Consider the following 113,892-nt stretch of genomic DNA (forward strand, 5'->3'; position numbering starts at 1 on the left):
GGCCGGGCAGGCCATCCCGCGCACCTCGCAGGAGCAGTGGAGACAACTGCCGCGCGTCGCCGTCAAGGACATGCGGCCGGGCGACCTCATCATCTACTGGGACGACGCCAGCCACGTCGGCATGTACACCGGCGACGGCTCCATGGTGCACGCCCCGCGCCCGGGCCGGACGGTGACGACCGCCGGTGCCGGTTCGATGCCCATCCTCGGGGTGGTACGCCCGGGCGGGACCGCCGACGAAAGCGGAGACGACACCGGAGGCGGAAGCAAGAACAAGAGCGGGCGCGGCAACGGGAGCTGAAACAGGAGCGGGAACGGGAACGCGAACGCGGCATCGCACACGACCGAGGACGCGGTCACAGTCACGGTCACGGCGGCAGCCTCGGACACGGGCACGGCCGCGAACTGAGTGACCCGGATCTCGCGCCCTTCCACCCCGCTCGGCCCACCCCGCTCGACCTACCCGTGACCTGCACCACGTGATCCGATCCACGCAATGGGTGTTGTCAAACCCCCGTGGACGTGACGTTCGTCATTCCGGCTGCATCTCCGATGCCTGTCCAACTGGTGCCCATTACGCGGCATATGACACTGATTGATGGCCGGGCGACGTGCTCCACGCCATTCCGCTGCGGTGCCGACACCCGCTATCGTCCCCGCTGGAAAGGGCACCCCTGCTCGCACGGAGTCGGTGAGCACGGGACGGGCCGAGAGCCCACGCCCCCACCACGCCCTCGGGGGGAGGGAAGGAACCCGGAACAATGCCCGCACCCGTACCGCGGCAGAGAACGCTCCCGGCCGCGGAAAGCGGTCAGGCGCACGCCGCATCCATGAGCAGCGGTCCCGCCAAGGGCGCCCCGGAGACGGGGACAACGGCCCCGCACACGGCGGAACACCCCGCGATCAGCACCATCGGCAGCACCGCGAACGGCAGCGCCGAAGGCGACACCCGCACCGAAACCGACATCGACACCGCGCACCACACGGGGAAGGCCAGGACCAGGATCACGCCGGACAGCGCCGAGGCGGCCTCGACCGCCCCCACCAACCTCACCCTGCTGCTGATCGAGGACGACCCGGCAGGCTCGCCGATCGTGCCCGAGCTGCTCGACCGGGGCGGCAGGCCGATCCGCGTCCGCACCGCCCGCAACCTCACCGAGGCCGAGCGGCTACTGACCGACGACGTCCACTGCATCCTCCTGGACCTCGCCCTGCCCGCACCCGGCAGCCGGCCGGCAAACGGCGGAAACGGGTCGAGTGGCGCGAACGGCAGCGGTGGTAACGGCGGTAGCGGCGGCGATGAGGGCGACGACGAGCTCGCCGTGCTCAAGCACGTGCTGGAGCTCGCGCCCCGGCACGCCGTCCTCGCACTGACCGCGTCCGGTGACGCCGAGCGGGGCGCCGAAGCGGTGCGCGTGGGCGCCCAGGACTATCTCTTCCGTGACGAGCTGGACAGCAGGCTGCTGAGCAGGGCCATCCGGTACGCGGTGGAGCGCAAGCGGTCCGACTCGGCCGAGCGCCGGCTCGCCGAGGGCAGACTGCACGCCCGGGAGAACCGCCGGCTGGAACGCGGGCTGCTGCCGACGCCGCTCCTGGACGGCTCCCCGCTCCACTTCGCCGCCCGCTACCGTCCGGGCCGCTCGCGCGCCCTGCTCGGCGGTGACTTCTACGACGTCGTCCGCACCCCGGACGGCACCGTGCACGCCATGATCGGCGACGTCTGCGGCCACGGCCCGGACGAGGCCGCCCTCGGCGTGGAGCTGCGGATCGCCTGGCGGGCGCTGACCCTGGCGGGCCTGTCCGGGGACGAGCTGCTGGGCACGCTGCAGCAGGTGCTGGAACACGAGCGCGCGGACGACGAGATCTTCGCGACCCTCTGCACGGTGGACATCTCCCCTGACGGCCGGGATGCGGGCCTGTGCCTGGCCGGCCATCCGTCACCCCTGCTCGCCCGCCCGGGGCACCCCGCGCGGCTGCTGCCGTACGACGACAACGGCCCCGCGCTCGGACTGCTGTCCGACGCCCGCTGGCCGCGTACACAGGTGGAGCTGGGCACCGAGTGGAGCCTGATGCTCTACACCGACGGCCTGATAGAGGGCCGCGTCGGCGACAGCGGGGAACGGCTCGGCCAGGACGGCATGGTCGGTATGGTCCGCCGCCAGCTCACCGACGGCCTGCGCGGCGAGGAACTGCTCCGAGCGGCGGTCAACGAGGTCCGCGCCCTCAACGGCGGCGAGCTGGCCGACGACGTGGCGGTACTCCTCCTGGACCGGGTGCCACAGCCGTAACCGTGGCCGTGGCCGGTCCAGCCCGATCCGGTCCGGTCCGGTCGCCCCGGCTCCGGTCCGGTGCCTTTACCGGCCTCCGTTGTACGGGCCGTAGGGGCCGTCGCTGCTGGAGCCCCGGTGGCTGCGCCCGCCGCCGGAGAGGCCACGCAGGGCGGGACGGACGTCGACCATGTAGACGATGGTCGCGATGAGCCCGATGATCGGCAGGAACGACATGATGTCGAAGATCAGGTTCACCACGAAGGCGAGCCCCAGGATGATCAGCCAGAACGGCTTGGTCTTCTTGTCCGCCGCGCGGTAGGCGTCCTCGCGACGGGTGGCCGCGTCGATCAACGCGAAGCCGCTGAAAACGATCAGGGCCACGCTCAGCAGCCACATGAACCCAGCGAAGCCCTGCATCAGCACAACGTCCACCACCCGACTCGGCTCGTCCTTACGCGGTCACCGTACCCGCAACCGCCGGCCGGCTGTCCGTAGAACGGGCCGGACACCACAAGAGTGCCCAGCCCGTTCAGTTCCACCCACTGCTCACCGCTGCCGCTCCGCTCTGCTCGCGGCTACTTGGTGGGCGGCGTCGTCTTCTTGGCCGTGGTCTTGCGCACCGGAGTCTTCTTGGCCTCCGACCCCTTCGCCTCGTCGGAGGCGGAGGCGGTCGGAGCGGCCTTGCCGCCCTTGACGGCCTCGTCCTCCTTGACCTCGACAGCCTCGACGACCTCGAGCTTCGGCTTGGGCTCGGCCTTCGGCTCGACGGCGACGGCGATGTCCTCGATGCCCTCGGCGGCCTCACCGCGCCAGGTCTTCACGGTCTGCTCGCCGTGCTCGGCGACCTTCTCGTACGTCTCACGGGCCTTGACGGCGTACTCGGCGGCGACGCCGACGCCCCGCAGCGCGAGGTCCTGGGCGGTCTCCCCGAACTTCTTGAGGTCGGTGTCGAGCGAACCGAAGAACTCGCCGACCTTGGCCTGGACGGTCTCCTGCGTCTCCTTGGCCCTGGTGGTCGCCCTCTCCTGGACGGCCTTCGGGTCGGTGTGCCGCACGGCCTCGATGCGCGAAGGAGCCTCGGCGCGGATCTGCTCCACCAGCCCCGGCACCTTCTTGGCCTGCTGCAGAGCGAGGTCGGCGGTGCCGGCGGCGAAGTAGAGGGGGGTCGGGTTGCTGAAGGTCTTGCGCAGGTCGTCGGTGATGGCCATGGTGAGGGTCCTCCCGGATCCGTTTTCGGCTTGTTTTTCGTCTTTGTCTTCGTCTTCGCCTGAGGGTCTGTGTGATCCGCGGCGGCGGCCGGTGCCCTGGTCCGGCTCAGTCGGCCGTCTGCTGCGGATCGCTGTCGGTGCCGTCGGCCGCACGGGGGCGGCGCCTGGCGGACGTACCACTCTTGCCGAGGGAGGGCGCCCGGCGCTTGGCCGGCGCACCGCCACCGCCCTGACGTCCCCTCCGTTTCCCGGCACCGTCCCCGGAGCCGTCCGTGGCGTCCGAAACCTCCGCGACGTCCGCAACCTCGTCTCCCTGAGCGGCACCGGCACCGCCGACGACACCCACGACATCGACAGCACCGACGGCGTCCACACCCCCGGCGCTCCCCGTCGTCTCACCGTCCTCGGGACCCACAAACCCGTTTTCCTTGCGGAAGGACTCGTAGATCTGGAGCAGTACCTGCTTCTGACGCTCGGTCAGGGTGAGATCGGCGAGGATGACCGCCCGTGTCTCGATGTCGTCGCGGTCCCGCTCGGCGTCGAGGATGCCAGCACGCACGTACAGCGTCTCGGCGGAGATCCGCAGCGCCTTGGCGACCTGCTGCAACACCTCCGCGCTCGGCTTGCGCAGCCCGCGCTCGATCTGGCTCAGGTACGGATTGGACACCCCGGCGGCATCGGCGAGCTGCCGCAGCGACAACTGCGCGTTGCGCCGCTGTTCCCGCAGATAGTCACCGAGATTGCCGACGTTGAGTGATGCCATGCCTCCACCCTGCCGCACACCGCTAACTATTGCAAGCACCTGCTTGCAATAGTGCGCCACGCCATGCGGGGCCGGAGCGTGACCGAGTACGGCAGGTGTCCCGTCTCCGTGCAGTTGAGGCAGTCCCGGTCTTTGTGAGGCATCCGGTCACACGTCTCGCTCAATCTCGGGCATTCGGTGCGGTGTCTCGGTCAACCTGAGGCAGCGGTTCGCTCTGCCTTCTACGGTCGTTACGGCTGGTCAGCACGCCGAGTGGGGGTGGCTGGTGGAGGCAGGGGACTTCTGGCTGGAGTACGTCGACAGCCGGGGCGAGTCACATGGTGGGCCGCTGGAGGTGGTGTGGCCTGTGTGCTTCGAGGCGGTCGGGCAGGTTCGGGGGTTTCCGTCGTACCGGGGGCAGCGCAATTTCCCCGGCTGGTACTGGGCTGCGACCAGCGCCGAATTGGTGGGTTACGAGTCGTGGGTGGAGCTCAGCCATCTGCTGCGGCTGGATGCCGACCCGGAGGTGATCGGGGTGGCTTCCCAGCCGTTTCGGCTGTCGTGGCGGTACCCCGGCGTGCGTCGGCGGATCAGGCACACGCCGGACTATTTCGTACGTCGTCGGGACGGCAGGGCGATGGTGCTGGACGTGCGTCCGGACGAGTTGGTCGAGGCGGAGGACGCGGCGAAGTTCGCGGCCACGACCGTGGCCTGCGTCCGGGTCGGCTGCGGGTCGGGTTGATCGATCCGGTACTGGCGGCGAATCTGCGCTGGCTGTCGGGCTACCGGCATCCGAGGGTGCGGCGTGAGCCGGTCGCGGAGTGTCTGCGGGCGGTGTTCGCCCAGTCACAGGGCTTGCTTGCCGGGGTCCGGGCGGTCGGAGATCCGATCGCCGTGCTGCCGGTGCTCTTCCATCTGCTCTGGCGACGGGAGCTGGCCGTGGATCTGGTGGGCGAGCGGTTGTCTGCGGCGACGCTGGTGCATCCGGCACCCGTCGCGGTGAGGGAGGTGGAGAGCGGTGCCGGCGCGTCCGCGGCTTCTGTCGCTGGGTGACCGGGTCCGCTACGAGGGGCGCGAGCACAGCGTTGTGGCCTTGCATGGAACGGCGGTGAGGCTGGTCGACGATGCCCAGGCGGCGAGCGTGGTGCTGCTGGGTCATCTGCTGGCCTCCGAGGGGTTCGCCGTGCTCGGCACAGGTCCGTCCCGCCCGCCGTTGCCACAGGAGGGGGTGCTGGATGGCCTGCCTGCGGAGGAGGCCGAGCGGGTCCGGTGGTGGCATCGGCACCTGACCGAGCTGATGACGGGCCGTCCGGATGCCGATCACGGCACGCCGGTGAGGGCCGAGTACGACCCGGACGTGCGCTCGGTGCGTCAGCGGGAGCTGGCCAAAGTCGCCGAACTCCGGGAGGCCGGCGAGGAGGTGGCCTTGAGCACGCTCCAGCGGCTGCGCGCCCGTTTCGAGCGCGAGGGGGTGGCGGGGCTGGTGGACCGGCGGCTGGTCAAGCCCTCCACGGGGACGGGCCGGGCCGATCCGCGGGTGGTGGCGGCGATCGAGAAGGTCGTCAGCAGCCGGACCGATGAGGCGACCGTGTCCGCGCAGGTGCTGCGGCGCCAGGTCGAGCGCCTGCTGGCGGACGAGCACGGCGTCGGGACGGTGGCGATGCCGTCGCGGGCCGCGTTCTACCGGCTGCTTCAGGCGGTCTCGACGGGACGGCATCTGCTGGGCTCGGCCCGCACCCGCCGCTCGCTGGGCAAGCAGCCGAAGCGGATGTTCGGGCAGCTGGCGGCAGTGCGGCCGGGCGAGGTGATGGAGATCGACTCCACGCCGCTGGACGTGCTGGTCGTCCACGACGACGGGACGGTGGACCGCTGCGAACTGACCGGGCTGGTGGACCTGGCGACGAGAACCCTGGCGGCAGTGGTGCTGCGGCCGTCGACGAAGGCGGTCGACGCCGCGCTGCTGCTGGCACGGGCGATGACACCGGAACCGGTCCGGCCCGGCTGGTCGGACGCGCTGCGCATGTCCCGGTCGGTGCTGCCCTACGCCTCGCTGCTGCCGCTGGACGAGCGGCTGGCCAAGGCTGCCGCGAAGCCGGTGATCGTCCCGGAGACGGTGGTGAGCGACCGGGGGAAGGCGTATATCTCGAACAACTTCCGCAATGCCTGTCGTCACTTGGGGATCTCGTTCCAGCCCGCACATCCCGACACCCCGACCGACAAACCGCACATCGAGCGGATGCTGGGCTCGGTCGCGACGATGTTCGCCCAGTACGTGGCCGGCTACACCGGCCGCAGCGCCGAGATGCGCGGCAAGGACCCGGCCGCGCAGGCGGCCTGGTCCATCCACGAACTCCAGGAACTCTTACAGGAGTGGGCCGTCGCCGTCTGGCAGACGAGACCGCACGACGGTCTGCGGGACCCGCTGATGCCGGACCGTCCGCTGAGCCCGAACGAGAAGTACGCCGCGCTGGTGTCGGCGGCCGGATCCGATCGCAGCGCTTCCACCGAGCCGCCAACTTCCCCCAGACCGCCAGGTTCACGAAACTGATCATCTCCCTGGCGCAGCGGCCGGAGACCGAACGCAGAGTCGCGCACCTCACCGGCTTCACTCAGATCGAGTTCGAGCAAGCCTTCCGCCTGGACCACCGCCCCCGAGGCATCACGCTCCCCTGGCTCCGCAACGGCCTTGTCGGCTTGGTGGAAGCCGTCGCAGATCTGACTCACGACGGTGAACCCGAAGACGCCTCATCCTGACTGACCATCACGAAGCATCCGCATCGTGATCGAGGAGAGACATCCCGGATGCCAGAGCGCGGGCAGTGTCGGCGAAGTACTGCTCGTCGGCACCAGACGCAAGGCCGAGGGGAACGCCCTGGCTAAGGCCTACGAACAGTGCCCTGAGGGCGGTGGTCAGGCGTTGTGCCTGTTGTGACGTCACAACACTTCCGTTGTGCGACCTTCCGGTGAACAGCGCGATCAGATGGTCCTCCTGCGACCGGATGGACATGGCGAGCTGGGACCCCAGCTCTGGGTCATGCAGAGCCATGTCCAGCAAGGTGATCTGGAGCGAGAGGCGAGACAGCGCGTCCGGGGCGTCACAACTGCGCCGGTAGTACCGGGCAAAAGCGTCGACAGCTTCCAGCAGATCAAGCCCAGCGGGAGCCACCTGCTCGATCTCCTCGTAGTACGGCCGCAGGTAGTCGGCGACCAAAGCGACCACCAGGCCGTTCTTGCTCCCGAACAGTGAATAGATGGCGCCGGTGGTCAGGTCGGCGCGTTCGGCGATCTCATCAAGCTTGGCCCGGTACCCGTCCCGGGAAACGACCTGGAACGCAGCGTCCAGCAAGGCTCGGCGGTTGCGTTCCTTGGCCTCCGCTCTCGTCATTCTCATAGTTTGATTATTGCCGTAATCTCGTTATGAAACCAATCGGGACAAGCTTCAAGGAGGACGCTCATGACCCAGGTTGTGGCATCGCGGGTGACCCGCCAGACCGTGGGGGCCATCGCCGATGGCACCTTCAAGGTGTTGCTCGCCGCTGTCTACATCGCCGGCGCTGCCCCGCTCGGCCGGTTACTCGGCACGCCGGCCTGGCTGATGGTCGCCTCAGGCGTGGCCCTGCTGATCGGCGGCGGCATCGAGATCAGATACACGCACAGCCGGTCGATGCGCACCTACACGCGGCTCATGATTGCCTACGACAGTGGCTGGGTGCTGACGACCCTGACCGGCCTCCTGATGGCGCGGCAGGGCAGTAGCGCCGGGGGTGAAGTCTGGATCGGGTATCAGACAGCCGCCCCCATCATGTTCGCCGCACTGCTGATCGCCGCTGCCCCTATGCAGATGACCTCGAACACTCAGCGCGACGCCTCGGATTGAGCGAGACAGCCGCCCCGCCCCCGTCTCACTCAAACTGAGGCACCCCAGGTCAGGCACTCACCCTGCCCCATCTTCAGCGAGACCGGACACGAGTACGGCAGGTGTCCGTTCCCGGCACATCTGCCGGTTCCCGCCTGATCTGTCCGGTGAAGTGAGCGGGTTCCGGACGAACTGTGCGGCAAGCCGCCCTCCGCCAGGCCGCCTCCCGCAACGTTCGGTCGCGACCAGTGGTGCCCTGGCCACTCGACCGAGTCGTTCGCGTTCGGCCTTCTGCCCCGGCGAGCCGAGGCGCGGGGCCGGGTCCGGCTTGGTCCCGAGACCCCACGTGTACTTCCTCGTCCTGGCGGAAAACCACGGGGTGCACCTCCAGCCCGGGGAACCATGAAGCATGCGACCGGATGGCTGGTACCTCACCCAGGACGTCGACGAGTTCCTCGCCCGAGCCGGAGACTTTCTGCGCTCTCGGCCCGGACCGCACGTCATGCAGCTGACCTGGGCCGAGAGAGTGCGAGCGCGTGGGGCGGAGGCGTTCGGCACCGAGGCCCCCGTCTTCGGCCTGCTGGAGCGAGCAGGTGAGGTGCACGCCACCTTCTTCCGCCTCCCGCCCCGTGGTCTCGGCCTCTCTCCGCTCACGCCCGAGCAGGCCGACTCCCTCGCCGCCCGTCTGGCCGCCCTCGGGCACTCCCTTCCGTCGGTCAGCGCGGACCACAGCACCGCCACCGCTTTCGCCGAGGCCTGGCAGCGGCACACCGGCGCGACGCCGGAACTCCGCGACACGCGGCTCCGTCTGTACCGCCTCGGCACACTCACCCCACCGGAGCCGCTGCCGTCGGGCCGGGGCCGCGTCCTGGGCGAGCAGGACCTCGAACAGGTCATGTTCTGGTGCGGCGAGTTCGCCAAGGCCGTCGGGGAAGACGTCTCCATCGACGCCGGCACCTGGGCCGACACCCGCTTCGCCGACAAGCGCTACACGCTCTGGGAGACCCCGGACGGCACCCCGTCTCCATCGCGGGCATGAACCCGCTGATCGGCGGCCAGATCCAGGTGGACATCGTCTACACCCCGGCCCACCTGCGCGGACGCGGCTACGCGGGTGCCGTGGCGGCGGAGGTGAGCCGGGCCGCGCCGGCCGCGGGCGCGAGGGACGTCGTGCTGTTCGCGGACCTGTCCAACCTCACCAGCAACGCCCTCTACCAGCGTCTCGGCTATCGCACGCTCGCCGACTGGGCCGCGTACGACTTCTCGTGTGCCGCACCGGAAGCTGGTCGAGAACCGGCGAACGTGCGGCGCGCCGAGTGATCGCCCGGGTGAGGGTCTTGGACCTGTTCGATCCGCCCGTCCCGTGACCGATCGGTCAGTCGGCCGGTCGGTCGGCCGACCGGTCGGGGCGGGCCGGGCGGGCCGGGCGGCGCTCAGTCGGTGGCCGCGCCGAACCACCTGGGGAGCCGGTCGAGGAGATCCCCCTACTCATCGCCGACCTGCCCGCCCGAGCCGGGACGGACGTTACGAGCCCTCGTACAGCCGCTCCAGGTCGGTGACGGTCCCGGCGGTGCGGGCGCCGGTGGTTGACCTTCACCTTGGGTGAGGCCGCAGCCTCGGGAGGGCCGGGCGGAGGGCCCGGCGTCAGGAACGGTGGTGAGCGGCATGCACTTCGAGTTGTTTCGGATCCGTGCTCAGGAACTCATACGGGAGGCCGACGCGTACCGGCTCGCCCGGCAGGCGAGGAGCGCGCCGCCGGATCCGAGGGCCGCAATCAGGACAAGGCTCCGGACGACGTGACGGCCGGCGGACTCGCTGTGGAACATCCGGACGGGGCCGGGACGCGGGTGTGATGCCAGGGACAGAGGGTTCAGGAAGCGCGGTGCCGCTGCCGGGCGCGAGCCGCGCGGGCCCATTCCCCGATGATCGGAACGCAGTGCTCGGCGAAGTACTCGTAGTCCTCGGCGGTGTTGTAGACGTGGGCGGAGAGCCGCAGATAGCCGATGCCGTCGAAACTGGTGAAGGCGGCCTCCACCCCCAGTTCCCCGGCCGCCCGGTCGCGCAGCGCGTCGGCCGAGACGCGGCTGTCGGCCAGGCCCTCGGGCAGCCGCACCAGCCGCATCCCGGGCACGGGCATGCCGACGTCCACCGGGCCGTCGAAGCCCGTCAGCGCGGCGAGCGCGGCGCCGATGGTCCGCTCGGCGTAACCGGCCAGATCGTCCATGTAGCGGCGGGCGGCGGGCCAGCCCCAGGTGCTCTCGACGAAATCGATCGCGGTGGCGGCGGCGAGAGGGCCAGTGGCGTCGATCGTGCCCTGCTGGTCGAAGCGGTCGGGGTACGGGTCCTCGGCCCCCCAGGAGTCGATCAGCGGATACAGGTCGTCCCGTTGCGGGCCGCGGGCGACCAGGGCGGCGGTGCCGCGCGGCGCGCAGGCCCACTTGTGCAGGTTGCCGACCCAGAAGTCGCAGGCCGTCCCGGCGAGCGGGGCGGCGATCAGCCCCGGCGCGTGCGCGCCGTCGACGAGCAGGGGGACACCGCGCCGCCGCGTCTCGGCGCCGATCCGCTCCACCGGCATGCGGCGGGCGGTCGGCGAGGTGATCTGGTCGACGACCACGAGGTCGGTGGCGTCGCTCAGTTCGGCGGCGACGGCCTCGTACGCCTGCTCCTCGTCCGCGTCCAGCGGCACCCTGGCCGTACGGACCCGGCCGCCCCAGCGGCGTGCCAGACGCTCGGCGCCCATGGTGACGGCGCCGTAGCCGTGGTCGGTGACGACGATCTCCCCGCCGTGGCGGCGCTCGAGGCCGGCGTGAACGACGCTGGCGCCGGCGCTCGCGTTCTGCACCAGGGCGAGGTCACCGGGGTCCGCCCCGAGGAACGCGGCGAGGACGATCCTGGCCTCCGCGAGCCGTTGCGGCAGCGCGGGGAACCAGACCACCGGCGCGCTCTCCATCTCCTCCCGCACCCGCTGCTGGTGCTCCTGCGCCACCAGCGGGACCGCCCCGAACGAACCGTGGTTGAGGTGCCGCAGGGCCGGGTCCAGTGACCACGCGTGGAGGGCCGGCCGGCCGTCGGCCAGCAGCAGGGGGCGCGGTGCGGTGGTGACCTCGGTCTCGCTCACATGACTCCCCTCCGGGCCCCGGGAGGGGCCTCGAGTACAGCCTCGCACCGGCAGCCATCAGAGCCCAGGAGCAGGAGCAGGAGCCCAGGACACGGGATGACTCGGACTGGTGGCAGGAGGCGCGCGCAGCGGCTTTCGGAAGAGTCATGCTCCACCTACACCAGGGCGCGGGCAAGACGGGGATTGGCGGTGGAACGGGTCGGCAGGCCGAGCGAGCCGGTCGCCGCCGCCAGCGTCATCGCGTACGAGTCCACCGCGCGCTGGACGTTGGGGGCGTCCAGGCTGGCCCCGGTCACGATGCGGTCGAGGTCGATGTAGGCGGAGCGCACGATCTCCACCAGGCGGTACACCTGCCAGTCCTTCTGCCAGTCACGGGTGTACTCGGACGGCAGCCGTCGTTCCCAGCGGCGGAACATCCGGTCGCGGATCTCCGGGCGGGTGGGCGTCAGGTGCATATGGCGCACCAGGTCGTAGAGAGGGTCGCCGACCAGGGCCATCTCCCAGTCGATGATGGTCAGCGCGAAGGCGTCGTCCCTGCGTACGAGGTTCCACGGGTTGAGATCACCGTGCAGCAGGGAGGGCCTTCGGTCGCTCACCGTGTGGCGGGAGAGGATCTGGTCGAGGCGGTCGGCGTCCGGCAGTCCGAGATGTCGTGCCAGCCGTTGTGATCTCTCGGGCAGTTCGGCCACCAGCAGGACCAGTTGGTCCTTGAGCCAGCGGTAGAAACCCCTCGTCCCCGCCAGCGGATCGAGTTGTCCGTAGTCCACCCGTGTCAGGGCGCGGAGCTGGTCCACGAGACCGTCCGCTTCGTGCGGCAGCAGGCCGTTGACCGGGTGGTTCGGGGGGTGGCCGATATCGTCCGGCCCTACGTAGGTGTGGATGGCGAAATGATCCTCCGGATAGCTGACGCCCAGCGCCAGGGCCCTGGGCGCGGCCACGGGGACGAACGCCTCCTCGATGGCCCGCAGGACGGCGTGCTCGCTGAGAACGCTGCGTTCCCTTCGGTACTCCTCGGGCAGCTTCCGCCGGACGACCACGGGGCGGTCGAAACCCGATACGCGCACCACCGAATTGAGGTGCGCGGTCCCCTTGAACACCCGGCTCGCCGGAGCCGCTCCCTCGAGCGCCAACGCATCGCGCACCGCGGAATCAGGAAAGTCCGCGGGCTGCTCGAGGCGCCGGTCCGGTTGCCAGGCGAAGGCTCTGGCCCTCAGGCTGCGGCCGGCGCCGCTCTCACCGGCCCGGGCCGCCAGCCAGCGGAACAGCGCCCGCTCGACCTCCTTCTCCCCCGGCACGCTCCCGAGCCGCAGCGGTTCGGCAGCCTCCTCCAACGCCCTGCGCACCTCCTCCGTCGCCTCGTCCAGTCTGTTCTGGGTGAACGACTCCTCGAGGGACCGCGCCGCCCGCATGACGTCGGGATACACGGACTGGGCGCGCTCGAAGGCCAGGTAGTGGCGCAGATCCTTGCCCAGGCCGTTGACGGCGTTCGGGCGGACCTCCCGCATGGCGCCCGCCCATGCCTCCACCACCTCGGGGAACTGATGTGCCGGATACCGCATCCGCACCAGATGAGTCGCCAGATCGTGCAGCGGATCACCGTAGGTCGCCAGTTCCCAGTCGACGCAGACGGGCGGCCGGTCACCGGCGTACGACAGGATCAGATTGTCGCGGTGCAGGTCGGCATGGAGCAGGCTGTACGGTCGCCGCGCCATGACGGGAATCCGCTCGGCCAGTCTGAGCAGGGCGTCCTCGGGAATGCCCAGGGCCACGAACAGTCCGCCGAAAGAAGGCCAGTTGGGATCTCTGACCTGCTGATCCGCGAGATGCGTCAGGGTGCGCAGAAAGCCTTGACTGTCCATGTCGTTGCGGGGCCAGACAGGCGGCAGCGGAGGAAGCCCGTTGCGGCGCACCAGCGCCATACCGGCCAGGAGCCGGGCCAGTTCCTGGACGAGCAGGGAGTCAACGGGTTTACCGTTTCCGCAGACGCTGGAGAGCGGGACTCCTTCCACATAACTGTGGACCGCGAAGCCGTGGCCCCTGGCCAGGACCTCCGGCACGTACGGCAGGGTGCCTCTGATCGCGCTGAGGATCTCCTGCTCGTTCTGCCAGGTTCTGATCACCACCGGCAGCGTGTCGGCACGCCGGATTCGCACGGTCACGGACGTACCGACCTCACGGCCCAGCGGTTTCGCCATGGCCGGTGTGACCGGCATGACGTAGTTCTGGTTGTGGTGACCGCTGATTGCCTGACCCACCCGCGCGGCCAGATCGACGAAGGTGCGGTATCCCGGTGAGGGCGCGGGATGTTCCCCGAGGGCGGGACGGGGACGGGAAGATGCGCCCACTGACTGCTCCGGAAGTGCGAGGGGAGTCACGACATGGCAAACGGAAGGCACGAGGCCGGTATCACACATGATGAACGGCGCGCGACGGAGCAGCGCGCCGAGCGCACTCGGTGGTGTGCCACCGCTCTGCGTGAGGACCGCGCGAACTCGTCGGAGATTGGCTTGTCAGCCTCTTGAAACGAGCGCCGAAGAGCATGTGCTCAGGGGGTGCGGCTCAGTCGGTGCGGGCATGCTACAGGAAGCAGGGTCCCGGTCCGGTGCTCCTGTTTCTCATCGGCGTGCGGGCACGGACCCGGCGGGACGGGCTTGTCGTGGGGGCCGCCGTGCTGCTCGCCCTGCTGATGATTCAGGCCTGAGGCGCGGCGCGGATCCGGTCGAGTACGGGTTCCAGGGAGGACAGGATCACGGTGGCGCCGGCGGCCTGCAGGATCTTTTCCTTCTCCTCGTTGCGGGCGTAGCCGAGGAAGGGCACGCCGGCCGCCCGGGCGGCGTGGAGGTCGGAGGGGGTGTCGCCGATCATCAGGGCGGAGGCCGGGGCCGCGCCCATGGCGTTCAGGGCGCGGTTGATGCAGTGGGGGTCGGGCTTGAGCCGGCTGAGCTGCTGGGTGCGGCCGTAGATGTGGGGGGCGAAGCAGCCGAGCAGGCCGCGGTCGGCGAGGTACTTGCGGACCACGTGGGGAGAGTTGTTCGTCGCGATGGCCTGCCGGGAGCCCACCGCCGTCCAGGTGCGGATCAACGGGTCGGCGTAGGCGGTGGGCCACGCCGAGGACGCGGCCAGCATTTCCTCCTGGGTGAGCCGTGCCTCCAGTTCGGCCACCAGGTCACTGCCCGGGTGCCTGCGGTCGACGGCGCGGAGCACCGCGTGCGGGTCCAGCGACTCGCGTTCGGGCTCCGTGAGCAGCCCGTGCAGCCCCCGGCCCTCCAGCCATTCGACGAGGTCCGTCGCCACCCGTTCCGCCGAGTGGCCGGCGAACAGGCGGCAGATGGGCCCGTCGAAGTCCCACAGCACGACGCGGGCGCCGCTGATGAGGCCGTTCAGGTCGTTCAGTTCGTCCGAGTTGTTGAGATCCCTCCGGTCGTTCCGGTCGTTCCGGTCGTTCCGCTCGTTCCGGTCGTTCTCGGTCTCGTATGTCACTGGTTCGGTCTGCGTCGCATCAGAAGTCACTAGGAGAGTGTCAGGTCCGTCGTGATGGTTTCCCAGAGGGCGTCGAACCACTTCTGGGATTCCTCCACGAACGCCTGGTCCCGCTGTCCGGCCTGCTTGGCGAAGGAGAAGAGCAGGGACTGGGAGCCGAGGGCGTCGTACATGTCCAGGGTCTGGGTGCCCCACTCCTCCTCGCGCCTGGCGAGCATGTAGTAACCGAGCAGCGCTTCCTGGCCGTTGAGCAGGTAGAGCTTCATCGGCGGAGTGAAGGGCAGGGCACGGAACCTGACGTGGACGTCGATGCCGTGGGTGTGGCGGACGGCCTGCAGGTTGTGCTGGAGCACCTGGGCCTGGGCGTTGCGCATCTGCAGCCAGCGCTCGTGGACCGGGTCGTCGCCGTCGGCGTTCTCGTCGACCAGGACGGGGAAGGCCAGGTTGATGGTCCGGGACGGCAGGAGAACGCGGAATTCGATCGACTCGGGGCGGAGTCTGCCCTCGTGGATCAGCCGGACGGGTTCGCCGACGGCGACCATCAGCGTCTCGGAGGTGTGGGACACGACGTCGATACGGACGTGCGCCGCGGAGAAGGCCTCGGTGAGACGGGGGGCGAGGCCGACCATGGTCGGCTGGGGTTCGTCCGACGCCGGGGCCGGTTCGGCGATCCGGGGCGGGCTGCCCTTGCTGACGTTGCTCAGCAGACCGTCGTCCGCGAGAACGCGCAGTGCCTGGCGGACGACCCCGCGCTCCACGCCGAACTCCTCGGCGAGCTCGGCCTGGGTGGGCAGGCGTTCGCCGACCCTGAGCTCCCCGGCGCGGATACGTTCGCGCAGGATGTCGGCGATTTCCTGGGGCGAGTTCCTGCTGTTGCCGTTCACTGCGACGCTCTCCTGGGCCACGACCAAACGCTACAACTTTGATCCATCTATGGGGAGTTGTTTGAGAGTTGTTTATAACTACCTGCCAAGTGGGGACAACCTAGCTAGAGTTGGTCACCAACTTGACCGAGTTGGCGGAAGTTCCGCTTCCGCTCACAGGAAAGCACGAAGCAGCACGAAGGGGGAACATCGTGCCAGTCCTCGCTCTCATCTCCGCGGTCCTCGTCGTCACCCTCGAGCAGTACGTCGAATGGAAGTACGGCATCGCCGGCATCATCGGCCTGCTGCTGCTCACCGTCGGCATCAAGGCCCGCAGTCCGGGCGTCAGTTCCGCCGGAGCCGTCCTGCTCGCACTGCTGATGACTCGGCCCGCACTCTGAACCACCCGTGCCTGCCGAGCCCCTGCCGAGCACCCGTAGAGCACCCGTAGAGCACCCGTAGAGCACCTGCCGAGGGGGCGGGGAGACGTCAGCTCGTGAGCCGCAACTCCGAACTGATCGTCTCCCACAACGCGTTGAACCACAGCTGGGACTGCGTCACGAAGGCGTTGTCCCGCATCCCCGCGCCCTGCTCGAACGCGAACAGCGCGGAGCGGGTGCCCTGCGCGTCGTACGTCTGAACGTTCTCCTGGTCGATCTGCGCCTCGCTGCGGGACAGCGTGTAGTAGGCGAACAGCGCCTCCACGCCGTTGAGCAGGTACAGCTTCACCGGCGGGGTGAAGGGCAGCGCCCGGAAGGAGACCCGCACGTCGATGCCGTGGGTGGCGCGCAGGGCGAGCAGATTGTGCCGGAGCACCTGCCCCTGGGCGTTGCGCATCGCCAGCCAACGCTCGTGCACGGGGTCGTCTCCGCGGCCGGCGTGACGGTCACCGTCCCGGCCGTCGTCAGGACTCCCGACCGCCACCGGGAAGGCGAGGTCGATGTTCCTGCCGGGCAGCAGGACGCGGACGTCGACCTTGGCCGGTTTCATCCGCCCGGCATGGATCCGGCGCAGCGGTTCGCCGATGGCGAGGGTGAGGGATACCGCGGTCAGACAGACGGCGTCGATCTCGACGTGCTCGGCCTCGAAGGCGGCGGCGATACGGGGTGTGAGGGCCGCCGTGGTGGGCTGGGGCGGCGCTCCCGGGCCGGTCGGCGCCCCTCCGGGGCGGCCGGCGACGGTCGCCGGGGCACCCTTGGCGACGTTGGTGAGCAACTGCTCGGACTGCAGGATGCGCAGTGCCTGGCGTACGGCACCGCGCTCGACGCCGAACTCGTCCGCGAGCTTCGCCTGAGTGGGCATGCGCTGGCCAGGTCGCAGCTCCCCGGACCTGATCCGGGCGCGCAACTCGTCGGCCACCTCGCGATGTGTCCTCTGTGGCCGCTGAGGCCTCTTCCGTCCATTGACGGGGGCGTATTCCGGGTCCACACCAAAACCCTACAACTTCTCGCCATCTTTTGGCAGTTCGATGGAAGGTGGTTATGAGCCGCATCCAAGCGGAGATAACTTAAGAGAAGTTGGTCGCCAACTTGAGCAACATGGTCGGACCTCCCAGGAGGTTGGCCATCACGGTGACAGTGGGGACCACTCCTCGAGCCGCCGACCGGGCTTCCCTTCCGGAGGGGAGCCGGGAACCCGGTCGGTCAGCACCAGCGCAACAACCACAACTGAACAGCAGGAACAGCACAGCAAGAACGGCTACGGATGCACAGACACCCGCCGGACGAGGGAGAGGAGGAGAGAGCCACACCGAGGGAGCGCGGCAGCGCTCAGAACAGGTCCGGGCACCATGGACGCCTGGACGTACGCAGCAGGGCGTCGGCCTCACGGGCGGCGCCCGCTCGTTCTTCCCGGACCCGGCCCAGCGCCGCCAGCCGCACCGCCGACTCGTCACCCAGCCACAGCGGCGCCAACTCGGAGACGTCCAGAGCCAGATCGGCGTCATCGGTGGTCGCCGCACACGTCCCGGTACCGTCCGCCGACGCCTGGAGCCGGTAGCGCCCGCCGGCCAGCCCCGCACCGTCGGCCACCTCCAGCACCAGCGACCCGGCAGCCTCGTACGTCCGGGCCTCCAGCGCCCGTACGACGTCCAGGACGCGCACCCACAGCCAGTCCGCGTACATCGTCACGACGGCGGCGCGCGGATCCGGCAGGAGGAACGGGAGCAGGTCGTCGGGGGCCCGCCAGCCGCTCTTCACCTTCACGATCCAGTCGATCGAGCACAGGTAGTGCCACAGCGCCCGCTCCGCGGCCGGGCTCACCGCGAGCAGCCAGTCCACCCGCGCCGTGTTCAACGGCTGCTTGGAATCGCCCCACGTGTCGTCCGCCGTGTAGGAGACCATGCCCTCGACCTCGCCGTCCGCCGAGCGGTACACCGCGAAGAAGGGCTCGTTCCACGGCGTGGAGGAGCGAACGGCTCCGGTGGCGGTCTTCCACCACAGGTCGGCCCGGCTGACCGCGCCCGGCTGGACCCCGCGCACCCGCTCGTGCAGCTCCGGGCCGAGCTTGCTCACGTCCTCCGCGTCCACGAGGTCCACCCGCCCACCGTCCTCCGGGCGGGACCGGCGCGGATCGAGACCGGTGCGCGGGACGTCGACGGTCCACTCGGTGGCCCAGGTGGCGGGGCCGAAGCCGTAGCGGCCGTAGATCGGGTACTCGGCGGATATGAGGGTCGCGACGACGTCCCCGCGTTCCTTGGCGGCGGCGAGGTCCTGCGCCATCATGCGGGTGAGCAGACCGCGCCGGCGGTGCGTGGGGCTGACGGTGACGTTCGATATGGCGTCGGCCTGCACGGCGGCCCCGCCGACCGCGGTGAGCTCCTGCGGGAAGGACCGGAACGTCGCGACGCAGCGGCCGCCGTCGAAGGCCCCCAGCGACCGGCCCGGCAGGAACTGCAGACGGCGTACGTCAAGAGCCTCCGGGGAAGGGGTGGGCTCCCGCAGGAACCCGATGTTCAGGGCCCGGTTCCAGTCGGCGAACTCGGTCTCGGTGATCGGGCGTACGTCGAGGTCGGTGCGGGACGTTCCGGTGCTGGGGGTCATGACTTCACGGTAGGTCGCCTCCCGAGGAGGTGTCGCGCGCTTTTCCGACCACCCCGTGGCCACGGTCCGACTGGCTTCGGCCCCGGCCGGATGCGGCCCCGGTCACCGGATGTAAACCGCCCGCCCGGCATCCGGCCCCGCCCCGCCTCACACCAGCAGGTCGTCGACCTGGGCCTCCCCCTCGCGGTACCGGCGCGCGATCTCCGCACTGCAGTCGTCGGCGGTGCGCTGCAGGAGCTGCCGGCTCCGGGACACCTGCTGCTCGTACCCCACCAGCCGCCCCATCGCGGCCGTCAGCTCCCCGTCCGTACGCGCACCCAGGTCCGAGAGCTCCACCTCGGCGAGCATCTCCGCCGCCAGCCGTCCGTACTCCTCGCTCTGCGGCGTCCCCAGGGTCACATGGCGGGCGGACGAAGGCCGGCGCACCGGGGTGTCCCGCAGGATCTCCGCCAGCCGCTCCACCACGGACGCCTCCGCCGGCGCGGTGACCGAGGACGCGCCCACCGGTGTACGCCGGGCCAGTTCCGCCCGCAGGATGTCGATCCGTCCCTGGAGCAGCCGTCGTACATAGCTGAGGTCGGCCTCGTCGCGCTGGGCGTCGCGGCGCAGCGTGCGCAACTCGGGCAGACTGCGCACGGACAGGGCCGGCTCGGGCCCCGGGTGCTCCTCGGGCGGTGGTGCCGGGCTGTCCGTGCGCTGTGCGGGCGGGCGGTGGAACTCGCGTTCCCCCACCCCTGCCCGGGCCGGCAGGACAGGCCCGGACTGCTGCCCGGTTCCTGGTGTGCTCATGTGCCTCGACCGTCCCCTCGACCGGTGTGTGCCGGCATCGTGTCACCCCTGAGGGCCGCTGTGCGACCGAGTGCTCCCGATCCGCCCCAGATGGGGGGTAAGGAGTAAAAATAGCCCGCCTGGGGGCCTGCCCGGACCACCGTCGGGCAGCTGTTCGCGGACCGGCATGATGGACGTATGCGTGCAGTGGTGCAGAGGGTGGACGGCGCGAGCGTCGTCGTGGACGGCGAGACGGTGGGGGCGATCGAGGGCGAGGGGCTGTGTGCCCTGGTCGGCGTCACCCATGAGGACACCGAGGAGAAGGCGGCCCAGCTCGCCCGAAAGCTCTGGTCGGTGCGGATGCTCCAGGACGAGAAGTCGTGCAGCGACATCGACGCCCCGCTTCTGGTGATCAGCCAGTTCACCCTTTACGGCGACGCCCGCAAGGGCCGGCGTCCCACCTGGAACGCCGCCGCCCCCGGGAGCGTCGCCGAACCGCTGGTGGACGAGGTGGTCGCCCAGCTGCGTGCGCTGGGCGCGACGGTGGCGACGGGCCGCTTCGGCGCGCGGATGCGGGTGTCGCTGACCAACGACGGCCCGTTCACCGTCCTCCTCGAGATCTGATCCACGTCACCTCCGCACATCCGCCCTGACCCGCCTCCGCCGCGGGTCGGGGCCCGCCGCGGATCGGGTCACGACGCGGATCAGGTCCCGACGCGGATCAGGGCTCGACCACGGTCTCCTGGGCCGCCGCCGTGTCCCCGGCCATCAGGCGGGCGTCGACCGGGATGTTCCGCTTGACCAGGGCGAGGGCGACCGGGCCCAGCTCGTGGTGGCGTACGGACGTGGTGACGAAGCCGATCCGGCGGCCGTCCGGACCGTCGTCGAGAAGCCGGAGGCCGGTGCCGGCCGGCGGCAGATGGACCTCGCTGCCGTCCAGGTGCAGGAAGACCATCCTGCGCGGCGGCTTGCCCAGGTTCTGGACCCGGGCGACCGTCTCCTGACCCCGGTAGCAGCCCTTCTGCAGATGCACCGCACCGCCGATCCAGCCCAGCTCGTGCGGGATGGTGCGGTGGTCGGTCTCGAAGCCGAGCCGGGGGCGGTGCTGCTCGACCCGCAGTGCCTCGTGGGCGAGGATCCCGGCGGGCGGCCCGGCCTTCCCGGCGTACGACTCCAGGTCCGCGCGGGGCAGGAACAGATCACGGCCGTACGACGTCTCCCGGACGGCGACGCCTTCGGGCGCCTCCGCGATGGAACCGGCGGGCAGGTGCACCACGGCGAAGTCCGCGGTGCGGTCGGCGGTTTCGACCCGGTAGAAGAACTTCATCGACTCCAGGTAGGCGATCAGCGCCTCCTGGGTGCCGGGTTCGACATGGGCCCAGACGGTCTCGCCGTCGTCGACGAGGTAGAGCGCGTGCTCGATGTGGCCGTTCGCGGAGAGGATCAGCGCCTCGGTGGCCTGGTGCGGCGGAAGGTCGCTGACATGCTGGGTGAGCAGCAGATGCAGCCAGCTCAGCCGCTCCGGCCCGGAGACGGTGACGACCCCGCGGTGGGACAGGTCGACGAAGCCGGTGCCTTCGGCGAGGGCACGCTGCTCGCGGAACAGGTCGCCGTAGTGGGCGGCGACGCCTTCGTCCACGCCCTCGGCGGGAACGGCGCCGGGCAGGGTCAGCAGAGGGCTCTTCATACCCCTAGCCTACGACTCGGTAGTTGAACCCTTCAGGGAACAGTCCTTACAGCGGCCGAAGATCGCGAAATGCTTCAGGTCGGTGTCGAATCCGAAGGTGTCGCGCAGCTTCGCCGTGAAGTCGGCGGCCACCTCCACGTCCGCCTCGATGACCTCGGTGCAGTCACGGCAGACGAGGTGCAGGTGGTGGTGCCGGTCGGCGAGGTGGTAGGTCGGGGCACCGTGCCCGAGGTGGGCATGACTGACCAGGCCCAGCTCCTCCAGGAGCTCCAGGGTGCGGTAGACGGTCGAGATGTTGACCCCCGACGCCGTTCTCCGCACTTCCACGAGAATGTCGTCGGGGGTCGCGTGCTCCAGCGTGTCGACGGCTTCGAGCACGAGTTGGCGCTGCGGCGTCAGTCGGTAGCCGCGCTGCCTGAGATCGCTCTTCCAGTCGGTGCTCACCACACCACGAGTCTAGAGCGCTCCCGGCCGGTTCACGGCTCGGCCGACAGAGTGCCGGTCATCAAGGCATCGGCGAGCACGCTGCGGTAGTCACGGGTCACGCGAGCGATCTCGGCATGTGCCTGGATCTTGGCGTCGAGGGCGGCGAGTGTGGCACCGATCATCGCTTGCTCGGCAGCCGGCGGCACGAGGACGGGTAGCCCGCCCACGGTGCGGATACTCAGCGACGGGATGACCGCGCCGGCCGTCCGAGCTCTGATCCAGTCCTGTGCGGCCGTCGCGCTCAGATAAGCGGTGAGATACGCGGCCGACACCCGCCTCGACTCAGGCAGCCTGAGTCGTATCAGGTTGGGGTGGAACAGCCGGCCCGCGTGTTCCCCGGTGACCAGGGCGCAGCGGCCCACGGTGCCGGTCCGGGTGAGGAGAATGTCCCCTTCGGCCAGCTCGTACTTCACCAGCGTCCGCTCCCGGTCCCGGGGGATCGCAGGGCCGGCAGCGGCTTCCTCGGTGTCGGTGACGATCCGCTGCTCCGCAAGATGGCGGGGCAGTACCAGGGGAAGCCCACCGTTCGCCCGGGTATGGCCTTTGTCCTCGGCGCGCCGGCCCGGCCCGGACTGGATGGACGCGCAGAGTTCCCGCAGGGGGCTGCACGACCATCCGACCGGCGGCACGAACTCGTCGATCGCCGTCACAGTCCGTACCTCCTCAGCCACCGAGTCGCCTGAGCGTCGGCCGCTTCCGCCTTCGCGTGCAGGGCAGTGGTCTCCTCGGTCAGTCTCGCCAGCCGATCCCAGGTCTCGGCGGTACCGGCCACACGGGCGGCCGAGGCCGAGCCGGGCGGCCTGACATACAGCGAGGGATCCAGACTGTGACCGTGATCGGCTATGTCCGGCACCGCCACCCCCCGGCTCAGGCCGGGGGTGCCCGGGAAAGGATGTCCGGCCGCCCTGGTCGTATGCCAGGACACGTACTCCCCCACCAACCGTGCGATGTCGTCATCGGTCAGGGCCCACTGGGTCCGGGTGAGCCGGTGCCCGAGGTCCTCACCCGCCACGAACAGCACCTCGGGATCCGTGGTCTCCCCGGAGCCGGCTGCTCGCAGGAACCAGATCTGCGTCTTGACGGCGGTGAGCGCGAAGAGCCCGGCAGGAAGCCCGATCACACACTCCACCGCCCCGGTTTCGACCAGCCCGGCCCGCACCGTCTCGGCAGCACCGGCGTTGAAGGAGGCCCCGGCCGGCAGCAGCACGGCAGCCCGGCCCTCCGGAGCAAGGCGCGAGACGATGTACTGCAGCCAGTCGAACTCGGTCCGTCGGGCAGTGCCGAAGGTCCAGTACGGGGGCGGCGCCACGTTCTCCAGACGTCGGCCGAAGGGCGGGTTGGTCAACAGCACGTCGAAGGCGCCGGGAGGATCGGCGAAGGGGTCGTGCGCCGGGGTGAACGGTCCTTCGCCGAGCCTTAGGGCCAAACCGTGGTGGACCCGCAGGTTCATTTCCGCCACCTGCCGTTCCAGGGGCTCGGGCACCCGGCCGCCGACCTGGGGCGGTGCGCTGCCGGCCTGCGTGGCGACCGCGTCCAGGTAGGCCACGAGCAGCTCTCCGGTACGGCCGTACGGATCGTGCACGCGCACCGCCCCGGGCCGTACGGCTGCCAGCGCCCCGGCCATGACCCGGCTCACGGAGGGCGGGGTGAAGAAAGCGCCGCCCTCGCGCGCCTGCGCGGCTCGCCACAGCACCAGTACGTGGTCGAACGCCGCGCGACCCTCCTGTACGGAGCCCACGGAGGTACGGCCGAGCGTGTCGGTGAGCGTGGCCAGTAGATGACGGGGAACCAATTTCTCCGAAAGGTCGTAGTCACGTACCGCCCCGCGGAAGCTGTCCACGGCCTTGGCCAGGCCTTTTCCGGGTTCCACGACCTGGTTCAGGACGAGGTACAGCAGCCACAGGAGATATCGGTCCAGCGGCATGGGCCCCCGCAGCCGGTCCGCTTCCGGTCCCGCGAGCCGCACGGCCGCCCGAAGCAGCCCGCCTGCCATGCCCCCGGTCAGGCCCGCGCGGAACCGGTCGCCGTAGGTCGTCCCCGCCGGCTCACCCGCACGCAGGGCGTTCACGGCAATGGTCCTTCCGGAGAGCCAGGCCAACAACTCGTCAGCGCGGAATCGCTCGCTCTCGGCGCCGACTGCTTCGCCGCCTCCGATGTCGACGGTCACAGGTCGGGGAAAGTCCGCGTGCCGACGCTCCCAGTTGGTGACGGCGGGGCGTTTGACTCCCGTGAGCCGCGCGATGTCGGGCCGGGAGACGAGCACCTCGGCGAACTCCGCTTCAGCACCCGTGCCGGGCCGTCGTGCGTCGAAGTCCGTCACAGCCGCTTCCTCCATCAGAATCGCGGCGGTCTGGCGCCGTGCAGGACATCCGCCCGGCCGGCAAGCACGGCCGGGAACCGGTCCATGGCCTTTGACTCCTTGGCCAACTCCAGACTCAGGTACCCGAGCACTCGGTAGATGGTGGCATGGTCGGCGGAGAGGTGCCGGTGGTGAACCGGTTCGTGGTGCATGACCCGGTTGCGGAGCAGGACCAACGAGGTCAGTTCACGGTAGAGGCTGTCACGGCGTCCGCGGTAATGCGGAAACGCCGAGTGCAGAACGGGCACCCAGAAGCGCCGGTCATAGCCCGAACCATGGCTGAGCAGCGAGACCCAGAAACCGAAGGACAGCTCCGCCACCACGTCGTCCGGCGTAATCCGACTCAGGCGCCGTCCGCAGGTGCGGCGAGCATCGTTCACGAGCTTGTGCCCACGCTCGTTCAACGGCGCCACCATCCACCAGTCCGGTCTGCCGTGATACCGCGCGAGCGCGTTGTGCAGGGCATTGCGCAGCGCCAGTTCCAGGCAGTGCAAGGGGCCGAGCAGGGCGGCGGATGCCTCGATGTTCCACCAGTACAGGCGTTCGGCGGCCAGGGCGTCGCCGTGCACGGCGCGAATGTACCGTCGCAGTCGCGGTAAGGACAGGTCGCGCAGCATCCATTCGGGCAGGCGATTGGTCATAGTTTCCCCCCAGCGCCTCATTGTGTGCGCTGTGCTAGTGTGGCCGGTGAACGTTCTGGGCCCGCCTCTGCACTGCAAGCCACCCAGAACACAGCATCCGGAGCCCCGGTCGCAGAAGTAGTGCGACCGGGGCTCCGCGCGTTCGCGAAGTCCCGCGACTCGCTCCACGGAGACATCGACACTGTAGCCACACCCCGTCCCCCACTACAAACGCATTGCTGTGCGGCGCTTTTTGTTAACCCTCATCAGGCGGGCATCGCTCCATCGGAACACCACGCACCACACCCCCCGGACCACGGCGGTCACGGGGGATGTGAAGGGCTCGGTAAGGAGCGGGGCTCACTTGAAGAAGGCGATCCCGTCGTCCGGCATGTCGTCGGGCAGGGCCTTGGCCCAGCGCTCGACGTCCTCGGGGGTGACGACCTTCTTCAGGTGCGCCGACATGTAGGGGCGCAGCTCGACCTCGGGGGTCTGCTTCTCGCCGACCCACATCAGGTCGCTCTTGACGTAGCCGTACAGCCGCTTGCCGCCGCTGTAGGGCCGGGCGGCCGCGGTGCGCGCGACGGCGTCCGTCACCAGGTCGATCTGCGGCTTCTGGTCGGCCAGCTCGCCGTACCAGATCTCGATGACGCCGTCGTCGCGGATCATCGTGACCTCGACCTTGCGGTCGGAGTCGATCCGCCAGAAGCCGTGCTCGGACTCGAGCGGCCGTACCTTGCCGCCGTTCTCGTCGAGCACCCAGCTGCGGGAGGCGTATTCCAGGAAGTCCCGGCCGTCGTGAGTGAAGGAGACCTCCTGCCCGAAGTTGCACTTCTCGGAGCCGGGGAAGTCGTGCACGCCTGCGCCCGCCCAGTCGCCGAGCAGGAAGGCGAGCGGTACGAGGCCCTTGTGGAGGTCGGACGGGATCTCGATCATCAGTGACAGTTCCTGGACGTGGTCGGGCAGGGTCAGCGCTGGCCCTGGTACAGCTTCTTCACGGCCAGCCCGGTGAAGGCGAGAACGCCGACGGCGACCAGGACCAGCAGGGCTTCGTAGAAGAGAACCACGGGATGCTCCTTGAGCGGGGATGCGGTGCATTACGTGTGCACAGGGCGGCCCCCAGCTTACGCGGCCGGGCCCCGGCCCCGGCCTGCACCCATCCGGTGGCGGGGATGGCGGTGGGGATGGAGGTGGGGCCGGTGGTCCGGGTGGAGACCGGGACCGGTGGCCGGCCCGGCGACGGGCTCTCAGGTACGGGCTCTCAGGTACGGGCAGGACGGTGGTGACTACGATCCGGGTATGGCGAAGAAGCTCGTGATCAAGGTGACCGCCGGGGCCGACGCCCCGGAACGCTGCTCGCAGGCCTTCACGGTGGCGGCGGTGGCCGTGGCCAGCGGGGTGGATGTCTCGCTGTGGCTCACCGGGGAGTCGGCGTGGTTCGCGCTGCCGGGCAAGGCCGCGGAGTTCGAGCTGCCGCACGCGGCGCCGCTGCCGGACCTGCTGGACTCGATCGTCGCGGGGGGCCGTCTCACCCTGTGCACCCAGTGCGCGGCGCGCCGGGACATCACGGAGAAGGACGTCATCGAGGGCGTACGCATCGCGGGCGCGCAGGTCTTCGTGCAGGAGGCACTGGCGGACGACACGCAGGCGCTCGTCTACTGAGCGACCCGCGTCCACAGGCAGAAGGGATGTCCCGAGGGATCGAGCAGTACGCGTACGTCGTCCTGGGGCTGCTGCTCGGCGAGCCGGGCACCCTCGGCCACGGCCCGCGCGGTCTCCGCCGTCAGGTCGTCGACCTCGATGTCGAGGTGCAGCATCATCTGCTGGTCGCCCGGGTTCCTGGTCGGCCGGACGGGCGGTACGTACTCGGGTTCCGTCTCGAAGGCCGGCGACGTCCCCTCCGTGCCGGGCGGGGGCAGATGAGTATCCAGTGCTGTTCCTCGGCGCGTACCTCGTAGCCCAGCAGCCGCGGGTAGAAGCCGGCGAGTTCGTGGGCGTCGTGCGCGTCGAGCACGACGGTGGACAGCTTCGTCGGGGACATGGCCGTCTTTCTAGCGCGGCCGTTTCTTCCCGTCCAGCTCGTCCCACCACGCGTCGGACTCGGCGTCGCCCGAGGGATCGTCCCACCAGCGGTCGTCGGGGCCTCGCCGGTTGGCGACCATGGCGGCGAACGGCGGGATGATCATGGCCACCACGCACATGCCCACGGCCACCGGGACCGACCAGAGCCGCACGACGGCGCAGGCCAGGACGAAGAGCACGATGCACGTGCCCATCATGACGAAGTAGGCATGCCGCCTGCGCGCGTACATACCTCCAGCGTAGAACCGGAACCGCAGGCACGCAGGTACGCAGGCACGCGGACATGCCGGAGGGCCGCATCCCCGGTGCCGGTGCCGGTGGCCGGTGTCCGGCCCGGGGGATGCGGCCCTTCGAAGAGCCCTCAGACCGCGATGGCGACCTCGGCCAGACCACCCTGCTGGGCGACGACCGTGCGGTCGGCGGTGCCGCCGGGCACCAGGGCGCGGACCGTCCAGGTGCCCTCCGCCGCGTAGAAGCGGAACTGCCCGGTCGCGGAGGTCGGAACCTCCGCGGTGAACTCTCCGGTCGAGTCCAGCAGACGGACGTAGCCCGTCACCGGCTCGCCGTCACGGGTCAGATGACCCTGGATGGTGGTCTCGCCGGGCTTGATCGTCGAGGCGTCCGGGCCGCCGGCCTTCGCACCGCACATGGCGTACTCCTGAGCTGGTCTAGTGGTCTGGTCGGGGTCGGTTCGGGTCGTGGTGCGGGCGAGGGCCTACTTGGCGGGGCCGAGCTCGATCGGCACGCCGACGAGGGAGCCGTACTCGGTCCAGGAGCCGTCGTAGTTCTTGACGTTCTCCACGCCCAGCAGCTCGTGCAGCACGAACCAGGAGATCGCGGAGCGCTCACCGATGCGGCACAGCGCGATGGTGTCCTTGGACAGGTCGATCTCCTCGTCCTCGTAGAGCGCCTTGAGCTCGTCGTCGGACTTGAAGGTGCCGTCGTCGTTGGCGTTCTTGGACCACGGGATGTTGCGGGAGGTCGGCACGTGGCCGGGGCGCTGCGACTGCTCCTGCGGCAGGTGCGCCGGGGCGTTCAGCTTGCCGGAGAACTCGTCGGGCGAGCGCACGTCGACGATGTTCTGCGCGCCGATGGCGTCCACGACCTCGTCGCGGAAGGCGCGGATGGACAGGTCCTGCGGCTTGGCCTTGTACTCGGTCTTCGCCCGCTGGGGCACCTCGTCGCCGGCAACCAGTTCTCGGGCGTCCAGCTCCCACTTCTTGCGTCCGCCGTCGAGGAGCTTGACGTTCTCGTGGCCGTACAGCTTGAAGTACCAGTAAGCGTACGCGGCGAACCAGTTGTTGTTGCCGCCGTAGAGGATCACCGTGTGGTCGTTGGAGATGCCCTTCTCCGACAGGAGCTTCTCGAAGCCCTCCTGGTCGACGAAGTCACGGCGGACCGGGTCCTGGAGGTCCTTGGTCCAGTCGATCCGGATGGCGTTCTTGATGTGGTTCTTCTCGTACGCGGTGGTGTCCTCGTCCACCTCGACGATGGCGATGGTCGGGTCGTCCAGGTGTTCCTGGACCCAGTCGGCGTCGACCAGTACGTCGTGACGGCTCATGCTTTTGTCTCCTCCGGGGCAGTTGCGGCGAGGCGTGCGGGTGTGCGGGTGCGCGGCGCTCCTGCGGGAGCGGGCGCACGGATGCCCCTCGGCGGGGCGAGGCGGGGATGCGGGCGGCGGGGCGCCCGCTCAGAAAGGTCGACAGAGCATGGCGGCGACGCGGCAGAGGTCCACTGCCCGCCGCTTCGTGAGATCCGCCTGTCCCCGCGCTCGGAGGACGCTCGTCTGACACTGCATGCCGTCGATCGTAAGGAGGGCAGGGCGGACATGTCACCGCCGTGTCGCATACTGAGACAAGATTGTCCGCATTATGGGATCATAGGAGGGGCGGACCCACTCCCGTCCACCCCGGACCCGACTGCGCCCGCCCTCACATCTGCTCTGCGGACGCCTCCGTCTCGCCTGTCGGACACCCTGGGTCCACCGAGGCCCCTCGGAGGGCGAAGTGGTCCTGCCGACCGTCTACCTACCCGGCAAGCCGGACGTCGGAACCCCGCACGGTGATGTCGACGCCGGACTTCCCCGCCTCGACCTTGTCGAGTTCGATCCCGCCGGGCAGGCCGTCGATCCGCTGCTCGAAGTCGGTGATCGCCCGCACCCGCGCCTCGGCCATCTCGACGCCGCCGAACGAGGGCAGCGCGTCCGCGTCGACCCGCACGGTGTCGCCGTCCACGACGGTCACGGAGCTGAGGACGGAGACCGGCTCGGGCAGCTTGGTGCCGAGCACGGTGGCCTCCACCGCGACCTCGATCTTCCCGTTGCCGCCGTCGGAGAGGCCGACGATGCTCGCGGTGACACCGGGGCCGACCTGGGTGGACTCGGACGTGGCGGTCTTGAGCAGCTCGTCGTAGGTCACGCTCGCGGTACCGGTCGCGTCGGCGGCGGTGGCGGAGCCGAAGTCGCCGGAGAACTCCACGCCCTTCATGTCGGCGCGCAGGTCCTCGATCCGGATGTTCTGCTTGCCGTCGCCGGCGCCGGCCTCGTACTCCTGGATTCCGATCCGCACCTCGTCGAGGGAGCCGCCGGCGAGCTGGGTGAGGAAGGGGAAACCGTTGATGGACACGTCGGGGGTGGCGCTGAGGTTCTCGCTCGACTTGAGCCGGTCGGCCACCTCGCCCTCCGCGAAGTTGACCGCGAGGCGGTCCACGATCACGAAGATGCCGCCCAGGATCACGGCGATGATCAGCAGTATTCGCAATGCGCGCATGCGGTTGGTTCCCCACCTAGGTGCGTTTCGACGACAGTCCCCGACGACCGGGCAGCCGTCCTGCGCGAGAGTAACCCGCACGGCAAGGAGAACCCCGGGATTGTTGATCAGCTGTGACAGGCGCCCGGAACGGGTCTCCCCCGCCGACGGTCGTCGGCGGGGGAGACGGGACAAGAGACAAGGGCAGAGGGCGGGAGCGGAGGGCGGGGCCGGGGCCGGGGCGGGAGCGGAGGGCGGGGCCGGGGCCGGGGCGGGGGCGGGAGCGGAGGGCGGGGCCGCTGGACGCGGCCGGGACATCGGGCGAGACGTCGGCCGGGACCTCGGCCGGGACGTCAGCCGGCGACGCGGCCCAGGGCGTACACCGCCGGTGCCGCCGCGGCCAGGGGCAGAGCCACTCCCGCGGTGAAGTGGACGAACCGGGACGGGTAGTCGTAGCTCGCGGCACGGTGGCCGATCAGGGCGCAGGCCGCCGCGCCCGCGCCGATCAGCGCGCCCGAGGCGCCGAACTCCGTCACCCCGCCGGCCAGCGCACCCGCACCGGCCGCCACGAGCAGCGCGGCCACCACGGACACCGGCGTCGGCAACGGCAGTGCCCGCGCCACGACCGCCGCCGCCACCGCGATCCCGCCGACGGTCACCGCGTCGGCGCCGGCCGCCAGGTAGCCGCTCGCCACGATCGCCAGCGCGGCCGCGGCCACCGTCGCCGTCAGGCCGTACATCCGCTCGTCGGGATCCGCGTGCGACCGGAGCTGGAGCACCAGCGACAGCAGCACCCACACGCCGAGCGTGCCGAGAATGGCCGACGGTGACCGGTCGGACGCGAGCAGTGCCACGTCCGCGACCAGCGCCCCGAGGAAGCCCAGGGCGATGCCCTGGCGCGCGGGCCACATGCCGTTCAGCCGGAACCAGCCGGCCGCGGTGAGTCCCTGGAGGGCCACCAGCGGCACGAGCAGGGCGTACGTACCCAGCGCCGCCCCGCCGGCGAGCAGCAGCCCCAGCAGCGCGGTGAGCGCCGCCGGCTGCATGCCGGGCTCGATGATCGGCGAACGCCCTTCCGCGCGGGCACGCTGCGCGTCCGTGACCCGGGCGTTCCCGGCAAGGGTGGCGGGCCCGTACCCGGAACCGCCCGAGGCCTCGGGGGCCGAGGGCGCGACAGGCGGGGCGGGCGCGGCGGACGCGACAGGCGGGGCGGGCGCGGCGGAGGCGGGCGGGGGCATGGCACCAGCACCAGCACCAGCACCAGCACCAGCACCAGGATGGGTATCGGGGATCGGTGCCCCGTGGGTGGAGGCCACCCCGTACCCCGCGTACACCGCGGGTCCGCCGAGCGCGCCGCCGTCACCCCGACCCGCGTATCCGGCATGTCCCGGAGGGGTCTGCGAAGACTGCGGGGCGGCAGGGGAGTGCTGCGGAGGCTGTCCGGTGTGCTGGGGCAGGTACGACGTCTCCTCCGCGGCCGTCGGCGGGACCGGGGGCTGCATCTGCGTCTCCCAGGTCTGTCCCTGCCACTGCTGCGTGTACTGCTGGGCGGCGTGCGGATCGTCGTACGCCTGCTGCGGCCCCCCGGGCCACGCCGGCGACGGCCCCTGCGCCTGGTCTTCAGGCCGCTGATGCCGGGACTGATGCCGAGGCCGGGGCCGGCCGTAGGGGTCGGGGTCGTAGGGGTCGTGGCCCTCGTGACCCTCGCGGCGCCCGTCGTACCCGTCGTAGCCCTGATGCGGCTGGTTGGTCATCGCTCACCCTCCTGCGAACGGCGGGAGCACCTCGACCGTGCCGCCGTCGGCCAGCCGTACCGTCTCATGTGCGCGGGTGCCCACGGGATCACTGTCGACGAGGAACGAGCATCGCCGCAGGACACGGGTGAGTTCGCCCGGGTGCCGCTCGCGCACCGTGTCCAGCGCGTCGGCGAGCGTGACCGCCTCGTACGACTCCTCGGCCACCCCGGCCGCGGCCTTGGCGGCGGCCCAGTACCGCACCGTGACCTTTGCCATCTGCTGGTTCCTCAATCGTTTGACAGTGAACACGGTCAGGCTAGCCCGCCCGGGCCACCACCCGTTCCCCATCCGGTACGGCAGCCCGTCGGGGGCCGCGTTCTCCACCTGACCCGGGTCCCATGCCCGTGGAGGGGGAAGGGGGAAGGTCGCCACGGCCCCGTGCCGTGCGAACGCCCGCGCGCCCCGCCATGCCGCGCCCCGCCATGCACGCGGTCGGTCCACGCGCCGTACACGCGGCCGGTCCACGCGGCCGGTCCACGCCCCCCGTGAACCCGCGCGCGATCACGAACACGAGGTCACGGGAAGGCGGCCGCGAGGCATCCTTCCCGGTCGTCCTTTCGGCCGCAGCCGGGTTGTATACGAAATTGATCCGCACGCCGTCCACCGTGCGCAAAGACGTCCGAAAAGACGTACCGCCCCAGGTGACTTCACGCGTCACACCACGTGTCTTGAAATGCGGACCATTGAGGGAACGTGCCACATGACCTGACGGACCGGTGCCCATGTCGGCTATTCTCCTGAGGAGAGGACTCGGGCAGTGAAGCCCCCGAGTCCTTTTGTGCTTTCGGGAGCGTTGTATACGACGTGGGAAACCGCCGGTGTACGGGCCGTCGAAACGCACGAAGCAGTGCCGTAAACTCCCCCATTGCCCTAATGGCGTGGGAGGTGCCCCCATCGCAGGGACCGAGGAGAGACCAGACGTTATGGGCGAGCGAACCGTGCACGTACGAATGACGACCCGGTCGTGGGCAGCACCGCGACCCGAGCCCCGGGACCAGGACCGCGTCCGTGTCCGTGTCCGTGTCCTCGACGGACCCGAGGGAGGGGTGCGATGAGTTCACTGCTCCTGCTGACCAACGCCCTCCAGCCGTCGGCGGAGGTGCTCCCCGCCCTCGGCCTGCTGCTCCACCATGTGCGCGTGGCCCCCGCCGAGGGACCCGCCCTGGTCGACACCCCCGGCGCCGACGTCATCCTCGTCGACGGCCGGCGCGACCTCCCACAGGTCCGCAACCTGTGCCAGCTGCTGCGGTCCACCGGCCCCGGCTGCCCCCTCGTCCTCGTGGTGACCGAGGGCGGCCTCGCCGCCGTCACCGCGGAGTGGGGCATCGACGACGTCCTCCTCGACACGGCGGGACCGGCGGAGGTGGAGGCCCGGCTGCGGCTCGCCATGGGCCGGCAGCAGATCGTCGGCGACGACTCCCCCATGGAGATCCGCAACGGCGACCTGTCCGTCGACGAGGCGACCTACAGCGCCAAGCTCAAGGGCCGCGTCCTCGATCTCACGTTCAAGGAGTTCGAGCTCCTGAAGTACCTCGCCCAGCACCCCGGCCGCGTCTTCACCCGCGCCCAGCTGCTGCAGGAGGTCTGGGGCTACGACTACTTCGGCGGCACCCGGACGGTCGACGTCCACGTACGGCGCCTGCGCGCCAAGCTCGGCCCCGAGCACGAGTCGCTGATCGGCACCGTGCGGAACGTGGGTTACCGATTCGTTACGCCGGAGAAGGGCGAGCGGGCCGCCGAGGAGGCCAAGGCGAAGGCCGGCCGGCAGCAGGCCGGGTCCGGCCGCCAAAAGGCGGCGGATGCGGACGAGACGGCCCCCCTGGACGCCGCCGAGGCCCCGACCCAGGCGTGAACGGCATCCGCACGAGCGCCGCACCCGCCCACGCGAGCCGTTTCCGTGCTGTTCACAAGGTCGTTCACGCTCTGCCCCGACCGGTTATATCCGCGTAGACTCCGCGCGTGGCCAAGGTGACTAGGGATGATGTGGCGCGGCTGGCGGGTACTTCCACCGCCGTCGTCAGCTATGTCATCAACAACGGACCGAGGCCGGTCGCCCCGGCCACGCGCGAACGCGTACTCGCCGCGATCAAGGAACTGGGGTACCGGCCGGACCGGGTCGCCCAGGCCATGGCGTCGCGGCGTACGGATCTCATAGGTTTGATCGTGCCGGACGCGCGCCAGCCCTTCTTCGGGGAAATGGCGCACGCGGTCGAACAGGCCGCGTCCGAGCGCGGAAAAATGGTGCTGGTCGGGAACTCCGACTACGTGGCCGAGCGCGAGGTCCACTATCTGCGGGCGTTCCTCGGTATGCGTGTCTCCGGACTGATCCTGGTCAGCCACGCGCTGAACGACCTCGCCGCCGCGGAGATAGACGCCTGGGACGCCCGGATGGTCCTGCTGCACGAGCGCCCCGAGGCCATCGACGACGTCGCCGTCGTCACCGACGACCTCGGCGGCGCCCAGCTCGCCGTCCGCCACCTGCTGGAGCACGGCAACGCGTATGTCGCCTGCGTCGGCGGCACCGCGGAGACCCCCGCGGTGGGCGACCCCGTCTCCGACCACGTCGAGGGCTGGCGACGGGCCATGGAGGACGCGGGTGTCCCGACCGAGGGCCGCCTCTTCGAGGCCCCGTACAACCGCTACGACGCCTATCAGGTCGGGCTCGGCATCCTCTCCGGGCCGGACCGCCCGCCCGCGATCTTCTGCTCCACCGACGACCAGGCCATCGGCGTGCTGCGCGCGGCACGCGAGCTGCGCATCGACGTGCCCGGCGAGCTGGCGGTCGTCGGGTTCGACGACATCAAGGAGGCGGCGCTCACCGACCCGCCGATGACGACGGTCGCCTCCGACCGCTCGGCGATGGCGCGCACGGCGGTCGACCTCGTCCTCGACGACGGGCTGCGGGTGGCCGGCTCGCAGCGCGAGCGGCTGAAGATCTTCCCGTCCGAACTGGTGATCCGCCGCTCCTGCGGCTGTGGGTAGCACCGGACCTCCGGCCGACCCCTCCCCCGTCTTCACCGGACGGTCCCGCCGTCTCCCTTCGGACGGCCCCACCGTCTTTATATCGGGCATACAAGGTTCTGTCGGACTTCTCAGCGGGCACTCAGGGTGCTCTCATCGTCGGGCGCCAGGCTCGTCGGCATGACCGAGAGCCATCGCCGCAGCAGCGAGTACGAGAGTCCCCGGACGGGCGGCCACCAGCCCGGCGCCTCCCCCGTGAACCCGGAGTGGCCGGCCCCGCCGGCGTACGCACCGGGGCAGCCGACCACCGCCGCACACCCGGCGGACCCGGCGGACCCGGTGACGGCAACACAACCGCTGCCGGCGACGGACCCGATGACGGCGACGCAGCCGATCGCTGCCGTGCACCCGACGGACCCCGCGGACCCGGTGACGGCAACACAACCGCTGCCGACGACGGACCCGATGACGGCGACGCAGCCGATCGCTGCCGTGCACCCGACGGACCCCGCGGACCCGGTGACGGCAACACAACCGCTGCCGACGACGGACCCGATGACGGCGACGCAGCCGATCGCTGCCGTGCACCCGACGGACCCCGCGGACCCGGTGACGGCAACACAACCGCTGCCGACGACGGACCCGATGACGGCGACGCAGCCGATCGCTGCCGTGCACCCGACGGACCCCGCGGGCCCGGCCCACGCCGGTTCGGCCCACGCGTCCGAGCCGGCCCCTCCCCGCTCCCGCCGGAAGCGGAACCGGGGCCCGGCCGTGCTGCTCGCCGCCGTGGCGATCGTGGCGGCGGCCGTGGGCGGCGGCACCGCGTACGGCATCCAGGAGCTGACCGGCGGCACCACCGTCGCGTCCGCCGGCGCGGCTGCCACCAGTGTGGTGCCGACCGGCCAGAAGGGAACGGTGGCCGGTGTCGCCGAGGCGGTCGGCCCGAGCATCGTCGAGATCAACGCCGAGTCCGGCGCGGGGTCGTCCACCGGATCCGGCGTGATCATCACGGACGACGGCGAGATCATCACCAACAACCACGTCATCGCCGGTGCCTCGTCCGTCGAGGTGCGGACCGGCGACGGGAAGACGTACACCGCGGACGTCGTCGGCACGGAGAGCTCGAAGGACCTCGCGCTGATCAAGCTGCGGGACGCCTCGGGCCTGACGGCGGCCACCCTCGGCGACTCGGACCAGGTGCGGGTCGGTGACGAGGTCGTGGCGATCGGCTCCCCCGAGGGCCTGACCGGCACCGTCACCAGCGGCATCGTCTCGGCACTCGACCGTGACGTGACCGTCTCCACGGACGAGAGCCAGGGACAGCGACAGCAGCAGGAACAGCAGCAGGGACAGCCCGGCGGCTGGCCGTTCGAGTTCGACGGCCAGGAGTTCAACGGCGACACCGGCGGGTCCACGACGACGTACAAGGCGATCCAGACCGACGCGTCCCTGAACCCCGGCAACTCCGGCGGCGCGCTGATCGACATGAACGGCGACATCATCGGTATCAACTCCGCGATGTACTCGTCGAACGGCAGCGGTTCCTCCTCGGCCGACGCCGGCAGCGTGGGCCTGGGCTTCGCCATCCCGTCCGACACGGTCAAGTCGGACCTCCCGACCCTGCGGGCCGGTTCCATGAACTGATGTGACGACGCGGCGCCCGCCCGAGGAGTCCGACATGATCCAGCAGATCCCGCAGGTCATCCACCAGGCGCCCGACGCCGGTACCGACCCCGCCGGTCTCGCCCTCGCGCTGGAGGTCGCGGCCGAGCTGCACGCGCCGGCACGGCGGGCACTGGAAGTCGCCCCGCACCCGGCCCACCGGAGGCCCGGCCCCGATCGCGGCGGCCACCGCCGTACCGTGCGCGGCTGACCCGCGGCCGACCCACGGCCGACCGGAGCCGCCCGGAGCCGCCCGCGCCCCGGGGGATCGTGCGAGCCTGAGAGGCTGAAGTCCGCAGGCCCCGATTCCTGCCCCCGAGCACTGCTCCCGCGCCCCCGCCCCGTGCAGACAGAGGAACCCGAGCCATGAGCCCCGCAGAAGGCGACCGTGACCCCCAGCGCATCCTGATCGTCGACGACGAGCCGGCGGTGCGCGAAGCGCTCCGGCGCAGCCTCGCCTTCGAGGGGTACGGCACCGAGGTCGCCGTCGACGGCGCGGACGCCCTGGAGAAGGCGGCGGCCTACCGGCCCGACCTGATCGTCCTCGACATCCAGATGCCCAGGATGGACGGCCTGACCGCCGCCCGCCGCATCCGGGCCACCGGTGACACCACGCCCGTCCTGATGCTGACCGCCCGGGACACGGTCGGCGACCGGGTGACGGGACTGGACGCCGGGGCGGACGACTACCTGGTCAAGCCGTTCGAGCTGGACGAGCTGTTCGCCCGCATCCGCGCGCTGCTGCGCCGCAGCTCGTACGCGGCCGCCGTGGCCGGTGCCGACGAGGAGAACGACGTCCTCACCTTCGCCGACCTGCGCATGGACCTGTCGACCCGCGAGGTGACCCGGGGCTCGCGCCAGGTGGAGCTGACCCGTACGGAGTTCACGCTGCTGGAGATGTTCATGGCGCACCCGCGCCAGGTGCTCACGCGTGAGCAGATCCTGAAGGCGGTCTGGGGCTTCGACTTCGAGCCGTCGTCGAACTCCCTCGACGTGTACGTCATGTACCTGCGCCGCAAGACCGAGGCGGGCGGCGAGCCGCGCCTGGTGCACACGGTGCGGGGCGTCGGCTACGCCCTGCGGCAGGGCGGCACGGAGTGAACAGGCTGGTCCGCAGGTACCGCTCGCTCCCGATCCGGGCGCGGCTGTCGCTGCTGGTGGCGGCGGCGGTCGCGTTCGCGGTGGCGGCGGTGTCGGTGACGTGCTGGTTCATCGTGCAGGGGAAGCTGTACGCGGAGCTCGACGACGACCTGCGGTCGTCGGTCGTCACGCTGGACGAGAACCAGCTCGCCAGAATCGTCGACACCTGCGGCCGGACGCCTTCGCAGACGGACGGCATCGGCCCGCAGAGCGGAAGCTACGGTCAGTTGGTGAGCACGGACGGCACCGTGTGCCTGCTGCCTTTCGCCTCGGCCCCGGTCAAGGTCACCGGCGGTGACAAGGACGTGGCGAAGGATCCGGACCCCCGCTCCGCACGGTTCCGCAACGGCTTCGACAGCGACGGTGACCAGGTACGTGTGCTGACCACCGCGGTCACCGTCGAGGTGCCCCTGGGCCAGGGAGTGGCCAACGGCTACGCCTATGTCGCCGCCGTTCCTCTCGACAGCACCCGGTCGACGCTCAACGACCTCGCCCTGATCCTGCTCCTCGTCTCCGGCGTCGGAGTACTGGGCGCGGCCGCCGCCGGCCTCGCGGTCGCCCGTGCGGGCCTGCGCCCCGTCGACAAGCTCACCGAGGCCGTGGAACACGTGGCCCGCACGGAGGACCTGGACGTCCGCATCCCCGTCGAGGACGACGCCGAGGACGAGGTCGCCCGCCTCTCCCGCTCCTTCAACTCCATGACGTCCGCCCTGGCCAGCTCCCGCGACCTGCAACAGCAGCTCATCGCGGACGCCGGCCACGAGCTGCGCACCCCGCTCACCTCCCTGCGCACCAACATCGAACTCCTCACCCGCAGCGAGGAGATCGGCCGCCCGATCCCTCCCGACGACCGCAAGGCCCTGCTCGCCTCGGTGAAGGCGCAGATGACCGAACTGGCGTCGCTCATCGGCGACCTGCAGGAGCTGTCCCGCCCGGACACCGGCCAGCACGCCGACCGTGCGCCGATCGTCGCCTGGCAGGACGTCCTGGAGTCGGCGCTGCGCCGCGCCCGGCTGCGCGGCCCGGACCTGACCGTCACGGCGGACGTCCGGCCGTGGTACGTCCGCGCGGAGCCCTCCGCGCTGGAGCGGGCCGTGGTCAACATCCTCGACAACGCGGTGAAGTTCAGCCCGGAGGGCGGCACGGTCGAGGTCCGCCTCGCCGACGGCGTCCTCACCGTCCGCGACCACGGGCCCGGCGTCACCGCCGACGAACTCCCCTACGTCTTCGACCGCTTCTGGCGCTCCCCGACCGCCCGCGCACTCCCCGGTTCGGGCCTCGGCCTGTCCATCGTGGCCCGCACGGTCCAGCAGGCGGGCGGCACCGTCACCCTGACCCGCGCCGAGGACGGCGCCGGGGGCACGACGGCCACGATCCGCCTCCCGGGGGCACCGACCCCGCCGCCCGAGGTGCCGTAGCCGGAGGTTCCGCAGCCGGAGGGGGAGGGGCGGCAACTTTTCGGTGCCGGGCGGCGACCGACCGGCGACTCATCCCCCCACAAGGATCGGATCGCCGTATGAGTGAGCACCCTCGCAGGGCCCGGCACCGCAGCGGTACCGGGGCACGAACGGTCGCCCTCCCGCTGGTCCTGGCCACCGCGGCCGCCACCCTGGCCTACGGAGCCGCACCGGGCACGGCCGCCCCCTCCGGGTCACCGGCCGCAGCGCCCACCGCGGCCGCCGCCCCCGCCTGGGCCACCGCCACCGCCGACGGCTTCGCCTCCGTCGACGCGCTGGGCCAGAACGGCACGTACGGCGGCCGGGACGGTGCGGTCGTCACCGTCCGGACCCAGGCCGAGCTGGAGCGGTACGCGACCGCCGCCGAGCCGTACGTGATCGTCGTGGCCGGGACGATCACGATGAACCCGGTGGGCAAGGAGATCAAGGTCGCCTCCGACAAGACGATCGTGGGCTCGGGCACGTCCGGGCACATCGTCGGCGGCGGCTTCTTCCTCGGCCAGGGCGTGCACAACGTGATCATCCGCAACCTGACGATCCGGGACGCCTACCAGGGCGTCTGGAACGACAAGGACCACGACTTCGACGCCGTCCAGATGGACGGCGCGCACCACGTCTGGATCGACCACAACGACCTGCGGAACATGGCGGACGGCCTGATCGACGTCCGCAAGGACAGCACGTACGTGACGGTCTCCTGGAACGAGATGAGCCACAACAACAAGACGTTCGGCATCGGCTGGACCGAGAACGTGCTGACCGACATCACGATCCACCACAACTGGATCCGCGAGACGGAACAGCGCAACCCGTCCACGGACAACTGCGCGCACGCGCACCTCTACAACAACTTCCTGGAGGACACCCCCGGTACGGACATCACCTCCTCCTACGGCAACTACTCGCGCGGCGGCACGCGCATGGTGCTGGAGAACAGCTACTTCCAGGGCTTCAAGAACCCGGTCATCAAGGACGCGACGGCGACCGTGGTGCAGCGGGGCAACGTCTTCTCGGGGACCTCGGGCCGCAACGAGAGCGGTGGCACGGCCTTCGACCCGAGGACGTACTACGCGTACACGCCCGACGCGGCGGCGAACGTCCCGTCGCTCCTCAAGTCGGGTACGGGCCCCCGCGGTTCCATCGGTACGACGGCCGCCACGGGAAGCGCCACAAAAACCTCCACGGGAACCTCCACCCGGGCAGCCGCCGCGACGACGCTCACGGTCGCCAAGGACGGCACCGGCCAATACACCACGGTCCAGGCCGCGGTGAACGCCGTACCCGCGAACAACCCGTCCCGCGTGCTGATCTCCGTCAAGCCGGGCACGTACCGGGAGACGGTCCAGGTCCCGTCGAACAAGCCGCACATCACGGTGCAGGGCACCGGCGGCAGCCGCAAGGACACGGTGATCGTCTTCAACAACGCGGCGGGCACGGCGAAGCCGGACGGTTCGGGGACCTACGGCACCTCGGGCAGCGCCACGGTCGCCGTGCAGGCCGACGACTTCCAGGCCCGCAACCTGACCATCGCCAACGACTTCGACGAGCGGGCCAACCAGTCCCTCGCCGGACACCAGGCCGTGGCCCTGCGCACCGCCGCCGACAAGGTCCTCCTGGACGGCGTCATCGTCGAGGGCGACCAGGACACCCTGCTCCTCGACACGGCCGCCAAGGACCGCCTCGGCAGGGTCAAGGTCACCAACTCCTACGTCGTCGGCAACGTCGACTTCATCTTCGGCCGGGCGACGGCCCTGATCGACCGTTCCGTCATCACGCTGAAGAAGCGCTGGGACGGCAGTTCCGCGGGCTACGTCACCGCCCCGAGCACGGCCGCCGGCCGCAACGGCATCCTGATCGCCAACTCCACGGTGAACGGCGACGTCTCGGACCGCACCTTCCACCTGGGCCGCCCCTGGCACGCGGGCGGCGACGCCTCCCTCGACCCGCAGACCACGGTCCGCGACACCACCCTCAGCGCTGCCGTCCGCACCGCTCCCTGGACCGACATGAGCGGCTTCTCCTGGAAGGACGACCGCTTCGCCGAATACCGCAACACCGGCCCCGGCGCGGGCTCCGCCTCCACCGACCGCCCCCATTTGACCGACGCCCAGGCGACGACCCAGGCCGTCAACACCTGGCTGGGCGACTGGACTCCTACGGCGTCCTGACCTGCTCGCCCGGGGCCTGGAGATGTTGCACCAGGCCTCTCAGCAGCCCCCATGCCCCGGGCTCCGCCCCTCCGCCCAGCCGGTGGTGCGGCACGGCCGGCCGCCCCGGCCGAGCCGTACGGGCGGGGGTGCCGCGGGGGTTCGAGGTGACGGGGACGGTGAGGTCCCGTCGCACGGACCGGACCAAGGCGAACAGCGTGACCGGGCCGTGCTCGGCACCCGGTTCGACGGCCTTCAGGGGCGGGGAGTAGGTGCGCTCCGGACCCTGATCAGCGCCAAGCAGTCACCGCGCTTCCGTCAGCGCTTGACCTGCGCCGTGAACAACGCCCACGCGGCCGGGCCGAAGACGAGCACCCGGCCGTCCCGCACCTTGCTGTCGCGGACCGGGACGAGGCCGGGGCAGCCGCCGGCGACCTCGACGCAGTTGTTGTCTCCCCCGTCGCTGTAACTCGACTTGCGCCAGGCGGCGGTGCTGAGGTCGGGAGTCTGCTTCATGATCGGTGCTCCTCCAGTACGTCCCGGATGAACGTCAGCGAGTCCGACGGCGACAGCGCCAGATCCCGCAGCCGATCGTAGGACAAACGGTGGCGCAGGACGTCTCTCGAATCGTCCATCAGTAAGCCTCCGCTGTCACCTTCCGTGTACGCCACAGCGCTTCCGTCCTTCTGCCACAGCAGGGTCAGCGAGCCCTTTCCCATGAGGTCGTGGATTCCGGCCGAGAACGGCAGCACCTGAACGACGACATTGGGCCACTGCGCGATCGCTTCGATGTGCGTCAGTTGACCGTCCCACGTCTCCGGGCCTGCCGCGGGACGGCGGAACGCGAGTTCGTCGATGACGAAACGGACGCTCGGGGCCGGGCTCTTGCTCAGCAGAAGCTGTCGTCCCAGGCGGGCGGCGACCTGTTCCTCAACCGCCTCGCGCTCCTGAACCGTTGTCCGGGAGCCGGACAACACCTCCCTGGCGAAGTCTTCGGTCTGCATCAGGCCGGGCACGTTCGGCGTGTACTTGTACATGATCCGTGCCATCGCCTCCAGGCGCATGAACTCCTTGTACTTGTCCTTGAAGGCGTCGATCCGGGCCAGTTTCCAGAGACTCACCAGCAGGTCACCGGCACCGTAGTACCCGTCGAGGTCCTCCATCACCGTCACCTTGGACAGTCGCTCGCCCGACTCCAGGCGGCACAGATAGCTCTTGTCGTACCCGGACTCGTCGGCCAGCCGCCCCAGCGACTTGCCCTCCTTCTCCCGCAGGAAACGAAGCGTCCGCCCCAGCACCGCACGGCCCGACTCCGCCTGAGTGTCCACCTGTTCGGCCATGTCACTCCTGTCCGTGGTCCGGGGTGACGGACAACGCCTGCCCTCTTCCGCAGCGTACGCGCCGTCAGTGACGATCTAAGCGCGAAAAGTAATCATCGTCGTCGCGCCCTTGTGTACCCGTTCCAGAGGAACGACACCGTCGCCGCCCGAGAAGGGACGTCCCCCCATGAGCCCCTCCCCGCTCCGCCTTCTCCCCTGGACCACGCCCGAAGGAAACCCCTGTTATCTGAGTACCGACAGCAGCCAGAGCCGGTTATCGCTGCTCGCCGACGACGTCGAGGCGGACCAGTTGGACTCGGGTGAGCAGGTGCTCGGGGGCGCCAGGGCCGTGCTCCGCGACCCGGAAGCCGGTGAACGGGCGTTGCGCTTCGCGCTCACCAGGGCGACGGAGTCCCTGGAGGACGTACTCCGGGTCGCGGTCAGCCGGGGAGGACGCATCGAGGCGGGTGGCCGGTGACACGTACCACCGGGGCCGCCCGTCGCCCCTCGCGTTCTACCGTGGACCTCCGGCCCTCCCCCTGTCGCACCCCGGCCGGAGAAGAGGAGCCGGCCATGGCCCACGAGGTGGATCCGAACTCGTGCGAAAGCACACCCGAGGCGATCCGTACGGCCCTGCAACGGCGCCCGGACTGGCTGCGGGCCTTCGAGCAGGAGTGGCTGAGCGCTGCCGCCGACTTCGACCGGCCGGCCCTCGACGCCGTGATCGACAAGTGGTTCCCCTTCGCCTGCGCCTGCGCCACACCCGGGTATCTCGACGACGTCGAGCACATCGTCAGGCGCATGACGGAGGACGACAGCGAGGGCCTCGTGTTCCGCGACGCGGAGGGCCACGGCTATGACGCGGACGGCCGGCCCGTTGGCGTGGGCGGGCCCCGGTGAGCACCTACGCCATCCGGTACGTGGACCGCGCGGCGGCGCGAAAGGCCGCTTTACCGGGCTTCCGGCGAACGTCGCTCGAGAACCTCGAGAAACTGCTCACTCTCAACCCGTTCGGTCCGCCGGCGCTCAGCAACCGCGACAACAGCTGGTCGGCGGCCTTCCGGGGCGGCTTCGTCACCTACGTCGTGTCCAACCGCCACGTCGTCGTCAACGTCATCGACCTCGTGGCCCTCTGACACCGAGGGCGCGTATGACACGCTGAGATCGTGAAAACACCGCCGGATGGGCTGCCTGCGTACCGTGTACTGACCGGTCCCGATGATGTGGCGTTCTGTCATCGTGTGAGCGAGGCCCTGGCGATGGGGTACCGACTCCACGAAGGGCCGGCGGTCACGTTCGACGGCGACCGGGTGATCGTCGCGCAGGCGGTCGTGTGGCCCGGGACGGAAGACCCCACCTCGGCGTGACGGGTCCGCGCCGGGCGTGCGCACGGGATCGGCACGCGTCCGCCCGTCCCCGCTCACTTCCCGTCGGTGTCGGCGGGAGACGCCGCGTCATCGTCTGTCAGGGCTGCCGCCACCGCACGGTGCCGGCAGCCCTGTTCCCCTCGTCGGATGCCGGGGCCAGGGCCTCATCCGATCGAGCGAGAAGGAGACGTTTCCCCTGATCGGCTGTAACGCCGTGCCTACCGTGATCACGTTGCTTGTGCCCTGGGCACGCTCAGCCCACACTTGAGGAGGTGACGTCACCATGACCGCTCTTGCGTACGAGAGGCCCGAGACCATGTCTGAGATCAGGACCGCGGCCGGGCCGGAGAACGGAACCGAGAACGGGCCCGACCTGGACGAGGTCGTGTGGCAGGCATGGAAGGCCGTGGAACTCCCGGAGGGCTACCGCGCCGAGATCATCGAGGGAGCCATCGAGGTGTCGCCCACCGGCCGCCTGTCCCATGCCCAGATCGCCAACCGGCTGCGCAACGCGCTGGTGCGGTTCCTGGGAGAGGGCGAGTACTCGGCGTACCAGGACGCCAATGTCATCTTCCGGCGCAAGGGATGGATCCCCGATGTCTTCGTCGCGCCCGAGGACCTGGAGCCGTACGCGGACGAGGACGGGCTCGGTGTCGATGCGGCGGCGGTTCGTCTGGTGGTCGAGGTGGTCTCGCCCGGAAAGCGCCACGAGGACCGCGACCGGGTCAGGAAGCGCCGTGAATACGCCCGCGCCGGCATCCCGGTATACGTGATCATCGACGACTACGACGCGCAGGGCACCGTGACCGTCCTCACCGAACCCCGGCCCGACAAGGCCGACTGGCTGGGCGTCGTGCGGGTCCCCTACGGAACCGACGTCGACATCCCGAAGGGCCCCGCCACCGGCTTCGTGATCGGAGAGGCGATCACCGGTCCCAAGCGGACCTGAGCCGGAACAGGAAGAAGGGACCCGGTACCCGTAAGGCCTCGCACGGCCTGCCAGGTGCGCCGGGCCCCTCCCCGAGGCCGTCGGTCTGCTAATGCACGATTACTGCACGATCGTGATGCGGTCCGCCGCCGGCGGTGCGAGCGGGTTCGAGGCCGAGGAGTTGGCCGTCAGGTACTGCTCCAGGGCCGTCAGGTCGTCCTCGCCGACCAGGTCGCCCGTGCCCTCCCCGAGGGTCGGGAAGCCGTCTCCGCCACCCGCGAGGAAGCTGTTCGTGGCCACGCGGTAGGTGGCGGCCCCGTCGATCGGCTCGCCGTTCAGCCGGATGGAGTCCGTGACCACCCGGTCCGCACCCGTCTTCGTCAGGTCCAGGGTGTAGGTCAGGCCGGAGGAGACCTGGAGGATCTTCGTCGAGGCCTCGTTCGGGCCGCTCACCTGCTCCTTGAGGACCTGGATCAGCTGGGCACCGGTGAAGTCCTGGAGGTTGACCGTGTTGGCGAAGGGCTGGACGGTGAAGCCCTCGGCGTAGGTGACCACGCCGTCGCCCTCGGCGGCGCTCGCCGCGTGGGTGAGGGAGGCGCGGATGCCGCCCGGGTTCATCAGTGCCAGGTCGGTCTCCGGGTCCAGGGTCCTGCCGTACTCCAGCTGGGCGTCGGCGATCAGGTCGCCGAGCGGGGACTCGGTGCCGTCCTTGACGATGTCACCGGAGATGTGGCCGATGGCGCGGTTGCCGATGGGGGCGGCGAGGGTGTTCCACTTGCCGATCAGCCGGGTCATGTCCGGCGCCTTCGGAACGTCCCGCGTCACCACGTGGTTCGCCGACTTCACGGCCGTACGGGCGATGTCACCCGTGCGGCGGTCGTACGTCAGTGTGGTGTCCGTGTAGAGGCGGCCGAAGGAGGCGGCCGAGGTGACCATGCGGGGGTTGCCCGCCGGGTCCGGGATCGTACAGACGTACGCCGCGTGGGTGTGGCCGGTGACCAGCGCGTCCACCTGGGGCGACACGTTCTCGGCGATGTCCGCGATCGGGCCGGAGACGCCGTCGCCCGCGCCCGGGGAGTCGCAGTCGTAGTTGTACGCGGACGAGGCCGGGAAGCCGCCCTCGTGGACCAGGGCGACGATCGACTTCACGCCCTGGCGCTGGAGCTCCTTGGCGTACTTGTTGATCGTCTCGACCTCGTCCTTGAAGGACAGGCCCTTGACTCCCTCGGCCGAGACGATGTCCGGGGTGCCCTCCAGCGTCACGCCGATGAAGCCGACCTTGACGCCGTTCTTCTTCCACACCCAGTACGGCTTGAGGACGGGCTTCTTGGTCTTCTCGTCCAGGACGTTGGCCGCCAGGTACGGGAAGTCGGCGCCCTTGAACTTCTTGTCCGTGTAGCAGCCGTCGACGGGGTGGCAGCCGCCCTTCTGCAGCCGGGCCAGTTCCTTCGCGCCCTCGTCGAACTCGTGGTTGCCGACGGACGTGACGTCCAGGTCGAGCTTGTTCAGCGCCTCGATGGTGGGCTCGTCGTGGAACAGGCCCGAGATCAGCGGGGACGCGCCGACCATGTCGCCGCCGGCCGCGGTGACGGAGTAGCGGTTGCCCTTGCGGGCCTCGCGCAGGTGCGTGGCGAGGTACTCCACCCCACCGGCGTCGATGTTCTCCGTCGTCCCGTCCTCGTGGAGATGGGTGACCCGGCCCGAGGAACCCGCCGGGGGTTCGAGGTTGCCGTGCAGATCGTTGAAGGACAGCAACTGCACGTCCTGGTAACGGCCCTTGCCACCGTGACCGCCCTTGCCGCCGTCGTGACCCTTGTGGTGGCCGTGCGGCGTGCCGCCCCTGCCCTCACCGGCGCTCGCCGCACCGGCGGGCAGGGCGGCCGCGGTCAGCGCGCCGACGGTGAGCACACCGGCCGCGGTCGCGAGAAGACGGTTCGTACGGCGTCTGCGGCGCCGTACCGACGAGGCCGACGAGGCCGACGACGCGGGTGTGACTGGCATGTGCCCCCCAGTGGGTCTGCGTGGATCCGGATGAGTCATGCGTACTTCGAGATGGCATCGGGGTCGGTCGGGGCCGGTCCACGTCGGTCCTGAGGGGATCCGGAGGAGGCGCGCCAACCGCCCGGAAGCCTAAGGTCAACGCGCGTAGCACGACAGGGGTTTCGTGGTTACATCCTGGTTATCTTTCCTGCCGCCGGTGGCTGCCCGGCCGGATCGGCCGTCACGGCGTGCCCCGTGTCCCGTCCGTTTTCGGCGGGCTCGGCTTACCCTCGTACGCATGACCAGCGACGACATCGCACGCTCCGGCCGCACCCGCTCGCTCCAGACGCACGCCGCGCTCTCCCCGGAGCAGGTCGAGGCGGTTCTCGCGCTGCTCGACGAGGCCGCCGGGACCGACGGACAGCAGGCGGTTTCCGAACAGGGGCGGTTGCAGTTGCGCGGCGGGGAGCGGGCGGGTGTCTCGCACCTGCTGCTCTTCCTCACGGACGAAGGAGACGACGCCGACGCCGGTGAACTCGTCGGCTACGCCCAGTTGGAGGACACCGACCCGATCGAGCCCCCGACAGCCGAACTGGTCGCGCACCCCTCGCACCGGGGGCAGGGACACGGGCGGGCACTCGGGTCCGCGCTGCTCGCCGCCTCCGGCAAGCGGATGCGGGTGTGGGCGCACGGCGGTCACTCCGCCGCCCGGCACCTCGCCCAGGTCCTCGGCCTCACGCTTTTCCGCGAACTGCGGCAGATGCGGCGCCCGTTGGCAGACCTGGACCTGCCCGACCCCGTACTTCCCGAAGGCGTGACCGTACGCGCCTTCGTCCCCGGCCGGGACGACGCCGCCTGGCTCGCGCTGAACGCCGCCGCCTTCGCCCACCACCCCGAACAGGGCTCCCTCACCCAGCGCGACCTCGACGACCGCAAGGCCGAGCCCTGGTTCGACCCGAAGGGCTTCTTCCTCGCCGAACGGGACGGCCGCCTCGTCGGCTTCCACTGGACCAAGGTGCACCGAGCGGAGAACCTCGGCGAGGTGTACGTCCTCGGGGTGAGCCCGCAGGCCCAGGGCGTCGGGCTCGGCAAGTCCCTCACGACGATCGGGCTGCGGCACCTGGCGGAGCGGGGGCTGCCGACCGCCATGCTGTACGTCGACGCCGACAACAAGGCGGCGGTGGCCGTCTACGAGCGGCTGGGTTTCCTGACCCACGAGACGGACCTGATGTACCGCACCGAGATGTGAGACGTGAGGCTTGAGTTCTCAGATCTCACCTCTGAGGTCTGAGAACTGAAGCCGATCGGCCACGAGCCGGAACCCGCACCCCGGCCCTCCCCTCCGGTCCCGCAACCCCGACCCTCCCCCTCCGATCCCGTGCCCCGGCCTTGGCCGCGCCTCGCTCCAAGCCCCTGCCGCACCCCACCTCGGCCCTCCCCCCGCCCAGCGCATACGGTCGGTCCAAGGACAGCCGCCCGGAGCGGCACACCACCGGCGTGCGGGGGCCCGGTGCCCGCGTCCGGTGCGTGCGCCGGGGCCCGGCCTCCGCGCGCCCGCCCCGGCCCTCGCGGGCCGCGCCCCGATAGCCCGCACGTCATGTCTCCGTAACCGGGGATTCAGACAGTCTTGCGACGCTCGGCGAATGCATCCCGTCGCGCCAGAGCCGCCCCCGTCCCGCAGGGGGAACGGGGCCGTCCCAGGGGCACGCTCCCTCCCGCCCCCGCCGTCCGGCGCGCTTATGGGGCCTGTGACGCGGAACAATGGATTCATGAGCCAGTCGAACGCCAAGGGTCAGGTACAAGCCAAGGGTCAGGTACAGCACGCTCAGCCCTCCGTGGGCTCGATCGCCGCCCACCGGCCGCACACCGTGGCCGGGACGGCCTCCGATCTGGAACCGGACATCGACTCGGACCTGGACGTCTACGAGGAGTCGGACACGGGCGGCGAACCGCTGCCCCAGGGCAGGTTCCTCGACCGGGAGCGCAGCTGGCTCGCCTTCAACGAGCGCGTTCTGGAGCTCGCCGAGGACCCGAGCTCCCCCCTCCTCGAGCGGGCCAACTTCCTCGCGATCTTCGCCAGCAACCTGGACGAGTTCTTCATGGTCCGGGTGGCCGGTCTCAAGCGCCGTATCGCCACCGGTGTCGCCACCCGCTCCGCGTCCGGCCTCCAGCCGCGCGAGGTGCTGGAGATGATCTGGTCCCGTTCGCGCGAGCTGATGGCACGGCACGCCGCCTGCTTCCACGAGGACGTCCTCCCCGGGCTGGCGGACGCGGGCATCCACCTGGTCCGCTGGAGCGAGCTGAAGGAGAAGGAACAGGCCCGCCTGTTCACCCTCTTCCGGCACCAGATCTTCCCCGTGCTGACCCCCCTGGCGGTCGACCCGGCGCACCCCTTCCCGTACATATCGGGCCTTTCGCTGAACCTGGCCGTGATCGTGCGCAACCCGGTCACCGGTCACCGGCACTTCGCCCGGGTCAAGGTGCCGCCACTGCTGTCCCGCTTCCTGGAGAGCTCCCCGGGCCGTTACGTCCCCGTCGAGGACGTCATCGCCGCCCACCTGGAGGAGCTGTTCCCGGGCATGGAGGTGCTCCAGCACCACGCCTTCCGGCTCACCCGCAACGAGGACCTGGAGGTCGAGGAGGACGACACCGAGAACCTCCTCATCGCCCTGGAGAAGGAACTCATGCGGCGCCGCTTCGGGCCGCCGGTGCGCCTCGAGGTCGAGGAGTCCATCGACCGTGACGTCCTGGACCTCCTGGTGCGCGAGCTGAAGATCAGCGAGGCCGAGGTGTACCCGCTGCCGGGGCCGCTCGACCTCACCGGTCTCTTCCGCATCCACGGGCTGGACCGGCCGGAGCTGAAGTACCGCGCGTTCATCGCCGGCACGCACCGCGATCTCGCGGAGGTCGAGTCGGCGTCCGCGCCGGACGTCTTCGCCGCGCTCCGCAGCCGGGACGTGCTGCTGCACCACCCGTACGACTCGTTCTCCACGTCCGTGCAGGCCTTCCTGGAGCAGGCGGCGGCCGACCCGGACGTCCTCGCGATCAAGCAGACCCTGTACCGGACCTCCGGCGACTCCCCGATCGTCGACGCGCTCATCGACGCGGCCGAGTCCGGCAAGCAGGTCCTCGTCCTGGTCGAGATCAAGGCCCGGTTCGACGAGTCCGCCAACATCAAGTGGGCGCGCAAGCTGGAGGAGTCCGGCTGCCACGTCGTCTACGGCCTGGTCGGTCTGAAGACCCACTGCAAGCTGTCCCTGGTGGTCCGCCAGGAGGGCGAGACGCTCCGACGGTACAGCCACGTCGGCACCGGCAACTACCACCCGAAGACGGCCCGGCTCTACGAGGACCTCGGCCTGCTCACCGCCGACCCGCAGGTCGGCGCGGACCTCTCGGACCTGTTCAACCGCCTCTCCGGCTACTCCCGCCGCGAGACGTACCGGCGGCTGCTGGTCGCCCCCAAGTCCCTGCGCGACGGACTGGTCTCCCGGATCGACAAGGAGGCCCAGCACCACCGCGCCGGACGCCCCGCGTACGTGCGCATCAAGGTCAACTCGATGGTGGACGAGGCGATCATCGACGCCCTGTACCGGGCCTCGCGGGCGGGGGTCCCGGTGGACGTGTGGGTGCGGGGCATCTGCGCGATCCGGCCGGGCGTCGAGGGGCTGTCGGAGAACATCCGGGTCCGTTCCGTCCTCGGCCGCTTCCTCGAACACTCCCGCGTCTTCTCCTTCGGCAACGGCGGCGAGCCCGAGGTGTGGTTCGGCAGCGCGGACATGATGCACCGCAACCTGGACCGCCGTATCGAGGCGCTGGTCAGGGTCACCGACCCCGCCCACCGGTCGTCCTTGAACCGGCTACTGGAGTCCGGTATGTCCGACACCACCGCGTCCTGGCACCTCGGCCCGGACGGCGAGTGGACGCGGCACGCGACGGACGCGGACGGCCGGCCCCTGCGACATATTCAGGAGATGCTCATAGACGCCCGGAGGCGCCGGCGTGGCACAGCGACACCTTGACCCGACGGACCCGAGGACCGGCTCAGGACGGGGCCCGAGCCTGGGTCCCGGCTCCGGGGCCGGCCCGAGGACCGGACCGACCGCCGGCCCGACCGCCGGACCGGCAACCGGCCCGGCGGCCGCTCCGGTGCCCGCGGAAGCCCTTGCGGGCTATCTACGGGCCCAGGCCACCGAGTTCCTGCGCGCGCTGCGTCTCCACCGGGAATCGGGGGCGGGCGCGGCGTCCTCGGAGGGTTCCGCCGAAGCGGCGCTCGCGCTGCGCCGGTCGGCCCGCCGGATCAGCGGCAGCCTGCACACCTTCCAGACGGTCCTGGACCCCGAATGGTCCGAGGCGATGCGCCCGGAGCTGGCCTGGGTCTCCGGCACCCTGGCACTGGAACACGCCTGCTCGGCGCGCCTGGAGCGGCTGCTCCAGGCACTGCACCGGCTGTCCGGCACGGCGGCACTCCCGGCCCAGGGCCCGGCCGGGGCCGGCCGGGCGGGCGGACCCGGCGGACCCGGCGGATCGGCCCGGTCCTCCGTCCCGGCCGCCGTCGCCGCCAGGGGCGCCTCCGTCTCCGCCACAGCCGGGACCGGGACCGGGACCGGGACAGGTACCAGGACCACCACCACCGAGCGTGGCAGCCTCACCGTGGGTGCCGCCAAGGCCGGCGCCCTGCTGGACCGGCAGCTCACCCTGGCCCGGACCCGGGCGCACTCCACGGCGCTCCAGGCCCTCGGCTCCTCCCGGTTCCACGCCGTCGCCGACAAGGTCGCCGTGCTGGCCAGCGAGGTTCCGCTGGCCCCGGCCGTCTCCGCCGTCGACCTGCGCCCACTGGCCGAGGCCGCGCGGGAGCGGCTCGTCGACGCCGTCGCGGCGCTGCCCCTGCTCACCGCGGGCAGCCCGTACAACGCGGAGGCACTGGTCCATGGGTTGTCCCCGGACCTGGCCCCGCATCCGCAGGACGCCCCCTGGCACCAGGTCCGCCTGCTGCTGCGCCTGCACCGGTACGCCCACGAGGTGCTGCACCACGCCGTCGTCCCAGCCGCCCTCGCCGGCAGCACCTCCCAGGCCTCCCAGGCCACCCCGGTCTCCGGGGCCACCGTCCCCGCCGTCCCGCCCCCCGACCTCCCCCTGCTCGCCGCCGGCGAGGCCCTCGACCGGCACCGGGACGCGTCCGAGGCGTCGGCGGCCGCGGCGAACGCCGCCCGTACCCCGCGCATCGCCCCGGCCACGGCCTACGCGCTCGGGGTGCTCCACGCGGACCAGCGGCACGAGGTGGAGGCGGCGCGGTACGCGTTCCAGCGCAGCTGGCAGAAGGACGTCCTCGGCTCGTTGTAGGGAGGCCCCGGTGGACTCGACCCCGTCCGACCACGACCACCGCGGCCCGGACCAAGGCTCCCGCGACCCCGACCACGGCTGCCACGGTCCGCGTACGGCCGGCCGCCTGACCGTCCAGGCGGCCGGTTGCGTCATGTGGCGCCGTTCCCCGGTCACGGGCACGCTCGAAGTGTGTCTCGTCCACCGTCCCAAGTACGACGACTGGTCCTGGCCCAAGGGAAAGCTGAAGCGCGGCGAGGACGCGCTCTCGGGTGCGCTGCGCGAGGTCGCCGAGGAGACGGGGCACTCCGCCGTGGCGGCCGCCGAGCTCCCGTCGGCGCACTATCTGGCGAACGGCCACCCGAAGCGCGTCCGCTACTGGGCCGCCGAGGCTCTCTCCGGCACGTTCACCCCCAACGGCGAGGTGGACCGCGTCCTGTGGCTCCCCCCGCACATGGCCCGCCGACGGCTCACCGAACCGAGGGACGCGGACTTGGTGGACGCCCTCCTCGCCACGTTCCGCCCGACGGCGTAAGGGCTGCCGGCGGTCGTCAGTGGCTACCGCCGGTCGTCAGCGCCTGCCTGCGCCTGCCCGCACCCCGCCCGCCCCCGCCCCTGCTGGTCCGCATCGGCCCCCATAGGCCCCCACAGGCCCCCACCGGTTCGCGCCGGTTCACGCCGGTCCCTATCGGTCCCGCCGGTCCCACCGGTTCGCGCCGGTCCCTACCGTTTCGTGTAGACCCCCACCGGCGTCCACTCTGCCCCACCGTTCCCTTTTTGCCCGACATCGGCTCGGTATCGCTCCGTGTCCTCGACGTGAGCGTTCCGTGACCTCACCGCACCGTCCATAGGGGTTCACCTCCCGTTCATGTGCGGCCACGGGGTGCTTCACCTGTTCTGCCTACTTTCGGACTCAGGCGATGCGAACCGCCTGCCGAACGGGCACTCGCATCACTCGGACTGACTTTGCACTTCGCACGCCGCCGGATTTCAGGACGGCGGCTCCTGGAAGGAACTCAAGTGAAGCTTCAGCGCAAGAACCGGCGTGCCCTCGCTCTCGGTGCTCTCGCCGTCTCCGGCGCCCTGGCCCTCACGGCGTGCGGCTCGGACGACACCAGCGGTGGCACCGGCGGCGACGGCGGCAACAGCTCCGCCAGTGCGCAGACCGGCAACATCGACTGCGCCGACGCCAAGGGTCAGCTCCAGGCCTCCGGCTCGTCCGCGCAGAAGAACGCGATCGACGCCTGGGTCAAGAACTACGCCGCCGCCTGCAAGGACGTGCAGATCAACTACCGTCCCGACGGTTCCGGCGCCGGTATCACCGCCTTCCTCCAGGGCCAGACCTCGTTCGCCGGCTCCGACTCGGCCCTCAAGCCGGAGGAGATCGCGGACTCCAAGAAGATCTGCACCGACGGCCAGGCCATCGACCTGCCGATGGTCGGCGGCCCGATCGCGATCGGCTACAACGTCCCGGGGGTCGACACGCTCGTCCTGGACGCCGCCACCATCTCGGAGATCTTCGACAGCAAGATCACCAACTGGAACGACGAGAAGATCGCGAAGCTCAACCCCGACGCGAAGCTCCCCGACCTCAAGATCCAGGCCTTCCACCGCTCGGACGAGTCCGGCACCACGGACAACTTCACCAAGTACCTGAAGGCCGCCGCGCCGAAGGCCTGGCCCTACGAGCCCGGTAAGTCGTGGGAGGCCAAGGGCGGCCAGTCCGCTCAGGGCTCCTCCGGTGTGGCGCAGCAGGTGAAGCAGGTCGAGGGTGCGATCTCGTACTTCGAGCTCTCCTACGCCAAGGAGGGCATCAAGACCGTCGACGTGAAGACCGAGGCCGCCGAGCCGGTCAAGGCCACGATCGAGAACGCCACGGCCGCCATCGGCGCCGCCAAGGTCGTCGGCACCGGCAAGGACCTCGCGCTGGAGCTGGACTACACCCCGGACGCCGAGGGTGCCTACCCGCTCGTCCTGGTGACGTACGAAATCGCCTGCGACAAGGGCAACAAGGCGGACACCCTGCCCGCCACGAAGTCCTTCCTGAACTACATGGCCTCCGAGGACGGTCAGGGCCTGCTGGCGGACGCCGGCTACGCCCCGATGCCCGAGGACATCATCACCAAGGTTCGCGAGACCGTCTCGAGCCTGAGCTGACCCGAGTGCGGTCCGGCCCCGTCACCCGGGGCCGGACCGCACCGTCCGGTGCACCGCCGCGCCAGGGGCCTTCGAACAGCGAGTGGCCCCGCAGACCGGAGAACCCTGATGGACATATCCACAACGCAGACCGCCCCGCCCCCTTCCCCCCCACCCCCATCGGCCGAGCAGAAGCGCGCCGCCCGCGGCGCCACCCGGCCCGGTGACCGGATCTTCCTCGGGCTCTCCCGGGGGTCCGGCATTTTCGTGCTGGTGCTGATGGCCGCGATCGCGGCCTTCCTCACCTACCGCACGGTGATCGCGCTCAGCGAGAACGAGGCCAACTTCTTCACCTCGTTCGACTGGAACCCCACCGGCAACCCGCCGGAGTTCGGCATCGCGGTGCTGGTCTACGGCACCGTCGTGTCGTCGGTCATCGCCATGGTCATCGCGGTCCCGGTCTCGGTGGGCATCGCGCTGTTCATCACGCACTACGCCCCGCGCAGGCTCAGCGGCCTCATCGGGTACGTGATCGACCTGCTCGCCGCCGTGCCGTCCATCGTCTACGGCCTGTGGGGAGCCCTCGTCCTGGTACCGCACCTGAGCGGCCTCTACGGCTGGCTGGACGACTACCTCGGATGGACCGGCCTCTTCGAGTGGAACGGCGGCGTCGCGCGCTCGCTGTTCACCGTGGGCATCCTGCTCGCCCTGATGATTCTTCCGATCATCACCAGCGTCAGCCGTGAGGTCTTCCGGCAGGCGCCGCAGATGCACCAGGAGGCCGCCCTCGCGCTGGGCGCGACCCGCTGGGAAGTCATCCGCATGTCGGTGATCCCCTTCGGCCGCTCCGGCGTGATCTCCGCCTCGATGCTGGGCCTCGGCCGCGCGCTCGGCGAGACGATGGCCGTGGCCATGGTGCTCTCGTCGTCCTTCGACATCAACTTCAGTCTGCTCGACACGGGCGGCGGCACGTTCGCGCAGAACATCGCCAGCAAGTTCAACGAGGCCAACCCGCTGGGCCGGGACGCGCTGATCGCGTCCGGTCTGGTGCTCTTCTTGATCACCCTGGTGGTCAACGGCGGCGCCCGCCTGATCATCGCCCGTCGCAAGGAGTACTCGGGGGCCAACGCATGAGCCACGCAACCATGACCCCCAAGTCCGCGAGCTCCCTGCACGGCGCCCGGCTCCCCAAGTGGTACGCCGCCGCCGTCGCCGCCGGCTCCGTCGCCCTGGGCCTCGGCATCAGCACCGTGGCCGGCCTGCACAGCAGCATCCAGTGGGCGCTGATCGCCGCGCTCCTCTTCGTCGTCGGCTCCTACGTCCTGTCGGCCGCGGTCGAGGGCAAGCGCCAGGCGAAGGACCGCACCGCGACCAGCCTGGTCTGGGTTTCCTTCATCATCGCCGTCATCCCGCTGGCCTCCCTCATCTGGGAGACGATCAAGCAGGGTGTGAAGGTCCTCGACGGCTTCTTCCTCACCCATTCCATGGGTGTCGTCGCCGACCAGGAGCCGGGTGGCGGTATCTACCACGCCATCCTCGGCACCCTGGAGCAGGTCGGCATCGCCGCCCTGATCTCGGTCCCGCTCGGTATTCTGACCGCGATCTACCTGGTCGAGTACGGGCGTGGCAAGCTCGCCCAGGCCGTCACCTACTTCGTCGACGTCATGACGGGCATCCCGTCGATCGTCGCGGGTCTGTTCATCCTCAGCCTGTGGATCATCATGCTGGGCATGGGCTACTCCGGCTTCGCCGGCTCGCTCGCCCTGAGCATCCTGATGATCCCGATCGTCGTCCGCTCCACGGAGGAGATGCTCAAGCTCGTCCCGAACGAGCTGCGCGAGGCCTCTCTCGCGCTCGGCATCCCCAAGTGGCGCACCATCCTGAAGGTCGTCCTGCCGACGTCCATCGGCGGCATCGTCAACGGCGTCATGCTGGCCATCGCCCGCATCACCGGTGAGACCGCTCCCGTGCTGCTGCTGGTCTGGGGTACGGCCACCATCAACGCCAACCCCTTCGACGGCCCTCAGGCGTCACTGCCGATGTACATCTATCTGCAGTACTCCAACGGCTCCGAGGCGGCCTACGACCGTGCCTGGGCAGCGGCCCTGACGCTCATCGCGTTCATCATGATCCTCAACCTCGCGGCTCGCGGCATCGCCCGCTGGAAGGCCCCGAAGACCGGTCGCTGACGCGGCCATCAGCGACACGGACCCGAAAGAAGCAGTGATCCACATGGCCAAGCGCATCGACATCAGCGGCCTCAACGCCTACTACAGCTCCTTCCTCGCCATCGAGGACATCTCGATGACCGTCGAGCCCCGCTCCGTGACCGCCTTCATCGGTCCGTCCGGCTGCGGCAAGTCGACCTTCCTGCGCACGCTCAACCGCATGCACGAGGTCACGCCCGGCGGCCGCGTCGAGGGCAAGGTCATGCTCGACGACGAGAACCTCTACGGCGCCGGCATCGACCCGGTCGCCGTGCGGCGCGAGGTCGGCATGGTCTTCCAGCGTCCCAACCCGTTCCCCACCATGTCGGTCTACGACAACGTGGCGGCCGGTCTGCGCCTGGCGGGCAAGCACAAGAAGTCCGAGCTGGACGACGTCGTCGAGAAGTCCCTCAAGGGTGCCAACCTCTGGAACGAGGTCAAGGACCGTCTGAACAAGCCCGGCTCGGGCCTCTCCGGCGGTCAGCAGCAGCGTCTGTGCATCGCCCGCGCCATCGCGGTCGAGCCGAAGGTGCTCCTGATGGACGAGCCCTGCTCCGCCCTGGACCCGATCTCCACCCTCGCCATCGAGGACCTGATCGGTCAGCTCAAGGAGCAGTTCACGATCGTCATCGTGACGCACAACATGCAGCAGGCCGCGCGCGTCTCGGACCGCACGGCGTTCTTCAACCTGGCGGCCGTCGGCCAGCCGGGCAGGCTGATCGAGATCGACGACACGGAGCGCATCTTCTCCAACCCGTCGGTCCAGGCCACCGAGGACTACATCTCCGGCCGCTTCGGCTGATCCGAACCCCTCGCGGTGCTGCATGGCGGTGCCACCGCGAGGAACACGGATGGGCCCGCCCCCACTACCGGGGGCGGGCCCATTCGTTCGTCCGCACGATGCCGGACACGCCGGGCAGCGGACACACCGGGCGCCGGGTATCGGCTGTCAGGTATCGGGGATCGGGGATCGGCCGCCGGGTGTCGGACCGGCTACAGGAACGCCAGATACACGAGCCCGTACGAGGCCGCCGCCACCAGGGCCGCCGCGGGCATGGTGATGAACCAGCCCAGGACGATGTTCTTGGCGACGCCCCAGCGCACCGCGTTCACCCGCTTCGTCGCGCCGACACCCATGATCGCCGAGGTGATCACGTGCGTCGTCGAGATCGGCGCGTGGAACAGGTACGCCGACCCGAACATGATCGTCGCGCCGGTGGCCTCGGCCGCGAAGCCCTGCGGCGGGTCCAGCTCGATGATCTTCCGCCCGAGCGTTCGCATGATGCGCCAGCCGCCGGCGTAGGTGCCCGCCGACAGCATCAGCGCGCAGGCGAGCTTCACCCAGACCGGGATGGCGTCGCCGTACTCCTCGACGTCCGCGATGACCAGAGCCATCATCACGATGCCCATCGTCTTCTGCGCGTCCTGGAGACCGTGGCCGAGCGCCATGCCGGCCGCCGACACGGTCTGTGCGATGCGGAAGCCCCGCTTGGTCTTGTGCGGGTTGGAGTTCCGGAAGATCCACAGGATCGCGGTCATGACCAGGTAGCCCGCGAGGAGACCCACCACCGGCGACACGAACATCGGGATGACGACCTTCGAGAGCACCCCGTCCCAGTACACCGTCGTCCCGCCGGCCAGCGCCGCTCCGACCATGCCGCCGAACAGGGCGTGCGAGGAGGAGGACGGGAGGCCGTAATACCAGGTGATGAGGTTCCAGGTGATCGCGCCGACCAGCGCGGCGAACAGGATTCCCATGCCCGTCGAGCCCTCGGGGGTCTGGATCAGCCCCTTGCTGACGGTATTGGCGACCCCGGACCCGAGGAACGCGCCGGCCAGGTTCATGACGGCGGCCATGGCGAGCGCCGCCCGCGGGGTGAGCGCGCGGGTCGACACGGAGGTGGCGATGGCGTTCGCCGAGTCGTGGAAGCCGTTCGTGTACGTGAAGAAGAGCGCGACCCCGATGGTCACGATCAGAGCGAAGGTGTCCATGAAGGGGCTCAGGACTCCTTGACGGCGATGGTCTCCACCGTGTTCGCCACATGCTCGAACGCGTCGGCCGCCTCTTCGAGTACATCCACGATCTGCTTCAGCTTGAGCACCTCGATGGCGTCGTACTTGCCGCTGAACAGGTGGGCCAGGAGCTTGCGGTGGATCTGGTCGGCCTGGTTCTCCAGGCGGTTGATCTCGATCCAGTACTCGGTGAGGCTGTCCATGGTGCGCAGGTTCGGCATGGCCTCGGCGGTGAGCTCGGCGGCCCGCGCCAGGACCTCGATCTGCTGGTCGACGCCCTTGGGAAGTTCCTCGACCTTGTAGAGGACGACCAGGTCGACGGCCTCCTCCATGAAGTCCATGATGTCGTCGAGGGACGACGCGAGGGAGTAGATGTCCTCGCGGTCGAAGGGCGTGATGAACGAGGAGTTCAGCTGGTGGAAGATCGCATGGGTGGCGTCGTCACCCGCGTGTTCCGCGGCCCGCATACGCTCGGCGATCTCGCCCCGGTCCGAGGTGTCCGCCCCGAGCAGTTCCATGAGGAGTTTCGAGCCCGTGACGATGTTGTCCGCGGAGGCGGCGAACATGTCGTAGAAGCTCGTCTCCCGGGGGGTCAGGCGAAAGCGCACGTGGGGTCCTCGAGGTGCATCGGGTTCGGTGTGGCTGATGCTAGGCGCACCGTCCAGCCACGGCTACGGGCCGCCCACCAGTGTCACCCATCGGGCAACACGGCGGACACGGGGGCGACCCAGGCTGTGCCACGGCCGGTACCGACGGCACCGGCCACAGTCCCTATACCCAGCAAAGTTCGGTACCATATACCCACCAGGGGTATATGTCGCCCGCCATTGCACCAGGAGGACGCGATGACGACCACCGAGACCGGCGCGGACGTGCCCCCCTCTCCGGACACCACGGACAGGGCGGACGGGACGGGCATGACGCGGGTGACGACCACAACCGGAACGAAAAGCGTCACCGACACCCCGGCCGGGACCGATTCGACCGACTCCGCCCCCGACCCCGTACCCGCCTCCGGCATCGTGACCGATCACGACCGGGGCATCCACGGCTACCACCACGAGAAGCAGGAACATCTCAAGCGCCTGCGCCGCATCGAGGGCCAGATCCGGGGCCTCCAGCGGATGGTCGACGAGGACGTCTACTGCATCGACATACTCACGCAGGTGTCCGCCTCCACCAAGGCTCTGCAGTCCTTCGCGCTGCGACTGCTGGAGGAACACCTGCGCCACTGCGTGGCGGACGCGGCCCTCAAGGGCGGCGACGAGATCGACGCCAAGGTGAAGGAAGCCACCCAGGCCATCGCCCGCCTGCTCCGCACCTGACCCGCCGGCCCCGGAACCACCGGCACAGGGAGCACCGGCATCGGCCCCGACCGCTACGGACCGGGTCGATACGAACCGGGCTGCTACGAACCGGGCTGCTACGAACCTGACCGGTACGATCCCGACCGATACGGACGACGCACACGCACCCCGGCCACCGGCTCCGTACGCACCTCGGCCACCCGCAGCACCTTGTCGATGCTCTCCAGGCTGAGCGGCCCCTGGGCGGCGGAAGCCGCGATGATCAGCTCCCCGCACAACTCGATCTCGGCGAGGGCCACATGGTCCTGAACCAACCCACCGCCGAGCGGAGCCACGCCCGTCACCTCATCCATACGGTCATACGGCCAGAGACTCCCTAGCGTAGACAGCCCCACGCTCCCCGCGCATGGCACGTAAGGGCTAGTTCACGCCGGTCATTCTCGGCTCGCACTCCGGCCCACTCCCTCGATCCGCTCCTCCGCGATCCGGCCCGCGTAAATGTCGCCGGGCTTCGGGAGGTGTACGTCGACCGGGGCGCCGAAGTCGTAGAGCAGGGTGGTGGAGGCGACCGCGACCGGGTCGGAGTGCTCCTCGTTCACGAAGCTGAAGCGGTGGCGGACCTTGCGGATGCGCCCCTGGTCGTCGAGGTAGACGTCGAAGGGGACCTCGGGGGTGGCGAACCCGGTCGCCGCCGCGCCGAGCGGCTTCCTGTTCGCCTCCGAGGCGGCGTCCGCGGCCTCGTGCAGGTCCGCGGTGCCCCGGTAGTGGCGCACCGCGGCGCCCGCGAGTTCCGTCCTCCCCACGTACGTCGCCGTCCGCGCCCCGCGCAGCAGCTCGGCGGCGGTGAACGGGTCGGTGACGCCTCCGGTGACGAGGTTCCCGTCGGCCAGGGTCCCGGTGTCCACCCGCACCCACTTGTCGGCGGGCACTCCGGCGCCCCGGTCCTTCATGAACAGCGCGCCCGGCGCCAGCAGCTCGGTGACGGGCCGGCGCACCGGCGCCCCGGACGGATCCTGCGGCAGCAGCACTTTCAGCCGGCCGATCCGCTTGCGGTAGTCGTAGACGCCCTCCCCCCGGATGGTCACGCGGGTGCCGCCGGTGGCCATCTCCATGGACGTACGCGCCTTGGAGCTGCCCGCGTCCACCAGCGCGTCGGCGGCCTCCCGCACGGCCACCGCCACCTCACCGGCGGCCGTGCCGCCGCCCCCGCCGCCGGTCGCGGCGCCGCTGCGGCCGCACCCCGAGACGCCCACGAGGGCCAGCCCGCCGGCCACCCCGAGAACAACGACCGCGTCACCGATCCGCGTACGTCGCGGTTGCCGTCCAGCCATGGTTCGTCCACTCCCGCTACGTCCGACACGGGCCATCCCTTTTTCAGGGTTAACGACCGGTAGGGAACCCCGTCACGGATCCCGTCACGGCCCTTGTCGCGGCCCTTGTCGCGAGCATCGCCACGGCCTGTGTCACGCGGCCCCGCCCGGGCGGTACCTTGGTCGGGTGGAACCTCAGGACACCAAGGCGCACTCCCCGGAGCACCGGATCACCACCGCCGAACTGGGACCTTTCTGCTTCGCCCGCTGCAGTTGCGGCTGGCGCGGCCCCGCGCGAAGAGCCAGGAGTCTGGCCCGCACCGAGGGCCGGAAACACGCGGTGGGGTGACCTTCCCGGGTATGCACCCGGTGGTCACCCCACCGATCGGTTCACGTCCTGCGCTCGGCGCTCCGTGTTCCGTGTTCCGTACAGGAGGAGGGGAAGCGCGCCGCGCGGCCTACGCCGCCAGGTCGCGCCTCCCCGTCTCCGACGACCGCGCCTCTCCGGGCGTCACCCGTCCGTCGGCCCGCCCCCCTTTGATCAGCCACGCCCCCCGCCGCGACTGCTCGATCGACCGCATCAGCGGGGTCAGCAGCGCCATGGCCGGCGGCGACAGGAGCAGGGCGACCGACGTGCCGAGGGCGAGTCCGCCCACGACGTCCGTCGGGTAGTGCACACCCATGTAGACCCGGATGAACCCACCCAGCACTCCGAAGAACAGGCCGATCATCCCGAGCCGCCGGTTGGCCAGGAACAACCCCACCGCCAGCGCCATACAGAGCGTCGCGTGGTCGCTGACGAACGAGTAGTCGGTCTTGCCGTCGACCAGGACCTCGAGCCCCTCGTGGTCGTAGAAGGGTCTGCGCCGTTCCACGAACCCGCGGATCGGCACGTTGATCAGGACGGCGATGCCCGCCGCGAGCGGGGCCCACACCAGGGCCGCCACGGTCGGGGCCGCGTCCTCGCCGCCCCGCTTCCTGACGCCCCACCAGCACCACACCAGCATCCCCAGCAGGGCGAACAGCAGGCCGAACTCGCCCACGAATTCCATGAGGTGATCGAGCCAGGGTGGCGCGGCCTTCGCCAGGCCGTTGATGTCGTACAGCAGGTCGACGTCGGGGTTCGACCCGGAGTCGGCGAGTCCAGCCATTGGTGCTGAGGCCCCTTCGTCATCTCTCTCGGCGCACAGTGCGATACGCCATTCCGCCACCCCCGTGGTGTGTAGATCCGCTGACTGTTCGGGCTACGACAACAGGAACGCACGGCTCCTGCGTGTACGTTCCAACTCCACTGAATGATCACGCAGACGTTACCGAAGAGAGATTCGTCATCGCAGCTCAGGGGGCTGGTTCAACGGCCGGTCAGACCGTCGTGGGGAGTGCTTTCGCGCCATCTTCGGTGACGCGGGTGGCACCAAAGTAGTCAGGTGTGTCGATCGGGTCGAATCGGATGACCGCACCCGGACGCGGCGCATTGATCATGTATCCGCCACCGACATAAATGCCCACATGCCGGATCGCCCGCGAATTGGTGAGGTCGTCCGAGAAGAAGACCAGATCACCGGGGAGCAGTTCGTCCCGCCCGGGATGCGGTCCCGCGTTGTACTGGTCGTTCGCCACCCGCGGCAGCGTGATGCCCACGGTCTCGTACGCGGCCTTCGTCAACCCCGAGCAGTCGAAGCGTCCTCCCTGGTCAGCGGTGCCGTTGCCGCCCCAGAGATAGAGTGTGCCGAGCTTCTTCTGGGCGTAGGCGATGGCTCCGGCCGCCTGCTTGGACGGGTCGACCCGGCCGACCGGAGCGGCGAAGCTCTTCTCCAGCGAGCGGATGCGCTGGACGTAGTTCTGCGTCTCCTTGTACGGCGGCACCCCGCTGTACTTGATGACCGCGTACGCCCCCGCGTTGTAGGAGGCCAGCATGTTTTCGGTCGGATCCCCCGGGACGTCCTTCACATAGCCCGCGAGGGCGCAGTCGTACGTCGCCGCCGACGGAATCGCGTCGTTCGGGTCCCATACGTCCCGGTCCCCGTCCCCGTCCCCGTCGACCCCGTGGGTGGCCCAGGTGCCGGGGATGAACTGCGCGATGCCCTGCGCCGCCGCGTGACTCTGCGCCTTCGGGTTGAACCCGCTCTCCTGGTAGAGCTGGGCGGCGAGCAGCGCCGGGTTGATGGCCGGGCAGAGATTGCCCCAGGTCGCCACGAGCTGCCGGTACGCGGCCGGCACGGCCCCCTTCGCCAACGTCTTGGCGGCCCCGCCGCCGGCCCCGCCCGCGAGGTTCCCCGCGACGACGTAGACCCCGACGGCGAGCAGCATGACGAAGGCGACCGCCGAGCTCCCGGCGACCCCCACCGCGATCCAGGCCTTACGCACCGTCAACCACCCCTCGGCGTCCAGGAGTCCGCTGCCCACGTCCGGGGTCAGTGTAGAGGCGGGCGTCCCCCTCCGGGGTGATCATGTGAGGGGAGCGACGGACGCGCCGCACGGGCCGGGACGCACTACGGGGTACGAGAGGTGTGAGGTACGGCGTCACCCGCCGCACTCCGCCCACACCAACTTCCCGCCCCCCACGGCCCCCGCACCCCACGAGGACGCACACGCCCGCACCAGCGGCAGCCCCCGCCCGTTCTCGGAGTCGTCCGGCGGCGCGTCGAGCGCCACCGCGTCGGTGAAGCCCGGCGGCACCCACGGGTCCGTGTCCCACACCCCGACCCGCAGCCGCCCCTCCTCGGCGGCACGCACCCGCAGGGCGTAGGGACCGGTGGTGTGCAGATACGCGTTGGCCAGCAGTTCGGCGGCCACGAGTTCGGCCGTGGGCGCGAGTTCCCCGAGACCGTGCGCCCCCAGCACGGTCCGCAGGGTGACCCGGGCGATGCGCGGAGCGCGGGGGTCGTGCGGGAGCTGAAGGGTGTAGGACCAGGGCGGGGTTACGGTGGGCATGGAAGTCTCCGATCACTGACGGCAGTTGGTGGGTTGCGTACGGTGGTGACCCAGTGGCGGTGTCGATCCGTCGATCGGTGCACTTCTGGGGCGGGGCGCCGAAAACTAAAGTAGCGACGCTCCAGCTAACGCATTAGCCAGATTCTCGGATCTGCATTAGTTGCCACCCTTGTGGGTGACAGTTCCGCCAGGGAGGCGTCAGGACCGTGAGAACCAGGCCGACCGGTCGTCAGCTCCGATTGGGCGTGGAGCTGCGGAAACTCCGGGAGCGTGCAGGGCTCACCGCGACGGAAGCCGGTCAACTTCTCGGCGTGAAGCAGAACCAGGTCAGCAATACGGAGGCCGGACGCATCGGTGTGAGTCCCGAACGCGTGCGTACCCTGGCCCACCATTACAAGTGCGGCGACCCGGCTCTCATCCAGGTGCTCAGCGACATGACCGCCGACCGCAGACGGGGCTGGTGGGAGGAGTACCGCCAACTGCTGCCCGCTGCGCTGCTGGACATGGCCGAGCTGGAGCATCACGCCGCACGCTTGCGCACCGCCGTCACCGTGCACATCCCCGGTCTGTTCCAGATCACGGAGTACGCCCGCGAGATCTTCCGACAGGCGGTGCCGGAGCTTCCGCCACCCGACGTAGAGCACCGGGTGTCATTCCGGATCAAGCGGCAGGCGGTGCTCTTCCGGAACCCTCCGACTCCGCAGCAGGTGATCATTCACGAGGCCGCACTGCGCATGAAGTTCGGTGGGTCCGATGTCACACGCGAGCAGCTCAAGTACCTCCTGACGATGAGCGAGCGGGACCACATCGCCATACAGGTCATCCCGTTCGACGCGGGCACCTTCGCGGGCTCCGGCCAGTCGATCTACTACGCCGAAGGTCCCGTGCCACAGCTCGACACGGTGAACCTCGATCAGTCGCACGGCCCGGTGTTCCTGGACGCCGAGGCACAGCTGCACAAGTACCGCGTACTGCTCGACCGCCTGGAGGCTGCGGCCCTCGCTCCCGAGGCGTCACGGCCCTTCATCCACCGCATCCTCAAGGATCTCTGAAGGAGCCCTCATGCCCGCGTTCACCTGGCAGAAGTCGTCGTACTGCGGCGAAGGCGAATCCTGCGTCCATGTAGCCGCCGTTGCCCCGCCCGTCATCAACTGGCAGAAGTCGTCTTACTGCCCCGAAGGCAACTCCTGCATACACGTAGCCGCCACCGCCCCGCCCATCACCAACTGGCAGAAGTCATCCCTGTGCGGAGAAGGCGACTCCTGCGTCCACATAGCCACCGCTGCCCGGTCCATCCACATGACCGAGTCCGCCGACCCCAGCGGAGCGATACTCACCACTACCCCCGACGACTTCCTGACCCTCATTCAAGCGCTGAAGCAGGGACGGCAGATGGCGGACGGCCGGCGTACCGGTATCGAGGTGGTCGTCGGCGACGACGACACGGTCCGTATCCGTGCCACCGCCGCCCCGGACACCACCGTCACCACGGACCGACGCAAGTGGGACGCCTTCGTCCTGGGCGTACGCGCGGGTGAGTTCGACCATTTCGTGGCCCGTCCGTGATACACAGAGTGACGATACGATTCATCACCCACCGACCCGCGCCCCCTTCGGGGACCAGCGCGCGCCGGTGACAGCCGTTGTTCACACAAAACCCGCCAACCAATGACGCCGAGTCGGCATGCCACGGCGTCATCGTCGGCGACAATGGGCCCTGACCTCTGCATGCCCGCAGAGGCACGGAACGACCCGACAGGGGCGGTGACTTACATGTTCTTCGCGGCCGACGAGGGAGACATCAACACCATCATCGGTGGGATCGCTCCCGACTGGGGTCCCTTCGGCAGCCTGGGCAACGAGGCCAAGGTCATGATCGAAGTGATCATGGCGCTCGCCATCCTGATCTGCCTTGGCATCGCGATCTGGGGCGCGGCGAAGCAGCGCATCGGTGCGACGGCGCTGCGGGACACGTTCAGCGCGGAGCAGGGCAAGGGTTTGATCGTCGCCGGTCTCACCGGCGTCTTCATCATCGGTTCGCTGGGCACGGTGTTCACCATCGTGTACGGAATGGCCGTGTAGGGCGCCGCCCCATGCCTCTGACCGGGCATGCCCGGTCTCCCCTCCACCCCACCCGCCCGTCGCGCCCACCGCCCGAGGTTGCGTTTCCCTGATGTCGACTCATAACACCGCGCCCGCGCGGGGACCAGCACGGCTACCGTCGTACCAGGAGTACGCGGAGTACGAGGTGTTTCCGCACGACGCTGAGGGGGCGCACGCGGTATGAGTCTCGGAGACGAGTACGAGAACACCGGTGGGTACGGCGGCACGGGCCAGACCCGTACCCGCATGCCGGAGAGCGGCGGCGGTCCGCACGGCGGCGGGCGCAGAGGCGGCCGCACGTCGTCCCGCAGTTTGGTCATGGTGGTCGGCGTGGTGGTGCTCCTGATCGCCGCGATCGCCTTCGCGAACCGTGGAGGAGACGATTCCTCAGCAGGCGAGGGCGACGACGACTCCCCCCAGGCAGCGGCAACGGCCCCCTCCGGGGAGAAGCCGGTCCGGTCGGCCAACGCCGGCATCCCTTCCGGCTTCGCCCACAACCGCCAGGGGGCGGAGAGCGCGGCGGCGAACTATGCGGTGGCGCTGGGGTCGGCCGAGATGTTCAACAAGAGCAAACGCGACGCCATCCTGAATTCGGTCATCACCCCCGCACGGGCCGCGGGCTTCGCGACCACCCTGGACAAGGCTTACACGCCTGAGTTCAACAAGAACGTGGGCCTCAACGAGGACGGCACCACGCCCGAGGGCTACACGTTCGTCTCGCGTACGAGCCCGATCGGCACCAAGGTCATCGAGTCGTCCGACAACGCCGCGACGGTCGAGGTCTGGTGCAGTGGCCTCCTGGGACTCGCGGGGGAGAACTCTACGAACCCGGTCACCAGCAGCTGGTTCACCATCACCATTCAACTCGGGTGGGCCAACGACGACTGGAAGATCGTGACCCACTCTCAGAAGGACGGCCCCGCGCCGGTTCCCGGCGATGAGCGGGCTTCCAGTGCCGAAGAGATGGCGAAGACCGTCGAGGAGTACGGAGGGTTCACGTATGCCCGATAGTCGTCGCCTGCTCAAGCTGGCCGGCATCACTGCGGCCGTACAGGCATCAGCCGTCCTGCTCGCCACCCGAGCCGTCGCCGCGCCTACTCCCACGCCGGCACCCGAGGACAGCAATGACCCCTGTGACCTGATCCACGGCCCCGCCAAGGACTACTGCGACCGAGGGGGCGGCGGCTCCGGCTCCTCCGGCGGTTCCTCCGGCGGGTCCGGGACCCTCAACGATCCCACCTCCGTCCTCGACCCCCTCGGTTCCCTCGCCCAGGGCTGCGCCGATGCCGCGAGTTGGACGATCAAGAAGCTCAGTGCCGCCGTCGACGAGACGGCGGCCGTGGACTTCACGAACCCGCTGTTCCGTCAGCAGTACGCCGTCGTCTTCGCCGCGTCGGCGATCCTGACGCTGGTGCTGTGGCTGATGGCGGTCGCCAAGCGGGCCGTGCGGGGTGTCCCCTTCACGACGGCCCTGTCCGAGGCGATCGGCTTCCTGTGGCTCACGGTGCTGGCCTCGGCGTTCACCCCGCTGATCCTCTACACGATCGTGCGGGCCACGGACGGCATCACCGAGGTGCTGGCGAACGCGACCGGCGACCAGACGAACACGTTCTTCGGTACCTTCGCCGGGGCCCTGGAGAAGGGCGAGGACATCGGCGGCGGTCCGATCATGCTGATCATCGTCTCGCTGGTGTCGATTCTCGCGGCCGGTGTCCTGTGGCTGGAGCTGGTCATCCGGGCGGCGCTGCTCTACGTGGGCGCGCTGCTGGGCACGGTCGTGTACGCGGGGCTGGTCGACAAGAACCTGTGGGGGCACGTCCGGCGCTGGGCGGGCATCATGATCGCGGTGATCCTGGTGAAGCCGGTCATCGTCATAGTGCTGGGCCTGGCGGGCGCGCTGTCCGCCGACGACGGTCCGAACGCGTTCTCCGCCGTGGTGTCGGGTCTGGCGATCATCCTGCTCGCCATCTTCGCGTCGGCGATGATCTACCGTTTCGTCCCCGGCTTCGGCGACGACATCGCGAACTCCCGCAACAACCGCATCATGCAGGGCGCCGAGAGCAAGGCCGCCGCCGTGATGAGCTCCCCGGCGACGATGGTCGCGCAGGGCATCAAGACCCACAGCACGCGCGCCGACAGCAACGGCGGCGGGGGCCAGTCCTCCGGCGGCGGTGCCCGTCCGTCCAACCCCGTCTCCGGCGGAGTCGCCGCGCACAGCGCACGTCCCTCGGACGGCGGTGGCGGAGCCTCCGCACCCGCCCCCCGTCAGGGCAGCCCGGTGAGCACGCCCCACGGGAACCGCAACAGCAGCAACAACAGCACGGGAGGTGAAGGGCGTTGACGACCGAAGCACACATGTCCCATCCGGTCACGCCCCGCCGTACGTATCTGATCGGCCGGGCCCGGCCGAACGCGATCGTCGGCCGCAATCGCGAGACCGGTGAGATCGCGCTGATCATCGTGGGCGCGTTCTTCGGCATGATGGCCGGTCTCCTCGTCCCCGTCCTGTCCCTGCGGATCGTGCTGCTCGCGGGCTTCCCGATGATCGCGCTGGCCGCCGTGTACATGCCGTACAAGGGCCGAACCTTCTACAAGTGGTTCGAGATCAACCGCAGCTACAAGCGGTCCCTGCGCCAGGGCACGACGTACCGCTCGGGCGCCGTCGAGGCCGGCGTCCGGCTCGACGGCCGGGAGGTCGAGGTCGGCCCGCCGCCGGGGATCGGCCGGATCACCTGGCTCGCCGCCCCCTTCGGGCCCGACGAGATCGCCGTCCAGTTGCACGCGGACCGCAAGACGGTGACCGCCGCCATCGAGATCGAGGGCCCCGGTGTGGGCCTGCGCGACTCGGAGGACCAGGAGGCGCTCGTCGACCGGTTCGGCACGCTGCTCAAGCACGTGGCCAACGGCGACGGCTTCGTCACCCGCATCCAGATGCTCGCCCGCACGCTGCCCGCCGACCCCGACGCGCACGCCAAGGACGTCTCGCAGCGCGGGGACGAGAAGGCGCCGTACTGGCTCCAGCAGTCGTACGACCAGCTGCAGTCCATGGTGTCGACCAGCAGCGAGCAGCACCGCGCGTACCTCGTCGCCTGTATGCACTTCAACCGCGAGCTGGCCTCCGAGGCCAACGCGATGGCGCGCGCGATCCGCACCCAGGGGCGCCGCAAGGTGGACCGGGACGCCGGACTGGCCGTCGTCATGGCCCGTGAGCTGACCGACATCTGCTCCCGGCTCCAGGAGGCCGACATCCGTGTACGGCAGCCGCTCGGCCAGAGCCGCCTGTCCTCGCTGATCCACTCCATGTACGACCCGGACCACCCGATCGACCACATCCAGGCGATGACCAAGCGCAACGCCTGGCCGGCCGAGCTCGACGCCGTGGAGCCCACCTACCTCCAGGCCAAGACCCGCGAGTCCTCCACCCGCGCCCCCTGGTGCCACGCCACGGCCTGGGTGAAGGAGTGGCCGATGACCCCGGTGGGTGTCAACTTCCTGGCGCCGCTCCTCGTCCACACCCCGGACGTGATCCGCACGGTCGCCGTGACGATGGACCTGGAACCCACCGAGGTCGCCATCGAGCGCATGCTGACGGAGAAGACCAACGACGATGCCGAGGCGTCCCGCGCCGCGAAGATGAACCGCACGGTCGACCCGCGCGACATCGCCGCCCACGGCCGCCTCGACCAGCGCGGCGAGGACCTCGCCAGCGGCGCGGCCGGCGTCAACCTCGTCGGCTACATCACCGTCTCCTCCCGCAACCCCGAGGCCCTGGCCCGCGACAAGCGGACCATCAGGGCCTCGGCCGGAAAGTCGTACCTGAAGCTGGAGTGGTGCGACCGCGAGCACCACCGCGCCTTCGTGAACACACTCCCGTTCGCCACCGGCATTCGAAGGTAGGGGCTGAGTTCTGATGCGGGATCCGCTGTCCGTCGTCACCGACACCTTCACGTCGTTCCTGTTCGGGAAGGTCGAGACGACACGGCTGCCGGTGCGCACCTCCACGGGCCAGGCGCAGGCCGTCTACCTCCCGACCGCCGCCCCCGGCCTCGGCGACTCCGGCGTGATCATCGGCCGCGAGGTGTACTCCGGCAAGGGCTACATCTACGACCCGTTCCAGCTCTACGGCCAGCAGCTGCCCGCACCGCACTGGCTGGTCCTCGGCGAGTCCGGCAACGGCAAATCGGCCCTCGAGAAGACGTACGTCATGCGCCAGCTGCGCTTCCGCGACCGCCAGGTCGTCGTCCTGGACGCCCAGGGCGAGGACGGTGCCGGCGAGTGGAACCTCATCGCGCGGGAACTCGGCATCACCCCCATCCGGCTGGACCCCACGGCCGCCCTGGACCACGGCATCCGGCTCAACCCGCTCGACCCGTCGATCACCACGACCGGCCAGCTCGCCCTGCTGCGCACCATCATCGAGGTCGCGATGGGGCACGGCCTGGACGAGCGCGCCGGCTTCGCGCTGAAGGTCGCGCACGCCTTCGTCACCGAGACGATCGTCGAACGCCAGCCGGTCCTCACCGACATCGTCGAACGGCTGCGCCACCCCGAGGCGGAGTCGGCGGAGGCGATGAACGTCGCCATAGACGACGTACGGGCCTGGGGCCTGGACGTCGCCCTGGTACTGGACCGGCTCGTCGACGGTGACCTGCGCGGCATGTTCGACGGCCCGACGACGGTCGGCATCGACCTGGACGCACCGCTGATCGTCTTCGACCTGTCCCACATCGACCGCAACTCCATCGCGATGCCGATCCTGATGGCGATCGTCGGCGTGTGGCTGGAGCACACCTGGATCCGCCCCGACCGCAAGAAGCGCATCTTCCTGGTCGAAGAGGCCTGGCACATCATCAACAGCCCCTTCGTGGCGCAGCTGTTCCAGCGGCTGCTCAAGTTCGGGCGCCGGCTGGGCCTGTCGTTCGTCGCGGTCGTCCACCACCTGTCCGACGTCGTGGACGGGGCGGCGGCGAAGGAGGCGGCGGCCATCCTCAAGATGGCGTCCACCCGGACCATCTACGCCCAGAAGGCCGACGAGGCACGGGCGACGGGCCGAGTGCTGGGCCTGCCCCGGTGGGCGGTGGAGATCATCCCCTCACTCACCCCGGGCATCGCCGTCTGGGACGTCAACGGCAACGTACAGGTCGTCAAACACCTCATCACCGACACCGAACGCCCCCTGGTCTTCACCGACCGCGCGATGACCGAGTCCTCCGTCGAGTTCGCCGCCGCCGGCGACGCCCTGCGCGCCGCCGAGCTGGAGGCGGAGCAACGGGCGGCGGCCTTCGTCGAACAGCACATCGGCGACTCCGAATCGACGGTGGCGTAGGGGGGAAGGAATCCCACGTGAGACCGGACGGGCACAGCGGCAGGCAGGGTGACGTGCAGGGCGGCGGGCAGGGACGGGGCGGCCAGGGCGGCATCCCGGACGGACTGCTGGTCGGGCTGCTCGCGTTCCTGCTCGGCATCACCCTGCTGGTGTGGACGGCCACGGGCCTCGCGGCCCTCTTCGCCCACGGCTCCTGGCCGTCCGGCGTCACCTTCACCGACACCCCGGTCGCCATACGGCACCTCGTCGCCGAACCCCACGACATCCCGGGCGCCTGGCCGGACACCCCGGCATCCGCCCTCTCGGGGTACGGGCTGTTCTGGGGCCTGTTCATCGGCCAGCTGATGCTGCTCGTCGTCCTCACCGTCTTCGTCCTGGGCACCCTGGCCCGCTGGCGGGCCGTACGGGCCCGGCAGAAGGCGGAGCGAGCGGCAGGACACGCGGCGGCCACGACCGCGGCAACGGCTGCGACATCGGCACCGGCACCGGCACCGGAGCCGATCCAGCACGAGGTACCGACCCCGAGAACGGCCCCCGAGCCCGTACGTGAACGGGGACGAGACCAGGAGACGGCGCCGCTGCCCGTCACCGCACCTGCCACGGCGCCGCCGCGGCAAGCCGCCCCCACCGAACCCCTCCCTCCCTCGACGGACCTGTCGAAGGCACCGGCCCTGTCGAAGGCGCCGGAGGTTCCGGGCGTGCCGGGCGTGCCGGAGGTGTCCCGCCCGGTGTTCTACGGCCCCCCGGACACCCGCCGCAGCACCGCCGCCGTGGCCGTACGGGACGCGGAGGGCCCCGCCCTCGTCCTCACCTCGGACCCCGCCCTCTGGGAGGAGACGAAGGACGGCCGGGCCAAGCTCGGCCCGACCCACCTCTACGACCCGATCCATCGCTGCGACACCCCGGCCCGTCTCCACTGGTCGCCCATCAGCGGCTGCGAGGACAAGGACACGGCCGTCGCGCGCGCCGTCGCCCTGCTGGCCCCGGTCCGTCCCGCCTCCCGGCTCGACCAGGCCGTCAGCGACACCGCCCAGCTCCTTCTGCGGAGCTATCTGCACGCCGCCGCCATCGACGGCCGTACCGTCCGCCACCTCCACCGCTGGGCGCAGGGCACCCAGGTCCAGGACGCCGTACGCATCCTGCGCACCCACCCGAAGGCCGCCCCCGGCGCCGCGGGCGAACTCGAGGCGACCCTCACCGCGTACCCCGAACGCCGGGACATCGCCCAGCAGCTGACGACGCGTGCGCTGTCGGCCCTGTCCACGGTCAACGTCCGTGAAGCCTGCACACCCAACCGAACTGATGCGCTCTCTTTGGATTCCTTTGTCCACGAAGGGGGCACGCTTTATGTGGTGGGTGAATCCATCGAGGATCCGCGCACCCATCCGGGTGCGATGCCGTTGCTGACGGCCCTCACCGCGAGCGTGGTCGAGCACGGCCGACGCATGGCCGAACGGTCATCCTTCGGTCGGCTCGACCCACCATTCACCCTGATCCTGGACGACGTGGCGGCCGTGGCCCCCCTCCCCCAGCTCCCGGACCTCCTCGCCACCGGCCCGGCCCGGGGCATGCCCACCCTGGCCCTCCTCCGCTCCCGGGAACAGGCCCGCTCCCGCTGGCCCCACGACGAACTCCCGTTGTAGGCACCGCAGGTCAGCGCTCGACGACCATCTCCAGCTCGTGCTCGTCCGGCTTCCCCGCCAGCGGCAGAGTGACCCCGCTCTCCACGAAGCCCGCCTTGCGGTAGAAGCCGAGGGCGCGCGCGTTGTCCGGGTGCACGATGAGCCGCACCCGCTCCAACCTCACCGCCCACGCCCACTCCAGTGCGGCCTCGAACAACGCCTTGGTCAGCCCGTTCCCCCGGTGCTCGGGCCGGACGAACACCCCGAAGAGATGCCCCTGCCGCCGCTCGACGGGAAACCCGGCCAGGTCCGTCGCACCGGGCTCCTCGACCAGCACGGCGACCGTCCCCACCCAGGCGCCGCCCGCCGTCTCGGCGATGAACTGCCGCATCCCGTCCGCACCCTCGGCCGCACGCGCCGTCCGCTCCTGCCAGTACGTGTCGGGCTGCGCCACCGCCTTCTCATACGTGTCCAGGAAGGCGATGTCCGCGACCGGGTCCCGCAGTGCGGTGAGCCGCAACCGCTTCAACGCGGTCCACTCTCCGGCTCGCACCGGCCGGATCACATAGTCCCGGAAAGCAGTGCCGAGCGCCGTCTCGGAACGCGTAGTACTCATACCGGCCCACCGTAGTACCGGGGTACCACCGCCCTCACCCGAATTACTGCCCGCGGTCCGACGTACTCCGGCCCCGCACGGACGAGCATCGAAGCCCGCGTGTTTCCCCGACGGACGGACCCACCACCATGGACCTCGTGGCGACGGACCAGAAAGCCCCCGCGGGAAAAGAAACCAGGCATCCGAAGGGCGAACGCGCCGCGGAGCCACTCACCCAGTACGTTCAGCGCGTCACCCGGCGGGTCCGCGCCTTCGACCGGCGTCACCCGCTGCCGTGGGACCTGCATGTCACCGGGTTCTGGGTGACCGCCGCCCTCATCGACGTCCTCGGCGGCGGCTGGCTCACCACCACCCACCACCCCGGCGCGCCGCGCTGGCTCCTCCTGACGCTCAGCCTCGGCCTCTCCGTCCCCCTCCTGCGGCGCCGCACGCACCCCGTCACGGTCCTGCTCGCCATGGCCCCGTTCGCGCTGGTCAACGCCTGGACCGGCACCGCCCTCCAAGCGGCCCTGCTGCAACTCGTCGCCGTCTACCATGTCGCCCTGCGCCTCCCCCTGCGCAACCTGTGGTGGATGACCGCCCTCGTCCTCACCCCGGCCGCGGTCTCCGCGGCCCGCCACGGGGAGGAGGGTGCCTGGAGCCGGCAGATCGGCTCGCAGCTGACGTCCCTCGTCGTGGTGGCCCTCATCGGCATCACCGTCCGCACCCGGCAGAACCACACGGAGGCCCTGGAGGACCGCGCCCGCCGCCTCGAGACCGAACGCGACCAGCAGGCCCAGCTCGCCACCGCCGCGGAACGCGCCCGTATCGCCCGCGAGATGCACGACATCATCGGCCACAACCTCTCCGTCATCACCGGCCTGGCCGACGGCGGCAAGTACGCGGCCACCAAGTCCCCGGAACGCGCCGCCCAAGCACTCGACGCCATCGGCACCACCAGTCGCCAGGCCATGAGCGAACTCCGCCGCCTCCTGGACGTCCTCCGGGACGACGAGGCCGGCCGTCACCCCGCCGAACTGACGCCCCAGCCCACCCTCACCGACCTCGAACAGCTCATCAACGGCGTCCGCGCCGCGGGCCTCCCCGTCCACACCACGGTCGAAGGCCGGGCCGACCTCCCCGCCGGCCGCCAGCTCACCGTCTACCGCGTCATCCAGGAAGCCCTCACCAACGCCCTCAAGCACGCCGGCCCGAACACCACCGCCGAGATCACCCTCGTCCACGGCGGCCAGGGCGCCGTCACGGCCACGATCACCGACACCGGAACAGCCGGAACAGCCGGGGAGGCCACTCCCGCCGACGGCCGCGGCCTCCCCGGAATGCGTGAACGAACCGCCCTGTACGGCGGCACACTTGAGGCCGGCCCACGCCCCCACCCCGAACAGGGCTGGCGCGTCCACCTGTACCTCCCGGAGGAAACCCCGCAGTGACCACCGTCCTCATAGCCGACGACCAGCCCCTCCAGCGCTTCGGCTTCCGCATGCTGCTGGAGAGCCAGGACGACATGACGGTCCTCGGCGAGGCGTCCGGCGGCAGCGAAGCGGTCCGCATGACAGCCGAACTGCACCCCGACGTCGTCCTGATGGACATCCGCATGCCCGGCATGGACGGCATCGAGGCCACCCGCCACATCGTCGCCGCCGGCGACCGCACCCGCGTCCTCATCCTCACCACGTTCGACCTCGACAAGTACGCCTACGCAGGCCTCCGCGCCGGCGCCTCCGGCTTCCTCGTCAAGGACGCCCAGCCGGAGGAACTCCTCTCCGGCATCCGCTCCGTGGCCACCGGTGACGCGGTCGTCGCCCCCGGCCTGACCCGCCGTCTCCTGGACGCCTACGCCCACCACCTGCCGACGTCCACCCACCAGGACCCCACCACGCCCACGAGCCCGTACACCGACCCCCGACTGAACACCCTCACCGAGCGCGAACGCGAGATCCTCACCGTCATCGGCCAGGGCTGGACCAACACGGAGATCGCCACCCGCCTCCACCTCGCCGAATCAACGGTGAAGACCCACGTCAGCCGCGTCCTCGCGAAGACGGGCTCGAGGGACCGCGTCCAGGCAGTGATCCTGGCCTACGACACCAAGCTGGTGGAGCCGTCATAAAAACGGCTCCAAACGCAGGAAAGCCCCGTGCCGGTGGCACGGGGCTTTCCCATTCAAGAATTGTTCGGCGGCGTCCTACTCTCCCACAGGGTCCCCCCTGCAGTACCATCGGCGCAATAAGGCTTAGCTTCCGGGTTCGGAATGTAACCGGGCGTTTCCCCTACGCTATGACCACCGAAACACTATGAAACAGACAACAACCGCACCACGCCAAGTACGTGGGGTCGTTCGTGGTTTCAGAACCAACACAGTGGACGCGAGCAACTGAGGACAAGCCCTCGGCCTATTAGTACCGGTCAACTCCACACGTTACCGTGCTTCCATATCCGGCCTATCAACCCAGTCGTCTACTGGGAGCCTTACCCCATCAAGTGGGTGGGAGTCCTCATCTCGAAGCAGGCTTCCCGCTTAGATGCTTTCAGCGGTTATCCCTCCCGAACGTAGCCAACCAGCCATGCCCTTGGCAGGACAACTGGCACACCAGAGGTTCGTCCGTCCCGGTCCTCTCGTACTAGGGACAGCCCTTCTCAAGACTCCTGCGCGCGCAGCGGATAGGGACCGAACTGTCTCACGACGTTCTAAACCCAGCTCGCGTACCGCTTTAATGGGCGAACAGCCCAACCCTTGGGACCGACTCCAGCCCCAGGATGCGACGAGCCGACATCGAGGTGCCAAACCATCCCGTCGATATGGACTCTTGGGGAAGATCAGCCTGTTATCCCCGGGGTACCTTTTATCCGTTGAGCGACGGCGCTTCCACAAGCCACCGCCGGATCACTAGTCCCGACTTTCGTCCCTGCTCGACCCGTCGGTCTCACAGTCAAGCTCCCTTGTGCACTTACACTCAACACCTGATTACCAACCAGGCTGAGGGAACCTTTGGGCGCCTCCGTTACTCTTTAGGAGGCAACCGCCCCAGTTAAACTACCCATCAGACACTGTCCCTGATCCGGATCACGGACCCAGGTTAGACATCCAGCACGACCAGACTGGTATTTCAACGACGACTCCCCCACCACTGGCGTGATGGGTTCACAGTCTCCCAGCTATCCTACACAAGCCGAACCGAACACCAATATCAAACTGTAGTAAAGGTCCCGGGGTCTTTCCGTCCTGCTGCGCGAAACGAGCATCTTTACTCGTAGTGCAATTTCACCGGGCCTATGGTTGAGACAGTCGAGAAGTCGTTACGCCATTCGTGCAGGTCGGAACTTACCCGACAAGGAATTTCGCTACCTTAGGATGGTTATAGTTACCACCGCCGTTTACTGGCGCTTAAGTTCTCAGCCTCGCCACCCCGAAGAGTGACTAACCGGTCCCCTTAACGTTCCAGCACCGGGCAGGCGTCAGTCCGTATACATCGCCTTACGGCTTCGCACGGACCTGTGTTTTTAGTAAACAGTCGCTTCTCGCTGGTCTCTGCGGCCACACCCAGCTCACCGAGTAAATCGGATCACCGGACATGGCCCCCCTTCTCCCGAAGTTACGGGGGCATTTTGCCGAGTTCCTTAACCATAGTTCACCCGAACGCCTCGGTATTCTCTACCTGACTACCTGAGTCGGTTTAGGGTACGGGCCGCCATGAAACTCGCTAGAGGCTTTTCTCGACAGCATAGGATCATCCACTTCGCCACAATCGGCTCGGCATCGGGTCTCACCCCCATGTCATCCGGATTTACCTGGATGACGGGCTACACCCTTACCCCGGGACTACCACCGCCCGGGCTGGACTACCTTCCTGCGTCACCCCATCACTCACCTACTACAAGTCTGGTCCGCCGGCTCCACCACTTTCCTTTCCCCGAAGGGTCCGGAACGGCTTCACGGGCTTAGCATCGCCTGATTCAATGTTTGACGCTTCACAGCGGGTACCGGAATATCAACCGGTTATCCATCGACTACGCCTGTCGGCCTCGCCTTAGGTCCCGACTTACCCTGGGCAGATCAGCTTGACCCAGGAACCCTTAGTCAATCGGCGCACACGTTTCTCACGTGTGTATCGCTACTCATGCCTGCATTCTCACTCGTCAACCGTCCACCACTGCCTTCCGGCGCGGCTTCACCCGGCAGACGACGCTCCCCTACCCATCACAGCGGGCGTTGGCCCTATAGCTGCAATGACACGACTTCGGCGGTACGCTTGAGCCCCGCTACATTGTCGGCGCGGAATCACTAGACCAGTGAGCTATTACGCACTCTTTCAAGGGTGGCTGCTTCTAAGCCAACCTCCTGGTTGTCTGTGCGACTCCACATCCTTTTCCACTTAGCGTACGCTTGGGGGCCTTAGTCGATGCTCTGGGCTGTTTCCCTCTCGACCATGGAGCTTATCCCCCACAGTCTCACTGCCGCGCTCTCACTTACCGGCATTCGGAGTTTGGCTAAGGTCAGTAACCCGGTAGGGCCCATCGCCTATCCAGTGCTCTACCTCCGGCAAGAAACACGCGACGCTGCACCTAAATGCATTTCGGGGAGAACCAGCTATCACGGAGTTTGATTGGCCTTTCACCCCTAACCACAGGTCATCCCCCAGGTTTTCAACCCTGGTGGGTTCGGTCCTCCACGAAGTCTTACCTCCGCTTCAACCTGCCCATGGCTAGATCACTCCGCTTCGGGTCTTGAGCATGCTACTGAGACGCCCTGTTCGGACTCGCTTTCGCTACGGCTTCCCCACCCGGGTTAACCTCGCAACACACCGCAAACTCGCAGGCTCATTCTTCAAAAGGCACGCAGTCACGAGAATGAGGCAAGCCTCATTCCGACGCTCCCACGGCTTGTAGGCACACGGTTTCAGGTACTATTTCACTCCGCTCCCGCGGTACTTTTCACCATTCCCTCACGGTACTATCCGCTATCGGTCACCAGGGAATATTTAGGCTTGGCGGGTGGTCCCGCCGGATTCACACGGGATTTCTCGGGCCCCGTGCTACTTGGGTGTCTCTCAAACGAGCCGTTGACGTTTCGGCTACGGGGGTCTTACCCTCTGCGCCGGACCTTTCGCATGTCCTTCGCCTACATCAACGGTTTCTGACTCGTCTCATGGCCGGCAGACCATGAAGAGAGATCCCACAACCCCGTAGGCGCAACCCCTGCCGGGTCTTGCACGCCTACGGTTTGGCCTCATCCGGTTTCGCTCGCCACTACTCCCGGAATCACGGTTGTTTTCTCTTCCTGCGGGTACTGAGATGTTTCACTTCCCCGCGTTCCCTCCGCATACCCTATGTGTTCAGGTATGGGTGACAGCCCATGACGACTGCCGGGTTTCCCCATTCGGACACCCCCGGATCAAAGTCTGGTTGACGACTCCCCGGGGACTATCGTGGCCTCCCACGTCCTTCATCGGTTCCTGGTGCCAAGGCATCCACCGTGCGCCCTTAAAAACTTGGCCACAGATGCTCGCGTCCACTGTGCAGTTCTCAAACAACGACCGACCACCCGTCACACACCGCTTGCGCGGTGCTGTACCGGGGTCGGCATCGAGGAGCGGGCCTTGCGGCCGTGCCCTCAGACACCCAACAGCGTGCCCGGCCGGTTCCCGTCCGAAGATCATGCTTTCCACGCCCCGGTGAGGGGGCAGTACTGGCAGGCCTTCGGCCCGGGGCAACCGGCCGAATAATCAACGTTCCACCCATGAGCAACCAGCACCGGACGTACGCCGGTGTACTGGCCTCTGACCGGGCAGGCCCGGTAAGAAGTGCTCCTTAGAAAGGAGGTGATCCAGCCGCACCTTCCGGTACGGCTACCTTGTTACGACTTCGTCCCAATCGCCAGTCCCACCTTCGACGGCTCCCTCCCCGCAAGGGGGTTGGGCCACCGGCTTCGGGTGTTACCGACTTTCGTGACGTGACGGGCGGTGTGTACAAGGCCCGGGAACGTATTCACCGCAGCAATGCTGATCTGCGATTACTAGCAACTCCGACTTCATGGGGTCGAGTTGCAGACCCCAATCCGAACTGAGACCGGCTTTTTGAGATTCGCTCCACCTTGCGGTATCGCAGCTCATTGTACCGGCCATTGTAGCACGTGTGCAGCCCAAGACATAAGGGGCATGATGACTTGACGTCGTCCCCACCTTCCTCCGAGTTGACCCCGGCGGTCTTCTGTGAGTCCCCATCACCCCCGAAGGGGCATGCTGGCAACACAGAACAAGGGTTGCGCTCGTTGCGGGACTTAACCCAACATCTCACGACACGAGCTGACGACAGCCATGCACCACCTGTACACCGACCACAAGGGGGCGCCTGTCTCCAGACGTTTCCGGTGTATGTCAAGCCTTGGTAAGGTTCTTCGCGTTGCGTCGAATTAAGCCACATGCTCCGCTGCTTGTGCGGGCCCCCGTCAATTCCTTTGAGTTTTAGCCTTGCGGCCGTACTCCCCAGGCGGGGAACTTAATGCGTTAGCTGCGGCACCGACGACGTGGAATGTCGCCAACACCTAGTTCCCACCGTTTACGGCGTGGACTACCAGGGTATCTAATCCTGTTCGCTCCCCACGCTTTCGCTCCTCAGCGTCAGTATCGGCCCAGAGATCCGCCTTCGCCACCGGTGTTCCTCCTGATATCTGCGCATTTCACCGCTACACCAGGAATTCCGATCTCCCCTACCGAACTCTAGCCTGCCCGTATCGACTGCAGACCCGGGGTTAAGCCCCGGGCTTTCACAACCGACGCGACAAGCCGCCTACGAGCTCTTTACGCCCAATAATTCCGGACAACGCTCGCGCCCTACGTATTACCGCGGCTGCTGGCACGTAGTTAGCCGGCGCTTCTTCTGCAGGTACCGTCACTTTCGCTTCTTCCCTGCTGAAAGAGGTTTACAACCCGAAGGCCGTCATCCCTCACGCGGCGTCGCTGCATCAGGCTTTCGCCCATTGTGCAATATTCCCCACTGCTGCCTCCCGTAGGAGTCTGGGCCGTGTCTCAGTCCCAGTGTGGCCGGTCGCCCTCTCAGGCCGGCTACCCGTCGTCGCCTTGGTGAGCCGTTACCTCACCAACAAGCTGATAGGCCGCGGGCTCATCCCTCACCGCCGGAGCTTTCAACCCCCGTCCATGCGGACGCGGATATTATCCGGTATTAGACCCCGTTTCCAGGGCTTGTCCCGAAGTGAGGGGCAGATTGCCCACGTGTTACTCACCCGTTCGCCACTAATCCCCACCGAAGTGGTTCATCGTTCGACTTGCATGTGTTAAGCACGCCGCCAGCGTTCGTCCTGAGCCAGGATCAAACTCTCCGTGAATGCTTTCCCGGCGGTGTCCGGTTAAGGACTGCCGGAAGAACACACACGAGAGCGGAACGGTCGGGCGGAATAGGCCCGGCCGTTCACAGCGTCCTCGCTGTGTTTTTTCAAAGGAACCTCGCCCCGGCCGTGGGCCGGGAACGGGGTATCAACATAATCTGGCGTTGATTTTTGGCACGCTGTTGAGTTCTCAAGGAACGGACGCTTCCTTTGTACTCACCCTCTCGGGCTTTCCTCCGGGCGCTTCCCTTCGGTCTTGCGTTTCCGACTCTATCAGATCTTTGTGATCCGGTTTCCTCGGGGTTTCGCCTTCCGGGTTTCCGCTTTTCGCGTTTCCCTTTCCGGCGACTCCGACTCTATCAGATCTTTTTCTTTCGACCTGACCCCCAGTCAGCGGGGTTCGTCTTTCCGGCTGTTGGGCCGTTCCGACGTCTCAAACCTTAGCGGACTCCCTCGCCGCTTCTCAAATCGGAGCCGTTCGGTTCCGATTCAGATGGCGGCATCCCTGCGAATTGAATTCGGGCATACCGAAAGCAGTCCGCTGGGGAGATCGTGCTGGTGGTTTTGAGTGCCGCTCTCGCGGCGGAAGTGTTGCCGGAGAACCGTTACGGCTCGATGGCAACTCGAAGAACTTTACGGGTCTGGTTGGGGGAAGTCAAGCGCCCCCTGTCAAGATCTTTTTGGCCGTTCGCGGCTCCGGAGCTCGCGAGGGCCAGGCCGTCGGTCCAGGCCGTCAGTCCAGGTCGGCGAGGCGGCCGCCTGCGTCGGGCTGGGCGTCCTCCACCCTGCGCAGGAGGCGGGTGAGCACTTCACCCAGGGTGATCCGCTCGTCCGGCGAGAGGTCCTGGAGCAGGTCCTCCTCGAAGACCGTCGCCATGCGCATCACCTCGAGCCACTTCTCGCGGCCGGCGGGTGTCGCCTCGACGATGACCCGGACCCGGTTCGTCTCGTCGCGTTCCCGGTTGACGAGGCCTTCGGCGACCATGCGGTCGATCCGGTGGGTCATGGCGGCCGGTGTGAGGCCGAGTCGCTTGGCCAGGTCGCTGGGGCCCATGCGGTACGGGGCGCCGGACAGGACGAGGGCCTTGAGGACCTCCCAGTCGGCGTTGGTGATACCGAGCTCGGCGGTCTGACGGCCGTAGGCGACGTTCATCCGGCGGTTCAGCCGGGACAGCGCGGAGACGATCTTCTCGACCTGGGGGTCGAGGTCCTGGAACTCGCGCTGGTACGCGGCGATCTGCTCTTCGAGTGTCGGCTCGCTGAGGCCGGAGGTGTCGCCCATGGCCCGCAGTATGGCATGCCGTCCTTCACTCTGAAGCCCTTCGCATTGAAGCTGTTCGGCGTGTACTCTTCACCTTCGAACTTTAGCTTCTAAGTCTTCACTACTAACTTACAAGAGAGGGTGAACGTGACCAGGGCGATGGGCGCTGCGATGCGCCGGATCCACGTGGGCAACGCACTCAGTGCGTTCGGCCTCGGCTTCACCGTCCCCTACCTGTACGTCTATGTGGCGCAGGTACGAGGACTCGGGGCCGTGACGGCGGGGCTGGTGCTCGCCGTGTTCGCGGTGGCCGCACTGATCGTGCTGCCGTTCGCCGGACGGGCCATCGTCCGGCGGGGTCCGCTGCCGGTACTGCTCGTCGCCCTGGTCACGGCCGCCGTCGGGGCGCTGAGCCTGGGGCTGTCGAGCGGTGCGTCGAGCGTGCTGGTGTCGGCCGCGCTGCTCGGAGCCGGCCAGGCCGTGACGCAGCCGGCGCTGGCGACGATGATCGTGGACTGCTCCACGGTGGAGACCCGGTCACGTGCGTTCGCCATGCAGTTCTTCCTGCAGAACCTCGGGCTCGGGGTCGGCGGTCTCATCGGCGGACACCTCGTCGACACGACCAGGGCCTCCTCCTTCACCATGCTGTTCTCGATCGAGGCGGCGATGTTCCTGCTGCTGGTCGTGGTGATGGCGACGGTGCGAATGCCGCGCTCGCCGCGTATCGAGGGTGCTCCGGCTCCGTCGGCCAAGGGCAGCTGGAAGCAGCTGATGGGCAACCGGGCCATGGTGCAGCTGTGCGTGCTGGGCTTCGTGCTGTTCTTCGCCTGCTACGGCCAGTTCGAGTCGGGACTGAGCGCGTACGGGGTCGAGGCGGTCGGTATCTCGACGTCGACGCTGGGGACGGCGCTGGCGGCGAACACGCTGGCCATCGTTCTCGCGCAGTTCGTGGTGCTGCGGTTCGTGGAGCGCCGCAGCCGTACGCGCGTGATCGCGTCGGTGGGGCTGCTCTGGGCCGTGGCGTGGGCCGTGGCCGGGTACGCGGGCCTGGGTAACGGCAGCCAGGCGATGGCGACCGCCGCCTTCATCTCGACGTACGCCCTGTTCGGGCTCGGTGAGTCGATGCTGTCGCCGACGCTCGCGCCGCTGGTCGCGGATCTCGCGCCGGAAGGGCTGGCGGGTCAGTACAACTCGGCGTTCGCCCTGGTGAAGCAGCTCGCGCTGGCCATCGGTCCGGCGGTGGGCGGGCCGATGGGGGCCTCGCTGCACGGGCCGTACATCGTGGTCTTCGTGTTGTTCTCACTGGCGATCACGGTGCTCGCGCTGCGGTTGGGCCGACAGCTCACCCAGGTGCAGGACCGGCCGTCCGTGGCACGGAGCCTGGTGGTCACCCAGGGCGGCGCCCCGGCGGGCCAGTCCCCGGCGCACGTCTGAGACCGGCACGCATCTCTGAGCCCGGCGCTGCGTGTCCGGGACCGGCGCCGCACGGCGCACCGCTCCCCAGGACCTGCCCTGACGACCTCACCCGCGATGGGGAGTGAATCGGCGAGCGGCGTCATGCGGCTTCGCATCCAAGGCGGAGGAGGAAGTGAGGGCGGAACCGTCGCGACCGACGACCACGCCGGAGGCGAAGCCGCAGGGCGTCGGGAACCCGCTCGCCATCGCGGGTGAGGTCGTAAGGTCTGTCCGGCGGACCAAGTCGGAGGCAATCGGCGGTATCCGTCCAGCCGGGGTGAGTGGGGTCATGGGGGTCCCCCTGTTCATGGGGGACCCTGCTCGAAGAGCTTGGGGGAGAGCGTGCCGGCCCCCACGTCTCCGGCATGACCCGCCGGACCGGCCCTAGGGAGCGACCGGTTTCGGCAGGGCGAACTCGCACCAGACGGCCTTGCCGCCGCCCGGGGTGCGCCGGCTTCCCCAGTTGGAGGCGATCGTGGCGACGATGGCGATGCCCCGGCCGGACTCGTCTGCGGGTTCCGCGCGGCGGCGCCTCGGCAGGTGGTCGTCGCCGTCGGTGACCTCGACGATCAGCCGGCGGTCGGTGCGGCGCAGGCGCAGACGCATGGGCGGGATGCCGTGCTGGAGGGAGTTGGCGACCAGTTCACTGGCGGCCAGGACGCCCAGGTCGTGCAGATCGGCGGAGAAGCGCCAGCTGGTGAGCACGCCGGAGGCGAAGGCACGCGCGCGCGGTGCCGCTTCGACGCCGCCCAGCAGCTCCAGGGCGGCGTTGTGGAACAGCTCGCTCTCCGGGCCCGTGCGGGCGGGGTGCTGGAGCACCAGCACGGCGACGTCGTCGTCATGTTCCGGGGTCACGCCCGCCGAGCGGACCAGACGGTCGCAGATCACCTGGGGGGTGCCGGTCGCACCGGCCAGGGCACGCTCCAGAGCGGCGATGCCCTCGTCCAGGTCCTCGTTGCGGCGCTCGACCAGGCCGTCCGTGTAGAGGACGGCGGTGGAGCCGGGGCTCAGCGGGATCGACCCGGAGGAGTGCATCCAGCCGCCGGTGCCGAGCGGAGGGCCGGTCGGTTCGTCGGCGCGCTGGACGGTGCCCTGCTCGTCGCGGACCAGGATGGGCAGGTGGCCGGCGGAGGCGTAGACGAGGGTGCCCTCGTTGGGGTCGTGGATGGCGTACACGCAGGTGGCGATCTGGTTGGCGTCGATCTCCATGGCAAGGCCGTCGAGCAGCTGGAGGATCTCGTGCGGGGGGAGGTCGAGGCGAGCGTAGGCGCGTACCGCCGTGCGGAGCTGGCCCATGACGGCCGCCGCGCGGACGCCCCGGCCCATGACGTCGCCGATGACCAGGGCGGTGCGCCCGCCGCCGAGGGTGATCACGTCGTACCAGTCGCCGCCGACGGCGGCCTCGGTGCCGCCGGGGTGGTAGGTGGCGGCGACCCGCAGGTCGTCGGGCTCCTCGAGCTCCTGCGGGAGCAGCGAGCGCTGGAGGGTGACGGCGGTCTCGCGCTGGCGGCGCTCGCTCGCGCGCAGGCGTTCGGCGGCCTCGGCGTGGTCGGTGACGTCGGTGGCGAAGATCAGCACACCGCTGCCGTCGCCCTGGGTGGCCGGGGTGCAGGTGAAGGTGTAGGAGCGGCCGTCGGGGGCCTTGCGGGACTTGACCGTGCGGGGCTTTCCGCTGCGCAGGACCTGGTCGAGGAGGGGCAACAGGCCGAGTTCGTCGAGCTCCGGGAGCGCTCCCCGCGCGGGGGCGCCGATCGGGCGGGCGCCGAAGGCGGCCGTGTAGGCGCCGTTGACGTAGGCGGTGCGGTGGTCCGGGCCGTGCACCAGGGCGACGAGGGAGGGGACGTGGTCGAGGACCTCGCGCACCCTGAGGTCGTCGACGGCGGGCACGGGCCGTGCATGCTCGACGGCTTGTTCGGCGCGGGCCGTGGGCACGGAGCCCTCCCCCCGCCGGTCCGGAGAGACCGCGTGCTCGCCGCGCGCCGCGGCGCGGCGTTGCGTTCCGGGGAGCCGGGCGCTCCAGCGGGTGAAGTTCACGAATCCTTGCCTCGTGTCGTGGTCGGCGGCCGGGAGACGGGGCCGGCCGGGGCCCCGGGGCCGCACCGGGAACGGGCAGCCGCCCGCCCTCGGTGGTGGACCAGTCTGGCAGGCTGCCGACCGGCCCGGCATCCGTCAGACGTCGGGCCGGTCCGTGGAGTTCCTGGATACGGTCAGGACGACCCCTTCGGGTTGTCCGGGGGGTCCTGAGAAGCCTTTCCACCGGCCGCGAGTTCGAACTCGGCCCGCGGGTGTTCGAGTGAACCCAGGGAGACGATCTCCCGTTTGAAGAGCCCGGCGAGGGTCCATTCGGCGGCCACGCGCGCCTTGCGGTTGAAGGTGGGGACGCGGCTCAGGTGGTAGGTGCGGTGCATGAGCCAGGCGGGGTAGCCCTTGATCTTGCGCCCGTAGACGTGGGCGACGCCCTTGTGCAGTCCCAGGGAGGCGACCGACCCGGCGTACGAGTGGGCGTACGTCTGAAGGGGTTCGCCGCGCAGGGAGTGCGCGATGTTGTCGGCGAGGACCTTCGCCTGACGGAGCGCGTGCTGCGCGTTGGGGGCGCATTCCCGGCCGGGTTCCCCGGCGGTGGCGTCGGGGACGGCGGCGGCGTCGCCCGCGGCCCACGCGTGCGGGGCGCCCTCGACGGCGAGTTCGGCGGTGCACCGCAGCCGTCCGCGTTCGTCGCGCGCCAGGTCGGTGGCGGCGAGGACGGGGTGCGGTTTGACGCCGGCGGTCCATACGACGGTGCGGGTGGGGAAGCGGGCACCGTCGCTGAGTACGGCGACGCGGCCGGTACAGGACTCCAGGCGGGTCTCCAGGCGTACGTCGATGTTGCGGCGGCGCAGTTCGCTGACCGTGTAGCGGCCCATCTCCTCGCCGACCTCGGGCAGGATGCGGTTCGAGGCCTCGACGAGGATCCACTTCATGTCCGCGGGGCGGAGGTTGTGGTAGTACCGCGTGGCGTAGCGGGCCATGTCCTCCAGCTCGCCGAGCGCCTCGACGCCCGCGTAGCCGCCGCCGACGAAGACGAAGGTGAGGGCGGCGTCACGGATCGCGGGGTCGCGGGTGGAGGAGGCGATGTCCATCTGTTCGAGGACGTGGTTGCGCAGCCCGATGGCCTCCTCGACGGTCTTGAAGCCGATGGCGTGGTCGGCGAGACCGGGAATCGGCAGGGTGCGCGAGACGGAGCCGGGTGCGAGGACGAGTTCGTCGTAGACAACCGCCCGGCCTCCATCGCCCTTCTCGCCGTCGGCGAGGGTGGTGACGGTGGCGACGCGGGCTGCGTGGTCGATGGCGGAGGCCTCGCCGATGACGATGTGGCACCGGTCCAGGACACGACGCAGCGGTACGACCACATGACGAGGAGAAATGGCACCGGCGGCCGCTTCGGGGAGGAACGGCTGGTACGTCATGTACGGGTCGGGGGTGACCACGGTGATCTCGGCCGCGCCCCGGGCGAGTTCCCGTTTCAGCTTCCGCTGCAGGCGCAGGGCCGTGTACATCCCGACATAGCCGCCACCGACAACGAGAATGCGCGCACGTTCCTTCACCCTCCCATGACGCACCCGCCGCCTGCGTTTGTCCACAGCCCCGACGAATTGTGTGACTGGAGGCGGTGGGCGCGCCGAGCAGCCCGGACTCCCGGAGCGAACGATATATGCGCAGGTCAGCAGCTCTTTCCCGACACTTCTCCCGGGGTACATACGGGATCAATGCGCCCCGTACTCCGATCGGGGGGCGCTCCGTGCGGAACCTGCCCCTTCTGAATTGACTTCCTCTCAACTATGTTCGTACGTCGACGGGGTGTAGGGGGATGCGCTCATTCGGGTCCGCGACGGGCGGATCCGGCCACCGGGCATGTTTCTCGAGCCCCGGCCATCTATGGCGGGGAGTCTCCGGGGGGAGACGTCATCACCGGGGGAAAACATATGCATGTTCAGGATTCTCATTGGTCTTCCGCGTCGACCATGGCGCCCGGCACCGCGCTGAGCGCGGCATCGCCGGGCCACGGGCGCGCGGGAGGACCACGCACGACACCGCTGCGCGTGGACGCGCAGCGCAATCTGGAGCACGTGCTGCGCGCGGCACGTGAGGTCTTCGGCGAGCTGGGCTACGGCGCGCCGATGGAGGACGTGGCACGCCGGGCCCGCGTCGGTGTGGGCACGGTGTACCGGCGCTTCCCGAGCAAGGACGTCCTGGTCCGGCGGATAGCCGAGGAGGAGACCTCCCGGCTGACCGACCAGGCGCGTACGGCGCTCGGCCAGGAGGACGAGCCGTGGTCGGCGCTGTCCCGCTTCCTGCGTACGTCGGTCGCCTCGGGCGCCGGGCGGCTGCTGCCGCCGCAGGTGCTGCGGGTGGGCGTGGTGGACGAGCACGACCACGCGCGCGTGCCGCAGCAGCGGGCACAGCCGGCCGGCGCCGAACTGCGGCTGGTGCCCGAGAAGGGGTCGGCCGGCGCCGGGGAGGACGACTCCGGTACGGCACAGCTTCTCGACGTCGTCGGCCGGCTCGTGGAGCGGGCCCGCGAGGCGGGCGCGCTGCGGCCGGACGTGTCGGTGTCGGACGTGCTCCTGGTGATCGCCACGGCCGCGCCCTCGCTGCCGGATCCGGCCCAGCAGGCGGCCGCCTCGGCCCGGCTGCTGGACATCCTGCTGGAGGGCCTGCGCTCACGCCCGGCGTGAGCGGGTGCGGCCGATGAGGCCCGTCCGGACCGGACGGGCCCTACCCCTTCCCCCAATGGGTGACTGTCCACACTCATGTGCGACAGAAACCCTCGGACGGGTGGATGGGCTGCTCTGAGCTGTCCTGACCAAAAGCCGCTGTGGCACCCTGACCCCTGATCAGGACCGGTTGGGCAGGTGGCGGGGGCTTCCGCGATGAACGTTGACGGGCGGGACGGGTCGTGCGGTGACGGCGACTCCGGGGCCGAGAACCCACCGCAGGTGCCGAGTCAGGGATGGCGCACGAGCGTGCCCCCCGACGACAGGGACGACCCGGACGGTCTCGTCCCCGCCCAGCGCGACCGGCGCGAGGCGGCCGTCCTGCCTCCCCTGCGCGAACTGCCGCCGTCCGACGCCGGTCTCGTCGCGCGCATGCGCGCGGGCGACGACTCGGCGTACGAGGAGCTGTACCGGCGTCACGCGGAAGCGGTCCGCCGGTACGCCCGTACCTGCTGCCGGGACACCCACACCGCGGACGACCTGACCGCCGAGGTCTTCGCCCGCGTGCTCCAGGCGGTGCGCGGCGGTTCGGGCCCCGAGCACGCCGTACGCGCGTATCTGCTCACGACCGTACGACGGGTGGCGGCGTCCTGGACGCAGTCGGCGAAGCGCGAGCAACTGGTCGACGACTTCGCGGTCTTCGTCACCCAGGCCGCGCGCCTGCCGCACGTGTCCGGCCCCGACCCCCTGGACCTGGGGGCGGACGTACGGGCGATGCACGAGGCCGAACAGTCCATGGCCATGCAGGCGTTCAGGTCGTTGCCGGAGCGCTGGCAGGCGGTGCTGTGGCACACCGAGGTCGAGGACGAGTCGCCGAGCACGGTCGCCACGCTCTTCGGCCTGGACGCCAACGGCACCCGCGTCCTGGCCAGCCGCGCCCGTGAGGGCCTGAAGCAGGCGTACCTCCAAGCGCACGTCAGTGCGACCCTCACCGACGACGAGGAGTGCGCCCGCTACGCCGACCAGCTCGGCACGTACGCGCGCGGCCGGCTGCGCACCCGCGCCGAACGGGGCCTGCGCAAGCACCTGGACACATGCGCGCGGTGCCGGCTGGCGGCCACCCAGGTCCAGGAAGTCGCCGGCGGCATCCCCTCCCTGGTGCCCGTCGCCGTCATCGGCTGGTTCGGCGCCGCCGGGTACGCCAAGGCGGCCGGTCTCCTCGCCGGAGGCACGGCCGCGGCGGGTGCGGCCGGTGCGGCGGCCGGCGGCTCCGGTGGCTCGGGCGGAGCGGCCGGCGCGGCGGCCTCGGAGGGGCTGGCCGCACCGGTGAAGGCGGGGCTGGCGGCCGGTGTGGTCGCGGTGGCGACGGCGGCGGCCATCGCCTTCGCCCTCTCGGGCAACGAGAAGCCCTCCGAGGAGCCGAAGGCCGCCCCGCCCGCCTCGTCCCCCGTGGTCCGCGAGGAGCCCCCGCCCCCCTCGGAGAAAACCCCAAAACCGGCGCCCCCGCCTCCCGCTCCGGCCCTCGCGCCACCGGCGCCCGCGCCGACGCCCGCGCCGGCCTCGAAACCCACCCCGACACCGACACCCACCCCCGAGCCGGTCCCGCCCCCCGGGCCCGCGCCGGCCCCGAAACCCACCCCCACGCCGACCCCCGCGCCGCCTCCGGCTCCCACCCCGGCTCCACCGCCGCCGCCACCACCTCCGCCCACTCCGACGGTCCACCAGTTGAGCGAGCTCTCCCATGACATCAGCGGCGACGGTGACGCTCCCGAGATGCGCATCCGCGAGAGCAGCTGGGTCTGGCAGCGCTCGGCCCTGTCCATCGCTCGCCGAAGCCATTCCCCGGGTGTGACGGTCCGCGGCCGTTCCTCCGTCACCATCGACCTGAACCGCCCGTGCACCGCCTACGACGCGACGGTCGGCGTGGACGACCTGACGATGAAGCCGGGCAAGGTCACCTTCTCCGTGCACGCGGACGGCGTCCCCCTGTGGAACTCCGGGCCGGTCAAGGGCGGCGGCCGAGCCGTCCCGGTCCACGTGGACCTGACGGGCCGCAAGACCGTACGCCTGGTGGTGGAGCCTCACAGCCACTTCGACCGCCTGGCCCTGGCCGGCTGGGCCGAGTCCCGCTTCACCTGCGCGTAGGCCCCCGGCGGCGGACGAGGGGCGAGGAACACAGCGCTCGGCGTTCGACCGCACACGCGCGGGGCCCGTCGGCCGACACGGGTCCACCGACCGAGACAGGTCCAACCACCGCACCCGGCCGATCCCGTCACGCCCGGTCGATCCCACCGCACCCGGCCGATCCCGCCGCGACGCCGTAGGCCCTCTCAGACTCCCCGGGCCAACGCCCCCCGCTGCGGGGCGATCCCCCCGGGCACCGCCCGCTGCCGCCCGGGTGTCCCCGTCCAGCACGTCCCCCGCCGCGCCAGCAGCCGCCGTAGCCACAGTTCCAGCGCGACCAGATCCGCGAGTCCGTCCAGCGGCAGCGGCTCCCCCTCCGCCGCGGCCCGCAGCGCCTTGCGCACCACGCGGGCCTCGACCAGCCCCGCCTCCGCGAGCAGCGGTGTGTCGAACAACGTCATCAGCGTGTCCGCGGCGGCCCGCAGCCCGACCCTCGCCTCGGCGGCGGTGTTCGCCTGGGTCGGCGCGCCCCATCCGGCGGGCAGGTCCCGCACGCCGGACCCTTCCAGCACGGTCCGCAGGATGGAGGCCCGCGCCCCCGGCTTCACCCGCAGCGCTTCGGGCAGCCCCCGGCACGCGCGGACGACCTGGTTGTCGAGGAACGGTGTGTGCAGCCGCTGGAAGCGGATCTCGGCGGCCTGCTCCAGCACCCGTACGCCGGCCGCGTGCCGGGTCAGCGCCGCACGCGCGCGGAAGTCGCCGGGCCGCTGCCCCGGCCCCACGTCGGACCGGCGGGTGGACGCCTGAAGGCGAACCGATACTTCAGCGAGCGCCTCCCCGGTCAGCCAGCGCGCCGCCGGACCGGGTCTTCCCCAGGTCAGCGCGGCCAGCGAGGCGTCCGCCGCACCCCAGGGGGTCCCGTCGTCCAGCTGGTGGCGCAGCAGCTGCCCGGCGAGGGTATCGAGTCCCGTGCGGTACGGCGTACGGGACAGGCGCCGGGCCGCGGCGTACACGCGCGCGGGCACCATCACGGACCCGTCGGCTTTCGCCAGCGCGGCGACGGGCCGTACGAGATGGCGCCGCTTGCGGTCCATGAGGAGGTCGGCGAGACGCGCGGGGTGCGCGTCGAGCACCTGCCGGGCCCCGTACCCCGTGAAGTGGTCGGCGCTGCCCGCGGCCAGCCGTGCCCGGTGCCGGGCGGCGGTGACCAGGGAGGGGGCCGGCTCGTCCGTGAGCGGTCCGTCGAGGTCGGCGTACGGCAGGGTGTCCTCGCCCCCGGGGACGACCACGTGGTGCAGCCGGGGGTTGGCGGCCAGCGCCCCGGCGCGCGCGATTTCGTCCGCCCGTCCGTCGGCCGAACCGCTCACCGCCGAGGCCGCGCCCCCCGCGAGATCGTTGAACGTGACGGCGAGCAGCCGCTCGCCCGCGCCCGTGCCGTGCCCCAGCACGGTCCCCGGCATACCCGGCAGCCCGGCGGCGAGCAGCGCCAGCGTTCCGGAGGCGGGCCCGCCGGAGAGGTCGGCCCCGATCCCGGGCACCGGCATCCCGCGCGCCGCGCGCCGTTCGGCGGGACCCATGCCCGGCACCGGGCCGGGGTCGATGTCGGCGCCGGGGACGTGCCGGGGCGCGGCGAGCCGGGTGCGTACGGCCTCGACCAGCGCGTCCCGGACTGCGTCCACCGCGCGGTCCGGGTCGGCGGGCGGCGCGGCGACGGCGAGCGAGGCGACGGGCTCGTACCCGGCGATCTCTCGTGCCCCGGCGCGCAGGATCAGCGCATGCCCCGGCGGAACGCGCTTCACGCCGTCGTACGGAGTGGAGTCGTGGAGCGCGGCCGGCACGTCGGGGGCGGCCAGGAGCGCGGCGAGGTGGCCGAAGTCGAGGTTGGCCTCGACGAGGTCGGCGAGCGGCAGCGCGGCGGTCGCGTACGCGGTGCCGCCCTCCCAGGGGGTGTGGAACACCGGCCGGGCGCCCGCGAGGTCGCCGCAGACGGTGACCCGGCGGCCCACCTGTACGACGGCGGTGTAACTGCCCGGCCAGGCGGTCAGATGGCGCAGCGCGCCGCCGCGCGCGGCGAACAGGGCGACGCGCAGCTGTTCGTCGGAGGCGCCGCAGGTGCCGAGGACGGCGATCCGGGTCTCGGCGTCGCCGGTCACCACCCGCACTTCGTCGGGGCGCCAGTCGCCGACCGCCCACAGCGGATCGGGGTCGCCCCACAACGGGTGGGAACCCACCGGTTGCAGTGTCTCGCCGTCGGGGCCGGTGGCGCCGGCGGAGCCGTACGCCAAGGCGCCCGCGGCGGCGCTGCTCCATCCCACCAACCACCGCATCGACGCCTCCACAGGCTGTGGACAACCGGCGCACCGCATGCGCCGGTTCACCCATGCTGCCATGAAGGAGGCGCTCAGGCGGGGTGCCGGTGCCGCATGCGCTCCGTCGGGTGCGCCCCGGCGGATACTCCTGCCCCGATCCGAACACCCGCCCGAGGCAAGGAGATCGTCCGCTCGCGACCATGCGCCCACCTGCACCGCTGCGACGCGAATGCGCCCCCCAGCGCGCCCCAAGAACCACTAACGCGCCCTCAACTGCCGTGGTAGACGGACTGAAAGCCCTGAAAGGGTGGGGTCGATTTTCGGCCAATTCGGAGAGGCGAGGACAACCTCGAACACGCTCCGTACAGGCTTTGCGCACTGCCGGGGAGTCGTGCGGTCCGGGAGACGGAGTGCGTCTCCCGGACCGTTCCGCCGCCCGCGGGGATGAAGGCGGCGGGGTCCCCCAGCCCACCGGATCCAGTACAGCGGGCCGACCCACGCAAGGACCATGGAACCGTTCCCGCCATGGCCGGAGTAGAGCGCACACACGGGCGCACGGCCACACGCCGGGAGCATGCCGCAACTGCGCGTATCGGACCCGTACTTCAGTACGGACCACAATCCCGCCATCCGGAAGAATGCCCCTTAACGCTTGGGATGCGGCGAACTACGCTGGGTTTACGAATGCCGCGCGGTTATGCCAGAGCGGCAGCCGTCTGTGTCGAGGGGTGGCGCATGTCCAGGGAGCTACGCGGGCCGAACGAAAAGCTCGGCACCGTTCTCGCCCTCGCGGGTATCTCCAACGCGGGCCTCGCGCGGCGCGTCAACGACCTTGGCGCCCAACGCGGATTGACCTTGCGCTACGACAAGACGTCGGTGGCGCGCTGGGTGTCGAAGGGCATGGTGCCGCAGGGTGCGGCGCCCCACCTGATCGCCGCCGCCATCGGCCAGAAGCTCGGCCGCCCGGTGCCGCTCCACGAGATCGGCCTGGCGGACGCGGATCCCGCGCCCGAAGTGGGCCTGTCCTTCCCCCGGGACGTCGGACAGGCGGTGAAGTCCGCCACCGAGCTGTACCGGCTGGACCTGGCCGGCCGCCGCGCGGGGGCCGGCGGCATCTGGCAGTCGCTCGCCGGATCGTTCGCAGTGAGCGCATATGCAACGCCTGCCTCACGCTGGCTGATAACCCCGGCCGACAGTTCGGTCGCACGCGAGGTGAGCCCCTCGGAGGGCTCCGCCGCACCGGCCAGAGTCGGCCACAGTGATGTGCGCAAGCTGCGCGAGGCCGCCGAGGACGCGCGCCGCTGGGACTCCAAGTACGGAGGCGGCGACTGGCGTTCCTCGATGGTCCCCGAGTGCCTGCGGGTCGAGGCGGCGCCCCTGCTGCTGGGCTCCTACGCCGACGACGTGGGCCGTTCCCTGTTCGGCGCGTCGGCCGAACTCACCCGGCTCGCCGGCTGGATGGCCTTCGACACCGGCCAGCAGGAGGCCGCCCAGCGCTACTACATCCAGGCCCTGCGCCTGGCCCGCGCGGCGGCCGACGTCCCCCTGGGCGGATACGTACTGGCCTCCATGTCCCTCCAGGCCACCTACCGCGGCTTCGGCGACGAGGGCGTCGACCTCGCCCAGGCCGCGCTGGAGCGCAACCGCGGCCTGGCCACGGCCCGCACCATGAGCTTCTTCCGGCTCGTGGAGGCACGCGCGCACGCACGCGCGGGTGACGCCCCGGCGGCCGGCGCGGCCCTGAAGGCGGCCGAGGGCTGGCTGGAACGTTCCCGCTCCGGCGACAGCGACCCGGTCTGGCTGGGCTTCTACTCCTACGACCGCTTCGCCGCCGACGCCGCCGAGTGCTACCGCGACCTGAAGGCGCCCCGCCAGGTCCGTCGCTTCACCGAGCAGGCGCTGTCGCGTCCGACGGAGGAGTTCGTCCGCTCGCACGGACTGCGGCTCGTCGTCTCCGCGGTCGCCGAGCTGGAGTCGGGCAACCTGGACGCCGCCTGCGAGCAGGGGGTGCGCGCGGTGGAGGTGGCCGGCCGCATCTCGTCCGCGCGCACCACGGAGTACGTCAGGGACCTCCTGCACCGCCTGGAGCCCTACGGTGACGAACCCCGCGTGGTCGAACTGCGCGAGCGCGCCCGGCCCCTGCTGATGACCCCCGCTTGACGCCCATGCCCCCACCTGACGCCTTTGCCCCCATCTGATGCCCCTGCCCTCGCTTGATACCGGTGCCCCGGCGGATGCCGGCAGTCCTTCGCCACTCCCGGGGTTCACGGGGTTTACGGGCGTTGTCAGTGGCGCAGTGCACTATCGGGACCTGGAGGTGGTGCGGGTGGTGCGGCGGGCGTACGACTGCGATGTGCTGGTGATCGGCGGTGGCATCGTCGGTCTGTCGACGGCGTACGCGATCACCCGCGCGGCGCCGGGCACGCGGGTCACGGTGCTGGAGAAGGAACCCGGCCCCGCCCGGCACCAGACGGGCCGCAACAGCGGCGTCGTCCACAGCGGCATCTACTACCGCCCCGGCTCCCTGAAGGCGCGGTACGCGGTGCGGGGCGCGGCCGAGATGGTCAAGTTCTGCGCAGAGTACGACATCCCGCACGCGGTGACGGGCAAGCTGATCGTCGCCACCGGCCGGGACGAGCTGCCCCGCCTGCACGCCCTGGCCCAGCGCGGCCGGGAGAACGGTCTGACGGTCCGCGAACTGGGCGCCGCGCAGATCGCCGAGTACGAGCCGCACGTCGAGGGCCTGGCCGCCCTCCACGTGAACGCCACCGGCGTCTGCGACTACGCGGCGGTGGCCCGCCGGCTGGCGTCCGCGTCCGGCGCGGAGATCCGCTACGGCGCGCGGGTCATCCGGGTCGACCGCCGCCCGGACCTGGGCGTGGCCGCCCTGACCGCCGCCGGGGACGTCGTGCGCGGCCGGGTCCTGGTGAACTGCGCGGGTCTGTACTGCGACGAGATCGCCCGCCTCACCGGCGACGATCCCGGCATGCGCATCGTGCCGTTCCGCGGCGAGTACTACGAGCTGGCCCGCCCGGAGCTGATCCGCGGCCTGGTCTACCCGGTTCCCGACCCGGCGTTCCCGTTCCTCGGCGTCCACCTCACGCGCGGCGTCGACTCGGGCGTCCACGTCGGGCCCAACGCCGTACCCGCGCTGGCGCGCGAGGGCTACGACTGGCGTACGGTCCGCCCGCGCGAGCTGGCCGCCGCGCTGGCCTGGCCGGGCTCCCGGCACCTGGCCCGCCGCCACTGGCGGTACGGCACCGGCGAGCTGCACCGTTCCCTGTCCCGGCGGGCCTTCACCGAGGCGGTCCGCCGGCTCGTGCCCGCGGTCCGGGAGGCCGACCTGATTCCGGCCCCGGCGGGCGTACGGGCCCAGGCGGTACTGCGCGACGGCACGCTCGCCGACGACTTCCTGATCCGGGAGACGCCCCGCGCGGTCCACGTCCTGAACGCCCCCTCACCCGCGGCGACGGCGTCCCTGCCCATCGGCCGGGAGGTGGCCCGCCGGGCCCTGACCGCCCTGGACTCCCTGCCCGCCCCGGACGGCGCACCCCGCTGAGGCAGCCGCTCCGGAGCCGGCGAACGACCTCCTCGCGGTACCCCCGTAAAATCGACAGCACTGTGTCTGAGTCCGTGAACACCCCCGAAGCACACACCCGGCACCCCGAGCACACGCCCGGGGTCTCGGTCCGCCGTACCCGGGAGAAGGGGGAGCCCCGTTTCCCGGACGGCCCGAAGGCCGATCCCGCCGGGTCGCACTTCGAGCGGCGGATCCGGAGTTTCCAGCCACGCCGGAGCAGGGTCACCGCCGGACAGGCGGACGCGTTGCAGCGGCTGTGGCCCCGGTGGGGCTTCGACGTCGACGGCCGGCAGCGCCTCGACCTGGCCGAGTTCTTCGGCAACGACCGCCCGGTCGTCCTCGAGATCGGCTTCGGCATGGGCGAGACCACCGCGCGCATGGCCGCCGCCGACCCCGGCACCAACATCCTCGCCGTGGACGTCCACACCCCCGGCCAGGGCCATCTGCTCGGCCTCGCCGACCAGCACGGTCTGGGCAACGTCCGCGTCGGCAACGGCGACGCGATCATCCTGCTGCGCGAGATGCTCACCCCCGACTCGCTGGGCGGGCTGCGCGTCTACTTCCCCGACCCCTGGCCGAAGAAGCGGCACCACAAGCGCCGGCTGATCCAGCCGGCCTTCCTGGACCTCGCGGCGACCCGTCTCGCCCCGGGCGCGACCGTGCACTGCGCCACCGACTGGGAGCCGTACGCCGAGCAGATGCTCGAGGTGCTGACCGCGCACCCCTGCTTCGAGAACACCGTGGCGGACGGCGGTTTCGCGCCCCGTCCGGAGTTCCGGCCGCTGACCCGTTTCGAGGGGCAGGGGCTGGACAAGGGACATGTGGTGAACGACCTGCTCTTCCGCCGCGTACACCACGACGACCGGCCCGGCACCCGGGCCGCCGTCCGGCCCGAGGACCGGAACGCCGCCGGCGCCTGAGCCCACCTGGTGCTCCTGCGGGCAGCACCGTTTCCTCGTTAGGGTCAATGCCGTGGCCATCAGCCGTCCGTACCCGACACAGCCCGGTACGGCCCCCGGCCCCGTGGGACCGGCCGGCGGGGCCTCCCGGCGGCACGCACACTGGTGGCAGCGGCCCTGGGTGCGCCACGGGGCGCTGACCGCCCTCCTCGCGCTCTCGGGCCTGGTCATCCTGGGCCTGGTCCGCGAGCAGACCGGTACGGAGGGCTTCCTGGTCGGCCTCGGCCTCGCCGTCCTGCCGGTGCCGCTGCTCGTCGCCGCGTTCCGCTGGCTGGACCGGGTCGCACCCGGTCCGTGGCGCAACCTCGTCTTCTCGTTCGCCTGGGGCGCCGGCGCAGCCGCGCTCATGGCGATCGTCGCCAACAGCTTCGCCACGCGGTGGATAGCGACGGAGACGGCCGACCCGTCCAGCGCGGACACGCTCGGCGCGATCGTGATAGCCCCGGTCGTGGAGGAGTCCGTGAAGGCCGCCGCCGTCCTGCTGGTCTTCCTGTTCCGCAGACGCGACTTCACCACGGTCCTCGACGGAGTGGTGATCGCCGGGGTCACCGCCACCGGTTTCGCCTTCACCGAGAACATCCTCTACCTCGGCACCGCCTTCGGCACCGACCAGCTCATCGGCGGCAGCGGCGTCTCCTCCGTCACCGCGGCGACGTTCTTCGTCCGCGTCGTCATGTCGCCGTTCGCGCACCCGCTCTTCACGGTCCTCACCGGCATCGGCTTCGGGGCGGCCGCGCTCGCCACCGGGCGGCGGCGCCCGGTGCGTTTCCTGCTCCCGCTCGGCGGCCTGCTGCTCGCGATGGGCATGCACGCGCTGTGGAACGTCTCCTCGACCCTCGGCGAGTACGGCTTCTTCGCCGTGTACGCGGCGTTCATGGTGCCGTCGTTCGGCCTGCTGACCTGGCTGGTGGTGTGGACCCGGCAGCGCGAGCTGCGGACCGTGCGGGAGGAACTGCCCGCCTACGTCAGGGCCGGCTGGCTGACCCCGGCCCAGCCCTACGCGCTCGGCTCGATGCGGGCCCGGCGCGTCGCCCTGCGGTACGCGCGCGGGCACGGCGGCCGGGCCGCGGCCCGCGCGGTGGCGCAGTACGGGGCGTACGCGACGTCGCTGGCGTTCCTGCGGCACCGGGGGCGCCGCGGCCGCGCGGGCACGGACTTCACCGCGCGGGAGCACGAGTTGCTACGGGAACTGTGGCGGCGCCGCGACACGGCCCGCCCGGCCCTGGAACACGCGGCCCGGGTCACCGCGCCGCCCGCCCCGCCCTGGCCGGTGTACGGCGCGTACGGCCTGCCCGGAGCGTACGGGGGGCACAGCACGTACGGCGCGTACGGCGCGTACAGCACGTACGGCGTCGTGAACCCCGCCTGTACCGCGCACCCCGGGCACTCCGCGCACCCCGGGTGCCCGGCGTCCGGGCCGAATCCGTACGTGTACCCGTACCGCCCCTGAAACGCCGGACCGGCAGTGCTGACGTCGGGGGGCGTCGTCAGGACTGCCGGGGCTGTGGCTGTGAGAGCGCGCGGGGACCGGCCGGGGGCCGATGTCTCAGACGGTGAGGCCCTTCGACTGCAGCCAGGCCAGCGGATCGATGCCCGAGCCGGCGCCACCGGTGTGGACCTCCAGGTGGAGGTGGGCGCCGGTGGAGTTGCCGGTGGAGCCGACGCGGCCGATCACGTCGCCGGTGTTGACCTGCTGGCCGACGCTGACGCTGATGGAGGACTGGTGGGCGTACCAGATCTCGGTGCCGTCGTCGAGGGTCAGCACGGTCTTGTAGCCGTAGGAGCCGTCCCAGCCGGCGGAGGTGATCGTGCCGGTGTGGACCGCCTTGATCAGCGTGCCCGTGGGGGCGGCGAAGTCCAGACCGGTGTGCTGGCCGGAGGACCAGTAGGCGCCGGCCTGACCGAAGGTCGAGGAGATGGTGTACGAGGAGGTGGGCAGCGCGTACTGCGTGGCCAGCACGGCGAGACGCTCGGCCTCGGCCTTCTTCTCGGCCTCCTCCTCCGCCTTCTGCTTGGCGGCGGCGGCCTGCTCCTCCGCCTCCTTCTTCGCGGCGGCGGCCTGTTCCTTGGCCTCCTTCTCCGCCTTGGCGGCGGCTTCGGCGGCGGCCTTGTCCTCGGCCTGGCTCTGCTGCTGCTCGACCTGGGCCATGATCCGGGCGCGCAGCACCTCGCCGGCGTCGGAGGTGCTGCCGTCCTGCTCGGCCTCGGCGGCGACCGTGCCGATGCTGCTGAGCGGGGTGGCGGAGCCCTGGGGGGTTTCCTCGTCGGAGATGAGGGAACCGACAGAGGGAAGGTCCGGCATCGAGATCGAGACCGGCGGCTTGCCGGTCTGGGCGCTGGCCATGCCGCCACCGGCGACAGCGGCTATGACACCGACGCCCAGGACGGTGGAGCTACGGGCGAGGCCTCCGCCGCGCTGCTTGCCGACGCGATGCCGGCCGCGCACGGGAGGAAGGGACTCCGCGGTGGGGTTCCACTCCTCGAAGGGGCCCTCGTCGGTGCGGATACTGCCGTAGCCGAAGGTCTCGCTGTCGCGCTGGCTCGGCATGAAGGGGGCCTCAGGAGCAGGCCGGTTCGACGCCACGTGGGCGCACTCCTTTCCTTCCTTCTCGCCTACCGGGTTAGCTGACGGGTTCGGAGCAGGAAGGTCTCCTACGCGCGCATACCGCCCGTGTCTCCACGGGGGCATCCGCACGATTCACCCCAAGGTGTTGGTTCCCCGGTTCCCTTGCGGGATTCGGCGCGTGCGCACGGAGCCGACTCGTGTGACGGCTGGGACGACCGCGCTGCGTTATCGAACGTTAATAGACGGAGGGCTCGTATTCCAAGCTGTTCCTCTTGATCGTTAACAATTCCGCGCAGACTTAAGCGCCACGACCACCTCAAAACGGGCGAGTTGACCTCCCCTCATTCGTCACACTGGACCTGACGAACCATCAAATGGTATGCGCAGCGCAGCGTCCCGGTCACCCGGCGTGACATTGGTGCGGAAGGGCTGCCCAGGGGACGCGTTCTCGAAACCTCCGCCGGAAGACCCGGAAGACGGGTCCTGGGCCGAGAAGGGGGAACGGGAACGACCGAGGGCCGGAACCCTTTCGGATTCCGGCCCTCGACCTTCAGTAGCGGGGACAGGATTTGAACCTGCGACCTCTGGGTTATGAGCCCAGCGAGCTACCGAGCTGCTCCACCCCGCGCCGTTGTGTAACCAGCATACGGCATCCGCGGGGCACTCCGCACACACGTATCCGCCGCCCCTCCGTCACCGGCCGGACAGGTGGCTGTTCGGCGCCTCGGCGGCCTCCCTGTGCTCCGGCAGAACGACGACCGTGGCGCCCTCCGCGGCCAGCACACCGCTGCCGTCGGCTCCCGTCACGAAGGTGTCCGGCTCCCGCCACGCGGTGACCACCCGCCGTACCCCCGCGTCCAGGATCAGCCGGGCGCAGGGCTCCGGGCGGGAGGTGCGGCGGGCACAGGGTTCCAGGCTGGAGTACACGGTGGCGGTCGCGAGCCGCGGGTCCGCGGGGTCGATCCCGGCGAGGGCGGCCTCCTCGGCGTGCACCGTCGGGTCGCCGCCCTCACGGGAGTGGCCGCGCGCCAGTTCGGTGCCGTCGGCCGCCACGACCACCGCGCCCACACTGAACGCCGTCTCCGAGGGCGGGCACCGGTCCGCCAGTTCACAGGCGAGGGCCAGCCAGTGGTGGTCGGCGGCCACCGGGAGCGGGCCGGTGCCGGGGGCGGTGGGCTCGTAGCGCATGAGGACGACGTCGCCGATGGAACGGGTCTCCAACAGCCTCAGCCGGCCGCCCTGGTAGGTGCCGGGGCCGAAGAGGCGGGCGGAGTCCGGGTCCCCGACGAAGAGCGGGGCGAGGACCAGCTGGAGCTCGTCCGCGAGGCCCTGGGTGAGGAGCTGGGTGTGGATCAGACCGCCGCCCTCGACCATGAGCCGCCGGACGCCGTACGCGTCGTACAGATGCGTCAGGAGCCGCCGCCAGTCGAGGTCGGCGCCGAGCGGCACGATGTCGGCGGCGATGCCGTGCGCGCGGGCGCGTTCGGCACCCCTGTCGCTCGTGCAGAGGACCTTCGCGCCGCCGGTGTGCCAGAACCGCGCCTCCGGGTCCAGGTCGCCCGAGCCGCTGACGGCGACCTTCAGCGGGTACGCGGGGCGGCCCTCGGCGACCCGGGCGGCACGCCGCTCGGGCGCGTTGACCAGCAACCGGGGGTTGTCGGCACGGATCGTGCCGGCGCCGATCAGGATCGCGTCGACCGACGCCCGTACCTCGTCGACCCGGTCGAAGTCCTCCGGACCGGACAGCAGCAGCCGTTCGGGGCCGGTGTCGTCGAGATACCCGTCGAGCGAGACGGCGGCGGACAGCAGGACGTACGGGTGGGGCATCGACGGCGCTCCTGACGGGGGACGGCGGGCAGGACAAGGCTGGGCCGGGCCGGACTGGACCGGACTGAGCCGAGCTGGGCCGGACCGGACTGGACCGGGCCGGCGCAGAGAGTCTTGCACCCGGTGTGTCCCCGCGCGGAGGGAAGCCGTACGGTGTGCCACCGCCACGTGGCGCGAACCGTACGGCGTGGAAACACGGTGGCTCCGCCGAGTCCGACAACCGGCCCGCGAGGAGGGACCTTCCCCCATGCCTCGTGGGTGTCGTCCGCCATCCCGTTTGGGTGGCGTCACGGATGGCGAGTGCCGGGGGTCGGATGTGAGCGTTGAGAAACCCCCGGGCCACGGTCCCGGGACGCACAGGCCGTAACCCCTCGGGGTCCGTGGGTGTACCGGCCGCGGCCCCGTATGGCGGAGAACCCCCACCGACACGAAGGAGCATTCCCCACTCGGGTCAGTCGATCATTTCCCTCCCTCCGTCCCCGTGCAGTGGAAGGTGGTGACCCGTGGGACATGCCGACACCCTGCTCGCCATGGGCGGCGCGTTCCTCGCCGCGGCGTTCCTGGCCCGTCTCGGCAGCCGGATCGGGCTGCCGACGATCCCGCTGTTCATGCTCGCCGGCATACTGCTCGGCCCGCACACGCCCGGCCTGGTCCTGGTCGAGGACGCGCACGACTTCTCGATGCTGTCGGCACTCGGTCTCGTCCTGCTGCTCTTCCACCTCGGCCTGGAGTTCCACCTCGACGACCTGAGACGGGGCGGCAAACAGCTCCTCAGCGCCGGTGGCGTCTACCTGGCGCTCAACGTCGGCGCGGGGCTGGGATTCGGGTTCGCCCTCGGCTGGGGAGCGCGGGAGGCCCTGGTGCTCGCCGGAGTGCTCGGCATCTCGTCCTCCGCGATCGTCACGAAGATCCTCATCGAGCTGGGCCACATCAGCCGGCCCGAGACCCGCCTCATCCTCGGTGTCACCGTCGTCGAGGACATCTTCCTCGCTCTGTACCTCGCCGCGCTGCAGCCCGTCCTCAGCGGCGCCCAGGGGCTCGGGGACATGGCGCTCCAGGCGTCCAAGGCGTTCGGCTTCCTGATGGTGCTCGCCATCGCCGCCCGCTACGGAACCCGGCTGTTCGGCCGGATCATGGCCGTACGCGACAACGAGCTGCTGGTCGTCACCTTCCTCGGAACCGCGATCTTCGTCGCGGGTGTCTCCGAAGTGCTCGGGGTCGTCGACGCCATCGGTGCGTTCATGGTCGGTCTGATCGTGGCCGGCACCCCCGCGGCGCCCCGGATCCGCACTCTGGTGCATCCCCTGCGGGACGCCTTCGCCGCGATCTTCTTCTTCGCTTTCGGGCTGGCCATCGACCCGGGGGACATCGCCTCCGTCGCCGGTCCGGTGGCCGTCGCGGTGGCGCTCACCCTCGCGATGAACCTGATCGCGGGCCTCCTGGTGGCCCGCCTGTACCGGTACGGCGTCGACATCGCGACCGACATCGCCACCACGCTCGTCTCCCGCGGCGAGTTCGCGCTGATCATGGCCGCCATGGCCACCGGCGCGGGGCTCGACGACCGGCTCACGCCGTTCATCGCCGGATACGTCCTCGTCCTCGCCGTACTCGGTCCGGTGCTCGCCAAACAGTCCCACCTGCTCGCGCGCGCCCTGCGCGCCGTCCAGGCCCGGCTGCCCGACCGCGGCTCGTCCCGGGACACCGGAACCGACCCGGACACCGGCCCTTCATCCGGCACGGGGCTCCCCCCGGATCTGGACGCGGGGCCCGACGGAAGCCTGGATGCCGGACCCGCGTCCGACCGGGAGCCCGCCGAAGCCGAGCGCTAGGGGCTTTCCGGCGGATCAAGTCGGAGGTAACCGGTGGCATCTGTCCAGTCAGGTCGAGCGGGGGCCGGTGCGTTCAGCCGCAAGGCGGAGGAGCGAGTCGACGCGATGGGGGTCCCTCCCGCGCATGGGGGTCCCTCCCGCTCGAGCGCAGCCGAGCGTGGGGGAGCAGCCGAGCGTGGGGGAGCAGCCGAGCGTGGGGGAGCAGCCGAGCGTGGGGGAGTCGGCGAGTGACGACAACGCGGCTGGGGGCCCCTGCTCGAAGAGCTTGGGGGAGGATGTGCCGGCCCCCGCGGCTCCGGCATGACCCGCCGGACGGGCCCCAGCCGCACAGTGCGGGCACCGAACGCATGGGGACCGGTCGTCGACCGTACGGGAACCAGCGCTCGGTCAGGGTTCGCTGAGGGCCGGTCAGGGCTCGGTGGGGGCCGTCAGGGTTCGATCAGCCCCACCCGAATGGCGTACCGGGTGAGCTCCAGCCGGTCCTTCAGGTCGAGCTTGGCCAGCAGGTTCGCGCGGTGGCGCTCCACGGTCTTGGGGCTGATGACGAGGAGGTCGGCGATCTGCTGCGAGGTGTTCCCCTCGGCGACCAGCTTGAGGATCTCCTCCTCGCGGTCGGTGATGGCCTTCGCGGGCAGGTTCCGGCCGTCCCGGGCGAGTTCGAGGTAGTTGCGGATGAGGGCGTTGACGGCGCCCGGGTAGAGGAACGGTTCGCCGCGCATGGTGGCCCGGCAGGCCTCCACCAGGTCGCGGTCGGCGACGGACTTGAGCACGTAACCGGAGGCACCGGCGCCCAGCGCCTCGAAGAAGAACTGCTCGTTGTCGTACATGGTCAGAATGAGGATCCGCGTCTGCGGCAGGGTGCGGGAGAGCTCACGGGCCGCCTGAAGACCGGTCAGGCGGGGCATGGCGATGTCGAGGATGGCCAGGTCGGGTCCGTGGATACGGGCCTGCTCGAGGGCTTCGGCGCCGTTGTCGGCCTCGGCAACGACGGTCAGGTCCGGTTCGCCGTCGAGGATGAGACGCACTCCTCGGCGGACCAGTGCGTGGTCGTCGGCGAGGAGGATGCGCGTCGGGGCACTGCCGCTCTCAGCGCCGGTGGGGGTGCTGGTGGGGCCGGGCTCGGTCATGTTCGGTGTTTCCGGTCGGGGGCGGTGGTCACGGGCGGCAGGGCCCGCACGGGCGCGGGGCCCCGCACGGGGACAGGGACGGCGAGGCGTACTCGGGTCCCGCCGCCCGCGGCCGGGCCCACCTCGAGGTCGGCGCCGACGAGCAGGGCCCGCTCACGCATCCCGAGGATGCCGGCGCCCTCGGACGCGGCGCCGATGCCCTGGCCGTCGTCCTGGACGCGCAGCTCCACTCCGGTGGGGGAGCGTCGTAGGGAGACCTCCGCGCGGCGGGCGTTCGCGTGCCGGGCGATGTTGGTGAGCCCTTCCTGGGCCACCCGGTAGAGAACCAGTTCGGCCTCCGGGCCCAGGTCGGGCAGGTCGGGGTCGAGACGGTGCTGGACCGTCAGGCCGGGGCCGCCGAACTCGGCGGTGAGTGCTTTGAGTGCGCTGGCCAGCCCGAGTTCGTCCAGGACGCCGGGGCGCAGCCGGAGGGCGATGCGCCGGATCTCGTCCAGGCTGCCCCGGGTGGTCTCCTGCACCAGGCTCAGTTCCTCCCGCAGCTCCGGCGGGGCGTGGTCGGCGACCCGCTTGAGCTGGAGCAGGACGGCGGTGAGGCTCTGGCCGACCTCGTCGTGCAGCTCCTGGGCGATCCGGCGGCGTTCGTCCTCCTGCGCGGACAGGGCGCGGGCACTGCTCGTGGCGCGCTCGTCCTCGAGCCGGTCGAGCATCGTGTTGTACGTGCTGATCAGCTCGGCGATCTCTCCGCGCCCGGCGACCTCGGGGCGCTGGCCGGGGCGCAGCAGGTCGGTGGTGGACATGGCGCGGGTGACACGCTGCAGCGGGGCGAGGCCGACGCGCAACAACAGCGCGTTGGCACCGAGCATGGCGGCCAGTCCCACGGTGAGCACGAAGGCCTCGGTGAGCAGGACCGGGGTGGAGACGGTGATCGGTCCGAGCAACAGGACGGTGGCCGTGATCAGCACGACGGCGTTCAGCAAAAAGATCCGCCAGAACAGTGGCACCCAGTACCACCTCCTCACCGTGCTTCTCCGGAGCCGTCCGTCTCGTACGACCGTTCTACCGTGCTTATGCCCCGGCGTCGCCGTAGTGCTGCCCTGCCGCCGCCCTGATCTTTCCCTGATACCGCCGGACCCGGGTCTGCCCGGGTCCGGCCCCGCCCCAAGTACGCCCCGGGTACGCCCTGAGTCCGGCCTCCTGGGCCCTGCCCCTGGGACCGTCTGCGGACAGCACCCCCACAGAGGGCTGCCCGGCAGGGGTGCAACTCGGGCGGCCCTGCTGTCGTAGGCTGCCGTGCCGCGGGGCTTTCGGCGGCCCGCTCTACCGGGGGCGCGGGCGCGGGCCGCCATGCCCCAGCGTGAGTGCTGGTCCGACGGTGCGCCATCCGTGACAGTCCCCATTTTTCCCGTGGGTGTGCGATGTCCGGCCAGGCCGCGTACAGCTTGGCCCCCCACGAAAATGAGGGCTGCCCCCGATGGTCGCGGACCCCCCGGCGGGCGACCCTTGGAGTGGACGCACGCCCGTCCCGTCGAATCACCCCGTACCGGGCGGGTGATGACCTCGGCGCACGGGCAAGCTCCCAGGGTCGGCCCGATGGTGGAGTGTCGAGATTCTTGAGGGCCGGCGTTTCACTTTTCCGCCCCGGCGTCGGTTGCCACGGTACCGACGCCCGGAGGTGTTGCTTCAAAGGTGGCGGTCGGCCGTCTCACCGTGCTGCCACCGTTCGGGAAGGAGGAGACGTGCCCCAGTCCGACAACCAGCGCCTCGTCGATCTCGCGGCCCGAATCGAGCAGGACGACCCGCATTTCGCCCGCTCGATGTCCAGCGGGCGGCCCACCCGGCCCCGCGAGTACCGACGCGCGCGCGCCTGGTGGGTGCTGGGGGTCGGCCTCCTCCTGCTGGCCATCGGCCTGTTCATACCCGACGGGCTGCTCATCGCGACAGGTCTGGTGCTCAGCGGAATCGGCGCACAGTTGTTCGATCCGTACTCGCCGCAGAGGGGCGGCCGGGAGCAGCACTCGGCTCGCTGAGAGCGCGGACCGCCGGGATCACTTCCCTTCACGCACCGTCGCTTTGTCATGTCATGCGACGTTCTTCCCAGCGCACCCCGGTTTGGGGTGCGCTAAAATCTTTACCAAGCGCTTACGCTCCGTTGAGCAGCGTTCCGCTCTTTCATCGAGCGTTGAACTCTGCGCGTTGAGTACTGGGCACTGAGTGCGGTGTACCGAGTGCGCCGCGTCCTGGGTGCCGCGTACCGATTGCTGGGCGTCGCCGACCGGTTGAACCGATGAGAAGAAGAACGGGGGCGTGACATGGGCCGGGTGATCCCCGTACGTGTCGACAACGCCGCCCGCGACGGCGTCCCTGATACCGGCGGCGACGGCTGCCGCCCGAGCAGTCGTCCCCGGCACTGACCCGCCCGCCCTTCACCAGCCGCGAGCGCCACCGGCTCCCACCCGGGCCGCAACCCGTGCCGCACCCGTTTCCTCGGCCCACTCGGCTCGGGGCCCGCGGGTACTTCCCCACCCCGTAGGGGACACACCCGGCTCAACCCGGCGACCCGTCCCCCACCCCACCCCACCCCGAGACCCAGCACCTCGGCGCCCCGGCACCTCAGCACCCGGCCCCGGAAACCTCCACCAGGCACCGCACCAGCCGTTCCGGCACCCAGTCATCAGGCACAGACGCCGACACCGCAACGATCCACGGAGGTCAGACGCCCGTGCACAACACCACCGCCCTGCTCATCGAACTCGGAGCGATCATCCTCGCCCTCGGGCTGCTGGGCCGTCTCGCCGGACGGGTGGGCTTCTCCCCCATACCCCTCTATCTCCTCGCGGGGCTCGCCTTCGGCCACGGCGGCATCCTGCCCCTGCAGGCCAGCGAGGAGTTCGTCGCCACGGGCGCCGAGATCGGTGTCATCCTGCTGCTGCTGATGCTGGGGCTGGAGTACAGCGCGTCGAGCCTCGTCACCACCCTCAAGACCCAGTACCCCTCGGGTGCCGTCGACTTCGTCCTCAACGCCGCTCCCGGTGCCGTCGCCGCGCTGCTCCTGGGCTGGGGGCCGGTCGCCGCCGTCGCCCTCGCCGGAGTCACCTGGATCTCCTCCTCCGGGGTCATCGCCAAGGTGCTCGGCGACCTCGGGCGTACGGGCAACCGCGAGACACCGGTCGTCCTGTGCGTCCTGGTCATGGAAGACCTCGCCATGGCCGTCTACCTGCCGATCCTCACCGCCCTACTGGCCGGGGTCAGCCTCGCGGGTGGCAGCGTCACCCTGTTGATCTCCCTGGGCACCGTCGGTGCCGTCCTCTACATCGCCCTGCGCCACGGACGCATCGTCAGCCGCGCGGTCTCCTCCGACAACGCCGAGATGCTGCTGCTGGTGGTGCTGGGGCTGACCCTGCTGGTCGCGGGTGTCGCCCAGCACCTCCAGGTGTCGGCCGCGGTGGGCGCGTTCCTGGTCGGCATCGCCCTGTCCGAGGAGGTCGCCGAGGGTGCGCACGGCCTGCTGTCCCCGCTGCGGGACCTGTTCGCGGCGGTGTTCTTCGTCTTCTTCGGGCTGCACACCGACCCGGCGGACATCCCGCCGGTGCTGCTCCCGGCGCTCGCCCTCGCGGTCGTCACCATGCTGACGAAGATCGCCACCGGCTGGTGGGCCGCCCGCCGGGCGGGCATCCCGTCCAAGGGCCGCTGGCGTACCGGCGGCACACTGGTGGCGCGCGGCGAGTTCTCGATCGTCATCGCCGGTCTCGCCGTCGGCACAGAACCCCGGATCGGCCCGCTGGCCACGGCGTACGTCCTGATCCTGGTCATCCTCGGCCCCCTCACCGCCCGCTGGACCGAACCGCTGGCAAGCCGCCTCACCCGCCGCCCGCCGGACAAGCCGCAGAACACCACCCCGGTCGACCAGTCGGAACCGGTCCGCGCGGGCGGCTGACGGCTGACCGCCGACACGGCGAAGAGCCCGGCAACCCGCCCGCCGGGAACGGCTCGACCGCCGGGACGAGGCCCTCACAATCCGGCTCCCACACTCCGGCCCTTGCCCTCCGACCCTCGCGCCCGCCATCGTGACCCGGCCGCCACCGCCCGCCCGCCATCGCCCGGCCGCCATCGCCCGGCCACCGGAATCCGGCCACCGGAATCCGGCCATCGGTGTCGATCCTTCGACTCGATGGCCCCGGCGGTGCGAAAATCGGCTCGGTATTCATTTCTCGCCCGCCGAGGTCCGGGCGCCCGACGACCGGCCGGCCCCATCTGCCGACCGGCCCCGCCTGCCGACCGGCCCCACCTATCGGGCCGGCACCGGGGAGCGCCGGAAGGGGGCCGCTGGAAGGGGAGCGTCAGCATGGTCGAGTGGGTCGCCCTCGGCACCGGTCCGAGGCCGGTGCCGCAGCCCTTCACCACGCCGTTGATATGGGCCGGCGCCTTCGGCGGCGCGCTGACGGTGGTGGTCCTGTCCCACACGGTCGTGGGCCCGGACCGCCCCGAACTCACGCTGGCGGCCCTGTCCCTGCTCGCCGCCATCCTCGGCGTGTGCGCGCGGTTCACCGCGGCCCCCGGCACGACGGCCCTGCGCCGGCTGTTCCTCAACGGCTTCGCGATACCGCCCGTCGGCAGCCTCACCTGGACCGGCTCCAGGGACACGCTCTGGCTCAGCTGCCTGCTCGCGGCCACCGTCGCCGGTACGACCGCCGCCCGCCTGACCCACGCCCGCGCGGCCTACCGCCGCCTCACGGCGTAACCCGGAACGGAAGATCACGGCCACCAGCGCCGCATCCACCACTCACCCGCTCGCCCACCCGTCCACCCAGCCCGTCCAGCCCGTCCAGCCCGTCCAGCCCGTCCAGCCATTAAAGAACGTTCGTTCTTGACCGATCGTTCTTCAATCCCGTACGGTCATGGACATGGGACGACCACGCGCCTTCGACACCGATCAGGCCGTCCGTACCGCAGCCACCCTCTTCGCCACCCACGGCTACGAGGGCACTTCGGTCGACGACCTGGTCACCGCCACCGGCATCCACCGGGGCAGCCTGTACAAGGTCTTCGGCTCCAAACGAAGCCTGCATCTGACCGCTCTCCGCACGCACCTCGACCACGAGATCCACCCGGCCGCCGCGGCCATCGCCACGCTCACCGACCCCGAACAGGCCCTGGCCGCGGCGATCGCGTCGTACGACAACGGTCCGGCAGCCGGGCTCCTGCTCCTCTCCGCCGCCGAACGCGCACCCCATGACCCGGACGTCGCCGCGCTGGTCGCGGAAGGGATCACGGCGCTGGAGGACGCCCTGCGCCCCTCCCACGGTGACAACGCCCCTCAGCTCACCTCCACCGTCCTCGGCACCCGTCTGCGGCTGCGAGCCCAGCCGACCCCCTCCAAGGAGCACTGACATGGCCCTGATCTCCATCGACCGCGAACGAGGCCTGCTGACCGCCGAGTTCCAGGGCCTCGACAAGCTCTGGACATTCAGCAGCCGCCTGGAGATCCCCCTCGCCCACATACGCGGTGCCACGCACGACCCCGGTATCGCCCGCGAACCCAAGGGCGTCAAGGTCGGCGGCACGCACTTTCCCGGACTGATCACCGCAGGCCGCTTCCGCCGCGACGGTGAACGGCTGTTCTGGGACGTGAAGAACCCGGACAAGGCGATCGTCATCCAGCTCGCCGACGCCGAGCACTACGACCGGCTCGTCCTCGAAGTCGACGACCCCCGGGCCACCGTCCACCTCATAGAACAGGCCGTCGCACGCGGCTGAACGGCACAGGAACCAGCAGCGTGTCCGCCGGTCGGTGCATCGGCCTCGGCCGACGTGGCGGCATCTTCCGGTTCGCCCACAGGTACGGCGTCGCGGTGTGGTTCCGCATCGCTGGCCGCCCCGGCGCGAAGCTCAAGCAACTCGTGCGCACGGGAATCGTCAAGCACCTGTCCAATGAGGCGCGCAAGCCCGGTTCGTACAACCTGCACCACGTCCCAGGAAGCCCCGACCGCCGACAACTCCTGCGGGGTGGCCCGCCGTGACGCCGGCCGCCCCGCAGGCAAGACACACCGGTCGGGCCTGGTCATGCGCATGGAGCTCAGTCATGACGATGAGCACACAGGCCTACGAAAAGATGACGAAGACCACTCCGAAGACCGTCCCGAAGGCTCCCAGGACGGTCGCCATCACGCCGACAGCCTTGAATGTGCCCGGAACCCTGTCATCGCCCGGGGCCAAGCTGACGGGCGACACCGCCAGTCGGTCCCGGAAACCGCGGTGATTCGTGGTCAGCGCCAGACCGAAGGCGAGACAGACCAGCCCAAGGAGCAGCGGAACAACGGACATGAAGAACAACCTTTGCGGAGCCAGAGCCGGAGCCGGAGCCTTTCACATCGCTTCCGGGCCCCGAACAGCTCGCCCTCATCGCCGCCATCCCCTGCGCTCCGACCAGGTTGTCGGCTCCACGACCCGCCCTTGACCGTCGGACGGCAGCTATCCCATCGGGTCCGGCTTCCAGTCTTGGACGAGGAGCCCGAGCAGCACCTCGTCCATGAACTCGCCCATCACCCAGGCCGAGGAACGCAGCACGCCCTCGCGGACGAAGCCGTTGCGCTCGGCGGAGCGCAACATCGCGGCGTTGTCCGACAGCGTCTCGATCTGCAGCCGCTGCAGGCCGCGTACGACGAAGCCGTAGTGGCACAGCACCGCGACCACGTCGGTGCCGTAGCCCTTGCCGCGCGAGGACGGCAGCAGCCCCAGCCCGATGTGCGCGGACCGGTTGTGGTTGTCGATGCCCCACAGCGCCGCGGTGCCGACCAGCGTGCCGCCGTCCAGCTCCACCACGGAGAACGGGACGCGCCCCTGCTCCTTGTCGTCCACGACGAGCCGCGCGTCCTTCGAGCCGGGCGTGATCGGCCGCCACGGCCCGCCTTCGGCCCGCGAGGCGTTGGCCACGTCGTCGTAGAGCTCGGCCCGCAGGACCGGGATGTCCTCCTCGTGCCGGGCCCTCAGCCCGACCTTGCCACTCCTCAGCATTCAAGCTTCCTATCGGACCGGGCCGGCCTGCGGCAAACGAATGAGGAGGCCGGCCCGGGTGGTGCAGCGGCGGCGATGGGCGAGGGCAGCGGCGATACCGACGAGGGCCGGGAAGTACTCGGCTCTGCGCTCGTAGCTCCTGTTCGTGCGGCGGCGGCAGCCATCGAGCCGGGGCAGTGGGCCCGAGGGACTCAGTGGAGGCAGAGACAGAACGGATGACCGGCCGGGTCCGCGTAGATCCGCCAGTTGGCCCCCGGGCGGATCCGGTCCGTCCGCTCCAGCACGGTCGCACCGAGGGCGAGCGCCCGCTCCTCCTCCCCGTCGAGGTCATCCACGTCGAAGTCCAGGTGGAGTTGCTGCGGGCGCTCCTGGTCGGGCCAGGCGGGCGGTCGGTAGCCGTCAACCCGCTGGCAGGCCAGCGGAATTCCTTCAAAACCGTGCACCTCGACCCAGTCGGGCTCATCAGGGTCCGCGATCACCCTGCCACCGAGCAGTTCCGCGTAGAACTCGGCGAGCCGTACCGGATCAGCGCAGTCCAGCGCGACCGCCTGCAGCTTTCGGATCACTTCCGACACCCTTCGCTCTTCAGCCGATTGCGCGACGCCCCGTACGGGAGAGGTCGTACCCACCGCCGCAGCGGGCATGCACGGTAGGCATGCGCAGCGGGCATGCGCAGCGGCACGCCGGACCACCACCGGTGTTTTACCCAGAAGGGAAGCGGCAGCGGGATCCGCCATCCACTACGCGAACGTCGCCCGCTCACTCCTCGAACCGGGCTCCCGGAGACTTCCGCCCCCTTGCACGCCGCCCACCCCACCTTCCCGACGAACAGCGGCGGCGACTGCGCCGGCTGCGGCTGCGGCTGCGGCTGCGGCTGCGGCTGCGGCTGCGGCTGCGGCTGCGGCTGCAGGACCTGCACCACGGTCAGGTGTCGCTCATGCCGCACCCGGCGCCGGCCTCGCCATCGGATCCGAGCGGCTCGGTCACAGCTCCATCTCGATCACGTCGGACACGTATTCGCATCTGCTCGGCGGAGTTGGGCGGGATGCCGCGGACCGCGCCTCAGCTCTCGTGCCGCGCGCCAGGAAGACGGCGCCGCTCGGACCAGCAGCGGGCCAGCGTGACCACTCGGTGACCACCCCGGCTACGGATTCAGCCGCCGATCAGGCCCCGGAAAAGACGGAACCCCCGTCTGACCAGGTCAGCGGGGGTCACGACCCCGAGGGGTCCGGTGGGCCCTGTGGGACTCGAACCCACAACCAATGGATTAAAAGTCCACTGCTCTGCCAATTGAGCTAAGGGCCCCAGGCGATGTTGCCTCCACGAGCATAGCGGGACGTGGACGCGTCGTTGATCGGGTATCGGTGCGACAGACCCGGACGTGTCCCCTCCGCATGCGGCAGGGCCCGCACGACGGATGTCGTACGGGCCCTGTCACGTCATTCCGGTGTGCCGGGATCAGCCGTTGCGCTTCCAGCGCGGCTTGTCCTCGCGGCGGCCGAAGGAGCCACCGCCGCGGTGCTCGTCACGACGGCCGTACGGGCGGTCGTGGGAGGCGCCGGAGCGGAAGCCGGGGCGCTCGCCCTGGCGGTCGCGGTTGACCGGACGGTCGCTGCCACGGTGGCCGGTGCGCTCACCGCGCTCACCCCGGTCGTCACGGCGGAAGCCGGGACGGTCACCACCGCGGTCACGGTCGCGGTTGAAGCCGCCACGGTCGTCACGGCGCTCGAACGGACGGCCACCACGGTCGCCGTCACGGCGGTCGTCACGACGCTCGAACGGACGGCCACCACGGTCACCGCCGCGGCTGTCGCCCCGGCTGTCGTCCCGGCTGTCGTCCCGGCGGAAACCACCACGGTCACCACCGCGGTCACGGTCACGGTCGCGGTTGAAGCCACCGCGGTCGTCACGACGCTCGAACGGACGGCCACCACGGTCACCGCCGCGGCTGTCGCCCCGGCTGTCGTCCCGGCGGAAACCACCACGGTCACCACCGCGGTCACGGTCACGGTCGCGGTTGAAGCCACCGCGGTCGTCACGACGCTCGAACGGACGGCCACCACGGTCGCCACCGCGGTCACCCCGGTCGTCACGACGGAAGCCGTCGCGGCGGTCGGAGCGCTCGGTGTCGCGTGCGGTCTGCTGCTCCGGCAGCGAGACCTCGGCCTGGGCCGACGCCTCGGTGGCCGCCTCGGCCACTGCCGCCTCCGGGTCCTCGCCCCGCTCGCGGGCGGCCCTGGCGACCAGCCGGTCCGCCTCCTCCCGCAGTTCGGAGGCCCGGCGCTGCGCCCGCTCCAGTTCCTTGGTGAGCTGGGCGGCCTCGCGCTCGGCCTGCTGGGCCGCCTTGCCCGCCGACTCGGCCTGGACCTCGGTCATCGACCGGGCGCCGGTGATCTCGGCGAGCTCCGGGTCGAAGGCCGCACCGCCCTGGATGATGTGACGCGTGGCGTCCACGCCCGCGTCCTCCATCAGCCGGAAGATCTGGCGCCGCTGGTGCGGCAGGGACAGCGACACGACGGTGCCGGTGCGGCCGGCCCGCGCCGTACGGCCGGCCCGGTGCAGGTAGTCCTTGTGGTCGCCGGCCGGGTCCACGTTCAGCACCAGGTCGATGCCGTCGACGTGGATACCGCGCGCGGCGACGTCCGTGGCGACCAGGACGTTGACGTAGCCGTCCTTGAAGTCGGCCAGCGTCCGCGTCCGCGCGCCCTGCGTCATGCCGCCGTGCAGCGCGTCGGCCTTGGCGCCCGCCTCGCGCAGCTGGTCGGCGATCCGGTCCGCGCCCAGCTGGGTACGGACGAAGATGATGGTGCGGCCCTTGCGGGAGGCGA

At 70.2% G+C, this 113,892-nt stretch carries 102 protein-coding genes, 2 tRNA genes, 3 rRNA genes, 2 pseudogenes and 1 riboswitch (2 of these 110 running past the window's edge); of the genes and pseudogenes, 56 read left to right on the forward strand and 53 right to left on the reverse strand.

Features of this window, described 5'->3' with window-relative positions:
* Both V4Y04_RS17095 and V4Y04_RS17100 read left to right on the forward strand, forming a co-directional pair.
* Nucleotides 1-301: the end of a C40 family peptidase gene (locus V4Y04_RS17095; RefSeq protein WP_332428979.1), read on the forward strand. The gene continues 872 nt to the left of window position 1, outside the view; only the last 301 of its 1,173 coding nucleotides appear in the window; the start codon falls outside the window, past its left edge; its stop codon occupies nt 299-301.
* Between the two features lie 529 nt (nt 302-830).
* Nucleotides 831-2,288, forward strand: coding sequence for a PP2C family protein-serine/threonine phosphatase (locus V4Y04_RS17100; RefSeq protein ID WP_443080034.1), 1,458 nt, complete (start codon nt 831-833; stop codon nt 2,286-2,288).
* Nucleotides 2,289-2,354: 66 nt separating this feature from the next.
* On the opposite strand, the gene V4Y04_RS17105 is transcribed toward V4Y04_RS17100, so the two are convergent.
* From V4Y04_RS17105 to V4Y04_RS17115, 3 genes are all read right to left on the reverse strand, one after another.
* Nucleotides 2,355-2,687, reverse strand: a complete 333-nt coding sequence (locus tag V4Y04_RS17105; RefSeq protein ID WP_332432879.1) for a DUF2516 family protein — start codon at nt 2,685-2,687, stop codon at nt 2,355-2,357.
* 158 nt (nt 2,688-2,845) lie between these two features.
* Nucleotides 2,846-3,478 (reverse strand): hypothetical protein, encoded by a 633-nt coding sequence (locus V4Y04_RS17110; protein ID WP_332428982.1) that lies wholly within the window; start codon nt 3,476-3,478, stop codon nt 2,846-2,848.
* A gap of 106 nt (nt 3,479-3,584) precedes the next feature.
* Nucleotides 3,585-4,241 carry a helix-turn-helix domain-containing protein gene (locus tag V4Y04_RS17115; protein ID WP_332428983.1) on the reverse strand — a complete coding sequence of 219 codons (657 nt, stop codon included), beginning with the start codon at nt 4,239-4,241 and terminating at the stop codon, nt 3,585-3,587.
* A gap of 265 nt (nt 4,242-4,506) precedes the next feature.
* Between V4Y04_RS17115 and V4Y04_RS17120 the strand changes: the two genes are divergently transcribed.
* The 3 genes from V4Y04_RS17120 to V4Y04_RS17130 are packed head-to-tail and all read left to right on the forward strand — an operon-like array spanning nt 4,507 to nt 6,768.
* Nucleotides 4,507-4,962 carry a TnsA-like heteromeric transposase endonuclease subunit gene (locus V4Y04_RS17120; RefSeq protein ID WP_332428984.1) on the forward strand — a complete coding sequence of 152 codons (456 nt, stop codon included), beginning with the start codon at nt 4,507-4,509 and terminating at the stop codon, nt 4,960-4,962.
* Nucleotides 4,959-5,273 (forward strand): hypothetical protein, encoded by a 315-nt coding sequence (locus V4Y04_RS17125; RefSeq protein WP_332428985.1) that lies wholly within the window; start codon nt 4,959-4,961, stop codon nt 5,271-5,273. Before V4Y04_RS17120 ends, V4Y04_RS17125 begins: the two co-directional genes overlap by 4 nt.
* Nucleotides 5,274-5,328: 55 nt before the next feature.
* Nucleotides 5,329-6,768, forward strand: coding sequence for a hypothetical protein (locus tag V4Y04_RS17130; protein ID WP_332428987.1), 1,440 nt, complete (start codon nt 5,329-5,331; stop codon nt 6,766-6,768).
* A 213-nt stretch (nt 6,769-6,981) separates the two neighbouring features.
* Here the strand turns inward: V4Y04_RS17130 and V4Y04_RS17135 are convergent, their stop codons facing one another.
* Nucleotides 6,982-7,605, reverse strand: a complete 624-nt coding sequence (locus tag V4Y04_RS17135; protein ID WP_332428989.1) for a TetR/AcrR family transcriptional regulator — start codon at nt 7,603-7,605, stop codon at nt 6,982-6,984.
* A gap of 69 nt (nt 7,606-7,674) precedes the next feature.
* Between V4Y04_RS17135 and V4Y04_RS17140 the strand changes: the two genes are divergently transcribed.
* The gene (locus V4Y04_RS17140; protein ID WP_332428991.1) at nt 7,675-8,097 is read left to right on the forward strand and encodes a hypothetical protein; all 423 of its coding nucleotides are present in this window, start codon (nt 7,675-7,677) and stop codon (nt 8,095-8,097) included.
* A gap of 388 nt (nt 8,098-8,485) precedes the next feature.
* Nucleotides 8,486-9,396 (forward strand): annotated as a pseudogene (locus V4Y04_RS17145) (GNAT family N-acetyltransferase).
* 550 nt (nt 9,397-9,946) lie between these two features.
* Here the strand turns inward: V4Y04_RS17145 and V4Y04_RS17150 are convergent.
* The 4 genes from V4Y04_RS17150 to V4Y04_RS17165 form a co-directional block, all read right to left on the reverse strand.
* On the reverse strand, nt 9,947-11,194 hold the full coding sequence (locus V4Y04_RS17150) for an aminotransferase class V-fold PLP-dependent enzyme (RefSeq protein WP_332428993.1): 1,248 nt from the start codon (nt 11,192-11,194) through the stop codon (nt 9,947-9,949).
* 155 nt (nt 11,195-11,349) lie between these two features.
* The gene (locus tag V4Y04_RS17155; RefSeq protein WP_443080036.1) at nt 11,350-13,539 is read right to left on the reverse strand and encodes a phosphotransferase; all 2,190 of its coding nucleotides are present in this window, start codon (nt 13,537-13,539) and stop codon (nt 11,350-11,352) included.
* Between the two features lie 346 nt (nt 13,540-13,885).
* The gene (locus V4Y04_RS17160) at nt 13,886-14,755 is read right to left on the reverse strand and encodes an HAD family hydrolase (RefSeq protein ID WP_332428995.1); all 870 of its coding nucleotides are present in this window, start codon (nt 14,753-14,755) and stop codon (nt 13,886-13,888) included.
* Nucleotides 14,704-15,585, reverse strand: a complete 882-nt coding sequence (locus tag V4Y04_RS17165; RefSeq protein ID WP_332428997.1) for a GntR family transcriptional regulator — start codon at nt 15,583-15,585, stop codon at nt 14,704-14,706. Before V4Y04_RS17165 ends, V4Y04_RS17160 begins: the two co-directional genes overlap by 52 nt.
* A 164-nt stretch (nt 15,586-15,749) precedes the next feature.
* On the opposite strand from V4Y04_RS17165, the gene V4Y04_RS17170 reads away from it, so the two are divergent.
* Nucleotides 15,750-15,938: a hypothetical protein gene (locus V4Y04_RS17170; RefSeq protein WP_332428999.1), complete on the forward strand. Its 189-nt coding sequence runs from the start codon at nt 15,750-15,752 to the stop codon at nt 15,936-15,938.
* A gap of 88 nt (nt 15,939-16,026) precedes the next feature.
* Here V4Y04_RS17170 and V4Y04_RS17175 read toward each other — a convergent pair whose 3' ends face one another.
* The 3 genes from V4Y04_RS17175 to V4Y04_RS17185 form a co-directional block, all read right to left on the reverse strand.
* Nucleotides 16,027-16,965, reverse strand: a complete 939-nt coding sequence (locus V4Y04_RS17175; protein ID WP_332429001.1) for a FadR/GntR family transcriptional regulator — start codon at nt 16,963-16,965, stop codon at nt 16,027-16,029.
* Nucleotides 16,966-17,306: 341 nt separating this feature from the next.
* The gene (locus V4Y04_RS17180) at nt 17,307-18,578 is read right to left on the reverse strand and encodes a GNAT family N-acetyltransferase (RefSeq protein WP_332429003.1); all 1,272 of its coding nucleotides are present in this window, start codon (nt 18,576-18,578) and stop codon (nt 17,307-17,309) included.
* Between the two features lie 147 nt (nt 18,579-18,725).
* Nucleotides 18,726-19,367 carry an RsiG family protein gene (locus tag V4Y04_RS17185; protein WP_332429005.1) on the reverse strand — a complete coding sequence of 214 codons (642 nt, stop codon included), beginning with the start codon at nt 19,365-19,367 and terminating at the stop codon, nt 18,726-18,728.
* Nucleotides 19,368-19,544: 177 nt separating this feature from the next.
* On the opposite strand from V4Y04_RS17185, the gene dtd reads away from it, so the two are divergent.
* Nucleotides 19,545-19,970, forward strand: coding sequence for a D-aminoacyl-tRNA deacylase (dtd, locus tag V4Y04_RS17190; RefSeq protein WP_332429006.1), 426 nt, complete (start codon nt 19,545-19,547; stop codon nt 19,968-19,970).
* Between the two features lie 97 nt (nt 19,971-20,067).
* On the opposite strand, the gene ygfZ is transcribed toward dtd, so the two are convergent.
* From ygfZ to V4Y04_RS17220, 6 genes are all read right to left on the reverse strand, one after another.
* Nucleotides 20,068-21,033 (reverse strand): CAF17-like 4Fe-4S cluster assembly/insertion protein YgfZ, encoded by a 966-nt coding sequence (gene ygfZ, locus V4Y04_RS17195; RefSeq protein WP_332429007.1) that lies wholly within the window; start codon nt 21,031-21,033, stop codon nt 20,068-20,070.
* A 9-nt stretch (nt 21,034-21,042) separates the two neighbouring features.
* On the reverse strand, nt 21,043-21,480 hold the full coding sequence (locus V4Y04_RS17200) for a Fur family transcriptional regulator (RefSeq protein ID WP_332429009.1): 438 nt from the start codon (nt 21,478-21,480) through the stop codon (nt 21,043-21,045).
* Between the two features lie 29 nt (nt 21,481-21,509).
* Complete coding sequence (locus V4Y04_RS17205; RefSeq protein WP_332429011.1) at nt 21,510-22,169, reverse strand: restriction endonuclease subunit S; 660 nt, start codon at nt 22,167-22,169, stop codon at nt 21,510-21,512.
* Entirely contained in the window at nt 22,166-23,839 is a 1,674-nt protein-coding gene (locus tag V4Y04_RS17210; protein WP_332429012.1) for an N-6 DNA methylase, read from the reverse strand. Before V4Y04_RS17210 ends, V4Y04_RS17205 begins: the two co-directional genes overlap by 4 nt.
* 14 nt (nt 23,840-23,853) lie before the next feature.
* A complete protein-coding gene (locus V4Y04_RS17215) occupies nt 23,854-24,447 on the reverse strand; it encodes a hypothetical protein (protein WP_332429013.1) in 594 nt (197 codons plus the stop codon).
* A gap of 411 nt (nt 24,448-24,858) precedes the next feature.
* The gene (locus tag V4Y04_RS17220; RefSeq protein WP_332429015.1) at nt 24,859-25,434 is read right to left on the reverse strand and encodes an FABP family protein; all 576 of its coding nucleotides are present in this window, start codon (nt 25,432-25,434) and stop codon (nt 24,859-24,861) included.
* 363 nt (nt 25,435-25,797) lie between these two features.
* Here V4Y04_RS17220 and V4Y04_RS17225 point away from each other — a divergent pair, with 363 nt between their 5' ends.
* Nucleotides 25,798-26,160, forward strand: coding sequence for a DsrE family protein (locus V4Y04_RS17225; protein ID WP_332429017.1), 363 nt, complete (start codon nt 25,798-25,800; stop codon nt 26,158-26,160).
* Here V4Y04_RS17225 and V4Y04_RS17230 read toward each other — a convergent pair.
* The 8 genes and pseudogenes from V4Y04_RS17230 to V4Y04_RS17265 all read right to left on the reverse strand — a co-directional run bounded on the left by V4Y04_RS17230 (nt 26,154) and on the right by V4Y04_RS17265 (nt 31,339).
* Nucleotides 26,154-26,539, reverse strand: a pseudogene (locus V4Y04_RS17230) (VOC family protein). The gene V4Y04_RS17225 and the pseudogene V4Y04_RS17230 sit on opposite strands and share 7 nt — an antisense overlap.
* Before the next feature lie 10 nt (nt 26,540-26,549).
* The gene (locus tag V4Y04_RS17240; RefSeq protein WP_332429019.1) at nt 26,550-26,810 is read right to left on the reverse strand and encodes a DUF3099 domain-containing protein; all 261 of its coding nucleotides are present in this window, start codon (nt 26,808-26,810) and stop codon (nt 26,550-26,552) included.
* A gap of 131 nt (nt 26,811-26,941) precedes the next feature.
* Nucleotides 26,942-27,229, reverse strand: coding sequence for a DUF1416 domain-containing protein (locus V4Y04_RS17245; protein WP_055606626.1), 288 nt, complete (start codon nt 27,227-27,229; stop codon nt 26,942-26,944).
* Nucleotides 27,230-27,295: 66 nt separating this feature from the next.
* Nucleotides 27,296-28,141, reverse strand: coding sequence for a sulfurtransferase (locus V4Y04_RS17250; RefSeq protein WP_332429021.1), 846 nt, complete (start codon nt 28,139-28,141; stop codon nt 27,296-27,298).
* Between the two features lie 129 nt (nt 28,142-28,270).
* Entirely contained in the window at nt 28,271-28,378 is a 108-nt protein-coding gene (locus V4Y04_RS37775) for an Ms5788A family Cys-rich leader peptide (protein WP_350849312.1), read from the reverse strand.
* A 229-nt stretch (nt 28,379-28,607) separates the two neighbouring features.
* Complete coding sequence (locus V4Y04_RS17255; protein WP_332429023.1) at nt 28,608-29,348, reverse strand: LmeA family phospholipid-binding protein; 741 nt, start codon at nt 29,346-29,348, stop codon at nt 28,608-28,610.
* A 332-nt stretch (nt 29,349-29,680) separates the two neighbouring features.
* Nucleotides 29,681-31,081 carry a hypothetical protein gene (locus tag V4Y04_RS17260; protein WP_332429025.1) on the reverse strand — a complete coding sequence of 467 codons (1,401 nt, stop codon included), beginning with the start codon at nt 31,079-31,081 and terminating at the stop codon, nt 29,681-29,683.
* A gap of 3 nt (nt 31,082-31,084) precedes the next feature.
* A complete protein-coding gene (locus tag V4Y04_RS17265; protein WP_332429027.1) occupies nt 31,085-31,339 on the reverse strand; it encodes a MoaD/ThiS family protein in 255 nt (84 codons plus the stop codon).
* Nucleotides 31,340-32,174: 835 nt separating this feature from the next.
* Between V4Y04_RS17265 and V4Y04_RS17270 the strand changes: the two genes are divergently transcribed.
* The 7 genes from V4Y04_RS17270 (at nt 32,175) to V4Y04_RS17300 (ending at nt 40,514) form a co-directional block, all read left to right on the forward strand.
* On the forward strand, nt 32,175-32,975 hold the full coding sequence (locus V4Y04_RS17270) for a winged helix-turn-helix transcriptional regulator (RefSeq protein WP_332429029.1): 801 nt from the start codon (nt 32,175-32,177) through the stop codon (nt 32,973-32,975).
* A gap of 107 nt (nt 32,976-33,082) precedes the next feature.
* Nucleotides 33,083-34,105, forward strand: a complete 1,023-nt coding sequence (locus V4Y04_RS17275) for a LacI family DNA-binding transcriptional regulator (protein WP_332429030.1) — start codon at nt 33,083-33,085, stop codon at nt 34,103-34,105.
* 534 nt (nt 34,106-34,639) lie between these two features.
* On the forward strand, nt 34,640-35,731 hold the full coding sequence (locus V4Y04_RS17280; protein ID WP_443080182.1) for a trypsin-like peptidase domain-containing protein: 1,092 nt from the start codon (nt 34,640-34,642) through the stop codon (nt 35,729-35,731).
* 34 nt (nt 35,732-35,765) lie between these two features.
* Complete coding sequence (locus tag V4Y04_RS17285; RefSeq protein ID WP_332429032.1) at nt 35,766-35,960, forward strand: hypothetical protein; 195 nt, start codon at nt 35,766-35,768, stop codon at nt 35,958-35,960.
* A 155-nt stretch (nt 35,961-36,115) separates the two neighbouring features.
* Nucleotides 36,116-36,850, forward strand: coding sequence for a response regulator transcription factor (locus V4Y04_RS17290; protein WP_332429033.1), 735 nt, complete (start codon nt 36,116-36,118; stop codon nt 36,848-36,850).
* Entirely contained in the window at nt 36,847-38,307 is a 1,461-nt protein-coding gene (locus V4Y04_RS17295; RefSeq protein WP_332429034.1) for a sensor histidine kinase, read from the forward strand. Before V4Y04_RS17290 ends, V4Y04_RS17295 begins: the two co-directional genes overlap by 4 nt.
* Nucleotides 38,308-38,405: 98 nt before the next feature.
* Nucleotides 38,406-40,514, forward strand: a complete 2,109-nt coding sequence (locus V4Y04_RS17300; protein WP_332429036.1) for a pectinesterase family protein — start codon at nt 38,406-38,408, stop codon at nt 40,512-40,514.
* Between the two features lie 297 nt (nt 40,515-40,811).
* On the opposite strand, the gene V4Y04_RS17305 is transcribed toward V4Y04_RS17300, so the two are convergent.
* Together V4Y04_RS17305 and V4Y04_RS17310 are read right to left on the reverse strand one after the other, a co-directional pair.
* Entirely contained in the window at nt 40,812-41,009 is a 198-nt protein-coding gene (locus tag V4Y04_RS17305) for a DUF397 domain-containing protein (protein ID WP_332429037.1), read from the reverse strand.
* A complete protein-coding gene (locus tag V4Y04_RS17310) occupies nt 41,006-41,833 on the reverse strand; it encodes a helix-turn-helix domain-containing protein (RefSeq protein WP_332429039.1) in 828 nt (275 codons plus the stop codon). Before V4Y04_RS17310 ends, V4Y04_RS17305 begins: the two co-directional genes overlap by 4 nt.
* A 166-nt stretch (nt 41,834-41,999) precedes the next feature.
* On the opposite strand from V4Y04_RS17310, the gene V4Y04_RS17315 reads away from it, so the two are divergent.
* From V4Y04_RS17315 to V4Y04_RS17335, 5 genes are all read left to right on the forward strand, one after another.
* Nucleotides 42,000-42,290 carry a hypothetical protein gene (locus tag V4Y04_RS17315; RefSeq protein WP_332429040.1) on the forward strand — a complete coding sequence of 97 codons (291 nt, stop codon included), beginning with the start codon at nt 42,000-42,002 and terminating at the stop codon, nt 42,288-42,290.
* A gap of 95 nt (nt 42,291-42,385) precedes the next feature.
* Nucleotides 42,386-42,712, forward strand: coding sequence for a hypothetical protein (locus V4Y04_RS17320; protein ID WP_332429041.1), 327 nt, complete (start codon nt 42,386-42,388; stop codon nt 42,710-42,712).
* The gene (locus V4Y04_RS17325; RefSeq protein ID WP_332429042.1) at nt 42,709-42,948 is read left to right on the forward strand and encodes a hypothetical protein; all 240 of its coding nucleotides are present in this window, start codon (nt 42,709-42,711) and stop codon (nt 42,946-42,948) included. Before V4Y04_RS17320 ends, V4Y04_RS17325 begins: the two co-directional genes overlap by 4 nt.
* Before the next feature lie 30 nt (nt 42,949-42,978).
* The gene (locus tag V4Y04_RS17330) at nt 42,979-43,179 is read left to right on the forward strand and encodes a DUF1737 domain-containing protein (protein ID WP_332429043.1); all 201 of its coding nucleotides are present in this window, start codon (nt 42,979-42,981) and stop codon (nt 43,177-43,179) included.
* A 283-nt stretch (nt 43,180-43,462) separates the two neighbouring features.
* Entirely contained in the window at nt 43,463-44,128 is a 666-nt protein-coding gene (locus V4Y04_RS17335) for a Uma2 family endonuclease (protein WP_055596234.1), read from the forward strand.
* A 99-nt stretch (nt 44,129-44,227) separates the two neighbouring features.
* Here the strand turns inward: V4Y04_RS17335 and V4Y04_RS17340 are convergent, their stop codons facing one another.
* On the reverse strand, nt 44,228-46,108 hold the full coding sequence (locus V4Y04_RS17340; RefSeq protein WP_332429045.1) for a bifunctional metallophosphatase/5'-nucleotidase: 1,881 nt from the start codon (nt 46,106-46,108) through the stop codon (nt 44,228-44,230).
* Nucleotides 46,109-46,385: 277 nt separating this feature from the next.
* Here V4Y04_RS17340 and mshD point away from each other — a divergent pair, with 277 nt between their 5' ends.
* The 8 genes from mshD to pstB all read left to right on the forward strand — a co-directional run bounded on the left by mshD (nt 46,386) and on the right by pstB (nt 56,551).
* Nucleotides 46,386-47,336, forward strand: coding sequence for a mycothiol synthase (gene mshD / locus V4Y04_RS17345; RefSeq protein WP_332429047.1), 951 nt, complete (start codon nt 46,386-46,388; stop codon nt 47,334-47,336).
* Nucleotides 47,337-47,856: 520 nt separating this feature from the next.
* Entirely contained in the window at nt 47,857-50,106 is a 2,250-nt protein-coding gene (locus V4Y04_RS17350; protein WP_332429049.1) for an RNA degradosome polyphosphate kinase, read from the forward strand.
* On the forward strand, nt 50,087-51,427 hold the full coding sequence (locus V4Y04_RS17355; protein WP_443080037.1) for a CHAD domain-containing protein: 1,341 nt from the start codon (nt 50,087-50,089) through the stop codon (nt 51,425-51,427). The genes V4Y04_RS17350 and V4Y04_RS17355 overlap by 20 nt, the downstream gene beginning before the upstream one ends.
* A 106-nt stretch (nt 51,428-51,533) precedes the next feature.
* Nucleotides 51,534-51,941: an NUDIX hydrolase gene (locus tag V4Y04_RS17360; protein ID WP_332432883.1), complete on the forward strand. Its 408-nt coding sequence runs from the start codon at nt 51,534-51,536 to the stop codon at nt 51,939-51,941.
* 485 nt (nt 51,942-52,426) lie between these two features.
* Entirely contained in the window at nt 52,427-53,563 is a 1,137-nt protein-coding gene (gene pstS, locus V4Y04_RS17365; protein ID WP_332429051.1) for a phosphate ABC transporter substrate-binding protein PstS, read from the forward strand.
* 108 nt (nt 53,564-53,671) lie between these two features.
* The gene (gene pstC / locus V4Y04_RS17370; protein WP_332429053.1) at nt 53,672-54,676 is read left to right on the forward strand and encodes a phosphate ABC transporter permease subunit PstC; all 1,005 of its coding nucleotides are present in this window, start codon (nt 53,672-53,674) and stop codon (nt 54,674-54,676) included.
* Nucleotides 54,673-55,731, forward strand: coding sequence for a phosphate ABC transporter permease PstA (gene pstA / locus V4Y04_RS17375; protein ID WP_332429054.1), 1,059 nt, complete (start codon nt 54,673-54,675; stop codon nt 55,729-55,731). The genes pstC and pstA overlap by 4 nt, the downstream gene beginning before the upstream one ends.
* A gap of 43 nt (nt 55,732-55,774) precedes the next feature.
* Nucleotides 55,775-56,551 (forward strand): phosphate ABC transporter ATP-binding protein PstB, encoded by a 777-nt coding sequence (gene pstB / locus V4Y04_RS17380; RefSeq protein WP_332429056.1) that lies wholly within the window; start codon nt 55,775-55,777, stop codon nt 56,549-56,551.
* A 191-nt stretch (nt 56,552-56,742) separates the two neighbouring features.
* On the opposite strand, the gene V4Y04_RS17385 is transcribed toward pstB, so the two are convergent.
* The gene (locus V4Y04_RS17385; RefSeq protein WP_332429058.1) at nt 56,743-57,741 is read right to left on the reverse strand and encodes an inorganic phosphate transporter; all 999 of its coding nucleotides are present in this window, start codon (nt 57,739-57,741) and stop codon (nt 56,743-56,745) included.
* Nucleotides 57,742-57,749: 8 nt separating this feature from the next.
* Nucleotides 57,750-58,370, reverse strand: a complete 621-nt coding sequence (locus V4Y04_RS17390) for a DUF47 domain-containing protein (protein ID WP_332429059.1) — start codon at nt 58,368-58,370, stop codon at nt 57,750-57,752.
* Nucleotides 58,371-58,607: 237 nt separating this feature from the next.
* Here V4Y04_RS17390 and V4Y04_RS17395 point away from each other — a divergent pair, with 237 nt between their 5' ends.
* Nucleotides 58,608-59,087: a metal-sensitive transcriptional regulator gene (locus V4Y04_RS17395; RefSeq protein WP_332429060.1), complete on the forward strand. Its 480-nt coding sequence runs from the start codon at nt 58,608-58,610 to the stop codon at nt 59,085-59,087.
* 98 nt (nt 59,088-59,185) lie between these two features.
* Here V4Y04_RS17395 and V4Y04_RS17400 read toward each other — a convergent pair whose 3' ends face one another.
* On the reverse strand, nt 59,186-59,413 hold the full coding sequence (locus tag V4Y04_RS17400) for a hypothetical protein (protein WP_332432884.1): 228 nt from the start codon (nt 59,411-59,413) through the stop codon (nt 59,186-59,188).
* Nucleotides 59,414-59,503: 90 nt separating this feature from the next.
* Nucleotides 59,504-60,400 (reverse strand): hypothetical protein, encoded by an 897-nt coding sequence (locus V4Y04_RS17405; protein ID WP_332429061.1) that lies wholly within the window; start codon nt 60,398-60,400, stop codon nt 59,504-59,506.
* A 166-nt stretch (nt 60,401-60,566) separates the two neighbouring features.
* Between V4Y04_RS17405 and V4Y04_RS17410 the strand changes: the two genes are divergently transcribed.
* Nucleotides 60,567-60,728 (forward strand): hypothetical protein, encoded by a 162-nt coding sequence (locus V4Y04_RS17410; RefSeq protein ID WP_332429062.1) that lies wholly within the window; start codon nt 60,567-60,569, stop codon nt 60,726-60,728.
* Nucleotides 60,729-60,837: 109 nt separating this feature from the next.
* Here V4Y04_RS17410 and V4Y04_RS17415 read toward each other — a convergent pair whose 3' ends face one another.
* The 3 genes from V4Y04_RS17415 to V4Y04_RS17425 form a co-directional block, all read right to left on the reverse strand.
* Entirely contained in the window at nt 60,838-61,530 is a 693-nt protein-coding gene (locus V4Y04_RS17415; RefSeq protein ID WP_332429063.1) for a phosphatase PAP2 family protein, read from the reverse strand.
* A 211-nt stretch (nt 61,531-61,741) separates the two neighbouring features.
* Nucleotides 61,742-62,746 carry a C40 family peptidase gene (locus V4Y04_RS17420; RefSeq protein WP_332432885.1) on the reverse strand — a complete coding sequence of 335 codons (1,005 nt, stop codon included), beginning with the start codon at nt 62,744-62,746 and terminating at the stop codon, nt 61,742-61,744.
* A gap of 156 nt (nt 62,747-62,902) precedes the next feature.
* Nucleotides 62,903-63,313, reverse strand: a complete 411-nt coding sequence (locus tag V4Y04_RS17425) for an ATP-binding protein (protein WP_332429065.1) — start codon at nt 63,311-63,313, stop codon at nt 62,903-62,905.
* 206 nt (nt 63,314-63,519) lie between these two features.
* Between V4Y04_RS17425 and V4Y04_RS17430 the strand changes: the two genes are divergently transcribed.
* The 8 genes from V4Y04_RS17430 (at nt 63,520) to V4Y04_RS17465 (ending at nt 72,385) form a co-directional block, all read left to right on the forward strand.
* Nucleotides 63,520-64,365, forward strand: a complete 846-nt coding sequence (locus V4Y04_RS17430) for a helix-turn-helix domain-containing protein (RefSeq protein ID WP_332429067.1) — start codon at nt 63,520-63,522, stop codon at nt 64,363-64,365.
* A gap of 10 nt (nt 64,366-64,375) precedes the next feature.
* Nucleotides 64,376-64,879 (forward strand): DUF397 domain-containing protein, encoded by a 504-nt coding sequence (locus V4Y04_RS17435; RefSeq protein ID WP_332429068.1) that lies wholly within the window; start codon nt 64,376-64,378, stop codon nt 64,877-64,879.
* Nucleotides 64,880-65,086: 207 nt separating this feature from the next.
* Nucleotides 65,087-65,395, forward strand: a complete 309-nt coding sequence (locus V4Y04_RS17440) for a hypothetical protein (protein ID WP_332429070.1) — start codon at nt 65,087-65,089, stop codon at nt 65,393-65,395.
* Between the two features lie 201 nt (nt 65,396-65,596).
* Nucleotides 65,597-66,427 (forward strand): hypothetical protein, encoded by an 831-nt coding sequence (locus V4Y04_RS17445; protein ID WP_332429072.1) that lies wholly within the window; start codon nt 65,597-65,599, stop codon nt 66,425-66,427.
* Entirely contained in the window at nt 66,417-67,757 is a 1,341-nt protein-coding gene (locus tag V4Y04_RS17450; protein WP_332429074.1) for a hypothetical protein, read from the forward strand. Before V4Y04_RS17445 ends, V4Y04_RS17450 begins: the two co-directional genes overlap by 11 nt.
* Nucleotides 67,758-67,771: 14 nt before the next feature.
* Entirely contained in the window at nt 67,772-69,313 is a 1,542-nt protein-coding gene (locus V4Y04_RS17455) for an SCO6880 family protein (RefSeq protein ID WP_443080183.1), read from the forward strand.
* 13 nt (nt 69,314-69,326) lie between these two features.
* Nucleotides 69,327-70,742: an ATP-binding protein gene (locus V4Y04_RS17460; RefSeq protein ID WP_332429078.1), complete on the forward strand. Its 1,416-nt coding sequence runs from the start codon at nt 69,327-69,329 to the stop codon at nt 70,740-70,742.
* Nucleotides 70,743-70,759: 17 nt separating this feature from the next.
* Nucleotides 70,760-72,385, forward strand: coding sequence for a type VI secretion protein (locus tag V4Y04_RS17465; protein WP_443080038.1), 1,626 nt, complete (start codon nt 70,760-70,762; stop codon nt 72,383-72,385).
* Nucleotides 72,386-72,395: 10 nt separating this feature from the next.
* Here V4Y04_RS17465 and V4Y04_RS17470 read toward each other — a convergent pair whose 3' ends face one another.
* Nucleotides 72,396-72,980, reverse strand: a complete 585-nt coding sequence (locus V4Y04_RS17470) for a GNAT family N-acetyltransferase (protein ID WP_332429079.1) — start codon at nt 72,978-72,980, stop codon at nt 72,396-72,398.
* A gap of 128 nt (nt 72,981-73,108) precedes the next feature.
* Between V4Y04_RS17470 and V4Y04_RS17475 the strand changes: the two genes are divergently transcribed.
* Both V4Y04_RS17475 and V4Y04_RS17480 read left to right on the forward strand, forming a co-directional pair.
* Nucleotides 73,109-74,410 carry a sensor histidine kinase gene (locus tag V4Y04_RS17475; protein WP_332429081.1) on the forward strand — a complete coding sequence of 434 codons (1,302 nt, stop codon included), beginning with the start codon at nt 73,109-73,111 and terminating at the stop codon, nt 74,408-74,410.
* Nucleotides 74,407-75,090, forward strand: coding sequence for a response regulator transcription factor (locus V4Y04_RS17480; protein WP_332429083.1), 684 nt, complete (start codon nt 74,407-74,409; stop codon nt 75,088-75,090). The genes V4Y04_RS17475 and V4Y04_RS17480 overlap by 4 nt, the downstream gene beginning before the upstream one ends.
* Before the next feature lie 62 nt (nt 75,091-75,152).
* Here the strand turns inward: V4Y04_RS17480 and rrf are convergent.
* The 4 genes from rrf to V4Y04_RS17500 form a co-directional block, all read right to left on the reverse strand.
* Nucleotides 75,153-75,269: ribosomal RNA gene (gene rrf, locus V4Y04_RS17485) — 5S ribosomal RNA — on the reverse strand.
* Between the two features lie 87 nt (nt 75,270-75,356).
* A 23S ribosomal RNA gene (locus tag V4Y04_RS17490) occupies nt 75,357-78,475 on the reverse strand.
* A 317-nt stretch (nt 78,476-78,792) separates the two neighbouring features.
* Nucleotides 78,793-80,322 (reverse strand): 16S ribosomal RNA (locus tag V4Y04_RS17495).
* The 16S, 23S and 5S rRNA genes sit together here, the layout of an rRNA operon.
* Nucleotides 80,323-81,055: 733 nt before the next feature.
* Nucleotides 81,056-81,604 (reverse strand): MarR family winged helix-turn-helix transcriptional regulator, encoded by a 549-nt coding sequence (locus V4Y04_RS17500; protein WP_332429085.1) that lies wholly within the window; start codon nt 81,602-81,604, stop codon nt 81,056-81,058.
* Nucleotides 81,605-81,742: 138 nt separating this feature from the next.
* Here V4Y04_RS17500 and V4Y04_RS17505 point away from each other — a divergent pair, with 138 nt between their 5' ends.
* The gene (locus V4Y04_RS17505) at nt 81,743-83,017 is read left to right on the forward strand and encodes an MFS transporter (RefSeq protein WP_332432887.1); all 1,275 of its coding nucleotides are present in this window, start codon (nt 81,743-81,745) and stop codon (nt 83,015-83,017) included.
* A gap of 405 nt (nt 83,018-83,422) precedes the next feature.
* Here the strand turns inward: V4Y04_RS17505 and V4Y04_RS17510 are convergent, their stop codons facing one another.
* Nucleotides 83,423-85,072: an ATP-binding SpoIIE family protein phosphatase gene (locus V4Y04_RS17510; protein WP_332429086.1), complete on the reverse strand. Its 1,650-nt coding sequence runs from the start codon at nt 85,070-85,072 to the stop codon at nt 83,423-83,425.
* Between the two features lie 173 nt (nt 85,073-85,245).
* Nucleotides 85,246-86,622 (reverse strand): NAD(P)/FAD-dependent oxidoreductase, encoded by a 1,377-nt coding sequence (locus tag V4Y04_RS17515; protein ID WP_332429087.1) that lies wholly within the window; start codon nt 86,620-86,622, stop codon nt 85,246-85,248.
* Between the two features lie 378 nt (nt 86,623-87,000).
* Between V4Y04_RS17515 and V4Y04_RS17520 the strand changes: the two genes are divergently transcribed.
* Entirely contained in the window at nt 87,001-87,753 is a 753-nt protein-coding gene (locus tag V4Y04_RS17520) for a TetR/AcrR family transcriptional regulator (protein WP_332429088.1), read from the forward strand.
* Nucleotides 87,754-87,948: 195 nt separating this feature from the next.
* A complete protein-coding gene (locus V4Y04_RS17525) occupies nt 87,949-89,877 on the forward strand; it encodes a sigma-70 family RNA polymerase sigma factor (protein WP_332429090.1) in 1,929 nt (642 codons plus the stop codon).
* 185 nt (nt 89,878-90,062) lie between these two features.
* Here the strand turns inward: V4Y04_RS17525 and V4Y04_RS17530 are convergent, their stop codons facing one another.
* The gene (locus V4Y04_RS17530; protein ID WP_332429092.1) at nt 90,063-92,183 is read right to left on the reverse strand and encodes an asparagine synthase-related protein; all 2,121 of its coding nucleotides are present in this window, start codon (nt 92,181-92,183) and stop codon (nt 90,063-90,065) included.
* Between the two features lie 717 nt (nt 92,184-92,900).
* Between V4Y04_RS17530 and V4Y04_RS17535 the strand changes: the two genes are divergently transcribed.
* From V4Y04_RS17535 to V4Y04_RS17550, 4 genes are all read left to right on the forward strand, one after another.
* Nucleotides 92,901-94,325, forward strand: coding sequence for an MFS transporter (locus tag V4Y04_RS17535; RefSeq protein ID WP_332429093.1), 1,425 nt, complete (start codon nt 92,901-92,903; stop codon nt 94,323-94,325).
* A gap of 136 nt (nt 94,326-94,461) precedes the next feature.
* The gene (gene lhgO, locus V4Y04_RS17540; RefSeq protein WP_332429094.1) at nt 94,462-95,724 is read left to right on the forward strand and encodes an L-2-hydroxyglutarate oxidase; all 1,263 of its coding nucleotides are present in this window, start codon (nt 94,462-94,464) and stop codon (nt 95,722-95,724) included.
* Between the two features lie 62 nt (nt 95,725-95,786).
* Nucleotides 95,787-96,665 carry a tRNA (guanosine(46)-N7)-methyltransferase TrmB gene (gene trmB / locus V4Y04_RS17545; RefSeq protein ID WP_332429095.1) on the forward strand — a complete coding sequence of 293 codons (879 nt, stop codon included), beginning with the start codon at nt 95,787-95,789 and terminating at the stop codon, nt 96,663-96,665.
* Between the two features lie 52 nt (nt 96,666-96,717).
* Nucleotides 96,718-98,154: a PrsW family intramembrane metalloprotease gene (locus V4Y04_RS17550; protein WP_443080040.1), complete on the forward strand. Its 1,437-nt coding sequence runs from the start codon at nt 96,718-96,720 to the stop codon at nt 98,152-98,154.
* Between the two features lie 96 nt (nt 98,155-98,250).
* Here V4Y04_RS17550 and V4Y04_RS17555 read toward each other — a convergent pair whose 3' ends face one another.
* The 3 genes from V4Y04_RS17555 to V4Y04_RS17565 form a co-directional block, all read right to left on the reverse strand.
* Complete coding sequence (locus V4Y04_RS17555; protein WP_332429096.1) at nt 98,251-99,288, reverse strand: M23 family metallopeptidase; 1,038 nt, start codon at nt 99,286-99,288, stop codon at nt 98,251-98,253.
* Between the two features lie 11 nt (nt 99,289-99,299).
* Nucleotides 99,300-99,457: riboswitch (cyclic di-AMP (ydaO/yuaA leader) on the reverse strand.
* Between the two features lie 367 nt (nt 99,458-99,824).
* Nucleotides 99,825-99,898, reverse strand: a tRNA-Met gene (locus V4Y04_RS17560).
* A gap of 65 nt (nt 99,899-99,963) precedes the next feature.
* Nucleotides 99,964-101,097, reverse strand: coding sequence for a dihydrofolate reductase family protein (locus V4Y04_RS17565; protein WP_332429097.1), 1,134 nt, complete (start codon nt 101,095-101,097; stop codon nt 99,964-99,966).
* Between the two features lie 503 nt (nt 101,098-101,600).
* Here V4Y04_RS17565 and V4Y04_RS17570 point away from each other — a divergent pair.
* On the forward strand, nt 101,601-102,926 hold the full coding sequence (locus V4Y04_RS17570; RefSeq protein WP_332429099.1) for a cation:proton antiporter: 1,326 nt from the start codon (nt 101,601-101,603) through the stop codon (nt 102,924-102,926).
* A gap of 428 nt (nt 102,927-103,354) precedes the next feature.
* Here V4Y04_RS17570 and V4Y04_RS17575 read toward each other — a convergent pair whose 3' ends face one another.
* Together V4Y04_RS17575 and V4Y04_RS17580 are read right to left on the reverse strand one after the other, a co-directional pair.
* Nucleotides 103,355-104,053, reverse strand: coding sequence for a response regulator transcription factor (locus tag V4Y04_RS17575; RefSeq protein ID WP_332429101.1), 699 nt, complete (start codon nt 104,051-104,053; stop codon nt 103,355-103,357).
* Nucleotides 104,050-105,054: a HAMP domain-containing sensor histidine kinase gene (locus V4Y04_RS17580; protein ID WP_332429102.1), complete on the reverse strand. Its 1,005-nt coding sequence runs from the start codon at nt 105,052-105,054 to the stop codon at nt 104,050-104,052. The genes V4Y04_RS17575 and V4Y04_RS17580 overlap by 4 nt, the downstream gene beginning before the upstream one ends.
* A 735-nt stretch (nt 105,055-105,789) precedes the next feature.
* Here V4Y04_RS17580 and V4Y04_RS17585 point away from each other — a divergent pair.
* The 6 genes from V4Y04_RS17585 (at nt 105,790) to V4Y04_RS17610 (ending at nt 110,070) form a co-directional block, all read left to right on the forward strand.
* The gene (locus V4Y04_RS17585; RefSeq protein WP_332429103.1) at nt 105,790-106,080 is read left to right on the forward strand and encodes a DUF3040 domain-containing protein; all 291 of its coding nucleotides are present in this window, start codon (nt 105,790-105,792) and stop codon (nt 106,078-106,080) included.
* Nucleotides 106,081-106,772: 692 nt separating this feature from the next.
* Complete coding sequence (locus V4Y04_RS17590; protein WP_332429105.1) at nt 106,773-107,987, forward strand: cation:proton antiporter; 1,215 nt, start codon at nt 106,773-106,775, stop codon at nt 107,985-107,987.
* Nucleotides 107,988-108,395: 408 nt separating this feature from the next.
* Nucleotides 108,396-108,791 carry a hypothetical protein gene (locus V4Y04_RS17595; protein WP_332429106.1) on the forward strand — a complete coding sequence of 132 codons (396 nt, stop codon included), beginning with the start codon at nt 108,396-108,398 and terminating at the stop codon, nt 108,789-108,791.
* A 163-nt stretch (nt 108,792-108,954) separates the two neighbouring features.
* Nucleotides 108,955-109,440, forward strand: a complete 486-nt coding sequence (locus V4Y04_RS17600) for a TetR/AcrR family transcriptional regulator (RefSeq protein WP_332429107.1) — start codon at nt 108,955-108,957, stop codon at nt 109,438-109,440.
* A 1-nt stretch (nt 109,441) separates the two neighbouring features.
* Entirely contained in the window at nt 109,442-109,807 is a 366-nt protein-coding gene (locus V4Y04_RS17605) for a hypothetical protein (protein WP_332429108.1), read from the forward strand.
* A 20-nt stretch (nt 109,808-109,827) separates the two neighbouring features.
* Nucleotides 109,828-110,070, forward strand: coding sequence for a hypothetical protein (locus V4Y04_RS17610; protein ID WP_332429110.1), 243 nt, complete (start codon nt 109,828-109,830; stop codon nt 110,068-110,070).
* 82 nt (nt 110,071-110,152) lie between these two features.
* Here V4Y04_RS17610 and V4Y04_RS17615 read toward each other — a convergent pair whose 3' ends face one another.
* The 5 genes from V4Y04_RS17615 to V4Y04_RS17635 all read right to left on the reverse strand — a co-directional run.
* Nucleotides 110,153-110,374 carry a hypothetical protein gene (locus tag V4Y04_RS17615; protein ID WP_332429111.1) on the reverse strand — a complete coding sequence of 74 codons (222 nt, stop codon included), beginning with the start codon at nt 110,372-110,374 and terminating at the stop codon, nt 110,153-110,155.
* A 147-nt stretch (nt 110,375-110,521) separates the two neighbouring features.
* The gene (locus V4Y04_RS17620; protein WP_332429112.1) at nt 110,522-111,064 is read right to left on the reverse strand and encodes a GNAT family N-acetyltransferase; all 543 of its coding nucleotides are present in this window, start codon (nt 111,062-111,064) and stop codon (nt 110,522-110,524) included.
* Between the two features lie 191 nt (nt 111,065-111,255).
* Nucleotides 111,256-111,630, reverse strand: a complete 375-nt coding sequence (locus V4Y04_RS17625; RefSeq protein ID WP_332429113.1) for a VOC family protein — start codon at nt 111,628-111,630, stop codon at nt 111,256-111,258.
* Nucleotides 111,631-112,296: 666 nt separating this feature from the next.
* Nucleotides 112,297-112,369, reverse strand: a tRNA-Lys gene (locus V4Y04_RS17630).
* 153 nt (nt 112,370-112,522) lie between these two features.
* Nucleotides 112,523-113,892 carry the 3' portion of a DEAD/DEAH box helicase gene (locus V4Y04_RS17635; RefSeq protein WP_332429115.1) on the reverse strand. The gene runs 949 nt beyond the window's last position, so only the last 1,370 of its 2,319 coding nucleotides appear in the window; the start codon falls outside the window, past its right edge; the stop codon is at nt 112,523-112,525.

The sequence above is a fragment of the Streptomyces sp. P9-A2 genome (assembly GCF_036634175.1).
Classification (GTDB): Bacteria; Actinomycetota; Actinomycetes; order Streptomycetales; family Streptomycetaceae; genus Streptomyces; species Streptomyces pratens.

What these genes read in the sequence shown, in the direction of transcription:
- V4Y04_RS17290 (WP_332429033.1), top strand. Translation starts at nt 36,116, where the DNA reads ATGAGCCCCGCAGAAGGCGACCGTGACCCCCAGCGCATCCTGATCGTC.
- V4Y04_RS17440 (WP_332429070.1), top strand. Translation starts at nt 65,087, where the DNA reads ATGTTCTTCGCGGCCGACGAGGGAGACATCAACACCATCATCGGTGGG.
- V4Y04_RS17615 (WP_332429111.1), bottom strand. Translation starts at nt 110,374, where the DNA reads ATGTCCGTTGTTCCGCTGCTCCTTGGGCTGGTCTGTCTCGCCTTCGGT.
- V4Y04_RS17475 (WP_332429081.1), top strand. Translation starts at nt 73,109, where the DNA reads ATGGACCTCGTGGCGACGGACCAGAAAGCCCCCGCGGGAAAAGAAACC.
- V4Y04_RS17240 (WP_332429019.1), bottom strand. Translation starts at nt 26,810, where the DNA reads ATGTACGCGCGCAGGCGGCATGCCTACTTCGTCATGATGGGCACGTGC.
- V4Y04_RS17220 (WP_332429015.1), bottom strand. Translation starts at nt 25,434, where the DNA reads ATGATCGAGATCCCGTCCGACCTCCACAAGGGCCTCGTACCGCTCGCC.
- V4Y04_RS17350 (WP_332429049.1), top strand. Translation starts at nt 47,857, where the DNA reads ATGAGCCAGTCGAACGCCAAGGGTCAGGTACAAGCCAAGGGTCAGGTA.
- V4Y04_RS17250 (WP_332429021.1), bottom strand. Translation starts at nt 28,141, where the DNA reads ATGAGCCGTCACGACGTACTGGTCGACGCCGACTGGGTCCAGGAACAC.
- mshD (WP_332429047.1), top strand. Translation starts at nt 46,386, where the DNA reads ATGACCAGCGACGACATCGCACGCTCCGGCCGCACCCGCTCGCTCCAG.
- V4Y04_RS17470 (WP_332429079.1), bottom strand. Translation starts at nt 72,980, where the DNA reads ATGAGTACTACGCGTTCCGAGACGGCGCTCGGCACTGCTTTCCGGGAC.
- pstC (WP_332429053.1), top strand. Translation starts at nt 53,672, where the DNA reads ATGGACATATCCACAACGCAGACCGCCCCGCCCCCTTCCCCCCCACCC.
- V4Y04_RS17280 (WP_443080182.1), top strand. Translation starts at nt 34,640, where the DNA reads ATGACGGCGACGCAGCCGATCGCTGCCGTGCACCCGACGGACCCCGCG.
- V4Y04_RS17135 (WP_332428989.1), bottom strand. Translation starts at nt 7,605, where the DNA reads ATGACGAGAGCGGAGGCCAAGGAACGCAACCGCCGAGCCTTGCTGGAC.
- V4Y04_RS17620 (WP_332429112.1), bottom strand. Translation starts at nt 111,064, where the DNA reads ATGCTGAGGAGTGGCAAGGTCGGGCTGAGGGCCCGGCACGAGGAGGAC.
- V4Y04_RS17225 (WP_332429017.1), top strand. Translation starts at nt 25,798, where the DNA reads ATGGCGAAGAAGCTCGTGATCAAGGTGACCGCCGGGGCCGACGCCCCG.
- V4Y04_RS17305 (WP_332429037.1), bottom strand. Translation starts at nt 41,009, where the DNA reads ATGAAGCAGACTCCCGACCTCAGCACCGCCGCCTGGCGCAAGTCGAGT.
- V4Y04_RS17105 (WP_332432879.1), bottom strand. Translation starts at nt 2,687, where the DNA reads ATGCAGGGCTTCGCTGGGTTCATGTGGCTGCTGAGCGTGGCCCTGATC.
- V4Y04_RS17255 (WP_332429023.1), bottom strand. Translation starts at nt 29,348, where the DNA reads ATGCGCGCATTGCGAATACTGCTGATCATCGCCGTGATCCTGGGCGGC.
- V4Y04_RS17525 (WP_332429090.1), top strand. Translation starts at nt 87,949, where the DNA reads ATGAACGTTGACGGGCGGGACGGGTCGTGCGGTGACGGCGACTCCGGG.
- V4Y04_RS17340 (WP_332429045.1), bottom strand. Translation starts at nt 46,108, where the DNA reads ATGCCAGTCACACCCGCGTCGTCGGCCTCGTCGGCCTCGTCGGTACGG.
- V4Y04_RS37775 (WP_350849312.1), bottom strand. Translation starts at nt 28,378, where the DNA reads ATGCAGTGTCAGACGAGCGTCCTCCGAGCGCGGGGACAGGCGGATCTC.
- V4Y04_RS17435 (WP_332429068.1), top strand. Translation starts at nt 64,376, where the DNA reads ATGCCCGCGTTCACCTGGCAGAAGTCGTCGTACTGCGGCGAAGGCGAA.
- V4Y04_RS17445 (WP_332429072.1), top strand. Translation starts at nt 65,597, where the DNA reads ATGAGTCTCGGAGACGAGTACGAGAACACCGGTGGGTACGGCGGCACG.
- V4Y04_RS17535 (WP_332429093.1), top strand. Translation starts at nt 92,901, where the DNA reads ATGTCCAGGGAGCTACGCGGGCCGAACGAAAAGCTCGGCACCGTTCTC.
- V4Y04_RS17265 (WP_332429027.1), bottom strand. Translation starts at nt 31,339, where the DNA reads ATGGCAAAGGTCACGGTGCGGTACTGGGCCGCCGCCAAGGCCGCGGCC.
- V4Y04_RS17300 (WP_332429036.1), top strand. Translation starts at nt 38,406, where the DNA reads ATGAGTGAGCACCCTCGCAGGGCCCGGCACCGCAGCGGTACCGGGGCA.
- V4Y04_RS17575 (WP_332429101.1), bottom strand. Translation starts at nt 104,053, where the DNA reads ATGACCGAGCCCGGCCCCACCAGCACCCCCACCGGCGCTGAGAGCGGC.
- V4Y04_RS17460 (WP_332429078.1), top strand. Translation starts at nt 69,327, where the DNA reads ATGCGGGATCCGCTGTCCGTCGTCACCGACACCTTCACGTCGTTCCTG.
- V4Y04_RS17270 (WP_332429029.1), top strand. Translation starts at nt 32,175, where the DNA reads ATGAGTTCACTGCTCCTGCTGACCAACGCCCTCCAGCCGTCGGCGGAG.
- V4Y04_RS17110 (WP_332428982.1), bottom strand. Translation starts at nt 3,478, where the DNA reads ATGGCCATCACCGACGACCTGCGCAAGACCTTCAGCAACCCGACCCCC.
- V4Y04_RS17600 (WP_332429107.1), top strand. Translation starts at nt 108,955, where the DNA reads ATGGGACGACCACGCGCCTTCGACACCGATCAGGCCGTCCGTACCGCA.
- V4Y04_RS17115 (WP_332428983.1), bottom strand. Translation starts at nt 4,241, where the DNA reads ATGGCATCACTCAACGTCGGCAATCTCGGTGACTATCTGCGGGAACAG.
- V4Y04_RS17185 (WP_332429005.1), bottom strand. Translation starts at nt 19,367, where the DNA reads ATGAGCACACCAGGAACCGGGCAGCAGTCCGGGCCTGTCCTGCCGGCC.
- V4Y04_RS17335 (WP_055596234.1), top strand. Translation starts at nt 43,463, where the DNA reads ATGACCGCTCTTGCGTACGAGAGGCCCGAGACCATGTCTGAGATCAGG.
- V4Y04_RS17425 (WP_332429065.1), bottom strand. Translation starts at nt 63,313, where the DNA reads ATGCCCACCGTAACCCCGCCCTGGTCCTACACCCTTCAGCTCCCGCAC.
- V4Y04_RS17405 (WP_332429061.1), bottom strand. Translation starts at nt 60,400, where the DNA reads ATGGCTGGACGGCAACCGCGACGTACGCGGATCGGTGACGCGGTCGTT.
- pstB (WP_332429056.1), top strand. Translation starts at nt 55,775, where the DNA reads ATGGCCAAGCGCATCGACATCAGCGGCCTCAACGCCTACTACAGCTCC.
- V4Y04_RS17140 (WP_332428991.1), top strand. Translation starts at nt 7,675, where the DNA reads ATGACCCAGGTTGTGGCATCGCGGGTGACCCGCCAGACCGTGGGGGCC.
- V4Y04_RS17595 (WP_332429106.1), top strand. Translation starts at nt 108,396, where the DNA reads ATGGTCGAGTGGGTCGCCCTCGGCACCGGTCCGAGGCCGGTGCCGCAG.
- V4Y04_RS17500 (WP_332429085.1), bottom strand. Translation starts at nt 81,604, where the DNA reads ATGGGCGACACCTCCGGCCTCAGCGAGCCGACACTCGAAGAGCAGATC.
- V4Y04_RS17245 (WP_055606626.1), bottom strand. Translation starts at nt 27,229, where the DNA reads ATGTGCGGTGCGAAGGCCGGCGGCCCGGACGCCTCGACGATCAAGCCC.
- dtd (WP_332429006.1), top strand. Translation starts at nt 19,545, where the DNA reads ATGCGTGCAGTGGTGCAGAGGGTGGACGGCGCGAGCGTCGTCGTGGAC.
- V4Y04_RS17395 (WP_332429060.1), top strand. Translation starts at nt 58,608, where the DNA reads ATGACGACCACCGAGACCGGCGCGGACGTGCCCCCCTCTCCGGACACC.
- V4Y04_RS17180 (WP_332429003.1), bottom strand. Translation starts at nt 18,578, where the DNA reads ATGACCCCCAGCACCGGAACGTCCCGCACCGACCTCGACGTACGCCCG.
- V4Y04_RS17100 (WP_443080034.1), top strand. Translation starts at nt 831, where the DNA reads ATGAGCAGCGGTCCCGCCAAGGGCGCCCCGGAGACGGGGACAACGGCC.
- V4Y04_RS17260 (WP_332429025.1), bottom strand. Translation starts at nt 31,081, where the DNA reads ATGACCAACCAGCCGCATCAGGGCTACGACGGGTACGACGGGCGCCGC.
- V4Y04_RS17520 (WP_332429088.1), top strand. Translation starts at nt 87,001, where the DNA reads ATGCATGTTCAGGATTCTCATTGGTCTTCCGCGTCGACCATGGCGCCC.
- V4Y04_RS17455 (WP_443080183.1), top strand. Translation starts at nt 67,772, where the DNA reads ATGTCCCATCCGGTCACGCCCCGCCGTACGTATCTGATCGGCCGGGCC.
- V4Y04_RS17285 (WP_332429032.1), top strand. Translation starts at nt 35,766, where the DNA reads ATGATCCAGCAGATCCCGCAGGTCATCCACCAGGCGCCCGACGCCGGT.
- V4Y04_RS17320 (WP_332429041.1), top strand. Translation starts at nt 42,386, where the DNA reads ATGGCCCACGAGGTGGATCCGAACTCGTGCGAAAGCACACCCGAGGCG.
- V4Y04_RS17310 (WP_332429039.1), bottom strand. Translation starts at nt 41,833, where the DNA reads ATGGCCGAACAGGTGGACACTCAGGCGGAGTCGGGCCGTGCGGTGCTG.
- V4Y04_RS17315 (WP_332429040.1), top strand. Translation starts at nt 42,000, where the DNA reads ATGAGCCCCTCCCCGCTCCGCCTTCTCCCCTGGACCACGCCCGAAGGA.
- V4Y04_RS17565 (WP_332429097.1), bottom strand. Translation starts at nt 101,097, where the DNA reads ATGCCCCACCCGTACGTCCTGCTGTCCGCCGCCGTCTCGCTCGACGGG.
- V4Y04_RS17530 (WP_332429092.1), bottom strand. Translation starts at nt 92,183, where the DNA reads ATGCGGTGGTTGGTGGGATGGAGCAGCGCCGCCGCGGGCGCCTTGGCG.
- pstA (WP_332429054.1), top strand. Translation starts at nt 54,673, where the DNA reads ATGAGCCACGCAACCATGACCCCCAAGTCCGCGAGCTCCCTGCACGGC.
- V4Y04_RS17505 (WP_332432887.1), top strand. Translation starts at nt 81,743, where the DNA reads ATGGGCGCTGCGATGCGCCGGATCCACGTGGGCAACGCACTCAGTGCG.
- V4Y04_RS17605 (WP_332429108.1), top strand. Translation starts at nt 109,442, where the DNA reads ATGGCCCTGATCTCCATCGACCGCGAACGAGGCCTGCTGACCGCCGAG.
- V4Y04_RS17385 (WP_332429058.1), bottom strand. Translation starts at nt 57,741, where the DNA reads ATGGACACCTTCGCTCTGATCGTGACCATCGGGGTCGCGCTCTTCTTC.
- V4Y04_RS17450 (WP_332429074.1), top strand. Translation starts at nt 66,417, where the DNA reads ATGCCCGATAGTCGTCGCCTGCTCAAGCTGGCCGGCATCACTGCGGCC.
- V4Y04_RS17415 (WP_332429063.1), bottom strand. Translation starts at nt 61,530, where the DNA reads ATGGCTGGACTCGCCGACTCCGGGTCGAACCCCGACGTCGACCTGCTG.
- ygfZ (WP_332429007.1), bottom strand. Translation starts at nt 21,033, where the DNA reads ATGAAGAGCCCTCTGCTGACCCTGCCCGGCGCCGTTCCCGCCGAGGGC.